This is a genomic window from Swaminathania salitolerans, assembly GCF_007988945.1.
In the GTDB taxonomy this organism is placed as follows: Bacteria; Pseudomonadota; Alphaproteobacteria; order Acetobacterales; family Acetobacteraceae; genus Swaminathania; species Swaminathania salitolerans.
On the sequence record NZ_BJVC01000002.1, the window covers coordinates 286639 to 401981 of the forward strand.

The following is a 115343-nucleotide window of genomic DNA, read 5'->3' on the forward strand; positions in this document are numbered from 1 at the left end:
CCAGAAGCAGGCTTCGGCGATCATGCAGGCCCATCCCGATCTCGCAGGCTGGGTTGCGTGCGATGCAGCCGGCCCCGTCGGGATCGGCCAGGCCATTCGCGAGAGCGGAAAGGTCGGGAAGGTCAAGGAAGTCGGCCTCGACAATCTCAACGACATGCTCCAGCTGATCAGGGACGGCGTGGTCGACTCATCGGCGTCGAGCCGTCCCGAGATGCAGGGATACTGGGCCGTCATCGCGGCGTGGCAGAAGGCCCTCGGGCAGCAGACACCCAAGAACATCGATACCGGCATCGATATCATCACGAAAAAAACGCTCTCCAAATAAACGATGGAGACGGGACAATGGTCCTTCTCAAAGCAACGGGTATCCGCAAATCCTATCCGGGAGTTGTCGCCCTGGACCATATCGACCTCACGCTCGAACCCGGCAAGGTCCATATCCTTGCCGGTGAGAACGGCGCGGGCAAATCGACGCTGATCAAGACCTTGTCCGGGCTCGTCCGTCCCGATGAGGGAGCACTCGCCATCGAGGATGGCGATGCGCTCCAGGAGCCGCGTCTGTTCCAGCGTGTCGCCTATGTTCCCCAGGAACTGAATCTCTTTCCCTATCTTACCGTCGCCGAAAACATGTTCATGCCCTTCGGGCGGAGCGGCTTCGGGACGATCACCGTTTCCGAAAAGGCCATGGAGCGCGAGGCGGAGAAATTCATCTCCCGCTTCGGCATTCATGCCCGCGCCGATCAGAAGGTGGCCGATATCAGCGTTCCGGATCAGCAGCTTCTCCAGATCGCCCGCGCGGCGACCCAGGAGGAATTCAGGATCATGATCCTGGACGAGCCGACCTCGTCGCTGACAGCGAAGGAAACGGAACGGCTCTTCCGCATCGTCAACGACCTGCGTGACAAGGGCATCGCCATCGTCTTCGTCTCTCACAAGATGGAGGAGATCTTCTCTCTCGGAGACACCGTCACCGTGCTTCGGAACGGCCGCAGCGTCGGCACCTTCCCGATGGCGGACATGACGGAAAGCGAGCTGATCCGTCTCATGTCGGGCAGCACGGTCAAGCTGGACGAGCAATTCCAGTCGCGCAGCGAAACGCGCGACGACGATGTCATCCTGTCGGTGGAGGGGCTGTCGGGCCCCGGATTCGACGATGTGTCCTTCACCCTCCGTCGAGGCGAGATCCTCGGTTTTGCGGGCCTCGTGGGCGCCGGACGCTCCGAAGTGATGCAGACGATGTTCGGCTTCCGGAAAGCGCGCGCGGGCCGCGTGATGCTCGAAGGGAAGGAGATCGCCCGCAACCGCCCGGACAAGGCGGTCAGGGCCGGAATGATGTATCTGTCGGAAGAGCGCAAGCATCACGGCATTTTCCCCATGCTCAGCGTGCGCGAGAATATCGCTCTGGCGGTGACCGGCGCGATCACGAAAGGCGGGCTCATTTCCGGCGCCCGCGAAACCGCGACCGTATCGGACATCATCGGCCGGTTCGATGTACGGACGTCCTCGCCCGAAAAGAAGATCATGTTCCTCTCGGGCGGAAACCAGCAGAAAGCGATCATCGGGCGGGCAATGGCCCGCAAGCCGCGGCTGCTGATTTTCGACGAACCGACGAAGGGTATCGATATCGGAACGAAGTTCCAGATCTACCGGATCATGCAGACTCTTGCCGAAGAAGGCGTGGGGATCATTCTCGTTTCCTCGGAAATGAGTGAACTCCAGCGTTGCGCGAACCGGATCGTCACCATGTATGCCGGCCAGATCAACGGTTCGTTCGATCATGCCGACACAGATGTCAGCACCTTGGTAGCCGCCATCATCGGCTCGCCGGAGACCAGCCATGTCGCCTGAAACCTCGCCAGCACCGGCCCCCGCATCGGGCGCCCAGCTTCCACCGCCGCCCTCGCTGGCGGACCGGATCAAGACAGTGGCGGCCAATCCGCTTTGCGGCGTGGTCGTCGCGCTCGTCGTGATCTTCGTCCTTTCCTGCCTGTTATCCGCGCATTTTCTCACAGCCTTCAACATGAAGATCATCGCCCGGTCGCTCGCCTTCGTGGGGCTCGTGACCATCGGCCAGGCCATTCTGATGATCCTCGGCGAACTCGATCTTTCCGTCGGCGCCATAGGCGGCCTGTCCGGCGTTGCCGGCGGACTCTTCATGGTGCAGTTCGGCCTCGATCCGTGGCTGTCTCTCGTGCTCTGTCTCGCGCTCGGCACGGCATGCGGATTGCTCAACGGCGTTCTCATCACGCAGCTCCGCCTTCATTCGCTCGTGCTCACGATCGGCATGGCGGGTGTGTACGGCGGTGCCAATCTCGTTCTGACCAAGGGCGTCGCCATTACGGGCATACCGGGAGCCATCTCGTTTCTGGGGCGCGGCATGATGTTCGGTCTTCCGGTGCCGTTCGTCATCCTTCTCGTCTGTCTCGCCATCGTCTCCTTCGTGATGCTGCGCACGCCGCTCGGTCGCTATGTCTATGCCATCGGCAGCAACAAGGCCGCGGCACGCATGCTCGGCATCCGGGTCGACGCGATCCGGATCTGTGCCTTCGCCAGTGCGGGGTTTCTCTCGGCACTCGCAGGAATCGTCATGGTCGCCCGACTGGGTACGGCGCAGCCCTCGATCGGCGATACCTGGGTGCTCGCTCCGATCGCCGCTGCGGTAATCGGCGGCGTCGCAACCACCGGCGGGCTCGGCAGCCCCTTCGGCGCCGTGCTGGGAGCCGTCATCATCGGCATCATCGAGAATGTCATCGTGCTGTTCGGTATCTCGCCCTACTGGCAGTCGATCGTCAGCGGCGGGATCGTCGTTGCTGCGATCTCGTTCGACTCCGTCGCCCGCCGCTACTTCAACCGGGAGGCCTGACGGCCTCTCCCGGGTCCTCACCTATCAGGGAGCCATCTCCATGACCAAGATCTGCGGCGATGCCGAAAATTTCGCGACATCCGCCCTGCGGGGTTTCGCCGATATCCACCGCGATATCGTAAGGCTCGTACGAGGGGGCGTGATCCGGTCCCGTCCGGCCACCCGAGGGAAGGTAAGTCTCGTCGTCGGGGGTGGATCGGGCCATTTCCCGGCCTTCAACGGTTATGTCGGCAAGGGCTTCGCCGATGCCTCCGTTGCAGGCGATGTGTTCGCCTCTCCCTCGACCCAGGCCATTCTGCGCATCGCGCGGGAAGCCCATCTCGGTGGCGGCGTCATTCTCGGTTATGGCAACTACGCCGGTGACGTCCTCAATTTCAGCATCGCAGCCGAGCGTCTGAGGGCCGAGGGCATCGATACCCGCATGATCGCGACGACGGACGACATTGCCAGCGCGCCCGAAGACGAGGCACCGCGACGGCGTGGCACCGCCGGGGATCTGCCCGTCTTCAAGATCATTGGCGCCGCGGCCGAAGAGGGCATGACCCTCGATCAGGTCGAGGCGATCGGAAAGCACGCAAACGCCCGTACACGGACCTTCGGCGTCGCTTTCGACGGATGCACCTTGCCGGGAGAAAAGGAAAAGCTCTTCCATGTTCCGGATGGCCGCATGGCCATCGGGCTCGGGGTGCATGGCGAGCCGGGCATCGACGAGACGGATGTGTTGAGTGCGGAAGCGCTGGCGAGCCTGCTCTGCGACCGTCTGCTTCGCGAAGCACCGGCAGGGGGCGGCTCACGCATCACGGCGGTCCTGAACGGGCTGGGCGCGACGAAATACGAGGAGCTCTTCGTGTTGTGGGAGGCGATCATCCCGCATCTCGAGAACGCTGGCTATACGGTCATCGCACCACTTGCCGGGGAATACATCACCAGCCTCGACATGGCCGGGTGCTCTCTCACCATCGTCTGGCTCGACGAGGAACTCGAGCGACTGTGGCGCGCGCCCGTGGAATCCGCGGCATTCCGGCGCGACCTCGTCTCAGGTTCGTTCACGGGGGGAACGCCTTCGCCTGCGGATATTCCCTCCGCCTACATGAAATCCCTGACAGAGGCGGGGCGTCAGGGCGGGCGCTGCGTCGCAACCGTCATGCACAAACTGTCCCTGGCGCTGAGTGCCGCCGAACATGAACTCGGACAGATCGACGCCCTGGCAGGCGATGGCGATCATGGGCAGGGAATGGCCCGGGGCGCAGGCGCTGCCGCCCGGGCGGCTCTGGCCGCCGTCGATGCCGGAGCGGGCCCCGCTTCCGTCCTTGCGGCCGCTGCCGATGCATGGGCCGATCGGGCCGGCGGAACGTCGGGCGCTCTGTGGGGGGCCGGACTTTTCGCCTTCAGCACGGCATTCGACGACGCAGCCGCTCCGGACGCGCAAAGCATTGCCACCGGTCTGCGCCGCGCCATGGAGAAAATCATGGCGCTGGGCAAGGCACGTCCCGGCGACAAGACGCTCATGGATGCGCTTCATCCTCTGGTGGAGACTTTCGAAGACAATCTGCGCAAGGGCGAGCCGATCGCCCGGTCCTGGCAGGATGCCGCCATCGTCTCGATGGAAGCCGCCGAAGCGACGAAGGATCTTCTTCCGCGTCTGGGGCGCGCCCGCACCCACGGCGAACGAAGCAAGGGCCATCCTGATGCAGGGGCGATCTCTCTTGCGCTTTGCGCACGGGTCGTCGGGGAGGAGCTGGCAGCGCTGTCGTTGCGCTAGGGCGCGCAACACCTCCGGGCGGGCTGAGCGCCACGCCTGCCCGGAGATTGCCGCTCCTGTTTTGCGGATCGCCCGCCCCGTTGGATCGTGTCCGGGGCCGAGGCCAGGGCCGGGAGCGAGGGGCGGGGTCTTGCTCCGCCTTGTCCGGACAGAGAGGTCCTGCTCCGGAAAACGCCCACCGGAACGCGCAGGACCCTGCAGCCCGACCGGGTGTCCGGGTCGATATGCTGCATATCGCGTTGCACACCCTGTTCCCGGGTTTCCCTCAGGTTTTCCACATCCTTACCCACGGACACATCCACGAAATCTGTGGGTAAACGGCGCGACCGGGGAAAGGCGCGTCTCCTGTGAGACAGAGTGGTTCAGCTGAGGGAAAAGGCGGACGCCCCGTTCCGGGGGCCGCATCGGCAGAGGACGATCAGTCCCGCCTTTCCCGCGCGAAGTTCGAGTTATGCCGCGAATAGAACCAGTATGTCGCAAAGCCGAGCACAGCATAGGCGCATAGCAGCAAGGCCGGGACCGGATTGCCCCGTATCAGGGCACGCGCCATATCCGCAAAGAGCGGGGCGATCATGACGACGCAGAAGATCATGCCGAGCGTGGGGGCAATGCCGATCCACCATCCTCCGATCGTCACGCCGCCAAGAGGAACGCTGAAGCTGCGCGGCATCTCCGGATGCATGTTGCGCTGCCAGATCACGGTGAAACAGACGATACCGAATGCCGCAGCCGTTCCGATACTGACCAGATCGCTGATGACGTCGATCGGCAGAATGGCGGCTGCGAGAGCGACGAGGAGTCCGAGCAGGATCGTCCCGGTCCAGGGCGTTCGAAAACGGGGATGCACGTAGGAGAAGACCGGCGGGAGCAGACCGTCGCGGCTCATGGCGAAAAAGATGCGCGTCTGACCGTAGAGAAGGCCGAGCAGCACCGAGCAGAGACCGATCGTCGCACCGAGATTGACGAAAAGCGCGAGCCAGGGCTGCTTCATGGCCCTGACAGCGATCGCCAGCGGATCGGCGACGTTCAGCTCACGATAGGGGACGATCCCGATCAGTACCGAAGCGACGCAGACATAAACGAGGGTACAGATGACGAGGCTTCCGATGATCCCGATCGGGACATCCCGTCTCGGGTTACGGGCTTCGGCGGATGCCGTGGAGACCGCCTCGAACCCGACATAGGCGAAGAAGATGATCGAGGCGGCACGAAACATGCCCGGTACGCCGTACTGGAACCCGCCCTGATATTCGGGGATGAACGGATGCCAATAGGCCGGATGCAGCGCAAAGAGACCGCAACCGACGAACAGGGCCAGAACACCGACCTTTATGAAGACGATGACCGTATTCACCCGCGCGGATTCCTGAACGCCGCGAACGAGGCAGGCTGTCACCACGGCTATGGCAAGGGTCGCGACGAGATCGAAACGCCATCCGGCCGTTATGACCATGCCGCCACTGCCGGGGACAGTCTGGAAGGTCGCCTGACGAAACGCTGCCGGAACGTGCACCCCGAAGCCCGAGAGCAGGCTCGACGCATATCCTGAAAGGCCGGAAGCGACCGCAGCGCAGGAGATTCCATATTCCAGGAGAAGCAGCCACCCGACGGTCCAGGCCGCTCTCTCTCCCATCGACACATAGGCATAGGAATAGGCGGAACCGGAAACCGGCAGGCTGGATGCAAGCTCTCCGTAGGAAAAGGCCGTGAAGAGGCAGGCGAGCGCGGCGATGACGAAGGAGACGAGAATGGACGGCCCGGCATATTCCGCGGCCGCAGTTCCGGTCATAACATAGATCCCGGCCCCGATCGTCGAGCCGACACCGAGCATAACCAGTTGGGTCGCGGTGAGCGAACGTTTCAGTCCGTTCGTCTCGTAATCGGCATTGATCTGCGCGAGGGTCTTGCGACGCGCTGCGATCGACGGGGGAAGGGAAGGAGGTGTGGCCAGGTCAGGAATTTTGGAAGTCGCCCATGTCTAAAGGGCCGATCATGCCCGATCGGCCACGGAAACGAAACTTATTTCGTTGTCAAAAGAGTGTCAGGATAGGAATAGGTCCGAACCGGGATAGGCCGGACTCAGAAGAACGTCAGAACGACGAGTGAGAAGATGCCGGCCCCCATGCAGTAGAAGGCAAACGGAGACAGCGCCCAGCGCTCATGATCGCGGAAATAGCGCAGAAGGACTGCCGTACTGATCAGGGCCGTGATTCCTGCCGCGATCGCCGCGATGACCGAGATCGATATCATCTCATGGCTGACCGTCATGTGACGAAGCTTGAAAGCCTCGTGAACCGTGGCCGCGAAAACGGCCGGCTGTGCCATGAGCAAAGAGAATCTGGCCGAGGTCTCGTGGTTCAGGCCGCAGAGCAGGCCCGCATTGATCGTCGAGCCCGAGCGGGAGATGCCCGGGAAGAGGGCGAGGCACTGCCAGAACCCGATGATCAGGGCATCGCGGCCCGACATGTCGGCGATCGCACGCTGGGGGCGCTTCCCCTTGTAGGAGCGCATCCATTCCGTGACGATCAGGATCAGACCGTTGAGGAAGAGGAAAAACGCGACGATGAGCGGTGTCCCGAAGATCACCTTCAGACGATGTTCGAAAAAATAGCCGAAACAGACGACTGGCAGGGTCGCGACGATGAGCAGGACGAGGATCCGGATCGACTCCTCCCGGCGTTCCGCACCGTATCGCCCCAGAACGCCTGCCGCGATCGCCAGCCAGTCGCGCCAGAAGAAACACAACAGCGCCACGAGCGTGCCGAAATGCAGCATGGTCAGAAAGGGAAGAAACAGATCGCTGCGCTCGTCCAGAGGCCAGTGAAGCAATGCGGGAAGCAGCACCGCATGTCCGAGGCTGCTGACCGGGAAAAGTTCGGTCAGTCCCTGAACAACAGCGAGGAACAAGGCTTGAAGCAGCGTCATGTGAGCTCGATACGATGATAAATTATGCCTTCTCCTGCCTCACTGCGCTCCGCTTCGCAAGCCCGTGCTTGACCGGGCGCCCCAGCCGCGCGATGAACTGCGTTCGGGACACTGACGGGATAAAGGCGCCGATGGCTGCAAAAAACAGAGGCGGAGCGATCCTGGCGAGCACGATCGTGCTCGGGGTCGCCGCGGGTTTCCTGATCTATGCGGGTGCGCAGCGTCATGGCCCGGCCGGAGATACCCAGAGACTTCACGCCCGCTTCGTATCGGCCAACGGGTTGTCGCGCGGAGCGTCCGTCGTACTCGCCGGAGTCAGGGTCGGAACAGTGTCGCGGATTTCCCTCGATCCGGGGACCCAGATGGCCATGGTCGATTTCTCGATCGACAGGAATCTGCGTCTGCCTGTCGATACGGCCCTCAGCATCGCCGCCCCGTCGATGACCTCGGATAACGCCCTTCAGATCGCCCCGGGGAAGTCCAGGCAGTTTCTCGCAGCGAACACGACCATCACCGATACGCGCGCGCCGAGCTCGCTCGAACAGCAGGTCAGCAATTATATCTTCGGTTCGGGAATCCAGTAGCGTCCGGACGCGCTCGGGCCGGGCCGCTTCGGATCAGTCGTTGAGGGGATAGAGCGCGAGAAGCCGCCTCTGCTTGCGCCAGTACCGCAGCATCGTATAGGCGCCGCAGGTCTTCCACCCGCGTGCCCGGTTCAGCGCCCCGATACGGAAGGCCTGACGATAGTGATAGAACTGGGCCCTGTAGGCTTCCCAGAGGGTCGTACGCGAATCCCAGATATGGGTGGCCTCCGAACCGACCCCGTTCAGCTCGATGATCTCGAATCCCTCACCCGCTCGCAGGGCTTCCACGGAATCCGCCTTCACATCGATCCGCCCGAAATGGAATTCGGAAACGTCGCCGATGATCTCATCCAGACGCCGTGTCAGGGCCTCGGTGGCATCCTTGCACCCGTTGCGGAAGATGGAGCCCTTGCAATGATTGCCGGTGAACACGAGCTGAACCGCTTCGCCCGGTGCCGGTACGGTGTCGAGACGCTCCCGAAGCCGGGGGAGATAGATATCGGGCAGGAGATTGGTCCGGCTGTCTCGCGCGATCAGATCGCGGATGGATGTCTGTCCGTCGCCATGAAGAACAGGGGCCTCCTTGTACGTGATCGACGTGATCCGGCCATGGGGGTCACCGGGGTCGCGCATGTAGAAAAGACCCGCTTCGACAGGGCCGCGCGCCAGAGCCTGGGCAAGGACGCGCACCCCGAGCGGAAAACTGTCGAGAACCGCACCGAGCTGCTCGCGTCGTTCGACGAGTTTGACCCCTGTCCCGTTGCAGCCGATATCGGGCTTGACCACGAGCGGGAAGCTCAGCCCGCGAGCGTCGATCTTCGCCAGAAGCCTCTCGGCATTGCCTTCCTTCCGGTTCCGGCGAAGCATGATCGTCACATAAGGTGCGATCCAGCCCCGTGCCACCGGGCCGGCAAGATCGAGAATGCCGCTCTTGCTTTCTCCACAGAGCCCGCCTGTCTCGATCAGCGGATTGGCGGCGCTCGGTATGCTGAAATCGCCATATCTCAATCCCATGGCGATCCAGTAGAGGACGATCGGCGTATAGAAGATCGAACCGGGCCAGAATTCGAAAAGGGAGAGGGGATGCGGCTCGCGAGAGTCTGTTTCCCTGTCTGTCCGGACTCCGTCCGACGACGTTTCATGAACTGTCTGCAGCATCGATCTATCAGTCACTGAAAGTCTGGAAGCGCGCTATGAGCCGCCCGACGAAAAGAAGTGTCAGAACGAACCCCGCGATCCCGAACCATCGCCATCCCTCCATATGCGCGCTCAGCCAGCCCCCGACATGGAGGGAGACACCGAAGAGGAGCGATGTCCAGATCAGCGTGGCGACAACAGCACTCCCCGCGAAGGCGCCGAACGGTGCCCGGAAGAATCCGCAGGCCGTATAGAGAGGCAGGCGCGCTCCGGGGATGAAACGGCTGATGACGACCGTCCTGACCACGTTGCGGACAAACCAGTCGTGACCGCGGTCGTGGCGGGGCAAGGTGAGCCAGCGTCGTGCAGGCGGCCAGGACGAGCCGAGCGCTCCGAGGCCATAGAGACCCAGATCGCCGACCGCGACGCCGATATAGAGAGCGACGAGCGCGACGGACACGCTGATACGGCCGTCATCTGCCGCCATGGCGGCGATCATCGTGGTCGCGTCCTCCAGAATGAAGGTACCCAGAATCACGGCAAGCCCCTTGGACCACCAGGCCGCCCCCGCAACGGAGAGCAGATGATAGAGCGAGCCGGTTTGAAACATGGAACCTTCAGACATGGCGGAGCATGTGCCATGCCCGCACGGAAAACGCCAATCCGGCGAAACGCCGTTACCATAGCGCCATTCACCGACGAGGCAAATATCGGGGGAACACCCCGAGGCAGATCCCGGGACAGATTCCGGGGCGGCTCCGGGGGCTCGTCCCCGGTGCTCGGCTCCGGGGGCTCGTCCCCGGTGCTCGTCCCCGGGGCTCGTATCGGGAGCAAAGCCGGTTATGGCGGGAAAGGAGGGCAGGAGAGGGAAGTTCAGCCCCCTTGCGGTTCAGCGGCTGACGCGCCGAAACTCGCACGCAGGATCAGGCGTGGCGGAATCACATCTTCCTCGAAAGGGAGATCGGGCCGCTCTATACGCGCATGCAGTCGTCTCGCTGCGGCAAGCCCCACCTCCCGGGGTCGTGTCGCGATCGTCGCAAGTGGCGGAAAGGCGGCCGCCGCCTGAGGCAGATCGTCCATCCCGATAACGGCGAAAGCCTCTCCGACCCGACGCCCCAGTCGCCGCAGATGATGCGAGAGATCAAGGGCAATGACGTCGTTGAAACAGATCGCTGCGTCGGGAGCATCCGGGGAGTCGAGGAGGCGATCCATGGCGGCCTCATCGTAACGGTTATCCGGCTTGCCCGAAACGACATAGCGTTCACCGATACCGAAGCGTCGCGCAAATGCCAGATAGGCCTCGAGCCGCGCGCGCCCGGCGGAGTGCGCGGTCATGTTGCCGACATAGGCGATCCGTCGCCTGCCGCTCTCAACAAGGCGCTCCATCGCCTGAGCGACACCGCGCCCATAATCCACAGCGACGTAATCTCCCGTCATCCCGCCAGCATCACCGACAGGGATCCTGCGCAAGACCTGCACGAAGGGAAGACGCAGACGCGAGAGCTCCCCGACGAGATCGGGCCCGCTGCCGATCGCGGGGCAGAGGATGATTCCATCCACATTATGCTCGCGCAGGCGCTGGATCTGCCTGGCCTGGCGGTCTGCGGATTCTCCGCTATTGGCGATGAAGCACACTGTGCCGAGAAGGTCGTTCGCCTCCTCGACGCCTGCGGTCAGCGCGCCGAAGAACGGATTATCCATGTTCGGAAGGACGAGACCGACGGTTCCGGTCCGGTTGTGACGGAGATTGGCCGCACCGCGATTATAGATATAGCCCAGACGCTTCATTGCATCCTGAACCCGGTCGCGGGTCGCGGTTGCGACGAGGGGACTTTGCCTGAGTACGAGTGAGGCCGTTGCCCGGGAGACCCCGGCCTCCCGGGCGACTGTCAGGAGATTGACGGACGCCTTTCCGGGCTTCGCTTTCATCGCCCCACCATGCGGGATCCGGTCTCGCCGGAAAGAAGCGAATTCCCCTCGCACTTCAGAATTATACAATCCTCCCAGAAAGATCATAAGTTGGTTACAGAAAATCGTTCATATGAGCAATAAAAATTCAAAATGATTTGTTACTAGCCACTCCAGCCCTCTTTCGACTAGGAGGCACGCAACGAAGTTGACATGTGGGACAGAATGCAAAACTCAACGCAAACCCACAATTCGGGTATAAGCACAACACGACATCGGGAGAATCGGAGTTAATTCAAATGATTTTTCTGGTGTAGACGCTGACCTGTCTCTGAAACCGGGGCTGGAAAAAGCCCTTTCGTCCTGCTAGTTCCCCGGCTCGTTCTTTATTCATAAAGAAAACTAAGAGGTTGCCATTGGCTAAGATCGCCCGGTCCCGCTCGACCGCCGCCCGCAAGAGAACAACCGCAAAGACGTCGGACGGGACCAATCGCGAGAGCGTGCCGGCCACGCCCTCGCCCGAGGAACCGGCTTCTGCGCCGGAGGCGGAGCCCGTTTCCGCAACCGAGCACGACGCGCAGGCTTCCGGAGGCGGAACCTCGCAACAGCACGCATCGGCGACGGATGCGGACGCGAGCGCGTCCGGCGCGGCAGAGACGCCTGCCGGGCCGCCCGTGCAGACGACACGCTATCCGGCAGACGCATTATATTTCGACGCAGCCTGGTATCGTGCGGCCTATCCGGATGTCGAAGCCTGCGGAATGGATGCCGTGGAGCATTTCATGACGCACGGATATCTCGAGGGCCGGAATCCGAACGCGATATTCAGGGTCGACGCGTATATCGCGGCCAATCCCGACATCAGCTTGACGATAAACCCTTTCTTGCACTTCATCATGTATGGCGCGTCCGAGGGTCGTCCCCTGCATCCCTGAGCCGGGGAGGGTCGCATGGAGCGCTTTCGAGACCCGAACGGCAAGGATGGGAATGACTGTGCTCGATAGAAGATCGCTCCTCGCGACCGCTATACTGGCCCCTGCCGCGGCCCGACCCGCCATGGGTCGTACTGCCGCGCATCATGCGGCCGCGCATCATGCGGCCGCGCATCGCAAGACGCATGCAGCGCATAAAAGCTATGCGTCATTTCTGGCGGGCATACGCGAGGAGGCGATCGCGCAGGGTCTTTCCGCCGCGATCGTCACCCGGGCTCTCGCGTTGACGAAAACGCCGAATGCCAGGGTTCTGAAACTCGATCGTCACCAGCCTGAATTCACGATGACCTGGGCGCAATACCGGACGCGCGTCGTCGGAGCGACCCGGATCAGTCAGGGGAAGGCCGCCTGGCAGCAGCGTCAGGATCTGCTCGAACAGACGGGACGGGCCTATGGCGTCGATCCGCGCGCCATCATCGGTATCTGGGGTCTCGAATCGGGATTCGGTCGCAAGACCGGCTCGTTTTCGGTCATCGATTCCCTTGCCACGCTCTCCTATGACGGGCGTCGCGCGAAGTTTTTCCATGGCGAGCTGATGAAGGCGCTCCAGATCCTCGACCATGGCGATATTCTCCCCGAGGCAATGCTCGGCTCCTATGCCGGCGCCATGGGTCAGCCCCAGTTCATGCCGAGCGCCTATCTCCGCTTCGCCGTGGATGCCGATCATGACGGGCATCGCAATATCTGGACCAGCGAGCCGGATGTCTTCGCTTCGGTCGCCAATTACCTGCACAAGAGCGGGTGGCAGGATGGGGCGCCATGGGGGCAGCCCGTCCAGCTTACCCAGCCCATCGATCAGGCCCGGACCGGTCGTGGCAAGACGCGCACCCTCGGGGAATGGATGTCCCTCGGGGTGCGACGCAGCGACGGAAGCCGGTTCTCCCGTCCGGATGAGCCCGGCGCGCTCCTCCGTCCCGACGGGGACGGAACGGAAGCCTTCATGGTCTATCACAATTTCAACGTGATCCGGCGCTACAATCCCTCGGATTACTATGCACTCGGCGTGGGGCTTCTCGGTTATGCCATTGCCTGATTCGCGACGTCTCGTCGCTTTCCTGTGCCTTTACGGTCTGGCCGGATGTCATCATGAATCGTCGAAAACGCGACAGGATGTGCGCTACGTAACGGGTGCGGCGTGGCAGGGGCGGGATGGCTGGTTCTACCCCGCCGAGGATTTCGCCCTGAAGGAACGCGGTCTGGCGGTAATCGCGACGAAGCCCGCAAGCGGCGTGACCGCAGATGGCGAGATCTGGTCGGCGCGCGCGATGACGGGCGCACATCAGACGCTTCAGCTCCCCGCCGTGGTGAGCGTACGGAACCTGCAAAACGGACGGATCGTCCGGATACGTCTCAATGATCGCGGGCCCGGTACGGCAGGGCGCATCATCGCGATTTCACCACACGCGGCCGCGCTGCTCGGCATGGGAGAGGCGCCAACCCCCGTCGAGATCGTGGAAGACGAGGCGCTCAGCAGACGCATCGCCGACTCCGATCCCCATGCCGCCAAGCTCGAGATCGCGACCGCACCGCGCGAGGCGATCACGGCAGAATCGCTTACGGACGGTCACAAGGAGGAAATCGGCGGCGCGCCCTCCCGCGAGGACGCAAGGAGCCAAGCGCTCCTGCTGCCTGAAATGCCGGCGACGGTGCAAAACGGAATGGCCGAGACCGTCAGTTACGAAATCCTGCTCGGATCCTTTTCGGGTCGATCCGTCGCCGCCCGGGTCGCAGCGCGATGCGACGGTGCGGTCACGCGCGGATCGGAAGACGGAGGGCGTTTGCCGTGGCGCGTGACACGCGGCCCCTTCACAACGGTCGCCGAGGCAGATAGGGCATTGGATCAGGCGCGCCCATGCGGCAGCACGGGCGCTCGGATTGTGGTCAGGTAAGGGTTCGACGTGCGGACAAGACGTTTTCTGCTTTCAGGTGCGGCTGGTTTGGCCGTCTCGACTCACTTCGCCCTGGCGCGACCCAGACGCGGCCATTCGGGACATGCATCTCCCACGCCCGAGGCCACGCCTGCGCCGGGCGCCTCTCCGGCCAGCACGCCGATCGGCCCCCTGGACACCGTCGCACGCTGGGCCTGCGTGATCGATTACGATACGGGAGCGACCCTGCTCGAGAAGGATGCCGACGCGCATATGCCGCCATCCTCCCTGACCAAGATGATGACCGCCTATATCGTGTTCGGAATGCTGCGCTCGGGTCATCTCTCGCTCACGCAGATGCTTCCGGTCAGCGAGAAAGCCTGGCGTACCCAGGGATCGAAAATGTTCGTTCCGCTGGGCGAGAGCGTCTCGGTTTCCGATCTGATCGAAGGGATGGTCATCCAGTCCGGAAACGACGCCTGTATCGTGCTCGCCGAGGGAATCGCGGGGTCGGAAGATCAGTTCGTGGCGATCATGAACAGGGAGGCGGCGAAGCTTCGCCTCGCGAACACCCATTTCATGAACTGTACCGGCCTGCCCAACGACGCCCAGTACATGTGTGCGCGCGACGTCAGTCTGCTCGCGATGCATCTCATCCGCGACTACCCTGAATATTATCATTTCTTCGGCGCCACGGAATTCACCTTCAACAAGATCAAGCAGGGCAATCGCAACGTTCTGGTCGACAAGGGTCTCGCCGACGGGCTGAAGACGGGCCATACCGATGCCGGAGGATACGGCCTGTGCGCGAGTTCCAAACGGAATGGACGCCGGGTCATCATGACCATCAACGGGACGAACTCGATGAACGAGCGTGCCCATGAAGGCGAGCGTCTGCTCGGCTGGGCCTTCGCGAATTTCGAGAACGTGACGCTCTTCCATCACGGTCAGGTCGTCGATCACGTGCCGGTCTATATGGGCGAACAGGCAGACGTGCCACTGATCGGCACGCGCGACATCGTCCTGACCCTTCCGCATGGCTGGCAGCAGCGCAGCCGTATCAGCGTCGAATATCCGTCTCCCGCCATAGCTCCCGTGATGGCCGGACAGACGCTCGGCGCGCTCGTGCTGCAGAACCAGGGAATGCCCGACATCCGTCTCGATCTCGTCGCCGGACAATCTGTGCCGCGTCTCGGGCTGGTCGGTCGCGCCATGGCCCGTCTGGGCCACGGCCCCAAACCCGTGCCGCATAGCTGAGGCGTGAGCGGGTTTTTCATCACCTTCGAGGGCGGGGAGGGCGCCGGGAAATCGACGCAGGCCCGCGCGCTCACCGCGGCACTCCGGGCGCTCGGCAAGACCGTGGTTCTCACCCGCGAACCGGGCGGATCGCCCGGGGCTGAGTCGATGCGCGAACTGCTTCTGTTCGGCGATGCGCCCCTTTCGCATCGCGCGCAGATTCTCGCTCACATGGCGGCTCGGGCGGATCATCTCGATACACTGATCCTGCCGGCGCTGAAGCGCGGGGAGATCGTCATCTGCGATCGCTTCCACGATTCGACGATGGTCTATCAGGGATACGGACTTGCCAGCGCGGCACCGGATATTCTCGCATTCATCCGTGCCCAGCGCGCCCTTCTCGCCTGCGAGCCCGACCTGACCCTTCTTCTCGAAGTGCCGGTCGATACGGGTGCCGAGCGCGTCCGCATCCGCGGGGGGCGTGCCGACCGGTACGAAGCCGAGGCGCGCGGCTTCCACGAGCGGGTCGCTTCGGGGTTCGCGTCTCTGGCGGAGGATTTCCCCGAGCGCATTGCGCGCATCGATGCGACGCGTGACGAGGCGACGGTCACGTCGGATGTCGTGGCGACGACCCTGCATCGCCTGCCGCGATGAGCCGCGAGGCGAACACCCCCGCTTCGACGCCGCTGGTCGGTCATATCGCCGAACGGCGTCTCTTCCGACGGGCGATGGAAAGCGGGAAACTGCACCATGCCTGGATGATTCACGGAAGGGCGGGAACAGGTCGGACCTGCTTCGCATTCGACGCCGCGCGCCTGCTCCTGAACGGAACCGATCCGGACAGCAGAAGCGCGAGACAGATCTCTGCCGGGTCGCATCCGAATCTTCTCGTGATTCGCAGGCGCATGGACGAGAAACGCAAGAAAATGCGTCAGGAAATCGTCATCGACGATGTTCGACCGGTTCAGGATTTTCTTCATCATACGGCAGCGGATGGCCGTTGGCGTGTGGTGATCGTGGACGATGCCGAAACGCTCAACCGCAGCGCCGCGAACGCCCTGCTGAAACTGCTGGAGGAACCGCCGGAGGACGCCGTCTTCCTGCTGACCTGTCCGTCACCCTCGAGCCTCCTGCCGACCCTGCGCAGTCGCTGTCGTCTTCTCGCCCTGTCTCCCCTCGACGACACGGAATGCGACCGGGTCCTGGCCCAATGTGGCGTCGATGCGGCTGACCGGCCGCGGCTCGTGCGTCAGGCCCAAGGTGCGCCGGGCCGTGTTCTGGCCACCGACCTCGACCAGGACGAGACGGCACGCAGGATCGTGGCGTCCCTCCTCGAGGGGAAGGAGGATCCGGAGTCCGACATGCTCGCCGCGTTCCTCAGGCACGAGGACGGTTTTGCCATTCTCTGCAATTTGCTAGGAGAGGCCCTTGCGGACCGGGCCAGATCGCTGGCTGCGCAAGGAAAGCTGAGTGCGGCCTCCCGGGCCGCGGACGCATTCTCCTCCCTCCAGACGCTCAGACGCGAGACGGAGCGGTTCAATCTGGACAAGAATCAGGCTGCCAGACAGGCGGCCGCCATAGCGAGTGCCCCATGACCTCCATCACGACCACACCAGGGACCAACAGATATTACGTCACGACTCCCATCTATTACGTGAATGGCGCACCGCATATCGGTCACGCATATACGTCCGTTGCAGCCGACGTTCTGGCCCGCTTCAACCGCCTCGACGGAAAGGATGTGTTCTTCCTGACCGGCACGGACGAGCACGGCCAGAAGGTCGAGCAGGCCGCGCAGAATGCCGGTGTGGAAACGCAGGCCTTCACCGACGGGATTGCGTCCGATTTCCGCGACATGGCCGATGCCATGGACATTTCCTATGACGATTTCATCCGGACCACGGAGCCGAGACACAAGAAGGCCGCCCAGGCGCTCTGGGAGGCGGTATCGGCGAACGGCCATATCTATCTCGGCGCCTATGAGGGGTGGTACGCGCTGCGCGACGAGTGTTTCTACTCGGAAGACGAACTGACGACCCGTCCCGACGGCAGCCGCATCGCGCCGAGCGGCGCCCCTGTGGAATGGGTGCGCGAACCGTCCTATTTCTTCCGTCTCTCCGCTTTTCAGGATCGGCTCCTCGCGCTTTACGAGCAGCATCCCGAGTTCCTCGGGCCGTCGGGACGCAGGAACGAGATCGTGAGCTTCGTGCGACAGGGCCTCAAGGATCTGTCGATCAGCCGCACGAGCTTCAGATGGGGCATTCCCGTCCCGAACGATCCGGACCATGTGATGTATGTGTGGTTCGACGCGCTGACCAATTATCTCTCGGCACTCGGCTATCCCGATCCCGGGGCCGAACGCATGGCCTTCTGGCCCGCCTCGGCGCATATCGTCGGCAAGGATATCATCCGTTTTCATGCCGTGTTCTGGCCCGCCTTTCTCATGGCGGCCGGAATCGCGCTTCCCGAGGCGGTCTATGCCAATGGCTGGTGGACCATCGAGGGAGAAAAGATGAGCAAGTCGGTCGGCAACGTCGTGGATCCCCGCGATCTCGTCGCGACATACGGTCTGGACCCGGTGCGGTTCTTCCTTCTGCGCGAGGTGCCGTTCGGCGGTGACTCCGATCTGAACCGGCGCTCGCTCGTCAACCGGCTCAATGTCGAGCTGGCCAACGATCTCGGCAATCTCGCCCAGCGTACGCTGAGCCTGATCGCGCGGAACTGCGAGGGCATTCTTCCCGCCTTCGGCACGCTTTCCGACGATGACCGCGCGCTGCTTGCCGGTGCATCGCTCCTGCCTGAGCTTCTTCGTGGACAGATGAAGCGTTTTGCCCTGACCGATGGTCTCGAGGAGGTGTGGAAGGTCATCCGGGCCTGCAATGCCTATATCGATCGTCAGGCTCCCTGGGCGCTGAAAAAAACCGATATCGTGCGTATGGCGAGCGTCCTGCGCGTTCTTCACGAGGCTTTGCGGCATATCGCGACGACCCTTCAGCCTTTCATGCCCGGAACCATGGCGAAGCTACTCACCCAGCTCGGGGTCGCAGAGGAGAAACGCGACTTCGCAGCCCTGAGTGAAACGCTCGAGGAGGGAATCGTCCTGCCTGCACCTCAGGGCCTTTTCCCCCGGCATGTGCTTCCGGAAGATGCCTCGTGACAGGTCTGATCGACTCCCATTGCCATCTCGACCGTCTGGACGATGTGCCCGCCGCCCTTGCCATGGCCCGCGAGAGCGGGGTGAGCGGCATGACGACGATCGGCACGCGTCTGTCCCATGCACAAAAGCAGATCGACCTGACCGCTTTCGATCGTCCCGAGCTGCGCATCTGGTGCACGATCGGCACCCATCCGGACCATGTCGGAGAAGAGGCCCCGCCGCGTCTGGACGAGATCATGACGCTGTGCGCGCCCGATTGCGTGATAGGCATCGGGGAATCCGGGCTCGATTATCTTCACGGCGGCGTGCCTGTCCGCGCGGCCCAGGCAGACAGCTTCCGTGTTCATATCGCCGCGGCGCGCGAGACGGGTTTGCCTCTGGTGATCCATGCGCGCGAAGCCGATGACGACGTGGCCGCCATCCTGCGCGACGAGCACGAAAAAGGGGCCTTTCCCTTCCTGCTGCATTGTTTCGCATCCGGCATGGCGCTCGCCCGCACTGCGGTCGAGCTTGGCGGTTACATCAGCTTCTCGGGGCTTCTGACCTTTCCGAAATGCGAGACGATCAGGGAAGTGGCGCGTGCCATGCCGCAGGAGCGCATCCTGGTCGAGACCGATAGCCCGTTTCTCGCCCCCGTACCCAGGCGCGGCAAGCCCAACACGCCGGGCTATGTCATCCATACCGCGGCCCGTCTCGCACAGGAGCGGGGCATGTCGGCAGAGGAAATCGCCGCGCTGACGACAGGCAATTTCCGGCGTCTCTTCCGGCGCGCTGCATGAAGGTCACGATTCTGGGCTGTGGCGGCTCCGGCGGCGTTCCCATGGTCGGGGGAGATCATGGCGAGGGGATCTGGGGCGTCTGCGATCCGGCCAATCCGCGCAATGCGCGTACGCGCTCTTCCATCGTCATCGAATCCCGGGAAGGAAAGCGGCTTCTCGTGGACTCGGGTCCGGATCTGCGGGCACAGCTGCTTCGCGAGCATATCGGGGTCGTCGATGGTGTGATCTACACCCATGAACATGCCGATCATGTCGGGGGGCTGGACGAGCTGCGCGCGATCAACCGCATGCTCGGCGCGCCGCTTCCGCTCTATGCCACGGAAGCCGTCATGCGCGAGCTAGAGGCGCGCTACGCCTATGCGTTCCGCCCCTGGAGCGGATCGGGCTTTTTCCGCCCCGTCCCGGATCCGCATATCGTCGGCATGACCGATCGTCTGGATATTTGCGGCCTCGATCTCCAGCTCTTCCCGCAGCGTCACAATCGCATCCCGACGCTCGGGCTGCGCTGCGGTGATTTCGCCTATTCGACGGATGTCGAGCATCTGGAAGAAGAGTCTCTCCTGGCACTCGAAGGGGTGAAGACCTGGATCGTCGGCTGTTTCCAGTACGAACCCCATATCGCCCATGCCTGGGTCGATCTGGTGATCGCATGGTGTGAACGCTTGCGGCCCGAGCGCACCATCCTGACTCATATGGGGCCTGGCCTGGACTACGAAACCCTGAAAAACGCCCTGCCGCCGGGAATCGAGCCCGGTTTCGACGGCATGAGCTTCACGGTCTGATTCCACGTTCGCAATCTGCCACCCGGATCTGCTTCCCCCGGATCGAGACCGGGACTCCGGGATCCGTTTTCTGGAACCGGCAGACGATTTTTTTGTTGAAGCGCGCTCGGGCTACGCGATAGCGTGAGCATTCCGGGTCGGTCCGGTGCTGTTTCATCCCGCCTCAAATCCCTGAAAATCCGGAATAACCGGAACGTTCAATCGTCTGTCGAAGAATGCGCTTCTTCGCGGCTTTCGTCGTCCTCTGTCGCCTGACTTCCCGACTCAACGCCTGCATGTCTCCCGGAGGGTTCGACCGCTTCGCCCCCGAACCAGTGGCAGGTTTTCATCGGAGCATAAGAGTCATGAGTTCATCCTCGGACGTTTTCACGCTTGCTTCCTCCTTTCGCGAGGAGCGCCGCGAAACAGAGATGTCTCTGGCCGCCTATCTGTCGCTCTGCCGTGAAGATCCGAGCTGCTATGCGAGCGCTGCCGAACGGATGCTCAGGGCGATCGGAGAGCCGGTCATGCTGGATTCGGCGCGCGACCCGCGGTTGAGCCGCATCTTCATGAATCGCACCGTCCGCACCTATCCGGCCTTTGCCGATTTCTACGGTATGGAAGATGCGGTCGAACAGATCGTCGGGTTCTTCCGTCATGCCGCGCAGGGTCTGGAGGAACGCAAGCAGATCCTCTATCTGCTCGGCCCGGTCGGCGGTGGAAAATCCTCGCTCGGCGAGCGCCTGAAATCGCTGATGGAACGCCAGCCGATCTATGTGCTCAAGGCGGGAAAGCAGATCAGCCCCGTCTTCGAAAGCCCGCTCGGGCTGTTCGATCCCGAGCGTTACGGGGATACGCTCGAGGCCCAGTACGCTATTCCCCGTCGCGTGCTTTCGGGCATAGCCAGCCCGTGGGCGCTCAAGCGGCTGGAGGATTTCGATGGAGATATCTCGCGCTTTTCGGTCGTGCGCCTCAATCCCTCCAGACTGCGTCAGATCGCGATTGCCAAGACGGAACCGGGAGACGACAATAATCAGGACGTCTCGGCGCTGGTGGGCAAGGTCGATATCCGCCAGCTCGAGAATTTCAGCCAGAACGATCCGGACGCCTACAGCTTCTCCGGCGGGCTCAATCGCGCTAATCAGGGCATTCTCGAATTCGTCGAGATGTTCAAGGCCCCGATCAAGATGCTTCATCCGCTCCTGACGGCCACGCAGGAGGGGAATTACGTCGGAACGGAGAATATCGGTGCGATTCCGTTCACGGGTGTCATCCTCGCCCATTCGAACGAGGCGGAGTGGCAGTCATTCCGCAACAACAGGACCAACGAGGCCTTTCTCGACCGGGTCTGCGTCATCAAGGTGCCCTATTGCCTGCGCGTGACCGAGGAATCGCGTATCTACGAAAAACTCATCCGCTCCTCGGCGCTCGGAGATGCACCCTGCGCGCCGCATACGCTCGAGATGCTTGCGCAATTCGCTGTCCTGTCGCGCCTGAAACCTCATCCGAACTCGACCCAATACGCCAAGATGCGGGTCTATGACGGCGAGAACATACGCGAGACGGATCCGAAGGCGCGCGCCATGCAGGAATACAAGGACAATGCGGGCGTCGATGAAGGCATGGAGGGCATTTCGACACGCTTTGCCTACAAGGTTCTCTCGGCCACGTTCAATCACGATCCGTCAGAGATTTCAGCCGACCCTGTGCATCTCATGTATGTGCTCGAGCAGGCGATAAGACGCGAGCAGTTTCCCGCCGAAACGGAAGCCGCCTATCTGGCGTCGCTGAAATCCGATCTTGCGCGGCGCTATGCCGAGTTTCTGGGCAACGAGATCCAGAAAGCCTATCTGGAAAGCTACAATGATTACGGACAGAACCTGTTCGACCGGTATCTCGACTATGCGGATGCCTGGATAGAAGACCAGGATTTCAAGGACCCGGATACCGGGCAGCTCATGAACCGCGATCTTCTCAATGCCGAGCTGAGCAAGACGGAAAAGGCCGCGGGAATCGCAAACCCGAAGGATTTCCGCAACGAGGTGGTAAAATTCTCGCTCCGGTCGCGCGCGAATAACGGTGGGCGCAATCCCTCCTGGACGAGCTACGAGAAAATTCGCGACGTGATCGAAAAGCGCATGTTCAGCCAGGTGGAAGATCTTCTTCCCGTCATCAGCTTCGGTTCGAAGAAAGACAGCACGAGCGAGCGCAAGCACGACGAATTCGTAAGCCGTATGGCCGCACGCGGCTATACGGAGCGTCAGGTGAGACGTCTGGTCGAATGGTATATGCGCGTCAAGCAGTCGGCCTGACCGCTGATAACGGAGCGTTTCATGGAACTCATAGACAGACGCCCCAATCCTCACGGCAAGAATACCGAAAACCGCCAGCGCGTCCTGACCCGCGCGCGTCAGGCCATACAGGATGCGGTGAGGAACGCCGCGGCTCAGGGTCGCATTCGCGAGATCGGCAAGGACAGCGCGGTATCCATTCCCGCCGACGTGCTGCACGAACCGAGCTTCCACCGTCAGATCACGGCCGGGCGCCGTCATTTCGTGCTGCCCGGCAACAGGGAGTTCGTGAAGGGGGACAGGCTGCGCAGACCGCCGGGCGGGGCCGGGGAGGGAAGCGGGGAGGGAAACTCGGCCAGCGAGGAGGGGGGCGGTCAGGATTCCTACCGCTTCGTCCTCTCGAGGGATGAGTTTCTGGATCTGTTTTTCGACGATCTTGAGCTGCCGGACCTCGTCAAGAGGGAGATCGCTGCGACCACCTCCCGCGCGACCAGCCGTGCAGGCCTGACGAGCGACGGATCACCGTCCCAGATCGATCTGGGACGAACGATGCGCCGCTCGATGGGACGGCGTATCGGTCTGAAAAGACCCAAACCGGCCGAACTGATCGCGATCGAGGAAGAAATCGACGGGCTGGAAGCCTGCCGCCCCTTGTCGGACCGGCAGTTTCTCAGGCTGCAAACACTGCGTGAGGCACGCGATCATCTCCGGCAGAGACTGGCTCGCATCCCCTGGGTCGATCCGGTTGATCTCCGGTTTCGCCGGTTCACCCCGGTTCCGAAACCCACGACCCAGGCCGTCATTTTCTGCGTCATGGATGTCTCGGGTTCGATGACCGAGAAGATGAAGGAGCTCGGAAAACAGTTTTTCCTTCTGCTGCACGTCTTCCTTGAGAAACGATACGAGAAGCTGGAAATCGTTTTCATCCGCCATGCCGAGACGGCGGAAGAGGTCGATGAGGACAAGTTCTTCACGGATACGCGAACCGGTGGGACCGTCGTTTCGACCGCGCTGGAGCTGATGCACGGCATACAGGCCGAGCGCTTTCCTGCGGATCGATGGAATATCTATGTCGCGCAGATCTCGGACGGCGACAATATCGCGTCGGACATGACCCGCGTCAACCGGCTCATGGTCGAGCAGATCCTGCCAGTCGTACAGTATTTCGCCTATGTCGAGGTCAGTATCGGCGGGTCTGTCCTGCGGGGAGAAACGGATCTGTGGAAAGGATATAAATCCCTCGCCGACGCAACACCGCATCTGGCCATGCGCCGCATCGAGGATCGTCGCGAGATTTTCCCGGTTTTCAGAGAGCTGTTCGCCAGAAAGGCGCAGGAACGGGCAGGGGGGTGACCATGCTCTATACAGGAACCGACTGGACATTTGCCACGCTGCGCGATTGCTATGGAGAAATCGACCGCATTGCGAGCGAAGAGCTGCGCCTCGACACCTATCCCAACCGGATCGAGCTGATCACCTCCGAGCAGATGCTCGACGTCTATACATCGCATGGCATGCCGATCAGTTATCCGCACTGGTCTGCGGGCAAGCGCTTCGTCTCGCATGAAAATGCCTACAGGAAGGGCCTCATGGGGCTCGCCTATGAGGTCGTCATCAATTCCAGCCCCTGCATCAGCTATCTGATGGAGGAAAATACGGCAACGATGCAGGCCCTGGTCATCGCCCATGCGGCATTCGGTCATAATCATTTCTTCAAGAACAACAGGCTGTTCAGGGAGTGGACGGACGCGACCCAGATTCTCGACTATCTGGAATTCGCGCGGGGTTATGTGGCGCGCTGCGAGGAGAGATACGGGGTCAGGGCGGTGGAGCGTGTTCTGGATGCCGCCCATGCCCTGCAGAACCAGGGGGTGGATCGCCATACGGGCAGCAAGCGGCTCGATCTGCGTCAGGAGCAGGAACGCGCGCGAGAGAGGCGCGCCTATGAGGACGAGCAGTTCAACGATCTCTGGCGAACCCTGCCTGACGAGAAGACAGCCGATCTGCGCAAGGGTGAGGATGCCGATCCATCGACGGGGCAGGGGCTGCCGGAGGAGAACATCCTCTATTTCCTAGAAAAAAACGCGCCGAGGCTGGCGAACTGGGAGCGGGAAATCATCAGGATCGTTCGTCTCATCGCCCAGTATTTCTATCCCCAGCCTCAGGCAAAACTCATGAACGAAGGCTGCGCGACCTGGGTCCACAACCGCATCATGCATCGCCTGCATGAGAAGGGCCTCATCGACGACGCCGCCATCATGGAGACGATCCATTCGACGACGAACGTGATCACCCAACGCGGCTTCGAGGAAGGGGGAGGGCCGAATTTCAATCCCTATGCGCTCGGTTTCGCAATGATGACCGATATCGCGCGCGTCTGCACCGAGCCGACAGAGGAAGACCGGCTCTGGTTTCCGGGCCATGCCGGCAATGACGACCCGATCGGCACCTTGCATCACGCCTGGTCCGAGTATCGGGACGAAAGCTTCGTCCAGCAATTCCTGTCCCCGAAAGTGATCCGGGATTTCAGGCTGTTCCGTATCGAGGACGATCTCTCACAGCCGTTCCTGCTCGTGGATGCCATTCATGACGAGCAGGGTTACCGCGAGATACGACGCAGCGTTTCCGCCTCCTACGATCCCGGGCTCCAGTCGGAAGAGATCGAGATCGTCGGTGTCGATCTTACCGGAGATCGCATATTGCGGCTCGAGCACCGCACGCGGCCAGGGCAGCTTCTGCACCCGACCGATGCCCGCCTGACCCTCGACCATCTGAGCGCGCTTTGGGGGTATGGCGTCATCATCAAGGAAGTCGATGCCTCGACCGGCGCGGAGCTGGGAAGTTACGCCAAGGCCTGACAGACCCGTTTTCCGACGGCGATGTGGCGCGATGCGGTGGATCGGCGGTTCCGGGATCGCGGGTCCGGAATTCCGGGCTCAGGATCCCGGGCTCACGATCACGGGGTCAGGATCACGGGCCAACGATCCGGACGTCGCATCCGGATGATGCATGACTAGAACCATGGCGCGGGTTTTCCGTAGCGAATGGTCCGGAACGTCGCGCCATCCATGCACGGATTGCAGCCGACCAGTGCCGCAGGACCCGGAGTCCATGCGCTCTGGCCATAATATCGAGTTGGCATAATATATCTTATCGAACTTTTATATGCGGTGAAATCCTCTCCGATATCCAGCGCGGCTCTTTGGTCCGGATGCCGGGACTTATCCACAATACGGCTGCTCCGAAGGCGCTTGGACGCTTGCACGGACATATTGTGGATAAATGCCCTCTCAGAGAGGCCGCCGGACGGACGACCGGACGCTCACCTGTCCTGTCCGGTCTCATTGTCATGCGCCTTGATCAGCTCCCGCGCCGGCATGAAAGGCTCCTTGCTCCCTCCCAGCACGAGAGAGAGCCTGTGCCCGTCGCTCAGGCGGGCCTGGGCCCGTTCGTCGATCGTGCGTCGCACGATCGGGTATTCCTCGAGCATCCTGCGGAAAAGATGTGCAGGTATCGCGAGGAGATGACAGAATTGCAGCGTCCGGACCGTTCCGCGCGACCGCGCTCCATTGATCAGGGCCGATGCCCCGATCAGGTCCCCTGCCCCGAACTGCACGTCCTGCTCGGCGATATGCACCTCGGCAAGTCCGGCGACCACGGCATAGATCGTCGTTATCTTTCGTCCCCGTTTGATCAGGACCTCTCCCGGTGACGCGAAACGCAGCGAGATATTCATTGCGAGATCATGAAGGATCCCGTCCGGGACGCCGCGAAATGCCGGGAAAGAGCGCAGGCGCTGCTCGATCCCGCTCTTGAGATTGAAGCGCAACGGCTTTTCGAGCCGCTCCTGTCTCTTCTCGACATCTTTCAGAAGCTCGCGATGCAGCTCGTCGCTGACCAGATTGTCCGACAGAAGCTCGTCATATTCCTCTTCTTCGAGGCGGAGCGCGATCTGGTGCAGGATCCGGCTCTCGAGCGCCTCGGAATAGCCCTGATAATGCAGGCGCATCATCTCGAGCGCATCGTCGAGCATCCGTCTCTGACGGCCCAGAACCTCGGACACGATCTCGCTGATACGCGAGCCGAGAGTCGGCTCCAGACGCTGATGCATGAAACGCATCAGCGAGAGCGAAACCAGATGCGCGATGACGAGCATCTCGAACCGCTCCGACATGCAGTACATGAGCGGCTGATCGATATGAAACCGGCGATGCAGCATCTGCGCGATACGAAAGCGCAAGGTCGGCCTGAGGCGGCGACGCAATGCGCGGACATAGCCGTAACGACCTTCGAGCCGGGCCCCGTCCACCATCGCGGCCGAGGACCGCAGGAGCGTCTCCATCACGCGCCGTGAGAGACCGCGTATGCGGAAAAGATCGAGCAGAAGGGAGCGCTCGCGATTGGCGATGGTGATCAGGGCGAGCGTCACGCGCTGCCTGTCGCCGAGCGCCGTATCGAAGGTGTTGGCCTCGCTCTCCTCGCGTGCCCGCCTTTCGATCTGTCCGATGATCGTTTTCTGCGTCCCCTTCCCGAATCCCAGCTCATCGGCCAGATCATGGGTGCGCTCCGCCACCTGGGCGAGACCGCTGCTCAGCACCTGGTGACGCATCGCGGCATCGATGGGCGGGAGCTGGTCGAGCTTGAGAAACACCACCAGATAACGCAGCGTCGTTCCATTGACGAGAAGCGTGAAGAGAACGAACCCTGTCGCGATGATCCCTATGAAATGCGCGGTCGAGGTCGATACACGCTGATTCTCGGTCACGGCAAGCGCCAGAGCCAGTGTGATGGCACCGCGCAATCCTCCCCAGACCATGGTCGTCTTGAAGGGGGCCGGAACCGGGGGCGACAGCTTGGCTGCAGCGAGCAGCGGAAGCAGGCCGAAAACCACCGCACCGCGTGCGAGCATACCCGCCGTGGTGGCGATCAGGATCAGCACCCAGTCCCAGCGCGTCATGCCGATGAGCAGTCTCGGCACAAGCATGGATGCAAGGACGAAGACCAGAGAACCCGCCCAGAAAACGAGCTGGACCCAGAGCTCGTTGAGAAAACGCCAGACCTGCGGCCGGAAGGTCGAGGGGCCATAGACCGAGACGGTAAGACCCGAAGCCGCAACGGCAACGACACCCGAAAAACCGAGGAACTCGTCGCATACGATATAGACGATGTAAGGCAGGGCGAGCGTGAGCGTGACTTCGGCCGCAGCCGCGCTCCCGAGGCTTGCAATCATGAGGAGGAACAGCCGCCCGACGGCGATTCCCACCACCATTGCCCCGCCGAACGATGCGAGGAAGTTCAGCACCGTCTCGCCGAGCTGGATATGACGATGCGAGGTGACGGAAGAGAGCAGGATCGAGAAAATGGCGATCGCCGCGGCGTCGTTGAGCAGCGCCTCCCCCTCGACCAACCGGGTCAGGCGGGACGCAGCGCCGATTTCACGAAAGATCCCGGCAACGGCAGACGGATCCGTGGTGGCGACGATGGACCCCAGAAGGAGACAGACCACGAGAGACTGTCCGGCAAAAGGATAGAGCGCCATACCGATGGTCAGGGTCGAGACGAGCACCGCAACCACCGCGAGCAGCAGAACGGTTGCTGTCTCGTGGGCAAGGCGCCTGACATCGATGGCAAGCGCCCCCTGGAAGACCAGAATCGGCAGGAAGATCAGCAGGAAGGCTTCACTGTTGATCGGAAAATAGAGCAGCGTCTCGGCCGCTCCGTCGAACATCTCGGTAATCGAGGAGCGCAAAAGGAGATCGGCGGCCGCACCGATCCCGATCCCGGCAAGAGCGAGAAGAACCGTCTCGGACACTTCGAGCCGTCGGGCCAGAGGCTGAATGGCGCTGATGAGAACCATCAGAAGCGCCAGCGCCAGAATAACGGCAGCCAGTCCCGTGACCATCATGTGAGTATCGTCTCCCTCAATTCCCGCGTCCGATCCATGATTATACGCGAGACCTCACGATTTCGCGAGGGGCAACCCGCCTTGTGAGGGAAATAGTGCGATTTCCACCACTTGTTTCAGTCGCGACAGGCGTGCAGCCAGGCCGAGACCTGAGCTGCCGGATCGTCCGACCGGATGAAATCCGAGACGGCCGCGACGCTGTCGGCGCCCGCTGCGATACAGGAGGGCGCACGCGCGAGCGTGATTCCGCCGATGGCGACCAGCGGCATGTCCGGGCCGATCGCCTCACGCCATTCGGCGAGCCGCTCCACGCCCTGGGGCGCCCATATCATCTTTTTCAGCATCGTGGGCCAGATCGGCCCCAGCGCGACATAATCCGGCGCAAAGGACAGCGCACGCGCCAGCTCCTCGCGGGAATGGGTGGAGATCCCGAGCGAGATCCGGGCCGCCCGGATCTGCGCGATATCTGCCGTATCGAGATCTTCCTGACCGAGATGGATGTAATCGATCCCGAGTTCGAGCGCGAGTTGCCAGTAATCGTTGAGAACCAGACGCACATCGTGTCGCGCTGCCGCCTGCTGGGCTTCCACGACCTGATCGCGGAGGGTTTCGGCAGACAGATCCTTGAGACGAAGCTGGATGAAGCGCGCCCCCGCGCCTCCCAGCACATCCACCCAGCGCGGATGATCGACGACCGGATAAATCGGTGAAGGTAACAACCGGGTCATGCTCCGAACGAGGCCTTGCCAAGGGTGGGCGTGGACGGAACCGCGAGATCGCGCTCGTCCATCGGGTCTGCCGCCCGTGCCTCCAATCCCACCTCACAGGCCTGACGGAAGGCCCGCGCCATGGAAACGGGATTGCCGGCCTTGGCGACGGCCGTGTTGATCAGAATGGCATCGTAACCGAGCTCGAACGCTGCCACGGCATGGGAGGGCCGACCGATCCCGGCATCGATGACCATCGGAATATCGGGGAAATGGGCTCTCAGCGCCCGCAATCCGAACGGGTTGTTCAGCCCCCTGCCCGATCCGATCGGCGCGCCCCAGGGCATGAGAACCTCGCAACCGGCCCTGAGAAGCCGCTCGGCCACGACGAGATCCTCCGTCGTATAGGGAAACACCTTGAACCCCTCATCCGTCAGGATACGCGCCGCTTCGACGAGCGCGAACACATCCGGCTGGAGCAGATCGCCCTGCCCGATCACCTCGAGCTTGATCCAGTCGGTTTCGAAGACCTCCCGGGCCATCTGTGCCGTGGTGACGGCCTCGCGCACCGTATGGCATCCCGCGGTGTTCGGCAGGACCGGAACGTCGAGCCCTCGAACGAGCGACCAGAAGGACTGGCCTGCCTGCAGTCCCGCGGCCTCGCGTCTCAGGGAAACCGTGATCGCTCCCGGATTTGCGGCGCGAACGGACTCCGCCAGAAGGGTGGGGCTGTCATAGAGAGCCGTGCCGAGCATCAGCGGAGATGCGAGCTGCGTATCGTATGCGCGCATGGGTTATCCCCCCTGCATCGGCGCCAGGATTTCAAGCCGGGCGCCTTCCTCGACCATCTTGCCTGCGCGCGCCGAGCGGGGGACGAAAACCCCGTCCAGCGCCGTCGCCACCCGGGAGTCGCCATAGCCGAGCTCGACCAGGATATCGGACAGCAGCCGGTTCCGGATCTGTCTCGTCTCGTCATTCACCAGAATCTGCACGGCTTTTCTCCTGAAACTCAAACACAGATGGGGCACGGATCGCCGCAAGGCAATCGCGTCCGGGCAAACAAGCCGGACACTCACGCCAAAATGAGTCCCCTCCTCCTGGCCTCCCCGCGCCCCGCGTTCAACCGCCAAAGACGATATGGGCTACTTCCTTCGCACGGGCGGGAGAAAGCAGGAACCCGTGGCGGTACATCCCGTTCAGCGTAATCCTCTTTCCCTCACGGTGCACGCGCGGAACATTATCGGGATAGGCGGGACGAATCCCCGCATTGGTCTCGACGATCTCCGCCTCGGCGAAGGCAGGGTGCAACGTATAGAGCGCATTGAGCAGCTCGCTCATCGCCCGGACGGTGATACCGCGCGTGTCTTCGCTCTCGACCATCGTAGCGCCTGCCATGAACAGCGAATCCTCCCGGGGCACGATATAGATCGGGATGCGCGGATGCAGCATCCGGACGGGGCGCGAAAGCGTCACCTCCGGACATCGCACCAGAATCATTTCTCCCCGAACGCCCCGCAGGGATGGCTCGTCGGCACGACCGTCCATCCCCGTGCAATCCACGGTCCAGTCGTATTCCTGCGTATCTCTCGGATCCGGCGCGGGGCAACCGATACGCACCATCGCGCCCTGCGCCTCGAGAAGCGCCTCCAGATGGGTCAGGGCGCGTCTGGGATCGACATGCCCCTCCTGGGGAAAGAAGAGCGCCCGGTCGAAACGCCCGGCGAGATCCGGTTCCAGAGCGGCGATCGCCGCTGGATCGAGCGTCTCGTAATGACTCGTCCGGCGCCCGAAACGGGCCAGCTCGGGCAGATCGCGCGGTGGCGCAACCACAAGGCTGCCATTGCTGACGACGGAGGGAACGTGCCCGGCCCACCAGTCGAGAGAATCCCGGGAGTCGCGCGTGACCTCGGCCGGAGCGGCTTCGGCCTCGCACCACGGCGCCAGCATACCGCCTGCAAACCACGATGCGCCCGAACCGATCCTCGGTCCGGCCTCGACGAGCGTCACGACGGCGCCGCGCTCTGCCAGGGTCACCGCTGTGACAAGGCCAGAGACCCCTGCCCCCTGAATGAGAACCGTCGGTCTTTCACCCGTCATCATGCCGATCTCCGCAACGAGAGAGGGCGCATCCCCCCGGAGGGACGCGCTTTTTTCCAAAGGGCGTCACCCTACTCCACTGTCACGGATTTGGCGAGGTTGCGCGGCTGATCGACATCGGTCCCGCGGCGCAGGGCCACCTCATAGGCGAGGATCTGGACGGGGATCGTATAGAGGATCGGCGCAACGAACGGATCGACATCGGGAAGAATGACCATATGCTCGGCGATACCGCTCAGCCTCTGGGCACCCTTCTCGTCCGTGAACGCCATGATCCGGCCGCCCCGTGCCTTCGCCTCCTGGATGTTCGACAGGGTCTTGTCGAACAGGATGGTCGAAGGCGCGATGACGACGATCGGAACGTCACGGTCGATCAGGGAGATCGGCCCATGCTTCATCTCGCCAGCCGCATAGGCTTCGGCGTGGATGTAGGAAATCTCCTTGAGTTTCAGGGCGCCTTCGAGCGCAACGGGGAAACACACCCCGCGCCCGAGATACAGCACGTCGCGCGCTTCGGCGACCGATGCAGCCATCGACTGGATGTCGCTCAGGCGCGAAAAGACCTCTGCCGCACGGGACGGGAGATCGAGGAGCGCTGCCAGCATGTCGCCGGCACGCTTTTCCGTGATGGTCTTCCGGGCCTGACCGATGGCGATGGTGAGTACGGCAAGAACGGAAAGCTGCGCCGTGAAGGCCTTTGTGCTGGCAACGGAGATTTCCGGACCGGCGACCATGCCGAGCACGACGTCGCTCTCGCGTCCCATCGTGCTCGCCTCCACATTGAGGATCGAGACGATATGCTGGCCGCGCTGACGCAGAGCGCGCAACGCAGCCAGCGTGTCGGCGGTCTCGCCCGACTGGGAGATCATGAGTGCCAGACCGCCCGGCACAAGCGGCGGATCGCGATAGCGGAGTTCCGACGCGACATCGATATCGACCGGCAGTCGCGCCTCGGCCTCGAGCCAGTACCGGGCGACGAGCCCCGCATAGAAGGCCGAGCCGCAGGCAGTGACGATGGCGCGCGGCACATCCGCCACGTCGAAGGGAAACTCCGGGAGATTGATCGCACGCGTGACGGGATCGATGATGCGCTGGAGCGTCTGGCCGATCACGACCGGATGTTCGTGCAGCTCCTTCTCCATGTAATGGCGATATCCGTCCTTGCCGACCGTCCCGGCAATCAGGGCGACCGTCTGGATCGGTCTCTGGACGCGCTGGTTCGAAGCGTCGAAGAACTCCACCCCGTCGGGACGAAGGACGCACCAGTCCCCGTCATCGAGATAGGCGATGCGCCGGGCAAGAGGCGCGAGAGCGAGACTGTCCGAGCCGAGGAACATCTCCCCCTCGCCGAAGCCGACGGCGAGCGGCGCGCCGTGACGGGCGCCGATCATCAGTCCCTCGTGATCCGAGAAGATGATCGCCAGAGCATAGGCGCCCTGGAGGCGGGCAAGGGTGCGGCTGGCCGCTTCGCGAGGCGTAAGGCCCTGATCGAGATAGAAATCGGCAAGCTGGGCGACGGCCTCGGTGTCGGTCTCCGAGGTAAAAACCCGGCCTGCGGCGATCATCTCGGCGCGCAGCTCCTCGTAATTCTCGATGATGCCGTTATGAACCACCGCGACACGGCCGGCAGCATGAGGATGGGCATTGCTCTCATTGGGCAGCCCATGCGTCGCCCAGCGCGTATGGCCGATGGCCGTCGTTCCGGACAAGGGCTGGACATCGAGCACCGCCTGAAGATTGTCGAGCTTGCCGGCAGCACGACGGCGTGCGATCTGCCCGTCGACCAGGCTTGCGATGCCCGCGGAATCGTATCCGCGATATTCGAGGCGTCTCAACGCCTCGACGATCAGCGGTGTCGCGTTCTGGTGTCCTACGACGCCACATATACCGCACATCAGCCCTGCTCCTTCCTGGCCAGCAACGATTGCCGGATCGCACGACCGCGCCCGGTCTTTTCCGTTTGTCTGGCTCGCCCCAGGGCAAGAGACCCCGGAGCGACATTATCCGTGATGACGCTTCCCGCACCGACCAGAGCCTCGTCACCGATCGTGACCGGAGCAACGAGGATCGAATCCGACCCGATGAAGACGTCGGATCCGATGCTGGTCCTGTGCTTGAAGACCCCGTCGTAATTGCAGGTGACCGTTCCGGCGCCGATATTGGTTCGCGCGCCGATCGTCGAATCACCGAGATAGGTCAGATGATTGGCCTTGGCCCCCTCACCCAGATGGGTCGCCTTGAGTTCGACGAAATTGCCGACATGCGATTTCGCCTCGCATCGTGTGCCCGGCCTGAGCCGGGCATAGGGACCGATGATGGCCTCGGGTCCGACCTCGCACCCCTCCAGATGACTGAAGGCGCGTATACGCGCGAAACGCCTCAGCACCACACCGGGGCCGAAAACCACATTGGGTTCGATCAGCACATCCGGCTCGATGACCGTGTCGGTGGAAAAGAAGACCGTCTCCGGGGCGACCAGCGTCACGCCGTTTTCCATGGCTTCCCGCCGCAGACGCGCCTGCAATGTCGCTTCTGCGCAGGCGAGTTCGGCGCGGGAATTGATGCCGGCAAGCTCCGATGCGGGCGCTTCGACATGACGGACGGCCCCTTCGCGTGCCGCAAGGGCAACGACATCGGTGAGATAATACTCACCCTGCGCATTTCCGTTGCCGAGCCCCTGCAGCCAGCGACGCAGAGCCTGAGCATCCGCACAGAGAACCCCCGCATTGCACAAGGTCACCTCACGCTGCGTTTCGCTCGCATCCTTCCATTCGACGATTTCCTGCACGAGCCCGTCACGGAGGATGACCCGACCGTATCGGCCCGGATCGCCGGGCGTCATGGCCAGCAAGGCGAGCTTCGTGCCCTCCTCGTCCCGGCGGCGGAGCAGCGCTCTCATCGTCTCCGCCCGGATCAGGGGATTATCGGCGTAGAGTATCGCAACATCGCCTTCGCCGAAATGGGCTTCGGCCATGAGCGCGGCGTGCCCCGTCCCGAGACGTTCGTTCTGGATCACGGTCGGCCAGGGCGCCACCGCCTGTGCCAGCGCGTCCATGTCCGGCCCCACGACCACCACGATCCGGTCGAAGACCGAAGCCGCCGTCTCGACCAGATGACAGATCATCGGCCGACCGCCGAGCGGATGCAGCGCCTTGGGAAGAGAGGAGCGCATGCGGGTGCCGAGCCCCGCAGCGAGGATGACGGCAGTCGTCGGCTTGTGACCCGGAACGGACTGGCCGCCGGAAAAGGAACGTGATGTCATATCATTGCGTGGCGTAGCCAACCCGACCGAACCCTGTCAAACGCTGATGCGGTCACTTCGGATTGCGGATTATTGCACCTCATCGTCCTGCTGGGAGAAGCCCTCTTGAACACCCCTGTTACAACCGTCCTGTTCGATCTTGACGGCACCCTGATAGACAGCCTGCCCGACCTCGCGGAGAGCGGCGCGGCGCTTCTCGAAAGCTATGGGCTGACCCCGCTCGCGCCGGAATCCGTTCGCGCCATGATCGGCGATGGCGCACGCAAACTTGTCGGGCGTCTCCTCATTGCCGCAGGAGATACGGGACCGATCGATCGCGACGAGGCGCTCGAACGTTTTCTCGCGTTCTATACGCCGCGCGCGGCTCTCAAAACGCGACTCTTCCCCGGAGTAAAGGCCACGCTCCAGACGCTGGTCGAAAACGGTATCGCCTGCGCCATCTGCACGAACAAGCCTGCCGAAGCCGCCCGTCTGATCGTGGAGAAACTCGGACTGAGCCCCCTGATCGACGCGATCGGCGGCGGAGACAGTTTTTCCGTCCGCAAGCCCGATCCGGGACATGTCATCGAGACGCTGCGCCTCATGGGCCGTCCGGTCTCGGGTGCCGCCATGATCGGCGATCATCGCAATGACATGCTGGCCGCGCGCGACGCCGGTCTGCCCGGCATTTTCGCGGCCTGGGGATATGGCGATGCAAGCATGTCCCGCGACGCAACCGCCATTGCGCGCAGGATCGAGGACGTTCCGCCACTTCTGGAGAAAGTAACGGCACTCTGACCCGCGCGTCCGGAGGAGGTGAACACACCACATCCTCCGGACAGTATTGCAGAACGATTTCTTATCTCGAACATTTTCGATATCTATACTGCCTTTACCGGCAAACATATGAAAACAAACATTAGATATTATGTATTATCCTTACACTGTATATATACATTTCTATATCCCTCGTTTCGTTTCGTTTCTTGCATGCAACATAACGGTCGATAAAACCGATCATATTTCGGTTTCAAAAACTAAATATGTTCGATCAGAACAAAAAAAAATTCATCTCGTCACGATGTGAGTTCGTTCGACTCGCGACGTTTCCTGCATCATATATCGGCCGACCTTGAGCGAACTTCATTACACAAAAGAAAAAGGTTACAAGTAATGAAATGTGCATTAATATTAATATATGATTAGGTTATATATCAATAATTAACGAGAATATGACATGCATTTCCGTGATAATTATATGAAACCTAGAGATCGAGCATGTAGATCCTGAAAGGATTTACCCGATTATCTGAGAGCGCCTCTTGTATACAAGGGTATATATGTAAGTGTAATCTCTGATAACTCAAGGTACATGGGTGGTCTCTTTTCACTTTTTATTTGTTGCTTCTGTTTATAGTAAGTGGTGATAAGATGACCGACTTCCCTACTTCCGGAACCTATACTCTTAAATTCGCCTATAGCACCGACGCGGGTGGCGCGACTATCTACAAGGAGCGCATCGATGGTGTTCTGAATCAGGTCGAGGAATGGCGAAATGTCGCGTTCAGAACCGCGGAAGTCACGATCAGACCGACTGGTGACGGGAGATTATATATCGATATCCCGATGGAATCCGGACAGACCGTTACCATCAAGGTTCAGCCCGGAGCAAACAACCGGTCCTGGAGCACCGACGGTTCCGAGGCCATCATGTTCTGGCAGCAAGAGGCTGGCCAGACCGCTTATTGGTGGTTTGTCAATCCATCGGTCGACACCACAAACTATACGTTCAATATCAGCCAGGATCTGAAAAGCTACAAGATCAGCGCGAAAGTGACGGGCAATGACGGGTCCGTCGAACATCTGATCAACGGCAATGACAGCTTCGACTACAGTTATACACCCACAGACTATCTGGTGCAGGTCTATAACGCGAGCGGTGTTTTCGTCAGCGGTGCCGATACACTCAGCGGGGCCCTCACTTCGGGGCAGACGGCGGTCATCCATTCAGGAGGCGTTTTCGAGAACGGCGCGCTGCAGCATGCGGTTATTTCCGGACAACCCGGAGGAGAGATCGGAGGAAGCGTCTCCGTCGACGGGTCGAGCATCATCGTCGGTGGGGCCATCGTCCAGAGTGCAGTCGTCAGTATGGCGGGAGGTGCAGAACTGAGCGGTACGATCACCAATCGCGGCGCCATCTCTGGCGGAACCCTTCTCGGGGCGGGCGGGACGGAGATCGTCTATGACGGCGGTTCGATCAGCGATCAGTTTTCTTACGGGATCCGTGTCGTTTCGTCGGGAGGGACGATACTGAACGGAGCGGTGCAGTCAGGGGCGACCGATACCATACTCGCCGGGGGTGAAACGTCCAATGGGGCACTTTATGCCGGTGCATTGCGCGTAGTCTCTTCGGGTGGCATAGCGAACACCCCCTCGATCGCCACGGGTGCTACAGTCGACGTCATGTCGGGAGGAACACTCAACGGTGCAACCAATATCGGCATGATTTCCGCCCAGAGTGGGGCGATGCTCACCGGGGAAATTTCCAACACAGGAACGATCTCTGCCCTGTCGGGCGTTACCATCAGCGGTATCGTGAGAAACGGCGGCACGATAACGACCGGTGACCACGTCCCCATTTTCGGTACCATATACAATAGCGGGTATATCTCCGGGACGAACATTATCGCCCCAGGCGCGACGGAGATCATCTATGCAGGTGGCGTCGCTCAGGATCAGTCTAATGAAGGGACACGCATCGTCTCGTCGGGAGGGGTCATCCGGAACGGCGTAGTCGCTTCCGGTTCGCTCGACACCGTTCTTTCCGGAGGCTCCACCGTCCAGGGAGTTCTGTATGGCGGGGCCACGAGAGTGGCCTCCTCGGGCGGGACGATCATCAACCCGACCAATGTGGGGGCAACCGTCGCGATCATGTCCGGCGGTTCGCTCGTTGGTGCGATCAATACCTCCGGAACGATCAACGCGGAATCCGGGGCCATACTGGAAGGTACGATCACCAATGGTGGCACCATATCCGGTGGAACCCTGACCGGCAGCGGCTCGACCGAAACTGTCAGCGCGGGCGGCATCATCGAGGATCAGGTTTCCTATGCCGATCGCACGGCATCCTCGGGCGGGACGATACGGAACGGCGTCATCGGGGAGGGTGGCACCGATACGATCCGCTCCGGAGGGGTTGCCGGCGGCGTAACGGTCGTGCAGGCTGCTGGACGGCTCATCCTCGACGCGGGCGCTGTCGTGACCGGCAGCGTCGATCTCCAGGGCCGCACCGGAATGCCCGCCGTGCTTACCATCTCGGATGTTCCGCTGCCCGGTTTCCGGATCACGGGTTTCGGCGCGGGAGACGTCATCGATCTTGCCGGGATCAAGCGCGCGGATGTGGTCGAGGTATCCTTCATCGACGAAGGCAATACGGTCGTATTCCGTATGAAGGACGGCTCGACCGAGTCACTCAATCTCGCCGGGGCCCAGGCTGCTGGATACAAGCTCACCGACGGAAGCGATGGCACGCTCGTCTATCAGACATGTTTCCTCGCAGGGACGTTGATCGAGACATCTGCAGGGCCGGTGACGGTGGAAACGATCAGACCCGGAACCCTGGTGCGGGTCTATGGATGCGAGGACGAATACCGCGCCGTCATATGGACCGGTTTCAACCATATCAACGTGAACCGCGATCTCCCTGTCGCGGAGGCCGGGTATCCCGTGAGGATCTGCCGCGATGCCATAGGGCCATCCACGCCCGATCGCGATCTCCTGGTGACTGCCGAGCATTGCCTCTATATCGACGGCGTATTCATCCCGGCGCGGATGCTCGTGAACGGACAATCGATCCAGTACGACACGTCCATCGACAGCTATTCCTACTATCATCTCGAAACCGAGCGTCATTCGATCATCTCCGCGAACAACACGCTCACCGAATCCTATCTCGATACCGGCAATCGATCCGCCTTCGCTCTGGACCCACAGCACCCCACAACCGGGAACAGACATGGCTGCTGGAGCACCGATGCAGCGGCACCGCTCGATACACGACGGGAGACTGTGGAGCCGATTTTCCGCACCCTGCAGGCGCGGGCCGCCATCTTCCCGGGAGGCGTCGAGCCGGCACAACCACTGTTCGACGAGGATCCGGACCTCATGCTCCAGAGCGACCGGGGCGAAACGTTCCTTCCCCTTCGTCAGAACGGCAAGCTGGTCATCTTTTCCCTGCCGGTCGACTGCGGCACCCTCACCCTGAAATCGCGCTGCTTCTGCCCGGCGAGCGATATAGGTCCTTTCATCGACGACAGACGGACACTCGGCGTACGCGTCGGAAAGATTACCTGTTTCTATGCAGGGATGATGGTTCCCTACGCGCAGCATCTGAGGGAAGACGACCTGACCGGATGGGAGCCGCCTGCCGCGAACGCCGAGAGCCGGTGGACACGAGGCGCGGGAGCACTGCCTGCGGCTCTGACAGAAACCGGTAACCCGTTCATTCTGGCCATCGAGATTCTCGAGACCGGACGCTACAGGATCGAAAGCGCCGGGCTGCAGACTTATCGCCGGCAGGGATAAGCCGGGACGGGCTCCGGCCCGGCTTCATGAGCCCGGGGATCGAGGCAGGCGCCACGAAAGGCGCCTCGCGCGATCCTCGGGCTCCATCCAGCCAGAACGGTGCAGGCGTGGAAGCCCTCCCCCTATTTCGTGATGCGGGGCGGCTGTTCGAGCACGGCGATCATGCGCCCGAGTTTGGGATGCTCGAACTCGACCCGCACCGCCGTCAGTCCGGCACCGGGCAGATCCTGGAACCAGGCGGCTCCGGAATGGGGGGCTTTCATGGTGGCCAGATGGGACGATCCCTCGATGAACCCGGCCTGTTGCTGTCCGACGAAATCGCAGCGCAGGGCTGGCCCGTCGAATTTCTGTCCGAAACTTCTCGGGACCTCGCTCTTCGAGGGACCGTGCGCCGTCATGGAACTCAGACGCAGACCGTCAAACACCTCGGCATGCCCGTCGCATTTCCCCGTCTTGCGGACCGATTCCAGAAGGAGCGCCATGGCGCTCAGCGTATCCATCGCATGAGCCAGATCGGCCGACGGCACGGCCTCGCGATCGCTCTCCTTCGGGTCGAGGGTCACCACATGTGGCGTACCCTCGCGGTATTGCAGGACGACCTTGCGATGCTTCCCGCGCGAGAAACCATCGCTCTCGTATTCCGTGGGCTGCACCCAGCCCTGAGCGAACCGCCCCTCAGCGGTCGAGGTTATGTCCATACGCAGGAGCCAGCTTATCAGCCCGCCGGCATGGAGCGTGGTTCGGATGCCGTAACCCCAGTCGGTCAAACGGTAATCGGCTGTCGCATCGACGACATGCAGCCCGTGATTGAAGACGCTGTAGACCGCTGTGATCTGCGGGGCCGCCGACTCCGTCGGGGGCGTAGAACTGTCGATCCCCTCGGCCGAGGCCGAAGCGGCACAAGCGATGCCTGACGGCGCCGCGAGCAGGGCGGCGCCGAGCGCCGCCAGGCTCCACGCCCTAGACATCGAGATTGGCAACCTTCTGGGCATTGCCGACAATGAAGTCCCGGCGCGGCTCGACGACATCGCCCATCAGGGTCGAGAAGACCTGCCCCGCATCCTCGGCATCCCCGATCTTGACCTGAAGCAGAATACGCGTCGCCGGGTCCAGCGTCGTATCCCAGAGCTGTTCGTTGTTCATCTCGCCAAGACCCTTGAAGCGGTTGATCGCAAGCCCCTTCCGGCCCTGTTGCACGACACGCTCGAACAGGGCCACAGGCCCATTGAGCTCGAATGTCTGACTCTCCAGGCCAAGGCGCGCCGCCCCCTGGAAGAGATCGGCGAGACGATCGCCATCGCCCGAGAGCCAGCGTGCCTCGGCCGATCTGAGCAGCGCCGCGTCCAGGGTATAGACCTCGCCCACCCCACGGACGCTTCTTGCAAGGCGCAGCCCGCCTTCGTCGGTCGGGGCGACGACCCATCCGCGTTCGTTGACCGGGGAGGCGAGATCCAGACGGGCCTGAAGCTCGGGCGCACGCAGTTGCGCCAGATCGTGATCGAGCCGCAATGCGCGCGCCACATAGGCCTGCTCGAGTATCCAGACCGGAATCTTGCTGGAGAGAGCGCTCAGGGTCTGGGCGACACGTCCCATGGCCCTGACCTCGTCCATAAGGGTATCGCCCGCGAGGATCTGCCCGTCCTGAAGCGTGAGCGTGGCATTTGCCAGAGCCTTGTCGAGGAGATACTGCTCGAGTGCCGCATCGTCCTTCAGATAACGCTCCTCGTTTCCGCGTTTGGCGCGATAGAGCGGCGGCTGGGCGATATAGAGATAGCCTTTCTCGATCAGCTCCGGCATCTGACGGAAGAAGAAGGTCAGCAGCAGCGTACGGATATGGGAGCCGTCGACATCGGCATCGGTCATGATGACGATCTTGTGGTAGCGCAGCTTGTCGATCGAGAACCCGCCCTGCTCCACATCGCCGCGTCCGATTCCCGTACCGAGTGCGGTGATCAGGGTGCCGACTTCCGCCGAGCCCAGCATTCTGTCGAAGCGCGCGCGCTCGACATTGAGGATCTTGCCCTTGAGCGGCAGGATCGCCTGAAAGCGACGGTCGCGCCCCTGCTTGGCCGTGCCGCCTGCGGAGTCACCCTCGACGATGAACAATTCGGCCTTGCTGGCATCGCGCTCCTGACAATCGGCAAGCTTGCCGGGCAGGGAGGAAACGTCGAGCACGCCCTTGCGACGCGTCAGCTCGCGGGCGCGACGGGCGGCGTCACGGGCGGCAGCTGCCTCGTTGACCTTGGCAATGACCGCCTTGGCCTCGCGCGGATGGGTTTCGAACCAGTGTCCGATGGCATCGGCAGCCGTCACATGCACGACCGGCTGAACCTCGGAGGAAACCAGCTTGTCCTTGGTCTGGGACGAGAATTTGGGGTCGGGCACCTTGACCGACAGCACCGCCGTCATGCCTTCGCGCATATCCTCGCCGGTAAGGGCGGCGGAGTTCTTCGAAGAGCCTGTGTCGGCATATTTACCGACGACCCGTGTCAGGGCCTGACGGAAACCGGCCAGATGCGTGCCGCCATCGCGCTGTGGTATGTTATTGGTGAAACACAGCATCGTCTCGTGGAAACTGTCGTTCCAGGTCAGGGCGAACTCGACACGGATGCCGCTCTCGGCATGGTCGATCGCCCCGACGATGGGCGGAGTCACGATCGAGCTCTTGCTTGCGTCGAGATATTCGACGAAAGCGCTCAGGCCGCCCTCATAGCAGAACACCACTTCCTTGTTCTCGGCATGACGTTCGTCCCGCAGGACGATTTCGAGGCCGGAATTGAGGAAGGCCAGCTCGCGCATGCGGCGTTCGAGAATGGAGAAATCGAACGTGACCTTGGTGAAGGTCTGCTTGCTGGGCTTGAACGTGACCAGCGTTCCCCGCGGTTCGTCGCTCGCGCCGATGACGGTCAGGGCCTCGTCGCGCTCGCCATGCTGGAAGCGGATGAAATGCTCCTGGCCGTTTCGCCAGATACGCACTTCCATCCACTCCGAAAGCGCGTTGACCACAGCGGCGCCCACGCCGTGCAGACCGCCCGAGACCTTGTAGGAATTCTGGTTGAACTTGCCTCCTGCATGAAGCTTGGTCAGCACGACTTCGGCCGCGCTGACGCCTTCCTCCTCATGCATGTCGGTGGGAATGCCGCGCCCGTTATCCCGGACGCTGACAGAGCCATCGCCATTGAGGGTGAGAATACAGCGCGTTGCGTGACCGGCCTGCGCTTCGTCCACGGCGTTGTCGATGATCTCGAACACCATGTGATGAAGGCCGGATCCATCGTCGGTGTCGCCGATATACATGCCGGGACGCTTGCGTACCGCATCGAGCCCCTTGAGAACCGAGATGGAGGAGGCACCGTAATCGGCTTCGTCATCGAGGTTTTCGGGCAACTCGGTCGGACGGATCTGTTCGGACATGCTGGCGTGACGCTCCTACTCGCAACAAGCGCCCAATATAACCTCTCTGCCTCCGCACGGCTAGGGCGTTGCGCGGGCATTGCCGGGCGATCCTTACGCAACCCTGACGCCTGGGGCGGCTTCTCATCCTGTGTCGGATATCCGGCACTCCGTCACAGCAAATGGGAGCAGCCCGATGACCGATACCCCATCAGACGATATTGCCCGTACGAAACCCGAAGCCGCCACGCCGGGGCGCGGGCGAAGAGACATGATGCGAGGCGCGACTTTCGGCCTCGCGGGGCTTATGGCGGCCTCCGGCGCTGCACGGGCCGCAGCAGAGACGACGAGCGGAGCCGGGACAGCGCCTCCCCTGGCCGATCCGCAGAGCCTCTATCCCCACGCCCCTTTTCCTGCCCAGCCCCAGGAATGGCCCGGCCTGCAATCGCGCATGCAGCCCAGACCCGATTGCGGGGAAACGAGCTACAAGGGCTCGGGCAAAATGGCAGGCCGCCACGTTCTGATCACCGGGGGCGATTCCGGGCTTGGGCGGGCGGTTGCGATCGCCTATGCCCGGGAGGGTGCCGATATCGCGATCAACTATCTGCCTCAGGAAGAGGAAGACGCGAAAGAGGTCATCGCCCTCATACGCAAGGCCGGGCGCAAGGCCTTCGCGCTGCCGGGCGATCTGCGCTCCGAGGCCTTCTGCACGAAACTGATCGCTGACGCGGTCTCGAAACTCGGGGCACTCGATACGCTCGTCAACTGTGCAGGACGCCAGCATTACCATGAGAGCATTCTGGATCTGAGCACCGAGGAATTCGACTGGACCCTGAAGACCAATCTCTACGCGCTTTTCTGGCTGATCAAGGCGGCCGTCCCGCACATGAAACCGGGCAGCGCGATCGTCAACACTGCCTCGTCGAATGCCTATGATCCGTCGCAGATCATCATCGATTACAGCCTGACCAAGGCAGGGATCGCCAATCTGACGAAATCGCTCGCCAAACAGCTCCTGCCCAAGGGAATACGCGTCAACGCAGTAGCGCCCGGCCCGTTCTGGACCCCGCTCCAGGTCTGCGGGGGACAGCCCATGTCCGCCGTCGAGAAATACGGAACAACCGTACCGATGGGCCGACCGGGGCAACCGGTGGAAATCGCACCGGTCTTCGTGACGCTGGGCGCCACGGAAGGAAGTTACCTCACCGGCCAGATCTTCGGCATCACCGGCGGAACCGGCATGCCGGGCTAGAAATCGCGCGCCGGGTCGAGGAAAGACCGCAAAACATTCGACCGCAAAACATTCGACCAGAAAACGGGCGACCAGAAAACGGGCGGACAAAGCAGGCAACAGACGCAAAAAAAGGGCACGCGGCGACATGACCGCGTGCCCTTGTTTTTCCTCGTACTTCCTTCCGCGTCATCTCCGCGGGATTGCGTCCCGGGGCGCGATATGCAGCCTTCGCCCCGACGATCCGACCTTCCTCGGGAGGGCCGGATACGACCGGGGGAAAGGACCGGCTTACTCCGCCTCGGCCTGCTGACCGTTGATCACCAGACCATGGTCGTTCGCGGATACACGAACGGTCTGACCGTCGAAGATCGATCCATCGAGGATGAGACCCGCCAGCGTATTCTGCAGGCTGCGCTGGATGACCCTCTTGAGCGGGCGGGCACCATAGACCGGGTCGTAACCGGAATCGGCCAGCCATGCCTCGGCGGACCCGTCCAGATCGAGCTCGATCTTCCGGTCTTCCAGCAATCCGCGCAGGCGCTTGAGCTGGATCGCAACGATACGGGTCATATCCGTGCGCTGCAGCCTCGAGAACAAGACGATCTCGTCGAGCCGGTTGAGAAATTCAGGCCGGAAGTGGTTGCGCACAACCGCCATGACCTGCGCCTGAACCATATCCGCAGATTCGCCGTCCGGCTGAGCCGCAAGCACATCCGAACCGAGATTCGAGGTCAGGATAATGATCGTGTTGCGGAAATCCACGACACGCCCCTGCCCGTCCGTCAGCCGTCCGTCATCGAGAACCTGAAGCAGGATGTTGAATACATCCTCATGGGCCTTCTCGACCTCATCGAAGAGAATGACCTGATAGGGCCTGCGCCGCACGGCCTCGGTCAGAACGCCCCCCTCTTCGTAACCGACATATCCCGGAGGCGCGCCCACCAGACGCGATACCGCGTGCTTCTCCATGAACTCGCTCATGTCGATCCGCAGCATGGCGCGGTCGTCATCGAAAAGGAACTGCGCCAGAGCCTTGGCCAGCTCCGTCTTGCCGACACCCGTCGGACCGAGGAACAGGAAGGAGCCGATGGGACGGTGCGGATCCTGCAATCCGGCCCGCGCGCGACGCACGGCATTCGAGACAGCCTTGAGCGCAGGCTCCTGGCCCACGACCCGCTCGCGCAACTCGTCTTCCATACGAACGAGCTTTGCGCGCTCTCCCTCCAGCATGCGATCGACCGGCACGCCGGTCCAGCGCGACACGACAGAGGCGATCCCCTGATCGGTGACAGCTTCGCTGAAGAGGCCGGTCTCCGCCGCGTCGTTCTGCTCTTCTGTCTGAGCGGTCTCGATCTGGCGTTCGAGATCCGGGATAGTGGCATACATCAGTTCGGATGCACGACCCAGATCGCCCTTTCTCTGCGCGACCTCCACCTCGGAGCGGGCCTGATCGATCTGCTCCTTGAGCTTCTGGACCGCATTGACCCGGTTCTTCTCCGCATGCCATGCCGCGCTCATCGCGTCGGACTGCTCCTGCAGATCCGCAAGCTCCGCCTCCAGCTTGACGAGACGTTCACGGCTCGCGCTGTCCTCTTCCTTGCGGATGGCCTCGCGTTCGATCTTCAGCTGGATCACCCGGCGGTCGAGCTCATCGAGCGCCTCGGGCTTGCTGTCGATCTGCATACGAAGCCGGCTGGCTGCCTCATCGACCAGATCGATCGCCTTGTCGGGGAGGAAACGGTCGGTGATGTAGCGATTGGAGAGCGTCGCTGCCGCAACCAGTGCGCCGTCCGTAATCCGGACGCCGTGATGGAGCTCGTATTTCTCCTTGATCCCGCGCAGGATGGAAATGGTGTCGGCAACCGAAGGCTCACCGACGAAAACCGGCTGGAAGCGCCGCGCGAGTGCTGCATCCTTCTCGATATATTTGCGGTACTCGTCCAGCGTGGTTGCGCCGACACAGTGAAGAACGCCGCGCGCGAGTTCGGGCTTGATCAGGTTCGACGCATCCATGGCGCCATCGGAGCGCCCGGCACCCACAAGCGTGTGCATCTCGTCGATAAACAGGATGATCTGTCCTTCGGCGCTCTCGATTTCCTTGAGAACGGCCTTCAGACGCTCCTCGAACTCGCCGCGATATTTCGCGCCAGCCACCAGCGCGCCCATATCGAGCGAGAGAAGCTTCTTGTTGCGCAGGGCCTCGGGCACGTCGCCATTGACGATACGCAGAGCGAGCCCCTCGACGATTGCGGTCTTGCCCACACCCGGCTCGCCGATGAGCACCGGGTTGTTCTTCGTCCGCCGAGCGAGAACCTGAATCGTCCGCCTGATTTCCTCGTCTCTGCCGATCACCGGGTCGAGCTTGCCGGATTGCGCGACCGCGGTCACGTCGCGTGCGTATTTTTTCAGCGCATCGAAGCTGGCCTCGGCATTGGCGCTATCGACCACGCGGCCCTTGCGCAGTTCCGCAACGGCACGCTCCAGCGCCTTGGCATCGGCCTTGCCTTCGCTCAGTGCCTGGCCTGCTGCGCTTTTGCTCGCGGCAAGCGCCACCAGAAGGCGATCCTGTGCGACGAAGCTGTCACCGGCCTTCTGGGCGTCCTGCTCGGCCTGATCGAGCACGCGCACGAGATCCGGGGTCGCCTGAGGCTGGCCCGCGCCACCGCCCTGCACCTTCGGCAGGCGCGACAGGGCAGCATCGTTGGCCTGTCGCACGACATCCGGGCTTCCGCCTGCGGCACGGATCAGGCCCGATGCGGCGCCTTCAGGATCGTCGAGAAGCGCCTTCAGCAGATGTTCGGGGGTGAGCTGCTGGTGATAGTCCCGCAGCGCGATGGTGGAAGCAGCCTGAAGAAACCCGCGGCTACGTTCGGTGAATTTTTCGATATTCATTGTTTTACAGAACTCCCTTGCCCCAGTTCAGGCGGCTAGCGTGATTTGCGAGAACCCCGTCAGAGGCAGTCCTCGCATCGACACTTCAGGATGTGGGGTCGTTCTGTAGTTTGCCAAGTGCGCCCGGGCGGAGATGTGGCAGGAACCGGCTCCGACGAAAACCGGTTCGCTCTGCAATCTGCTTACCCGCCCGTTTGCCCCGCTGTTGTCGGGTGACGTTCAGTCCTGGACGGCTCGGGCCAGCGCCGGGGCGGAAGCCCCCTTCTTCCGTTCGAACTCGGCGAGCGAAAAGGCCCGACCGTAGATCTCGATCTGATCGGTCTGCAGATAGCTCTTTTCCAGAGGAATCGTCATGCGCACATACCGGCCGATCACACCCTTTTCGTCTTCCCAGCGGAATGGCGTGCCATCGAGACCGCCGAAAACCGCGCCGTCCTGCCTTTCGATTAGCGTCTGCCAGAAAAAGCGGTCATGCGAGATTTCGATGGTGAAGGTCGAGAGCCGCTCGAGCGCCCCGTCGAGACGATTGAAGATCATGATCTCATGGACATGGCAAAGTGCGCCGAGATCGACCATCCACCAGGGTTTGTCCTCGAGCGCCGTATGATGCTGCGGATTTCCGGTCAGGCGCCCCGAGACGGCGCGTGCCGCATCGTCGTCTCTCGATCCGGGATGAAGCGTGGAACTCTGGGTCGCACGCTTGCCTTTCGACAGAAGCGTCCAGCGGGAAACGGGGATGACGGTCGTCTTCCATCCTTCCGAAACCACCGAGCTCCAGTACTCCGCAAGACGGGTATCGAATACGGCATTGGTCGCCGCATGATGGGCGAGACGTTCGGCTTCGGATTTCGCGGCCCAGCTTCCCTGGGTCGCGAACTCGCCCCTCGTGCCCCGTTCGCGACGACGGGCGAAATCCTGCTCGGACCGTATCACGAAATGCGCGATATATCCCGTTTCGAGGAGGCGTTTCCGCCGTTCGTCCGTTGCGAGAAAGGCATCGGCTTTACGGGGGAAGTCCTCATGATATCCGTCGAGCGTCTCACCGAGTGTGTTGCAGACCCGCAAGGGAGCGCCGAGAGAAGAGAGATCCTCATGAAATCTCGCGGTCGGACGCTCGGACGACAGACGGTAGGACACCGCCCCGACCTTGGCGAGGCTCTTGGTCACGGGTCCAACGCCGCTTTCGCGACGCGTGTAATTGCGCAACACGCCCGAGAGCGGCCGCTTCATATGGCCGTTATGCCCATACTGACACGCGTTGAAGCAGATGGCGTCATGCGTGTCGCCCAGCCGCGCCGTCATCGCGCCGATGTCATGCAGATCCGGCAGCGAGATATACTCGTCCAGATCCAGAAACATCAGCCATTTCGTTTCGTGGGAATAATGGCGCAGATAATGCCGGTACATCTGCAACTGTTCGCCGACATAGCGGAAGTGATGAAATGTCACATAGGGCTTCGCGCCGCTAAGAAAAGGAAGGACAGCCTCGTAGAGCGCAGAAGGATCGTCATCGTTACAATACAGATAGACGTGATCGAAACCGATCGAACGATGATAATTCAGCCATTCGGCGATGTTTTCGTTTTCCCATCGCGCACAGGCGACCAGGACGTGCTGATACACGGGCGTCGGCCAGATTCCCCGCGTTTTCGCCACTGCAACGGGCAACCGGCCGAAACTGGAGAGATCGCGCGCGGAGGAAGATCTGGAGACTGCCATGAGGGTTCGAAAACTCCATAGGGACCGTAGGGAAATGAACCGAGCCCGAACGCGAGGCCCGGATAATCGGGACGCACTCTAGGGCGCGCGCGCGCGGCCGAACAGGATTTTTCCTCTCTCGCAGCCTGCGGGTACACGCTTCGTCATATTTAATCCCGCGCGGCGATGGAGCCGGGCGGCAACCCGCCGCCCTTCCCTGCGTGTCTATCGCATTCGCCATCGCACAGGGATGCCCCCATGACCGATCTGCTTTCGCCCATGCTTCTCCCGGATTCCAGCTGGGTACGTCGCTCCGCTCATCGCCTGTGGCTCGCCGCCCAGGGGCGTCGTCTGCTGAGATTCGGCGCCGCCTCACGCATGACGGGCGGTTTCGGCGCGCTGGGCGTGGACGGCACCCTGCCGGATGGCGCCGAGGCCGACGGCATTCTGACCGCGCGCATGGTTCACGCGTTTTCGATGGGGGCTCTGCAGGGCATTCCCGGCTGCCTTCCCCTCGTCCGACACGGTGTCGAGGCTCTTCTCGGGCCGCTGCACGATGCTCGCCACGGAGGGTGGTTCGAGGTCGCAAGCGCGCCGGAGAACCGGAAACAGGCCTATCTCCACGCATTCGTGGCGCTCGCAGGGTCTTCCGCAACCCTGCTCGGGGTAGAGGGCGGGAAAAGGCTTCTCGATCTGGCGACCGGGGTGCTCGAAAACCATTACTGGTCCGAAGACGAAGGGGTCATGCGCGAGAGCTTCGCCCGGGACTGGAGCGATGAGGAGAATTATCGGGGCGCGAATGCGAACATGCATTCCACCGAGGCCTGTCTCGCTCTGGCCGATATCACCACGGACGGAAAATGGCTGGATCGCGCCGCGCGTATCGTCCATCGCTTCGTCCATGAAATTGCGGGGGCGCATGAGCACTGCATGCCCGAGCATTTCGACCGTAACTGGACGTTGCTGCGCGATTACAACCGCGACAAGCCGACCGATCCTCTGCGGCCCTATGGAATGACACCCGGACATTTTTCGGAATGGGCGCATCTGACCCTCAAGGTCGAAGCCGCGCTGCTGAGAAAGACAGGAACAGCACCCGGCTGGATGCTCCCCGATGCCCGTGCGCTGCTGGCGAGCGCCCTGCGTTATGGCTGGGCGCCCGACGGCAAGCCGGGCATGGTCTATACCATCGACTGGGATCACAAGGTGCATGTGCCGGTGCGTGCCCACTGGGTACAGGCCGAGAGCGTGACGGCTGCGGTCAACCTGCTCAAGAGAACGGGCAGCGGCGAATACGAGGTCTGGTACAGGCGGATCTGGGATTATATCGCCAACACCCTGATCGATTACGATCAGGGAAGCTGGCGAAACGAGGTCGATGCCGACGGCCATCTTTCGGGCGAAGTCTATGCCGACAAGGCCGATCTCTATCACGCCTATCAGGCGACCGTTGCACCGTTCCTGCCTCTGGCGCCCTGCCTGACCCTGGCGCTCAGGGAATCGGATATCGTCTGAGGATCGTCTGAGGGGCAGACAGGGCCACCAGCCCCTCCCCGCCAGCCTCTCCCATGGCAGCCTCTCCATGGCAGAGCCCGCCCGGGACAGATCCCGCCCGGGGAGGCCGGGAAGGATCGTCCGAGAGAGAGACGCTTACTCGCCGCCGCCCTCGATCCGGTCATATCCGGCGGAACCGGGCGGCGCACCGCGGGGAATGAGAGGCTGGTCGGACACATGAATGGCCTGGAGCCGGTTCGGCCCGAGCCGGGTCACGACGACAAGCTTTCCGTACGCAGTGTTGTAGCCATAGCCATCGGCATAGACCGGCGCGCCGTTCTGAAGGAAACCGGTGCGGGATGCGGCCGCCGGTACGCGCAACACGGTCCCGTCTCCGAGGACCGCGCCATTCACGGCGCCATCGCCGTCATGCAGCAGGCGAACGATACGCCCTTCGGCACTTGCAGGCGGCGCCGATGTCACCAGCTCGGGCAACGGAGAGGCACAGACATCCTGCGTGCTGCGCCCCCGGGACATGATGAGGGCGAAGGCGCGCACGAGATGCAGTGACGGCGCCGCGAGCCCCCTGACCGCCAGGGCCGCCCCGGGGCGCAGATCGTGATCCTGCGCGGCCAGACCCGGCGGCATCTCGACTTCCGTGCCATCGGCAAGAAGGGCTCCGGTGGCGTCGCCCTGCGTCCCGGGCAGAAGGCGCGCGATGCGCCCGCTGAAGCGCGGCAGGGAAGAGAGATCGAAAACGCAGGTTCCGTCCGTGTCACGCCCCGGGCTTGCACTGACCGGCGTTGGGGACGCGGAGGGTCGGGACGCGGGCGACCGGGGTGCCGACGCCGCGATCCCCGATGCCGAGAGGAACATAATGGTGGCCAGCCCCGTAAGAGAGGCCGTCAGCATGCGCGATCTCATCCTTCGCTCTTCCTTCATTCTTCAGTGGCGGAAATGACGCATTCCCGTAAACACCATCGCGATCCCGGCCGCATCCGCCGCGTCGATGACCTCCTGGTCCCGGATCGATCCGCCGGGCTGGATCACGGCCTTCGCACCGGCGGCGATCACGCTCTCGAGTCCATCGGCGAACGGGAAGAACGCATCCGAAGCCGCGACCGAGCCTTCGGTCAGCGCCACGCTCTCGCCCGCAGCCTCGGCAGCATCCATACTCTTGCGTGCCGCGATCCGTGCGGAATCGACCCGCGACATCTGCCCGGCACCGATACCGACCGTAGCGCCATCCCTGACGTAGATCACGGCATTGGACTTGACGTGTTTCGCAACGCGGAAAGCGAAGAGAAGATCGGCCATTTCCTGCCCGGTCGGCGCTCTCTTCGTAACGACCCGCAGCGCCTCGGGGCCGACGCGTCCTGCATCGCGTTCCTGGGCGAGGAAACCGCCCGCAACCGATTTGAACGTCATGCCGCCCGAAACCGGGGAAGGAACCCCGCCCGTCAGCAGAAGTCTCAGGTTCTTCTTGCGACTGAGAACGGCCTTGGCCTCCTCGGAGGCATCCGGCGCGACGATGACCTCTGTGAACAGCGTTGCGATCTGCTCGGCCGTCTCGACGTCGAGCGGCCGGTTGAGGGCAACGATCCCTCCGAAGGCCGAGACCGGATCGCAGCGCAAGGCGGCCTTCCACGCCTCGACAAGCGTCGGCGCTGTTGCGACCCCGCACGGATTGGCATGTTTGACGATCACGATAGCCGGCGCGTCGAACTCCGCAACAGCCTCGAAAGCCGCATCGGTATCGTTCAGATTGTTATAGCTCAGCGCCTTGCCCTGGATCTGTCGTGCCGTGGCGATGCCGAAGCGGTTTTCCCCCGTCGTGTAGAACGCAGCGTCCTGATGGGGATTTTCACCATAGCGCAGCAATTCCCTGCGGGTGCCGCTCACGGTCATGACCGCCGGAAGCGCTTCGCCCCGCTGCCGGGCGAACCAGCTCGCGATCATCGCGTCGTACGATGCGGTATGCGCATAGGCCTGCCCCGCCCAGAGCTGACGCTCGGCCAGAGTGGTGCCACCCTGATCCAGCGCGGCAATGAAAGCGCCATATTGATCGGGATCGGTGAGAATGACCACGTGATCGTGGTTCTTGGCGGCCGCACGGATCATCGCAGGTCCGCCGATATCGATGTTCTCGATACAGGTATCGGCATCGGCCCCGGAGGCGACGGTCGCTGCGAAAGGATAGAGATTGACGCAGACAAGATCGATCGGGGCGATGGAATGGGCGTCCATCTGTGCGCGATGGCTCTCGAGATCGCGACGCCCCAGAATGCCCCCATGGATCTGCGGCACGAGCGTCTTCACCCGACCGTCGAGGATTTCCGGAAAACCCGTATGATCGGAGACATCCGTCACCTCCAGCCCCGCCTCGCGCAGGGCCTTGGCCGATCCCCCGGTGGAGAGCAATGCGACCCCTTTATCGATCAATGCCCTGCCGAGTTCGATCAGACCCGCCTTGTCGCTGACGGAAAGAAGCGCCCGGCGCATGGGCAAACGATCGGAAGAAGTCATGTCTCGCTCCGCGGTAACTGATGATCCGCCTGCTCATATGCCCTCAGACGCTCTTGCGCAATGAAACGGACGGACTTCGCACGATGCGCCGTTTCGCCCGGTTGAGCGCAAAGGTTATGATAGGACAGCACACAGAGAAGCGCGAGCGAGCCGAGCAGAACGAGATATTCCCGGAAACTCCCGACTTTCGCATAGGGCCAGAAGGCGATGCGATTTCGCGAAAGCGGATAGAGAGCCCAGCAGCCGCCGGTGGGCAGGTCGCCGAGGATATGGCTCGCATAACCGATGAGAAACGCGCCGAGCGGCCCCGCAAGGGCCTTCTGTCCCAGCTCCGTTGCGATCAGCACCGCCAGCGCGAAGGGCACGAAGAGGCTATGCGTGACCGTACGATGCCCGCACCATCTGGCGAGAAGGCGGGAGACGGGCTTCAGGCGCGAGCCGAGCATCGATCGCTCGGTATCGATATCGGGTACGAGACTTCCCAGAGCGCCCGCACAGAGCCCTTCGAACGAGGGCGCGATCCAGGCAGCGGACATGGCCGTGAGCACACAGGCGACACCAAGAACGAGATGGGAACGTCCAGTCATCCCTTCTTATGACATTGCTTTGACCGTCGCGTCCATATCATTGATTTTCAATGATAAAGATCTGGCTTTCCCGGAGGAGTCACGACCGGGCAATCAGGGAGACCCGGCCATATTTCCCCGCGATGGGAAGTCTTCGATCGTTTACGGGAATTATCCTGAGACAAGAGACGAGAAATATAGTCTAATCGTCTGTGTTTGCTGTATTTTCCCGATTGAATTCCGCACTCTCCCATCCTCCGCCGAGCGCGCGATACAGCGCGACGAATGCCGTTGCGATCTGGATCCTGTTGCTCGAGGCGGCGGCTTCCGCGGCGAGGGCTTGCGCCTCTGCGATATCCACCTGCAGGAAATCGACCGCACCCTGTCTATAGCGCTCCCGTGCGACGGAGGCCGCGACGCGACTTTCCTTCAGCGCCGTCTCTGTCTCGACGAGCCGCCTCTGGGACTGGGTGTAGGCCGTGAGCGCATCGTCGACCTCGTTCCACGCCCTGAGCACCGTCTGGTGAAAGGCAAGCGCCGCGTCGCGCTGCTCGGCACGCCGCAGGGCCAGCGTGCCGCGCAGGCGGCCTCCCTGAAAGAGCGGAACCGAGAGGGTCGGTCCCGTCGCGAACTGCCGGGATGGAAGCGAGAAGAAACTGGCGGCTGAAAGGGTCTGGGTGCCCATCTGCCCCGTCAGGGTGATATCCGGGTAGAAGGCGGCGATCGCCACACCGATCCCTGCGGTCGCCGCGTGAAGCCTTGCTTCGGCCTCGCGGATATCGGGCCTGCGGCGCGCCAGCTGCGAAGGAATGCCGATGGGCGCGCGGGGCACCACCACCGGCAACACACCGGGATGGCGCCGCAGCGTCTCCGACAGGCTGCGTGGCGGCTCTGCCAGAAGCAGCCCGATTGCATTGATGAGCGCGGATTCCGAATTGCGCAGAGGCGGCAGAGCCGCTGCCGTGTTCGCGCGCTCGGTGCGGGCCTGAGCGAGATCGAGCGAAGAGGCCGCACCATTGGCGATACGTGCTTCCGCCAGCGCGACATCGTGCCTCGCAAGGGCGAGATGCCGCTCCGCGATCGCAATCTGGTCCTGAACGCCGCGCAGCTGCATGTAGGATTGCACCATCGTTGCAATGGTACTCAGCGCCACGCCATGTCGCGCTTCTATTGCGGCGTCCTGCCCTGCACGCTGCGCCTCGGTGGCCCTGCGTATCTGGCCGAACAGATCCAGATCCCACGAAGCCCCGAGGGTGTTCTGATAGAAATCGTATTCATTGGGCGCGCCCGGGCGCGGTTCCACCAGGGAAATGAATCCCGTCTCGCTCTGATGTACCCGCGAATAGGAGCCCGCCCAGTCGAGATTCGGAAGACCCTGCGCCGCTGCGATCCGGGTCTGGGATCGCGCCTCCAGAATACGCTGGAAGCCCCGTTGCAGCTCGAGATTCTGCTTGGCCAGACGCTCGATCAGCCCGTCGAGAACGGGATCGTGGAACTGCTTCCACCACTGTATGTCGACAGGACCGCCATAGGTGGTGCCTGCAAGATCTCGGGGCTGCTCCGGCCAGTGGGTCGGCGCCACGACATCCGGGGCATGAAAATCGGGGCCGAGCGTGCAGCCTGCGAGCAGCGCCGGAAACAGGGCAGGAAGCAGGTGATGGCGCATCCGCTTCGGCAGCGAGATACGCGAGGCGAACGCCCCCACGACCCCGGGGTCTGGCGCGCCCCTCCTCCTGCTCCGTTCTGTCGCTCCGCTCATGAGGGCCGTTCCACGCCGAAAGGGAATCATCGCTCCGTCAGCCCGCGCGCGCTGTGCCGCTGCTCCTCGACCACGTTTTCGAGTTGGGTATCAACGGTGGTTTCCACCGAGAATCCCATGCGCAGCAATCTGGCGAGAGGCTGACCGGGTGCCACGACGATCTTCACCGGGAGGCGCTGCACGATCTTGGTGAAATTGCCTGTCGCGTTCTCAGGAGCGATCGGCGCGAAGGCGGCACCGGAAGCGGGCGGGATACTGTCCACAATACCGTCGAGATCCATGTCATAGGCATCGACATGAATGCGCGCATGCTGGCCCGGTCTCATATGCCTCAGCGCGAGCTCGCGGTAATTCGCCATGATCCACAGCGCGTTCATCGGAACGACGGCCATGAGGGCTGCGCCGGGTGCTACGAAATTGCCCTTCTGGATCGTCTTCTCGCCCACCATCCCATCGAAGGGCGCGCGGATCGTCGTATAGGACAGGTTGAGTTCGTCCTGTCGCACCTCGGCATGATCGATGCGGAGCTTGCGAAGCGCGGCTTCGTGCTTCGCTTTCAGAACCGGTATCTCCGCCTCCGCAGCCCGTGTACGGGCCTCGAGACTGCGGAGATTCGCCTCGAGTTCATGCAGCCGGGCCTGCGTTTCCTGACGCTCCTGATCAGACCCGGCGCCACTGCGCGCCAGATTGTGGTAGCGCGCCGCGTTCTGTCTGGCGAAGACGAGCTGGGCCGCGACCCTCGCCGCTTCGGCCTTGTTCTCCTCGATCATGCTCGGCTGACGCTCGACCGAAGCCTGGGCGTCCAGCACCAGGGCCTCGTCCTGATGCAGGCGCGCCCGGCTCCTTTCGAGTGCGACCTCGTAATCGCGCGGATCGAGGCGCACGAGCGGCTGACCTGCCTTGACGCTCTCGTTATCGTCGACCAGCACCTCGGTCACCTGCCCGGGAATCCGGGGGGCGATCGTTGCGTAATGGGCGGATACATAGGCGTCGTTCGTCCAGACCTTGCGGTTGGGCATGAAGATGATTGCGAGAATCACCCCGCAGAACACGACAAGAATGATGCCGGTTACGACAAAAGGCCATTTCGCCGGGCTGCTTTTCTGATCGTCCGAAGCCATGGGTCAGGATCGTTTCTTCACAAACATGAGACGGGGGGGATAGGTGCGCTGGGGCAGGAGAAGCACCCAGAACATGAGAAGGACGGTAATCGCGGCAATGACGAGATAGGCGTCGGAAAGCTCGAGTACGGCGGTCTGATGCGCGACCTGATACTTGAAGACCGCCACAGAATCCGGCGTGCGGGGCGTTCCGTCAGGCAGGAGCGGCGCGGGATGCTGGAGCGGCAGCGCATTGGCCTGATAGGTCCGGTACCGGTCCCGGCCGATCTGATCCACGATCCGGTTCGAGTGCAATCCACCCCGCCAGCGATGGATGAGCTGCAGCATCCATACCCCGATCGCCTGGGAGACGGCCCGCGGCGTGTTGACCATGGCGGATGCGAAAGGTCCCTCCGCCGGGACGAGCGAGTTGGTCGACATCATGAGCAGGGGCATGACGATCATGGCCTCTCCCGCTCCCATGAAGATCTGCCAGAGATAGAACTCGTTCCTGTTCCAGGCAACGGTGAGGAAGCTGTCGCCCACGCAGGCCATGAAGATGAGGCCCATGCCGAGCAGGCTCACCACACGACTGTCGACGGTCCTGCTGTTCAGGACGACTGCCATCAGGGGCAGCATCACGAGCTGGATACCGGCGATCTCGAGCGTGACGGGATAGATCTGCTCGGGCCTGTATCCTGCGACCTCCTGCAGGAAGGTGGCCGGAAGGGTCGAGGAGGCAAGCGATACGACGAGAAAGACCAGAAGGGTCGAGGCACCATAGGCGAAATTGCGACGCCCCAGAAGCTGGATGCGAAAAAGCGGCGTATGCTGAAACCATTCATTGACGACCAGAAGCGGCAGACAGACCGCCGAGACGAGCGCCAGTACGCAGATGAGACTGGAATTGAACCAGTCGAGACGGTCTCCCTGCTGAAGCAGGGTGGAAAGGGCACCGAAACCGAAAAGAATGAGAAGCGCCCCGCGCCAGTCGAAATTCCGCACACGTTCGAGCCGGGTCGGTTCGGGAGGAATACCGTACCAGAGAAGCGAGAGCGCGATACTGCCGAACGGGATCGCCTGCCAGAACACGAAGCGCCAGTCGACGAGATCGGTCCACAGCCCGGCAAGAGCGGTGCTGAGATTGGGAAAGAAGGTTGCGGTCAGGGAATAGGCAGCAAGTCCGTACAGACGCACGGGCGGCGCAAGCACCCGCAGAGCCACCAGAAGCAGCAGAGGCACTGCGAACCCACCGGCGAGCCCCTCGATCATGCGGAGGATATAGATGAGCGTCAAAGTGCGGGTGAACGGAATGAAGGCGGCGGACAGGCAGGCGGTGAACGACACGAAAACGGCAAAACGCCTGACCCCCAGCGTAAGGGCAAGCCACGGAGCGAGCGCCATGCCCATGACTTCGGCCGAGAGATAGAGACTGTTGAACCATGTCCCCGGGTCGTGACTCAGCCCCATGGCGCCCAGGATATCCGGCAGAGACTGAGAGGAAACCTGCTCGTTGAGCTCGGTGGTCATCGCAAGAACGATGACCCCCGTGAGGCCGAAATAGGATCGTCCCTTCTCGGTCATGCGAACCGCACGACCATCCGGGACTCGTCATGAGAGCGACAGGGATACATTGTTTCATCATCCATCGTGAGGAAAGTCACTGGCAATGGAGGCGATCTTAAAACTTAAATTATCCTCACTTCGTCGCCCTGCCGACAAAAGCCGCTCCGGCCCGGTCAGTTGGCGTGAAATACCTGAAAACAGGCTCTTTTCCCGGACATATCCCCTGCGACGGAGCGAGATCCCTCCCGGATCGATGACACGATGATGTGACAGGACCGTCACGGTCGTGCGGTCCATTCTGCACGGGCGGCGCATGTCGCGGTCACGCGCGACACCGGGCACCGGGCACCGCATGCGGCACCACGCCGGACGACATAGCGCGAATGTGCCGTTCGCCCTCGTTCCGGGCGCGACCGGGCGGTGGCAATCCGGGCGGTGGCGATCCGGGCCATGACGAGCGAACCGACAACCGATACAGGGATGATCCGATGACTTCAGGAAAAACCGGCCGCCTTGCGAACAAGAGGGCCCTCATCACCGGAGCCGCGAAAGGTATCGGCGCGGCCACCGCACGGCTCTTCGCAGCCGAGGGCGCGCGTCTCGTTCTCAGCGATATCGACGAAAACGCGCTCTCCGCTCTCGGCGCGGAGTTACGCGAAGCGGGACACGAACTGCGCACGACACGCATGGATGTCTCGAATGAAGAGGATATCAAGGCGGCGGTTGCCCTGTCGGTCGAGGCTTTCGGCGGGCTGGACATTCTGGTCGCCAATGCCGGGATCATCCCGGAGGCGACCCTCGATGAGGCCACAGCGGCGTTGTGGGATCATACGATGGCCGTCGATGGCCGGGGCATGTTCCTGTCGTGCAAATACGCCGCCGAGGAAATGGTGAAGGCGGGCTCGGGGGCCATCGTCTGCCTTTCTTCCGTTTCGGCCTTTGCGGGTCAGCCGGGACAGGCGGTGTACGGTCCTGCGAAATACGTCGCATCCGGCATCACCAAGCATCTGGCCATCGACCTCGCAGACAAGGGCGTGCGCGTGAACGCTGTCGCTCCGGGCACGATTGCAACGCCAGCGGTCGCAGCCCTCGACGAGGCGGGGATCGCGCGGGTGGTTTCCATGCATCCGATCGGTCGCATCGGACAACCGGAAGAAGTGGCACCCGCCATCGCGTTCCTCGCGTCAGACGAAGCCTCTTTCATCACGGGGGCCGTGCTCCCCGTGGATGGCGGCTATCTGGCGCAGTGACGCCTGCGCCCCGGATGTCCCCGGGGCGTCGATAACGCGGGACGTCGATAACGCATGGCGTCGACAGCGCGAGGCGTCGATGGCGCGCGGCATCCAGCCCCGCGCCTGCCTGCCGCCTTGCGCGCTCGCTGCTGCTATGCGCGCAGTGCCGCCGCCTCGGAGGCGCGCAGCGTCACGCGCGCGGCATCGAACGCCCCGCCGGTGAGCCACGACCCGCCCACGCAGGACACCGCGGGATGGGCGAGCCATTCGGGCGCATTCTCGGCGGTGATGCCCCCGGTGGGGCAGAACCGGACCTGACCGAATACGGCAGCGAGCGCCTTGAGCGCGGGAAGCCCGCCATTGGCCATGGCCGGGAAGAACTTGAACCGGCTGAGCCCGAGATCCAGACCTCGCATGATATCGCCCGCATTCGCGATTCCGGGCAGGAACGGAATATCGAGACGCCGCGCCGCGTCGGCGATCTGGGTGGTCAGGCCCGGGCTGACGATGAATTCGGCCCCGGCATCGACACTGCGGGCGAGATCGTCCGCATTCAGAACCGTACCGGCACCGACCAGAGCGCCGTCCACGCGGGACATTTCACGAATGGCATCGAGCGCGCAGGGCGTTCGCAGGGTCACTTCAAGCGTGGTCAACCCGCCCGCGACCAGCGCCTGCGCGATCGGTCGCGCCAGGGCGAGATCCTGAATGACCAGAACCGGGATGACCGGGCAGCGCGTCATTACCGTGTCCAGCCGTTTCGTATCGAGCATGATCTGTATCCCTTTCCAGTTCTTCGTCGAGTGTCTCGCCCTGAGTGGCGATTATGTCTTCCATCGCCGCCAGCATGGCCGACCCGCCGCGCTCAGCGCTGTCGGACCGGCTACGCATCAGACCGAACAATTCACGCCCCGTGCCGAAACCCGGCGGCGGCGGCGATACGGGACGACGCTGCGCCCAGAGCGCGGGCTCGACCAGCACCTCGATCCGGCCCTCGCGTGCACAGATACGGATCATGTCGCCATCCCGGATGCAGGCAATAGGCCCGCCGGCCTGGGCCTCGGGGCTGATATGGATGGCTGCGGGTACCTTGCCGCTGGCGCCGGACATACGGCCATCGGTCAGTAGCGCGACGCGATATCCCTTGTCCTGCAGAACCGCAAGGGTCGGTGTCAGCTTGTGAAGTTCCGGCATACCGTTCGCATCCGGCCCCTGGAAGCGTACGACCACGATCACATCCCGGTTGAGCCTGCCCGCCTTGAAGGCAGCGATGACATCTTCCTGGGTGTGGAAAACACAGGCGGGCGCCTCGATCGTCTGGCGATCCTCCTCGACGGCACTGGTCTTGTAGATCCCGCGGCCAAGCGTCCCCTGAACGAGGCGCATTCCCCCATCGGGCCGGAATGGCTCCGACACATCCCTGAGCACCGAACGATCGGCGGAGGCGCGGGCAGCGCTGTAAAGCAGCGCCTCTCCCTCGAGACGGGCACGACATGCATAATCGGAGAATCCGTTCTTCGAAACGGTGAGAATGTCCTGATGCACCATTCCGGCCCGGCAGAGGGACGCGATGATCGTGGGCAGGCCGCCTGCCTCCTGCATCGCATTCACATCGGCAGAGCCGTTCGGATAGGCGCGGGTCAGAAGCGGCACCACGCTCGAAAGCGCGTCGAGATCCGCCCAGTCGATCCGGATGCCCGCAGCACGGGCGATCGCAGGCAGATGAATCGCGTGATTGGTAGACCCGCCGGTTGCAAGCAGACCGACAGCCGCATTCACGATGGCTTTCTCATCGACCATCCGCGCCAGAGGGCGATGATCCGGACCTTGCGCGCTGATCTCCACGAGGCGGTGCACGGCCTTGCGGGTCAATGCCTGGCGGATACGGCTGTTCGGGGTCCAGAAGGCGGAGTCGGGCAGCATGAGGCCCATCAGCTCGACCATCATCTGGTTGGTGTTGGCGGTACCGTAGAACGTGCATGTGCCTGCACTGTGATAGGACGCCGCCTCGGCCTCCATCAGGGCCGAAGCCTCCACCTTCCCTTCTGCATAAAGCTGCCTGACTCGCTGCTTTTCCTTGTTCGGCAGGCCGGACGGCATCGGTCCTGCCGGGACGAGAAGCGCCGGAAGATGGCCGAAGCGAAGCGCTCCGATGAGCAGTCCGGGGACGATCTTGTCGCAGATCCCGAGCAGGGCGACCCCCTCGAACATGCCGTGGCTGAGCCCGATCGCCGTGCTCATGGCGATGTTGTCGCGCGAAAGCAGCGACAGCTCCATTCCCTCCTGCCCCTGCGTCACTCCGTCGCACATGGCGGCAACGCCGCCGGCCACCTGCAGGGTCGCGTTCTTCTCCCGCGCAAACAGCTTCATCTGGTCGGGATAGCGCGCATAGGGCTGATGGGCCGAAAGCATGTCGTTATAGCTGGTGATGACGCCGAGATTGACGCCCCCTCCCCGCATCAGCCTGGCCTTGTCCTCTCCCGAAGCCGCCATGGCGTGAGCCAGATTGCCGCAGGCAAGCCGGGGACGGGAAATGCCCTTCTTGCGGTTGTGCTCGACGACGGAGAGATAGCGGCGGCGGGAAACAGCCGAGCGCGCAACGATGCGCTCGGTGACGGAAGCGATGACAGGATGCACGGTCATGGCGGCTCACTGATGAGGTGGTTTCGCTCGCGTTTTCGCGAGCAGCGCCGTTGTAAAGTTCTCGTGAAGAGCAGGTCAAGAGCGCGTGAGCAACATAATTCCATGCCGGGTGGCCATTTTGGATTTTTATATCAACAGTCAGGAAACCGGCTGTTGCAGACGGAACACATTGCAATGGAAATGTCACAATAGAGCGCAATGACACGACGTTACGAGATTGAAACCCTCGATCACGATATGCCATGTGCGGATCATTCTCCGGGGCTCTTCCCCCCCGTTTCCTTGTCCTCATCGCGAAAGTGACCAATGGCCATTTCCCGCATCCGCACCCGTCGCGCATCCCTGTTGCTCGGCGCGACGATCCTCACCGGGCTGACGTTCCAGGCGCAAGCCGCAACGCGTCAGGACGATAGCGCCCCCGCAAAGGGCGCTGTTCACAAGCAGGCACGCAAGGCGAGCGCAACGAAGCAGGGCGGCAAGGCGAACAAGCCTGCGGTGACGCGCCCTGGCACCAACCCGCTTGCCGTCTCGGCCCCCACGGCGCGTCGGCTCGACAATGCCAGGGTCATGGCAAAGGCCGGCGGTGCGGAGAGCATCACCGTCGTCGGATCCGCTCTGACGACCTCGAACAATACCAATGCCAACCCGGTGCAGATCATCACCGCCAAGCAGATCGCACAGACCGGCGTGAACAACCTCGCCGACTTCTTCGCGCGTCTGCCGACCGTCGGGTCCAGCGCAGTCTCCAATGCCGTGACCAATGGCGGCGGCGGCGTTTCCTGTACGGATCTGCGCAACCTCGGAACCAACCGCGTCCTGGTCCTGATCGACGGCAAGCGCACGACGATCAATGGCAACTCGAACTGCGTGGATCTCAACTCCATTCCCTTGCAGCAGGTCGCCGGCGTCGAAATCCTCAAGGATGGCGGTTCCGAGCTTTACGGTGCCGATGCCGTTTCGGGCGTGATCAACATCAAGATGCGCCACGATGTGAGCACGGGCAATGTCACGATGCGTGGCAGCATCTCGCAATATGGCGATGCGCCCGAGGGCATGCTCTCCGCCTTCAAGGGGTGGAATTTCGATCATGGACGCGGCAACATCACGCTGTTCGGTCAGTACCTGACCTCGACGGGCGTCATGCAGCGCAACCGGGCCTGGGCCAATCCCGTCGCGCTGTCGAATCCGCTTTCGGGTCAGCCGACCTACGGATCCTCCATCTCGAATACCGGCACGTTCTATCCGGATAGCGGGGGCACCTTCACGAGCCATGACGATGGCAAGACGGCCGTGCCCTTCACGAAGTCCGATCGCTATCCGTTCAACCGGGATTCGAGCCTGACGAACAACTACCAGGATTCGTCGCTCTCGGGCGACACGCATTACGACGTGAACAAGCATCTCACGCTCTATGCCAACGTCCTGTACAGCCATCGCACGACGAACAGCTTCATGGCGCCCGAGCCCATGACCGGCTCGATCCCGCCCAGCTCCCTCCCCTCGACTGTCGTCGTGCCGGGCGATTATCCGGGAAATCCGTTCGGCGAGGACACGACTGTTTATCGTCGCATGAACGAATGGGGCGCGCGTCGTTACGAGCGGGCTACTGACACGGTGACCGGCATGTTCGGCGCCAAGGGCGAGATCTATCGCGGCTGGATGTACGACGCATCCTATACCTATGGCGTCAACCGCGAGAACGTGCGCAGCCTCAATATCGGCAACTACGCCAATCTCCTGAACGCATGGGGCCTGCGCGCCACCGATCCGGGCAACCCGGAGACGGGTCTGGTATACGATCCCTCCGTCTGCCAGTCCTCGGCAGGCTGCTCCCTGTCCTCGCCTTTCGGAACGCTGACGCCCCAGGGCGCTGCCTACAGCAACTATACGACGGTCGAGAACATCCAGTACCAGTTCCGCGACACGAATTTCCGTGTGCATAACAACCATGTGCTGTCGCTTCCCTGGGCACATGGCGGCGATCTGGGTATCGCGCTCGGCATGGAACATCGCAGCGAGCAGATGAGCGACAGCCCGGATCCGCTGGTGCAGCAGGGTATCGCCCTGACGAACAGCCAGGCCTATACCGGCGGTGGATTCAACGTTTCGGAAGGGTATCTCGAAGGCAAGCTGAACCTGCTCAAGGATGCCTTCCTCGCGAAGGATCTGACGATCGACGCCCAGGGACGCTACTCTTCCTACAACACTTTCGGTGCCGCCAAGAACTGGAAGGTCGCGATAAACTGGGCACCCAATCGCGACATCCGTTTCCGTGCGACCCTGGGCACGTCCTATCGTCAGCCGAACATCTTCGAGCTTTTCGGCGGGCAGCAGCTCAGCTACGAAACCGCATACGATCCCTGCGCGAGAGTCGGCTCCTATGGCGGAAGCTCTCCCATGGTGGCGGCAACCTGCGCGCGTCAGGGCCTGCCCGCGAATTTCGAGCAGCTGAACTCGGCTCAGGTCGCAACCCTCCAGGGCGGCAACTCAAAGCTGCGTCCTGAAACCGGACGGACCTACACCTTCGGCACCGTGCTCACGCCGCACTGGGTACCCGGACTGTCCGTATCGGTCGAATACTGGCACTACACGATCAAGAACATGATCAGTGCTATCGGCACGCAGTATCTGCTCGACCAGTGCTATACCGGTGGCAACCCTGCGTATTGCAACAACATCATCCGCAATCCGCAGACGCAGCAGATCCAGTCCGCTTCCGCGCTCTACGAGAATCTCGGCGGGCTGCGCACCGGCGGCATCGACTTCGATCTCGATTACAGCATCCGGCTCTCGCGCCACGACCGCCTCAATCTGAGCAACAATTTCCAGCAGCTCATATCCTATCAGCAGCAATACGTGCCGGGCGGCCAGTGGTACAATTACGACGGGCGTCTGCTGTACAACAACAGCACGGGTCAGCCGCGCGTCCGCGATTATGCGACAGCAACCTGGCGTCATGACGCGTTCAGCCTCACCTATATGATGAATTATACGGGTGGCATGGTCTGGAACGACCAGTCGCAGGATCTGACGGCGGCATCGGGTGGACGGCATATGACACCCGGCATCTTCTCGCACGACGTCACCCTCGGCTATCGCCTCAATCGCTGGAACTTCCAGGCGGGCGTGCGCAATCTGTTCGACAAGAAGCCGCCTTATGTCGTCGATGGCGGAAGCAACACCAATGTCTGGCAGTACGGAAGCCTCATCCTCGGCCGGAACGTCTTCGTTCAGGCAGGTGTCGATTTCTGATCCCTGACGGAATTTTTCGTCCTGCAACCCGGTATCGCAAGATACCGGGTTTTTTTGTGTGAAATCCCACGATAGGCGATAGAAATAACACGAATCAGTGATTTGCATCCCAGAACATGAACAGGAAAGATGAAAATCCTGTTAGAGTTTGGATGGATTTCATGGAAGTAGTGATTGGCGTCGACGTCGGTACGGGAAGCGCGCGCGCCGGGATTTTCAGCCTCGATGGCGAAAAGCTCGCCTCTCATGTGACCCCGACGAAAAGCTGGCGTCCCGCCCCGGATTTCATCCAGCAATCGTCGAGCGACATCTGGTCGGCCATCTGCAAGAGCGTGCGCGAGGCGCTCGCTTCCCTCGATAAGCACGATATCAACGTGCGCGGCATCGGCTTCGACGCGACCTGTTCGCTCGTGGTGCTCGACGCAAAGGGCCAGCCTCTCTCCATCGACCCCGACGGTGCCGCCGGGCAGGACATCATCCTCTGGGCCGATCACCGCGCCCTCGAGGAGGCAGAGACGATCAATGCCGGAGGCCACGAGGTTCTGCGCTATGTCGGGGGAACGATCTCGCCGGAAATGGAAACCCCCAAGCTGCTCTGGCTCAAGCGGCACATGCCCGGGATCTTCGACCGCGCCGGTTACTTCTTCGACCTGCCGGATTACCTGACCTGGCGCGCGACGGGCTCGGATACGCGCAGCTGCTGTTCGACAGTCTGCAAATGGACCTATCTGGCACATGAGCGGCGCTGGGACGACAGCTATTTCGAGGCGATCGGTCTCGGGGAGCTGGTCGAGGAGGGCTATCGACGGATCGGGCGCGACGTACGCGCACTCGGCGGGGCGGTGGGCAACGGCCTGAGCGAGGACGCCGCCGAGGCTCTCGGTCTGGCAGCGGGGATTCCGGTCGGTGTGTCCGCCATCGACGCCCATGCCGGAGGGATCGGCGTTCTCGGTTCGGCCTCTGGCGAGACGCTCGACGATGCGACTCTCGACCGCAGCCTTGCCCTGATCGGAGGCACCTCGAGCTGTCACATGGCGGTCTCTCGCGCACCCCGCTTCGTGAAGGGCGTATGGGGGCCGTATTCCGAGGCGATGCTCCCGGAGATGTGGCTCAACGAGGCCGGTCAGTCGGCAGTGGGGTCTCTCGTCGATTTCGTGATCTCGACCCATGCGGCAGGTCCGGCTCTGGCCGAGGATGCCCGTCGCGAGGGCCGGACGGTCTATGAGCTGCTCAATGAACGCCTGGCCGAGCTCGAGCGCGATGCGATACCGGGAACGCTGACAGCCGCCTTTCACGTTCAGCCTGATTTCCACGGCAATCGCTCGCCTCATGCCGATCCGACATTGCGCGGCATGATTTCGGGCCTGAGCCTTTCTGCCGAACGCGACGATCTCGTGCGTCTCTATCTCGCAACCATCCAGGGGCTGGCATACGGGACGCGCGATATCATCGAGGCGCTCAATGCCGAGGGCTATGCCATCGACACGATCTTCGCGACAGGGGGCGGCACGAAGAACCCCGTCTTCCTGCGCGAACATGCCAACGCCACCGGATGCCGCATCCTTCTGCCGGGCGAGACGGACGCGGTTCTGCTCGGCTCGGCCATACTGGGCGCTGTGGCAGGGGGCGTCTATCCGGATATGCGGCGGGCAATGTCCCAGATGAGCCGCGTCGGCGCCGAGATTGCCCCGGCTCCGGAAACGAAACGCTATCACGACGCGAAATACGCCGTATTTCAGGCCATGTATCGCGAACAGCTGAACCACCGGGAGACGATGCGCGCCGCCTTTACTGCCTGATTCCGACCGAAGACCCCGCTCCCGCGCCGGACGGAAAGGAAGGCTCGGGAAAGGGAGCCACCGGAAAAGGGAGCCCTCGAAACAGGGAGCCCCCGGGCCAGGAAGCTCTCGGGAGAGAGAGAGCGCTTCGGATGGGTCGGGAGCTTCCGCTCCGGGGAGACGACGAGGGGAATGGCCCCGCCCCTCTGCCGGGCCGATCCAAAGGCCCGGACATACAGAAATACAGATACGATTTTCCTATCATCCGAGACGGGCCCGCGTGCCCGCGGAGTGTGCCCATGGAAACGACTCTCTCCCCGCCGAAGGGGAAAAAAGGCAGGACCGGTGCGGCGTTGTTCCTTTCGCCTGCCGTGCTCATTCTTCTCGTCTGGTCTCTGATCCCGCTCGCTCTCACGCTCTGGTATTCCTTCCAGAACTACAATCTCGTCGATCCGACGCTCTCCGGCTTCGCCGGTCTGGACAATTACCGCTATCTTCTGACCGATCCCGATTTCGTCTGGGCGCTTCTGAACACGGTTCTGCTCGTTCTCGGGGTTCTGGTCATCAGTGTAGGCGGCGGCGTTCTCCTGGCCGTGCTCTACGATCAGGATTTCCTGGGGCGCGGGATCGCGCGGATCCTGGTGATCTCTCCCTTCTTCGTCATGCCGACCGTTTCTGCCCTGGTATGGAAGAACCTGATGCTGCACCCGATCTACGGGGTGTACAGCGCGATGATGCGTGCCGTAGGCCTGACGCCGATCGACTGGCTCCAGCATTACCCCATGCAGACCGTGATGATGATCGTCGCCTGGGAGTGGCTTCCTTTCGCGGTGTTGATCCTTCTTACAGCCGTCCAGTCGCTCGATCACGAGCAGAAAGAGGCGGCCCGGATGGACGGAGCCGGCCCTGTCGCACGATTCCGCTACATCATCCTTCCGCATCTCAGCCGCGCCATCACGGTCGTTATCATGATCGAGACGATCTATCTCCTTACGATCTTCGCAGAGATCTGGGTGACGACATCGGGTGGGCCAGGCGTCGCCTCGACCAATCTCGCCTTCCTCATCTATGCCCGCGCCCTTCTCCAGTTCGATGTCGGCGGTGCGTCTGCGGGCGGCGTGATCGCGATCGTCATCGCAAATGTCATCGCCGCTTTCCTCGTCCGCGCCGTCGCGCGCAATCTGGAGGCCTGACCCATGACCGGATCAAAGCGCAAATTCGCCCGGATCGCGATCGGTACGATCGGCTGGGTCGTGGCTCTGTGGATCTTCTTTCCGATCCTGTGGATGGTGTTGACAGGGTTCAAGAGCGAGATGGACGCGATCTCGACTCCACCGCATCTGTTCTTCACCCCGACGCTGGAAAGCTACCACGAAGTCTTCGCCCAGGCCGATTACTGGCATTTCACCTTCAATACCGTCCTGATGTCGGTATTTGCGACAGGAGGGGCGCTGGCGCTCGCCGTACCGGCCGCCTACGCCATGGCTTTCTATCCGACCCGACGGACACGGACGACCCTGCTCTGGATGCTCTCGACCAGAATGCTGCCACCGGTCGGCGTGCTCGTGCCGGTCTATCTCATCGCCCGCTCCACCCATCTCCTGGATACGACGCTCGGCCTCGGGATCATCAACCTGCTGACCAATCTGCCGATCATCGTCTGGATGCTTTACACCTTCTTCAAGGAGGTTCCGGTGCCGATCCTCGAAGCGGGAAGGATGGACGGGGCCAGCCGCTGGCAGGAAATCACGGTCGTGCTTCTTCCCCTCGCCTTGCCCGGAATCGCCTCGACCGCCCTGCTCTCCCTGATCCTGTGCTGGAACGAGGCGTTCTGGGCGCTCAATCTCACCTCATCCCGGGCAGCGCCTCTCGCGGCTTTCATCGCATCCTTCTCCTCGCCCGAGGGATTGTTCTTCGGCAAGCTCTCGGCTGCCTCCACCCTCGCCGTGGCGCCGATCCTGCTCTTCGGCTGGTTCAGCCAGAAGCAGCTCGTGCGCGGTCTGACGTTCGGTGCCGTGAAATGACCTCTCATCCGACATCGCCCCCTTCTCCTGCATTGCGCGTTTCTACGGAGCCGACCATGGCCAAGCTTGCCCTGCGGGATATCCGCAAGACCTATCATGCCGAGGAAATCATCAAGGGCGTCTCGCTCGACATAGAAGACGGGGAATTCGTCGTTTTCGTCGGCCCGTCCGGCTGCGGCAAATCCACCCTCCTGCGCATGATCGCAGGGCTGGAGGAAATCAGCGCGGGCGATCTTCTGATCGACGGCGCGCGCATGAACGATGTCGAGCCTGCAAAACGCGGTCTCGCCATGGTGTTCCAGTCCTATGCCCTCTATCCGCACATGAACGTCTATCAGAATATGGAATTCGGCCTGAAACTGGCGGGAATGCCCGAGGCCGAAAGACGGCGGAAAATCACCGAGGTCGCAACCACGCTGCAACTCGATGCCTATCTCAAACACAAGCCCGGTCAGCTCTCCGGCGGGCAGAGGCAGCGCGTGGCGATCGGACGCGCCATCGTGCGCAATCCGAAAGTCTTCCTTTTCGACGAGCCCCTGTCCAATCTCGATGCAGCCCTGCGGGGACAGATGCGCGTCGAACTCGCGACGCTGCACAGGCGTCTTGGCGCCACCACGATCTATGTGACCCACGACCAGATCGAAGCCATGACCATGGCCGACAAGATCGTCGTATTGCAAAAGGGCGTAGTGGAGCAGGTCGGCTCGCCCCTCGAACTCTATCATCACCCGCGCAATCTCTTCGTCGCCCGTTTCATCGGGTCTCCGCCCATGAACTTCCTCTCGGTCCGCATCGTCGGAAGCGGGCCGGACGGTCTGACGGTGGAGACATCGCAAGGGGCACGGATCGACGTTCCCGTTCTGGCTGAGAGCGCAGTAGCGGGAAGCGATCTGACCCTGGGCGTCCGACCCGAGCACATCGTGATCGACGCGCAAGGGACAGTACCGGGCACGATCCGCCTTGTGGAACGTCTCGGCGCCCTGACCCTGCTCCATGTCGCGCTCGAGGACGGATCGGTTCTGATCGTCCAGACCGATGGCGATCATGGTGGACAGGTGGACGCCCCTGTCAGACTCACGCTGCTCTCCGAAAATTGTCATCTCTTCGACGCAAAAGGCATGGCGCTGACCAAGCTCATGCGTCACCGTCTCGCCGGCTAACAAGGATCATTCGTATGTATATGGAAAAACTTCGCCTGGACGGTCGCGTCGCTGTCATCACGGGCGGCGCACAGAATATCGGGCTGTGCTGTGCCAGCGCCCTGGCCGAGGCGGGAGCTCATGTGATCCTGGCCGATCTCGATGGCAGGAAAGCCGAGGACTCAGCGCTTGCCCTGACCGAGAAGGGCTTCGGTGCAAACGGCGTCGCGATGGATGTCACATCCGAAGCGAGCGTGCGCGAGGCCATTGCCGGAATCCGTGGCCAGCACGGGCATATCGACATTCTCGTCGCCAATGCCGGTCTGTGCATTTCCGAAGTAAAGGCCGAGGATATGACGGAGGAGCAATGGCTCAAGCAGGTGAACGTCAATCTTAACGGGGTTTTCCGTACCTGTCAGGCCGTTGGCCGGGTCATGATCGAGCAGAAGAAAGGCGCGATCGTCGCGATCGGCTCCATGTCGGGCCTCATCGTCAATCGCCCCCAGGAGCAGGCGGCCTATAATGCCTCCAAGGCGGGCGTCCATCAGTACATCCGCTCTCTCGCAGCGGAATGGGCGCAGCACAATATCCGGGCCAACGCCGTGGCGCCCACCTATATCGAGACGACTCTCACGCGGTTCGGCATGCAGAAGCCCGAACTCTACGACCGCTGGATCGACGGCACCCCCATGGCACGGGTAGGACAGCCGGAAGAAGTCGCGTCGGTCGTGCAGTTCCTTGCCTCCGACGCGGCAAGTCTCATGACCGGATCGATCGTCAGCGTCGATGGCGGCTTTACCGTCTGGTAAGACGCCCCGAGAGAATACACGACCGGCGCACGGCCCGGATATCGGCGCGAGGCGGAAAATACCCCTCGCGCCACCGGGTGTGCCGCGATCCGTGCGGGAGCGCCGGACAGTCCCGCTCCGGGACCGATCACGACGAGGATGTATCGCCCGACCCGAGCACGTAACGCTCGATGCCCAGTGCAAACCCCTCTTCCTCGCATGAGGTCGAGACGAATTGCGCCGCCTTCCGCACGGTTTCGTTCGCCTGCCCCATCGCGATGGACATGCCGCTCTTGCGGAACATGAGGATATCGTTCGGCTGGTCTCCCATCGTCGCGATCGCGTCCGCCGGGATGGACAGGAGGCGCGCGAGCGTCTCCACCACACCGCCCTTGTTCGCATCGCGATTTGTGACGTCCACATAATAAGGCTGCGAACATGCGGCAGATGCGGTCTCGCCCAGCGCCTCCTGCAGATCGCGCTCGAGGCGCTGCATGAGATCGGCATCGTCGCTGACACCGGTAATCTTGACGACATCGTCAAGATGCCGGGTGACGTCATCCACCTCCGGCGCGAATTTCACCGTCCATTGTTCCCGGGCGACATGGGGGGCATCGGCATCGCCCACGAACCACTCCTTGCTCGTATAGACCCACGGGTCGGCGCCATGATCGCGGATCAGGCGCAATACGGTCTCAGCCTGGTCGTGTGTCAGCGTTCTGGTTTCGATCACCGTCCAGTCGGGTTTGACCAGAACGCCGCCATTGAAACCGGCAATGGGCAGGTCCAGCGCAAGCGGCTCGACGAGCATGGCCATACCGCGAGGCGGGCGCCCGCTGGTCACTGCAAATCCGATCCCGCGTTCGCGCAGGGCCTTCACTGCGCGGATCGCTCTGGGTGTCAGGATCTTGTCCCTGGTCACGAGTGTCCCGTCGACATCGGCCAGAACGAGTTTGGTCGTCGTATTCATGAGTCGCAGCCTTCCTGCCAGCGCCAGTTCCTGATTTCCGGCATATCCTCGCCATGCTGGCGAATATAGCGGTTATGAGCGACCAGCTTGTCATTGATCATCTGGGTCATATAGGCCGCATGGCCCGAAAGCGCAGGAACGCGACGGGCCGCATTGAGCACGATGTGAAAGCGGTCCAGCTCGTTCTGCACTGTCATGTCGAAGGGTGTCGTCGTCGTACCCTCTTCCCTGAATCCGTGAACATGGAAATTGCCGCGGTTGCTCCGGCGATAGACGAGACGATGAATGAGCTGCGGATATCCGTGAAACGCGAAGATCACGGGGCGATCGACGGTAAAGAGATTATCGAAAACGACGTCGTCCAGACCGTGCGGATGCTCGCTCGGCGATTGCAGGGTCATCAGATCGACGACATTGACCACACGGATCCTGAGATGCGGCGCCTCCTCCCGGAGGATCCTGACGGCTGCCAGAGCCTCGACCGTCGGTACATCGCCCGCACAGGCGATGACGAGATCCGGCTCGTGTCCCTTGTCATTGCTGGCCCAGCTCCAGATCCCGACCCCCTGGGAGCAATGCGCTATGGCCGCGTCCATATCCATCCATTGATGTTCGGGCTGCTTGCCTGCCACGATCACATTGATGCGGTCCCAGCTCTCGAGGCAGTGCCGGGCCACGAACAAAAGAGAATTCGCATCCGGCGGCAGATAAACGCGTGCGATATCGGCTTTCTTGTTCACGACATGGTCGATGAAACCGGGATCCTGATGACTGAAGCCGTTATGATCCTGACGCCATACATGAGACGTGAGCAGATAGTTCAGAGAGGAAATCGGACGTCGCCATGGAACCTCCTTCGAGGTCTTGATCCATTTCGCATGCTGGTTGACCATCGAGTCCACGATATGCACGAAGGCCTCGTAGCACGAGAAGAAGCCGTGCCGTCCGGTCAGCAGATAACCCTCAAGCCAGCCTTGCACCGTATGCTCGCTGAGGATTTCCATCACCATGCCATCGGGGGCCAGATGATCGTCATAGGGAAGCGTATCCGCCATCCAGGCGCGATCCGTGACGTCCAGCACGGCATTCAGACGGTTCGAGTTGTTCTCGTCGGGTGAGAGAACCCGGAAATGCCGCTGTTCCAGATTGGCGCGCATCACCTCACGCAGCCAGTTCCCGAGAATCCTCGTACTCTCACCGATCACCGACCCGGGGGATGGCACGGCGAGAGCATGGGTCTCTATGTCCGGCATGCGCAAAGGGCGTCGCAACTGACCGCCATTGGCATGAGGGTTGTCGCTCATGCGCAGATCGCCCCGGGGAGCGAGCGCTGCAATCTCCTCGAACAGGCGCCCCTTCTCGTCGAAAAGCGTCTCCGGCGCGTAGCTGCGCAGCCAGTGCTCGAGGATCTCGAGGTGACCCGGCTTGTCGAGATCCGTAAGCGGAACCTGATGGCTCCTCCAGTATCCCTCGCAGCGCTTGCCATCCACCTCTTTGGGTCCGGTCCATCCCTTGGGCGTGCGCAGGACGATCATCGGCCAGACGGGGCGCGCGGTTTCTCCCCCCTCGCGGGCGTCCCTGCGGATCTGCGCGATGCGGTCGAAGCAGTGATCCATCGCGCTGGCCATTGCCTGATGGACCTCGTCCGGCACATCTCCGGCAACGATGACAGGTTCGTAGCCATAGCCGCGAAACAGGGCTGTCAGTTCCTCGTCAGGGATGCGCGCAAGGATAGTGGGGTTCGCGATCTTGTAGCCGTTGAGATGGAGGATCGGCAGCACGGCGCCATCGTATCGGGGGTCGAGAAACTTGTTGCTGTGCCATGAGGTGGCGAGCGGCCCTGTCTCGGCCTCGCCATCGCCCACGACGCACGCCACGACGAGATCGGGATTGTCGAGCACGGCGCCGAATGCGTGGGAAAGGGAATAGCCGAGCTCTCCTCCTTCATGGATCGATCCGGGTGTCGTGGCCGCCGCATGGCTCGGAATACCGCCGGGGAAGGAGAACTGCTTGACCAGACGGCCGAGCCCTTCGAGATCCTGAGAGACCTCAGGGAAATAGGAGCTGTAGGTTCCCTCGAGATAGGTCGCAGCGACGACCCCGGGTGCGCCATGGCCGGGCCCTGCGATGAACAGAACGCGCGACTCTTTCTCTTTTATGATCCGGTTGAGATGGAGATAGACGAATGTCAGGCCCGGCGTGGTGCCGAAATGACCGAGGAGCCGGGGCTTGACGTGCTCGCGGCGCAAGGGCTCGCGCAGCAGCGGGTTATCGAGAAGATAGATCTGTGCGACCGAGAGGTAGTTGGCGGCGCGCCACCATCGGTCGAACAAGGTGAGCTGGGTCGGAGAGAGAGGAGCGCTTTCCTTCATGAATCGTCGATCCTTTCCAGTATGGACTGCGTATGACGGAAGATCGTCGTCTCTTCATCCGCAGCGATGATGAGCACCTGAACCGATGCTGAACCAGTCCCGATGACCGTCTCTCCCGCAGCATTCGCGGCATCGCAGATCTGCACGCCGAGCCATTCCAGCCTCTTGCAGACGTCGCGACGGAAGATGGAATCGTGCTGTCCGATCCCACCCGTGAAGACCAGGGCATCGATACCGCCCATCTGCGCGATCAGACCGCCCGCCTGCTGCACGAAACGCTCGACGAACATGTCGAGTGCCAGACGCGTTTGCGGATCGGACATATGCTCGCGCAGGACGCGCATGTCATTCGACCGCCCCGATACACCCAGGAGCCCGGAGCGATAGTACAGCGTGTCCTGAACCTCTTTCGGGGAGAGATTCCTCTGCTGGAGAAGATAGAGAATAGCACCGGGATCGATTGCACCGCATCGCGTGCCCATCATGAGCCCGTCGAGAACGGTCAGACCCATCGTGGTGCCGACGCTCAGCCCTTCATGCATGGCGCACAGACTCGCGCCATTGCCGATATGCGCGACCAGCACCTTCTTACGGGCGAGTTCGGGGAAACGGGCCGCCAGATCCTGCGCAATGAAATCGTAGGAGAGCCCGTGGAACCCGTAGACGCGCGCGCCACCGTCGATCAGCGAGGCAGGCAGAGGCAGCCGGGTCCGTATTTCGGGAATGGTATGGTGATAGGAGGTATCGAAACAGGCGACCTGCACCAGATCGGGCTTGTCCTGCAAAATGCGGCGCATGGGCGCGATCGAGGGCGGCTGATGCAGCGGCGCGAGCGGAATCAGGGCGTCGAGCTCCGCCAGAGCCGTCTGGTCGATCCGTGACGGGCCGGTAAAATACGCACCGCCATGAACGACGCGATGACCTACGGCCGAGAGCTTGCCTCCAGCTACGGACGTTTCGACATGGTTCAGGATATGCCCGATCATCTCGCCGCGCAGCGCCCCTTCGGGCCCGGTTTCAGGAAACTCACGCCGCTCGGTCGTGCCGCTTGCATCGCGTGTCGAGAGCAGGGCGCCGCCGGGCCTGAACTCGGCCATACCGGACATCAGCCTCTCGCCGCGGCTCTCATGGCCGAACAGGGCAAACTTGATGCTCGAAGAGCCGGAATTGAGTGTGAGAATGGTCCTGGGCTGAGACACGGTTCGTCCTCGTCATGGAAGCCGCGGATGTCTTCATCCGCCTTTTCAACTGCATCCTTAACCGAGGGTTTTTTTACGGAAATCCGCAAAGACGCGACAAAAAATGACGTCCCGAAAATAAAACAAACAAAAACAAGGTTCTAACGGAAAATATCACATTGCCGAACACCCGTTCGTGAAGAAACCGGCAATATGGAAGACAGAGTTCGGGAACAAAACGCCCGATGACTCGCGGCGTCCCGAGCGCGGCCGTCTGCCATCCCCGCCACCCCGGCCCCGGGCGTCCTCTGCTGGGCATCTGATCCGCGGCATTTTCCGCGATGTATTCATCCCGAGACTACTCACCGCGGGGGACAACCGGAACGTCTGGCGCCGGGTTGCCGGAAGACGAGGGATCGGAGCCCGTATTCCCGAACTCCGCCCTCCCCCCGGTAGGCGCTTTCCGGAAGAGCGAGGCGACGCTGGAGCCTTTTTTCTCAATCTGCCTCGTATCCTCGGGCGATGAAGATATTTACGCCAGTTTCGGGTCGGGCATAATCGATGAGAGCGCCAATCCTGTTCCTGAACCAGTCACCGGTGCGTCCTGCGGCACGGCGGAGATGGGCCTTGCGTTTTGAAAAAGCCATCTCGATCGGATCGAAGTCCGGACTGCAGCGCGACAGGCACACTCATCGATCACGTCACGACCGAAGACTGCGCCATCTTCTTCAGCGCCGCAGGATACGAGCCGGATCGAGGCAAAAACGCTCCAGCAGCGCGCGATCGTCTCCGCCGGGGCGCCTGTCGGATTCTCGACCGGATCGCGCGTCAGACGGTTTTGCCGGACCCTCTACAGAAAGCCCGGCCCGATCCGCTCAGCGCGTGCCGCGCGCCCGTGCGGGGCGATTGCCGGGACGACGTCCCTGTCCGTCGCGCGGCGCCGATGACGGGCGTCCGTTTCCGCCCTGGCCGCCACGGTTCTGATGACCGCCACGCCCGCGACCGCCTCCACCGAGCACCGGCGGACGCATCGTCGAATTCTGCGCGGCCTCGGAATGATAGGGATGATCGCTGACGACGGGGATCGTCTTGCCGATCAGCTTCTCGATATCTTTCAGCCAGGCTCTCTGCTCGGCATCGCAAAGAGAAACCGCCCAGCCGTCGCGACCTGCCCTTGCCGTACGACCGATGCGGTGGACATAGCTCTCGGCCACATTCGGCAGGTCGTAATTGAAGACGTGGCTGACATCGTCGACATCGATTCCGCGCGCCGCGATATCGGTGGCCACCAGCACCTTGACCGATCCATCACGGAAACCGGCCATGGCGCGCTCGCGTGCGCCCTGCGACTTGTTCCCATGAATGGCTTCGGCACGGATGCCCTGCGCGTTGAGGAAGTCCGAGACCTTGTTCGCCTCATGCTTCATCAGGGTGAATACGACCGCGCGCTGAACCTTGGGGTTCTGGGCGAGAAGAAGGATCGCCGAACGCTTGTCTTCCGAATTGACGAACATGACACCCTGCCGGATGCGATCGACCGTCGATGAGGGCGGAGTCACCTCGACCTTCGCCGGATCGTGCAGGAGCGAATGGGCAAGCTCCTCGATCGCCTTGGGCATGGTCGCGGAGAAAAGAACGGTCTGACGGTTCTTGGGCAGAAGAGCCACGATGCGCTTGATGTCACGCACGAACCCCATATCGAGCATCCGGTCCGCCTCGTCGAGCACGAGCACCTCGAGATCATGCAGATCGATATGCCCCTGCCCGATGAGATCGAGCAAACGCCCCGGGGCAGCCGTGAGCACATCGACGCCACGGCGCATCGCCTCGACCTGACGGCCCTGACCGACTCCGCCGAAGATCACCGCATGACGAAGCTTCATGTGCCGGGCATAGGACTTGAAGCTGTCGTCGATCTGGGCTGCGAGCTCACGTGTGGGAGCGAGCACCAGAACCCGGGCGGATTTCGGCGTGAGGGGACGCGGATGGGTGAGGAGACGATGAAGGGCCGGAAGGGCGAAAGCCGCTGTCTTGCCCGTGCCTGTCTGGGCAAGCCCGAGAAGGTCGCGCCCCTGCAGGAGATAGGGTATCGCACCGGCCTGGATCGGCGTCGGGGTCGTATAGCCCTCTTCCGTCAGGGCCCGCTGGATGGGCATGGCGAGCTGAAGATCGGCAAAACTGGTCACTCAGGGCGACTCCGTGAATAGGGCCATGCGTGCATCTGCAGGCCCAAAGGATGACGCCTCTTGTCCCGGACGTCGGAAGGGTGGAAAACGATCCGGAATCGAGAACCGAGACGAAACCCGCGCCGTCACGCAGGGCGTGACGTCAGGACCGACAGACTGAAACTGGACCGGAATCGCCCCTGTATAAGGAGACAGTCACTGCGATGCAAGCCATGCTGAATGCATCGCTCCGCAGGGGGCCGTCTCGAGCGCGCCGTTTCGGGTCAGGCAGGCATGCCGGGGTGAGACCGTGCGGGTGGAGCGGTTCGGCTGGACCGGTCGGCCGGGCTCGTCTTGCCCGGCCTGTTTAACCCGCGCTGTCTCAGGCGAAACGGTTATGGATGATGGTCTCGTCGAGCGGCAGGTGTCCGCCATGGGGCGGATATTCGCCCGTCTGCTTGCCGATCGCCACGAACATGACGACCTCATGATCGGGTGGCAGGTTGATCAGCTTCCCCACCGCCTCGAAATCGAATCCGTCCATGGGGCATGACTGATACCCATGCGCCGCTGCGGCGAGCATCAGCGCATAGGCAGCGATACCGCAGGAGCGGATACCTTCGTCGCGTTGCAGCTGCTCCCTGCCCTCATAGAAGCTGTGGATCATGCTTTCATAGGTCTCGCGCATCTTCGCGGGCGCCTCGGCCCAGTACCGGCCAGGATTCTTTTTCCATGCCTTGAAATCGGCACACAGAACGATGAGGGCGCTGGCTTCCTCGACCTGCGGCTGATTCCATGCCTGGGCGCGGATCTCCTTGCGCAGGGCAGGATCGCTGACGACCACGAAACGCCAGTGCTGGATGTTGAACGCCGTTGGCGCGTGACGTCCGGCATCGAGTATGGCGCGGAGCTCGTGCCCGGGAATGGTGACGGACGGATCGAAACGCTTGGCTGAACGGCGTTCGGCAATAGCGGTCAGAATATCGGTCATGATGGTTCCTTTACCTCGGGGGGCGTGAAATCCCGTCGGCTCTTGCGGCGTAGGCCGGGATCGAACCATGGCTTCGCAGGGCTGTAAAGCTTGTTTCGATCTATCTCGTACGACCTGCACGCCCCTGCTCCGCCGTCGTCTTGCGTCTGAGGAGAAACAGGGCCTGCTCACCGAAGAGATTGGCTAGGCGGATGGAACGCCGCCAGGGCGCACGATCTCCCGCCTCATCCACGGCGAGCCAGCGTTCGATGACATATCCCTCTTCCTCGCACAGGGCGAGGAAATCCCGGATCGTGCAAGGATGGATATTGGGCGTCTCGTACCATGGCGTGTGCCAGACCGTATTCATCGGCATGCGACCGCTGAGCAGGATCTGAAGGCGCAAACGCCAATGCCCGAAATTCGGGAAGGAAACGATCGCATGGCGTCCGATACGCAGCATCTGGCGGAGCACCTCGCGCGGCTTCTCGACGGCCTGGAGGGTTCTCTGGAGCACCACATAGTCGAACGCGTCGTCCGGGTAATGGACGAGATCCTGATCGGCATCGCCATGCATGACAGGCAGGCCGTGCGCCACGGCATGAGTGACCTCGCGCATATCGATCTCGATCCCGCGCGCATCGCATTGCCGGGTGCGGAAGAGATGCCCGATAAGCGTCCCGTCACCGCTCCCGATATCGAGAACGCGGGTGCCCGGGGCGATCATCTCGGCGATCAGTCTCTGATCAAGGCGCATGGGACAATCCGGGTCTGAGGGTGGCAGAGGCACCGGCATGCTCGGAAACCCCCGCGATGAACCCCCGCATCGTGCGCTCGAGATCGGGTTCATCGAGGAGAAAGGCGTCATGCCCCCGGTCGCTCTCGATCTCGACAAAGGACACATTGACCCCGGCCCGGTTCAGCGCGCGGGCGAGAAGACGCGATTGCGAGGTGGGAAAAAGCCAGTCGGACGTAAAGGAGATGATACAGAAACGGGTTTCGCAATCGCGGAACGGCGCGGAAAGATCGCCATCATAATCGGCACTCAGATCGAACCAGTCGAGCGCGCGGCTGATCGTCAGATAGGCATTCGCATCGAAACGCCGGACGAAGCTTGACCCCTGATGACGCAGATAGCTCTCCACCTCGAAGATCTCGCCGAAAAAGGAGCAGGCAGGTGCCCTTCCTCCCTGGGCAGGGGCAGGGTCGCGGCGGGTGCGTCGCCCGAACTTCTGGTTGAGCGCCTCTTCGGAGAGATAGGTGATATGCGCCATCATGCGGGCAACGGCGAGGCCCATGGCCGGAACGGTTCCATGCTCCCAGTACCGGCCGCCATGCCAGTCGGGATCGCCGCATATCGCCTGTCGGCTGACCTCGTTGAAGGCGATGTTCTGCGCCGAGTGAAAAGGCGCTGTCGCAATGGGCATTGCTGCCGTCACGCGCTCGGGAAAGCTCGCGACCCACTGAAGGACCTGCATCCCGCCCATCGATCCGCCGATAGCGGCGAAGAGACGCGCAATCCCCAGATGATCGAGCAGGCGCGCCTGGGCGCGGACCATGTCCTTGATGGTCACGGGAGGAAAATCCGTTCCCCAGGGTTCGCCGTTCTCGCGTAATGTGCGCGGGCCGGACGACCCCATACATCCTCCAAGCACATTGACGCAGAGGACGTAATACCGCTCGGTATCGATCGCACGGCCGGGACCGACGAGACGTTCCCACCATCCCGGCTTTCCGGTGACCGGATGCGTTTCGGCCACGAACTGATCGCCCGTCAGGGCGTGACAGACCAGGATGACGTTGTCGCGCTGCGGCGAGAGCGTCCCGTAGGCGCAATAGGCAATGTCGAGCGGTGCGACGAGGGCTCCGCATTCGAGCATCAGGCCTTCTGCGAGACTGACGCGAAACGAGGTCGGGCTTTCCCGGATCTCCTCGCTCGCCGGTCGGTCGGATCTGGTCGTCACGTCTATCCCATATGTCCTGATCGGGCGCCGAAGGGCCTCCGATCCGTGGCGTTTCATGTCATTCGGGCGAGAGATATGCCAGTTCGGACCTGACAGGGCAATTGCCCCCACCCTCTGCGGCCCCGCAAACTGACCGGCGCGACTCAAAGAAGAAAAAACGATCACGAATTCTCTTGTTATCAAGAATTCGATCGTTAATATTTGATTAAAGCACCACATGGAGCGCCGATATGCCGACTGCACTGCGATGTATTGGCCATTCCGGCCTGTTCGATATCGCGTTCTATCTTTCCCGCAATCCGGATCTCCGCGATCTCGGCAGTGGGGCGCTCTCGCATTATCATCACTCCGGATGGCGGGAGGGGCGCAAACCGAACCCCTTTTTCGACCCCACATGGTATCTGGAAACCTATCGCGACGTGACCGGCGATCCGCTCTATCACTACATCACCCGGGGCGATTATGAGGGGCGTCGTCCGGTGCCGTGGTTCGATCCACGCTGGTATCGCCAGTTCAACCGGGTTCCGGCCAACGGGCTCGCTCTCGCCCATTATCTCGCAAACCGGCAGCGTCCGGAAACGCGCCCCATGCCGGAGTTCGACCCGCAATTCTATCTCCAGACCTATGCCGATGTCGCAGCCTCCGGCATGGATCCGGTCGAGCATTACATGGTGCAGGGCTTCCGCGAGATCCGGAGGCCCTTTGCTGGATTCGATCCGGTCTTTTACCGGCAGCGTTATCTGCGCCACGATCCGGACGCGAACCCGTTCCTCCACTGGCTCGCGCATCGCCACGATCCCGGGGTATATCCCTCCCTTCCGGATCATGAGACCACGATCGCCCGGGAAATCAGACGCAGGACGCAACCCGGTCCGTTTTTCGAGGATCACCAGCCCCTGCCTTGCGCTGCGCTGCGTCGCGCGAGAGTCCTCGCCTATTATCTGCCCCAGTATCATGCGATCCGCGAGAACGATGCCTGGTGGGGAAAAGGCTTTACCGAATGGACCAATCTGGCCCGCGGCGTTCCGCGTTTCGCCGATCACTACCAGCCGCGCATCCCCCGCGATCTCGGGCATTATCGCCTCGATACGATCGCTCCCTTGCGTGAACAGGCCCGCATGGCGCGTGAAAGCGGAATCGAGGGTTTTGTCTTCTATCACTACTGGTTCGACGGCAAACGTCTGCTCGAGCGCCCGGTCGAACTTCTTCTGGACACACCCGACCTCGAGCTGCCCTTCTGTCTCATGTGGGCCAATGAGAGCTGGAGCCGTCGCTGGGATGGCAGCGAAAACGACGTCCTGATCGCCCAGAACCATCATGAGGCACAGGACGAGGCGCTCATCGCCGATTTCGTGCGCCACATGAAGGACCGACGCTACATCACCGTCGCAGATCGCCCTCTGCTCATGATCTACCGTCCCGGCGCGATACCCGAAGCCCGACGCCGGATCGCCCGCTGGCGGAGCCTTTTCAGACAGGCCGGGTTCGATCCGATACTGGTCATGGCGCAGGCCTTCGGAGACCATGACCCGGCGGAATACGGTCTCGACGGGGCCATCGAGTTCCCGCCGCACAAGCTGACGGAGTCCTGCACCCCGATCGAGGATCGGGTCGAAATCCTCGACGACGATCTCACCGCCCGTATCTACGACTACAGCGAGCTCGTCGAAAAGGCGCTTGCGGACGAAACCACCCCCTATCCGCGCATCCGGACGGCCGTGCCCTCCTGGGACAACGATCCCCGGCGCCAGGGCGCCGGCCTCGTCGTTCATGGCTCCACACCGCGGCTCTACGAGCAATGGCTCTCCGGCCTCGTGGCCCAGGCACGCGCGAACCGCTTCTTCGGCGAGGCGCTGATCTGCATCAACGCCTGGAACGAATGGGCCGAAGGTGCCTATCTCGAGCCGGACATCCATTTCGGGGCGGCCTATCTCAACGCCACGTCACGGGCTGTCAGCGGTTTCCAGAGCACCCTCTCCACCCGCCGCCTCCTGCTTGTGGGGCATGATGCCTTTCCCGCAGGTGCCCAGATGCTTCTCCTGGCGCTCGCGCGTGCCCTGCAGCGCAATCACGGCGTCGAGATCTCGTTCGTTCTGCTCGGAGGCGGCGATCTCCTGCCCGAATACCGCAAGCTCGGTACGGTCGAGATCCTGTCGCCGGGAATGCCTTCGGCCATGGAACGGCTCGCGGGGCTGCGTCGCGAGGGGATACGCAGCGCCATCGTGAACAGCGCGGCTTCCACGCGCCTCGCTCCGGATCTGGCAGAGGCGAAAATCCCCTTCCTGCTTCTCGTGCACGAGCTTCCGGGCATGGTGCGGTCCCGACACCTGGAGTCGTCGCTCCAGCGCGCCACGCATCTCGCGCATGAGGTCTTCGTGCCGGGCGGTCTGCTGGCGCGCTGCCATCCCCAGGCGACGATCCTGCCGCAGGGACTCTATGCCGAAATCGCCTTCGACGAGAGCGACCGGAGAAAGACGCGGCAGGCGCTCGGTATCGCGCCGGATGCCGTCGTCGTCGTCGGTGTCGGGTTCGGCGACACCCGCAAGGGCTTCGATCTCTTTCTCCATCTCTTCGGCATGATGCTCAGCCCGGCCTTTCTCTTCGGCGCAGTCAATCGCAGATGCGAGACGCTCCATTTCCTGTGGGTCGGCGATCTGGACCCTTCGCTCGAGAAGACCCTGACCGACGATCTCGAGCGCGCGCTGCGAACGCGCCGTTTTCATCTGACCCGCCGGGTCAACAATGTCGCCCCGTATCTCAGCGCGGCCGACCTCTTCCTCCTGACGTCGCGTGAGGATCCCTATCCCTCGGTGGTTATGGAAGCACTCTCATCCGGCCTACCCTGCTGCGTCTTTTCGGAAAACGGAATGATTCCCGAGCTGCTGGAGCAGTTGCGAAAGGAAGGCGACGACAGACACGAATGCGTCCCGCCGGGCGATCTTCCCGCCATGGGCGGCGTCGTGCTCGATCACCTCCGGAAGCCGCGCCCGGACCCGCGTAAGCGCAAGGGAACGGGGCGCAAGCTGAAAACGCGTTTCTCTTTCGATGCCTATGCGGCGCGCCTGATGATCTCGGCCTTTCCGACCCATCCCACCGTATCGGTGGTCGTTCTTTCATTCAATTATGCGCGCTATCTCGCCGCACGCCTTGCCACCGTATTCGCGCAGGACTGCCCTGTGCTTGAGATCCTCGTTCTCGATGACGGCTCGGACGATGGCAGTCCGGAGCTTGCCGAACGCTATGCCCGGGAATTCGACCGGCGGATCGTACTGGTCCGCAATGCAAAACGCAGCGGCTGCGTTTTTGCCCAATGGCAGAAGGCGCTCGATCTCGCCAAGGGCGAATGGATCTGGATCGCCGAGGCGGACGACCTCTCGGAGCCGGATTTCCTGTCGAGCCTGCTCGATGTCACACGACAAAGCGCCCGTATCGTCATGGCATTCTGCGACAGCCGGGCCATCGACCGGGACGGGGTCGAACTCATGCCGAGTTATCAGGAATACTATCGCTCCCATGTCCGCCACCTGATGGCCCGGGACATGCTGATCGACGGGCAGAGCTTCGTCAGGGACTATCTTTCAGTCGCCAATCTCGTTCTGAACGTGAGTGCTGCCATCTTCCGTCGCGTGGCGCTGCGCGACGCAGTCCGCAGCTGCGCCCAGGAGCTGCGCACGTTCCGCCTGGCCGGAGACTGGCGTCTCTATCTCGAGCTTCTCCTGCGACCCGATGCACAGCTGGCTTTTCTGGCGAAGCCGCGCAACATCCATCGTCGCCATTCCGACTCAGTGACAGGATCGATGGACCGGACGGATCATCTGGAGGAGATCGCGCGCCTGCATCGTGAAATCGACCGTCGTCTCGGCTATCCGGAGGGTCTGAGCCAGAGGCAGCGCATCGCGCGCGAAGACCTGGCAAAGCGCTTCGGAATCTCCCCCGCGATCCCGGCCCTTCCCTGCCCTGCCCTGCCGCCCCCGAATGCGATCAACCAGCTCTGAAACACGCATATGGCCGGACGGGGGCAACCGCCCGGGTCAGGAAATCCCGTTCAAGGGCGCGTGGGTTCATGTTCGCGAAGCCGCGGCATCAGTTCCACGAAATTGCACGGGCTGTGCCGGCTGTCGAGCTGATGGACGAGAATGTCGTCCCAACCGTCGCACACCGCCCCGGAGGATCCTGGAAGGGCGAAAAGGAACGTGCCTGCCGCCACGCCGGCCATCGCTCTGGACTGGATGGTCGACGTGCCGATCTTTGCATAGGACAGCATACGGAACAGCTCGCCGAAGCCCGGAATATCCTTCTCGATAACAGCGGCAAACGCTTCCGGTGTCACGTCCCGACCCGTGATGCCAGTCCCTCCGGTCGTGATCACCACGTCGATCTGCGGATCATCGATCCAGGCCTTCAGGCAGGTCGTGATGCGCTCGACACTATCGGGCACGATATCCCGCGCGGCCAGATCGTGCCCTGCCGCCTCGATACGGGCGGCGAGGATCGCCCCCGAACGATCCGTCTCCAGCGTACGACTGTCGGAAACCGTGAGAACGGCGATACGGCACGGGCGAAACACTGTGGCAGGGTTCTGGGTCTTCGTTTCCAAGGCGGGCGTCCTGAGCATGGGGAGACGGATCCGTATCGTGAGGGAACGGTCGCGATCGCTCTCCCTAATGCCGCCAGCCGCCGCGCGCCGCAACTCCTGCGCGCCTGTCGCGATATCGGCCGCCCGGCCCCTCGTCACGTCGTTCGTCATATCGTTCGTCATGTCGCTAATGGCCGTTCCGGGCTTCGAGGGCGTCACGCGTGAGGTTGCGACATGCGAGCACGGTCGCTAGGGTGCAGCGAAACCCTATTCTTTCAAGAGGCTCGATTGGTGAACCGTCTGATCCGAGGCCTGAACTTCCTGCCCGGCGGGTCTCGCTTCCTCATGGCAGGCGCGGCATGAGCGCGCCGATGCAGACGCCCTCATGCTTCCCGAAAAAGCCCGAGCGCATCGCCTTTCTCGCTGCGCCTACCGATATTGCCCGTCAGACACGGGAGAAACTGATCGGTCGATACGGAGATTGCCCGCTCGAGACCGCGGATGTCGCCGTATGCCTCGGCGGCGACGGCTTTCTGCTCGAAGTACTCCATCGCGTCATTCAGTTCGGTATTCCCGTCTATGGCCTGAACTGCGGATCGGTCGGCTTTCTGCTCAATACGGTGTCGGATCAGGATCTGATCAGCCGCCTGACCAAGGCCCAGCCATCGGAGCTGCACCCCTTGCGCATGAAGGCGACAGGACGGGACGGGACGGCGCATGAGGGGATCGCGTTCAATGACGTCTTCCTGTTCCGTCAGACACGTCAGGCTGTGAAAATCCGGATCGAAGTGGATAACAGGGTTCGCCTTCCCGAGCTGATCTGCGACGGTATCATCGTGGCAACCCCTGCGGGATCGACCGCCTATAATCTCTCCGCCCACGGGCCGATCGTGCCCCTCACGGCCAATCTGCTTCCCCTGACGCCGATTTCCGCGTTTCGCCCGCGGCGCTGGCGGGGTGCGCTTCTTCCTTCCTCCGCTTCGGTCCGTTTCACCCTGCTCGAACAGGACAAGAGGCCCTGCGCCGCCGTGGCCGATTTCCTCGAGGTGCGCGACGTGGTCGGCGTGACCGTGGACGAGGACAGGAGCCTCAAGGCGACGATCCTCTTCGATCCCGATCACGGTCTTTCAGAGCGGATCATCGCAGAACAATTTGCCGAATGACGCAGTGACGTGAAAGGCGCGCGCGCATGAGTGGTTCCGGTGCTTCCGATTCCTTCACCCCTCTTCCTCCCTCCCTTCCTTTCACGCTGCGTGAGGCGGCAGAACGTCTGGAACGGGGTGAAACGACGAGCAGGGCGCTCGTGGAAATGTGTATCGAGCGGGTCGAGACATGCGGGAACGCGCGCGCCGCCTATGACGGGGCGTTCAATGCCGATCGCGCCCGACGCTACGCCGACGCCGCCGATCATATCCGCGCGAAGGGATATCAGGCGTCTCCCCTCGCCGGGCTTCCGATCTCGATCAAGGGTCTGTTCGATCTTGCGGGCGACGTGACCCGGGCCGGATCCCTCATCCTTGCGGACCGCCCCCCGGCGGGATCTGATGCGAAGGCCATCGGTCATCTGCGCGCAGCCGGATTCATTCTCCTCGGTCACACGCAGATGACCGAATTCGCCTATTCCGGCCTCGGTCTCAACCCGCATGGCCCCCAACCCGTCAATACGCTCGTGGACACGCAGGACGCGGTGCCGGGAGGATCCAGCTCGGGCGGGGCGGTTTCGGTCGCAACCGGCGCGGCCCTTGCGGCCATAGGCTCCGACACGGGGGGGTCCTGTCGTATCCCGGCAGCTTTCAACGGTCTGACCGGTTTCAAACCCACAGCGTCGCGCATCAGTCGCGAGGGCATGATTCCGCTCTCTCCGAGCTTCGACAGCGTCGGTGCAATGGCCCGCGACGTTCGCGACTGCGCCCTGCTCGACCACATCATGGCCGGGCACAACCCGATGGACCGCGCGCCCTCCCTCATCGCGAGAGATAGAAAAGAGGGGCGGATCTGCCTCCTCCTCCCGACCTCCATTCTGCGCGACGATGCGGATTCACAGGTTCTTGCGGTGTTCGAAGCGGCCCTCAAACATCTCGAGCAAGGGGGGATCGAGATCGTCCGGCGCCCCCTGCCGCTGCTGGAAACCGCGGCAGGGCTCAATCTTCAGGGACAGATCGTCGCGGCGGAATCCTATCTGACTTTCCATGACGATCTGCTTCTCCATCCGGAGCGGTTCGACCCCCGCGTGCGCGAACGGATCGAAGTCGGCGAAAGCATTCCCGTCGCGACGCTGCGCGACCTCTATATCGAGCGACAGAAGCTTTGCGCACAATTCGCCTCGGAGATGAGCGATTTCGACGCGATGATCTGCCCGACCGTGCCGATCCTCCCCCCCGCGATAAGCGCCTGTCAGGACAAGGTGTCCTATGGTCGCTACAACCGGCTCGTCCTGCGCAATCCGTCATTCGCAAATCTCTTCGACGGCTGCGCGATCACCCTTCCGATGCAATGGGAGGGTCTTCCGGCCGGGTTGATGCTGACGGCCAGCAACGGAAAGGACCAGACGCTCCTCTCGGTGGCGGAGCGTATCGAGCGTCGCCTGAAAATCTGAACCCGGGAAGCGCGGCAGCCGTGTCGATCGGCGATCAGATCCTTCCCTGCGAGGTCCCGAAAGAGGCCTGCTGCGTGGCGCGAGACCGGGAAGATCCCCGATGACGGTCTTGCCCCTGGCGCGCTCCGTCTGCGGTCGGAAAAGACAGGCGAATATCGGGACCGTCCTGTCGGATACGCCGCTGCATTCTTCTCACGCAAGGCGATCATTCCGTCATGCGTCCGGCCATGTCGGTTCGGTTAAAGTCGGGGGCGCATCAGGACAGGCTCGGGTGTAAACTGTTCCCATTCCTTGACCGCGAGCCGGTCGCAGATGATCTGGTCACCCGTGATCGCGCTGAGATATCTGCCCGTATAGCCATGTCGCAGCGAAATCGTACCGTTATCGTTGCGGACGAGACGATAGAACAGCTCGGGACCCTGGTTGTTGTCGCGCTCGATCGTGAGGCAGTCCTTCGTCGGCGTCGTAAGCACCGCCTGATTCCCCGTGACGGGATGCATGACCAAGGGAAGTTTCCTGCTCCCATCGGCGACACCATGGGACACGATCCCGAGCTGCCGGTCGATATGCAGATATGTCCCGTGACAGGTTCTCAGCAGGAAGGACTGCGTGACGTCCACCGCTCCATGCGGCTCTTCCTCCGTTTCCTCCCATATCCGGCGTCGGGTCAGGTCGATGAGGAAATCGGAAACGGCCCCGGGGTCCCTGATGCGATAGAGAGCCGGGTGTCCCGGCGCAGCGCCCTCGCTGACGATCCCGGGCGTTTGAACATAAGCCAGCCGCGCATCGTTGACCTTGTCCATCAGATAGAAATTGGAGGAATGGTCTCCGTTGCAGGAAAGTGCGATCCCGATGGGCGCCTTGCAGAATATACTGTTATGAAAGGCCGATCCGACAAATCCGACAGTGGGCCTGCTCGCGGAAAACAATCCTGTCTGCTGGGGGATCGTCAGTTTTTCCGGCGAGACCACCAGAAAGCCGGCCCGTTCCATATCGCGCGCCACATTCTCCTCTCCCAGGATTGTCCGCATCTGACTGCTGAACCCGGCGCGTGTGAGATAGCGCGGGCGATCATCGCCCGGGTCCTCCCGATGCCTTGCCCCCAGCTCGTTGCAGAAACGGGCAAAGGTGCGATGAGCGAAGTGATTTTCCTCGAAAGATGTGCCCGCTACGATCAGGGACGGCAGACGCGTCGGCCTGTTGAAGACGACCAGTTCGTTGCGGTCTATGCCCAGAAGCGAGAAGAAACCGGCAAGCCATTCGAGCGAAAAAAGATAATCCAGCGTCTTCTCCGCATGAACCAGGATTTTGAGGCCGTCATATTTCTGCTTGTAGCACCAGTATCTCGGCAGACACTCGGTGATGAAATGCCCGAAATGGTTCATGATATTGCCCCCGTAGTAATATATGTCCTCGGGGGCTTTCGGATGTTCGGGCGACGGGCTCACGCAGCAGCTTGCCGATTGACCGAGAGCATGATTGGGCCATCCGCGTCTCGGACCGGCTGAGGAGACGAGCCTTCCGTAACAGTCATAGATGCCGAAATACGGATCGTAATGTCCCGGTATGCGCGGAATATACAAGCAATCCCGGATGTTCTGGATCAGGGGATCGTGCTCGAATGTCTTGAGTCCGTAATCGAAGCACGGTGCTTTTTCGTAAAGCAAGGCGTTTTTTCCCCAAGAAGCGATCCTGTCCTTACCGATAGTCCCGAAATCCTTCCCGCCCCGCAAGACCCCCTCCCCCTGTCGCGAAACAGATCTCATCGTCCTTTCTGCCTCCGGCGATACGCTGTCTTGCCGAACGCGTTACCGACCGTCGTCGCGCGCATGGTTGCCAATCCGCCTTCTTCCCGACCGGTCAGACCCGACACCCCGTTCCTGCGGAGGTGGCTTCCATGCTTCGGACAGGGGCGGATGCTGGCTCGGCGAGGCATGACGTGATGCCCCAGCGCCGTCTGTCTGACCGCATCACGACGAATAGTATAGACTGCACGATGTTGGTGGCAGAGCCCGGAAACCTGTCCGGACATACGGAGCCATTTCCCTCTACGTCGGCTCCTTTGCGCCCTGCGAGAGGTCTACTTCATCCGACCGGTCAATCGAGAGGATGCCACGCCATCATCACAGCATAGACCTCACATACAAAATACAGGAAAACTGTCTCCTAAGTCAGCTATATTATATATGGTAGAGAAATCACCTTCTATCTCAGTCAAAAATTGTGATATTTCTGCAACTGACTCTACGATTTTAGATATTTCTGACGATTTATAGTGAAGGAAAATAAGGAATACCGGGCAACGCACATCTTTTGTCATCGGCCTCCTGATTTACAAAGATCTCGAATCGCATTCGTGTTGCGGAAAGCAATAGGGATACATGTGGTTACGAAATGTCTGAGATCTTTCCTGCACTCCTCCCCGAAACGCACAAGTCAGACCTTCTGACGAGCGCAAATGCGCTTTCCTATACCGGTAGAGGCTCGGACTCTCTTGTCGAGAACGTTCTTGCCCAGGGCAGTGAACGCAAAGCAGATTTTGCTCATACGCCCGGCGTGATCATGGGCGATACGAATGCGCAGCTCGACGCTCTACAGACGCGAAGCGCTATGCTCGCAGATCTGACTTCACGTGTGGCATCTCCAGTTCTTTTCCCGAGCAGCGGAGCGGTGACAGGCAGGACTGACGACTCTGTTCTATCGGTTGCGCCCGCAGGCAGCGCCACAGATTCTCTCGTTCGGGTGAGCTCACCGCTCAACACGGAAGGCAACACGCCCTCAGGTATCGCAACCGCCCTCCCTGACCTGAAGTTCATCAGCAATCAGACGGCCCGTCTCACGGATACGGCCCATCACGACAGCGCCTATTTCGGCGTGCCGAAGATTGGGGAAGACGGGTCAGAAATCCCGCAATCCGTTTCGATAAACGAACATTCTGCACGATCCCGGTCATTTGCTTTCAGCGTCTATTCACCGACCCCGTCAGCGGCCTACGATCAGGCTGTCTATGCCGATGCCTCAAACTCGGGGATGATGTCCTGGGGCACGGGAGGTATTGGCGGGACAATAGGTGGTGGCGGTTTCACGCCCAAAGAAGCCGCCAATTTCGCAGTTGATGTGTGGCTGCGCCGGGGGCCCGAATGGGCCAAGGATATACTTGGCACGACATTGTCTCCTCAAGTTATGAGAGATTTCGCGGACGTTATACATGGGGCGGTGAAGAAACATGGCGAAAGTCCCGCTCAATCCATACAACGTCAAAGATATAAGATCGCCACGAGTCAGTATGGCGAGGAATTGCGTAATTCCGTCTCAAACGACTTACTGGGGCGCAATCTAACCGCTGACGAACACAAAAATTTGGCTGTGAAACTTGCCGAGGGATCGAAGACGTTCGCTCAATTTCGTAGGGACGCAGCCTATAGTGAAGCGGCGCGGCACAAGATTGCTGAGATTTTCAAACAGAGCCACGGCTTTGATGCAACACCGCAAGATATAGACTATGGATCGATGAAGACCGCTGACGGCTGGTCGATGCAGGATTATCGCTGGCACGAAGCTCATAGCGATCGTGTTGCCTCAGAGCTGAAAGACATGATCTCGACTGTACAGGGGCGGCCCTATCGGGAATCCGATGCCAGCTGGCTGCGCAGCAGGCAGGACAGCCTCGGCACTGGTCAGCGAACCATGCTACAGACCCGGCAGGATTTCGCTCGATGGACTGCTGATCACGGCGGATACGACGCATGCTTTCAGGCAGTCCATGGCACTCCCATAGAGGAGGCCGACAGGAACTACGCAGCCATCAGAATAGGCGACGGCTGGTCGATGCAGGACTATCGCTGGAACGAAGCACACAGCGATCGTGTCACCTCAGAGCTGAAAGACATGATCTCGACTGTGCAGGGGCGGCCCTATCGGGAATTGGATGCCAGCTGGATACGCGGCAAGCAGGACAGCCTCGGCACTGGTCAGCGAACGATGCTACAGACCCGGCAGGATTTCGCTCGATGGACTGCTGATCACGGCGGATACGACGCATGTTTTCAGGCAGTTCATGGCACTCCCATACAGGAAGCCGACAGGATCTATGCCGCGATCATGATTGGCAATGGCTGGTCGGTGCAGGACTATCGCTGGAATGAAGCGCATGGTGATCGAGCTGCTCGTGAGATTCGAGAGATGTTCCGCAACGTTTCGGGGAAAGAGGCCGGAGATGGGGACGTAAAATGGTTACAGTATGCAATAGCAACGGGCAGCGATTACACTACAGCGCGAGCGAACCTGGCCTGGTCCGATTTTGGCAAAAACGCAGTCAAGTCCGTTTATGAACGCACTGCGGGCATCAAGAACCCTACAGACTTCCAGTTCATGGTTTATCAGGAGCGCCTCGCCAAGGGAGCGGACATAGCAGATATCACCCGCAGCATTGCCAATTCTTGGGAGGGCCACGACGCTGTCAAGGCCGTTTATGAACGCACTGCGGGCATCAAGAGCCCTACAGACTTCCAGTTCATGGTTTATCAGGAGCGTCTCGCCAAGGGAGCGGACATAGCAGATATCACCCGCAGCATTGCCAATTCGTGGGAGGGCCACGACGCTGTCAAGGCCGTCTATGAACGCACTGCGGGCATCAAGAACCCTACAGACTTCCAGTTCATGGTTTATCAGGCGCGTCTCGCCAAGGGAGCGGACATAGCAGATATCACCCGCAGCATTGCCAATTCGTGGGAGGGCCACGACGCTGTCAAGGCCGTCTATGAACGCACTGCGGGCATCAAGAACCCTACAGACTTCCAGTTCATGGTTTATCAGGCGCGTCTCGCCAAGGGAGCGGACATAGCAGATATCACCCGCAGTATTGCCTACTCATGGGAGGGCCGTGACGCTGTCAAGGCCGTCTTCGAACGCATTGCGGGCATCAAGAACCCTACAGACTTCCAATTCAAGTTTTATCAGGAGCGCCTCGCCGAGGGAGCGGACATAGCAAATATCACTCGCGGCATTGCCGGCTCGTGGGAAGGACGCGACGCTGTCAAGGCGACCGCTCACGCCACTTTGGATCGCGATCTGACTGCCGAGGAATCCGGCCACTATCGAGAGGAACTGGCCAACGGCAGAACGCTCTCCGATGTGCGTAACAGAATGGCCCGCAGCTCAGAGGTCAGAAGCAATATTGGTAAGCTGTTCCAGCTCGCTTACGGAGACCCGGCGACTGAGACAGAAGTATCTGCACTACAACAAAAACTCGGCACGGAAGCCAGCTGGGATTCCCTGAGAAAAACCCAGATCTACTCGACTCGTGCTCGCGACTACCTTTCGTCCATCCACAAACAAGCCTTTCATTCAGAGATCACAGCCAGCACCCTAGCGCAATATCAAGACGACATTGTCCATCATCGTGATGTCTATGGGAAAATCCTGGAGCTTATCACTCCGAAGGCACCACCAACGCTTCAGCGAGATCAGTGGACCTATGTGAACGAGGACGGCCCACATGGCATTGCGTTAGACGGTTACGTTCCCAAGCAGAATCATTATGTCAAGGACCCCGTTACCGGACATAATGTAAATCATCCCGTCCCCGACGTTCATTCCGGAGTTACCATCGGGCATGGGATCGATCTGGGTCAATTTCTCAAAAGCGAGCTGAAATCGATGGGCATCCCCGATTTCCTGCTGAAGAAACTCCCGGATGAACTATTTGCTCCCAAATCCGGCAGCAAAGGCCTTCTGGGTCAAGTTGCACAGGATTGGCTCGATAAGCATAAGCTGAAACTATCGCGCCAAGAAGCAGAAATGATTTCTGCCAAAGTATATGAACATCATTCCGATCAGATAATTAAAGATTACAACAAAAGATTTACCGAAGTCCCATTTCACATGCTCAACACGAACTTACAAACAGTAATCGTCGATCTCGGTTTCAGGAGAGGACCGGGATATCTACGCGGTATACCGGGACAAACTCTGATTGACAAAATTCATGCTGGGGATATACATGGGGCATCAGAATACATAAAGTCCTTCGGCCCTAGTGACAGTCGATATTTGAAAAATGCACGAAAGGTATTGGAGAAGTAATGATGAAATTTATTATTTCAATTCTGCTCGTATCATCATCTCTTTTCATCGGCGCACCACGATCGAAAGCAGAGAATACAAAGTGTTATTTTCCGGATATCCCTTCTTTTGCGGATAGGAAAACTCATTCGGATGGGGTTCATGCCGATCTATCTTTCGATAGTTATAGAGCCGTGAACCCCAAAGGAGCTGCGCGATTGCTGCATTGTGCTCAGGCTTTATATAAAAATGCGAACCTGTCACAGTTCAACGACGCCTCCCGCAGGAGGCTGGATCGCACCATGAAGACGACCTGGCACGATCACGATACTAGCCTAACAGTAAGGAAGAACGAATATATTACTCTGGGAGGAAGTTCACAACTCGGGAGCGCGAATGATATCGGGACGATGATCATCTCTCCCGACAAAGAACTGGCAGGGATAGGTCTACTCCTGAATAACGAAGATAGAACCGATCAGGTCATTCCGCTCAATCACGTCACCTCGAATTTCGTGTTTATTTTCAACTTCAGGGATGAACCAGTCAATCATCAGATAACAATTAATGAAATGCAAGCAATATTAGACTTGATAAATGACAATTCCAGTGGATTTTACTATTTCAGAAACGAGTATTTTATAAAATCGAGTTTTGATTGAGACGCATTTCTATCAGGACAAAGGGGTCAAAAGGCGCAAGACGTTTGGTCGGAGCCTGTTTGGAAACTCGTAGCTAGGCGCTTTTTCGGGTGAGATTGGCGTCCGTGGCGACGAGGATCACGGCCGTTGAAACGTCACTGTGGCGCTCGTAGTCTCTGCTCGTAGTCTGTCACGAGGCGCCGCCAGCGGATCACCCAGCCGAAACTGCGCTCCACGGCCCGTCGATGGGGCATAACCATGAAGCCCTTAGCTCCGCCCCCCGAGGCGGATGGTTCCGACGACGAAACCAAGGTAAAACGCCTTGGCCATCAGCGGGAAACGGCCATGGACGCGAACGTCAGACAGGTGCTTCATCGATGGTCGGCGCTTGCGGATCGCCTTCGGACTCCATCGGCCTCCGGCACCATCGGAGAAACCGGCCGGGCTCCGGTTGACCATCGGCAGACGCCCGCCTCTAACGACGGCACCATGGCGCTCGCAGCCGGGCGATCTTCCTGCGGGCATCGTTTCCCCCTTGTTTCGGGGTGCGGCGCCTTGACGCTCTGGCTGTCGATCCCCCCGGCTGTCGGGCTGACTTCGCGCCCCGCCCACGCCCGGTCGAACATAAGTCCGACGCCATGGAGGGTCTGGAACAGGAAACGCCGCGCCAGTTTCCATAACCAGCCATTGCACGTGCGCCGGCGACCGAAATGCACTGGCAGCATCCGCCAGCCGCAGCCCGGGCGGACCGGATAGCGCACCGCGTCGATCGCCTCGCGGAACGTGACTTCCCGCGAATGACCCATACGCCCCGGTTCGGGCATCAGCCGCGCGATCCGCTCCGATTTCCTCGTCCGTCATGTCAGGCGGACAGCGCCTCGTCTTTCGGGCAGATCCCGGCTATCCCTGCCCGCGTCATCGCTGCCCCTTCCCGGTGCGTCCGTCGTGCTCCCTTCGATGCTGCCCCGGAACAGATGATCCCCGGTCCGGGTCCATAAGGAAATCGGGAGCCGTCTCAGGGCTCCTGATGCGAGCGCGCGCCGGGTGTCACGGCGCGGCGTCGTCGGAAACAATCCCGGAGGTTCGCGCGCTGGAAAGCAGGGCATCGCTGCCCCTGCCGATCAAATGACAAGGCCATCGGATGGCAGGTCCATCGGATGACGACAGGAGAGACTACCGCCATCGTGGAAAGGCGCGATCTGCATTGCGCGCGTGGCCACCAAGACGCGTTCAGCCCGACCGTCCCGATCTGAAGGCCCGATCCTGTCACCGCAGCGTTATTTGTGTTCACGATGCCAGAAGATTACTTTTCGTGTCATGATCGCGCGCCAGAACAGGACCTTTAAGACGCAGGAGCACGCCGTTCCCGGGGGCGGAACCCGTTCCCTCGCCGTACTGACTGTGGCTCTCTTCCTGTCCTATCTTTCGGTGGCGATGCCGCTCTCGGTCATACCGGCCTTCGTGACACGCTGGCCGGGTTACGGAAATGCCCTTGCCGGAACTGCCGTCGGATGTGCCTTCGTCTCCACGATTCTGACACGCGCACTCGCCGGGGGATTTGCCGATCGTCGTGGCGGCGGCATCAGCATGCGCATCGGTCTGACGCTCTACGCTCTGGCCAGTCTTCTTTGCCTGCTTCCGGGCCTTGCGATCGTTCCGCCCGTGGCGGCGTTCTGTGTGCTGATTGCAGGTCGGCTGCTCCTCGGCGTCGGTGAAAGCTACACCCTCGTCGGGATGCATGGCTGGGGCATCGCCCTTTCCGGCCCCGAAAAGGCAGGCACGGTTCTGACATGGACCGGTGCGGCGATGTACGGGGCCTTCGCCATGGGCGGCCCGATCGGGCTCGCTGTCTATCACGCATCCGGATTTTCCGCCCTGATGGCGCTCTGCGCGGCGCTGCCCTGTCTCGGCTTCGTACTGATCCGTTCCGTTCCGGCAGGGCCGCTGGTGAGCGGGGAGCGAAGCAGCTTCTGGCCGGTTCTGGGGCTGATCCGTCCCTACGGGAGCGTCATCGCCCTCCAGGGCGTCGGCTTCGCGGTGCTCGGCGCCTTCATTTCCGTCTATTTCCTTCACAGGCACTGGCATCATGGCGGGCTCGGTCTGACCTGTTTCGGTCTGGCCTTCGTGATGGGCCGTCTCCTCTTCGGGCATCTTCCCGACCGTCTGGGCGGGCTGCGCGTTGCCCTCGTATCCCTGGCCATCGAGACAGCAGGTCAGATCTGCATCGCCTTTGCCCCATCTCCATCCCTCGCCTTGCTCGGCGCCGTATTCACGGGCAGCGGCTGCTCGCTCCTTTATCCGTCCATGGGCGTGGAAGTCGTGAAACGCGTCTCGGGGCCGATGCGCGCGACCGCACTCGGCGGGTTCGCTGCATTCCAGGATCTCTCCTATGCGGTGAGCGGCCCCGTGGCAGGGCTCGTATCCGATCGTTTCGGCGATCGTGCGATGTTTCTGCTCGGTGCGGTTTGTGCCGCTGCCGGACTCGTGCTCGTCACTGCCCTGCTCGCGCGAGGCAGGCGGGTTCCGGCGCCCGCAGACGACGCCCGGATCTGACGAACTTCTTCTTGCGCGTTCAGATCCCGTAAGCCAGATGAAACCCTGCCATCTCGAGATGGGACGGTATTGGCGCAAGCGGCGCCTCCATCCTCGCCTCGCGTTCGATCTCAGGCGGAGCGGTTTCCTGAACGGGCGGCGCCGCTTCCCCGGACACCGCCACGACGTCGGTGCTCTCTGCTTCCGATGGGCAGAGGACCCCGGAACGGGGAACGCAGTGCAACAGAACCGTGTAATCGCTGTCCTGAAATCCCGAGGGTCTCTCGCCTTTGCGACGCTGGACGAGCCATCCTGACAAGGCCGCCTCGAGGGCCTCGCGCGCCTCATCCCCGGAGCGCCCCACCTGCTCCGTGACGAGATCCGCCAGCCGCGCATAATCGTGTTCCGTCATGCGATGGGGCGCCGCGTCGTTTTCCGCTTTGACGACCCAGTCGCCCATATGATCCTTCATCGTCGCAAGCATCGTCTCGCCCGTTCTCCTTCGATCCGCACCGATGATAGCAGACATGACCCCGGCTCGCCCAGAATACCCTCGGCGCTCTTCCTGTTCCGTGCCAGATCCCGATCCCTCCCCGGGAAGAGAAGGAAAATCGTTGTGATAACGATTGCAATATGAGACCTGCACGCATACCGGGTCCGTCCGCCCGCGCCTTACTCGTCCGGATCGTATCTCTTTTTCATGCCAAACACCCAGCGTCTTCCCCTCCGCCTGACCGATTGCCGATCGGACAAGGATCGCCCGAAATGCTCCTTTCTCCGGGGGGCGCTGTTGCTTGCAGCATCCCTGCCGCTTCAACCGGTTGCATGGGCGGAAACCGGAGTCGGGAAACACCCCGGCCACGACAGGCCGGTGGAGCATATCGTGGTGCAGGCCCGCGATGCGGAACCTGGCGGCGGTCTGATAAGGCCGGAGCACGGGACGAAAGCTGTCAGCGTCGTCGATGCCCATTTCATCGCAACCCAGGCGCCGATCTCAACGGCCTATCAGCTGAGCGCACTGCTCCCGGGGGCGAATGTCGCCGCGTCCGATCCGATGGGGCTCTCTCCGCAAACCACGATTTCCGTCCGCGGTCTCGGTGGAGACGCCATCGGCTATGTTCTCGAGGGCATGCCGATGAACGACCTCGCTTATTACTCGGGATATCCCAGCCAGTTCGCGGATAGCGAGAACTATCGCAGCATCGCGCTCGCCCAAGGTGCAGCCGATCTGGATTCCCCGGTGCTGAACGCGGCGGGCGGTCTCATGTCCCTCCGGTTCCGCGATCCCGCCCGGGAGTTCGGCGGCATGGTCTCGGCATCCTACGGATCCTATGGAACCAACCGGCAGTTCCTCCGGCTCGATACGGGCACGATCGCCCGTACGGGACTGCGCGGCTTCGTCTCCTATTCCCATACGGGAGCGCATAACTGGCGCGGCCCCGGCGGCAATCAGCGCCATCATGTGGACTTCAAACTCGTGCGCCCGATAGGCGACTCGTCGCAGATCGGGTTCGTCGGCAGCTGGAACAGCACCGTGACCGGCTATTATCCGCAGCTGACGAAAGACGCGTTCCGCATGGCGGGCATCGGGGGCGACAACGTCCTCGCCGCGCATTTCGACCGTTCGGACACGACCCGGGCCACCTCGTATTATCGTCTCTGGCGACAACCGGAGCGCACGCTCTATCTCGGTCTGCCCGTGTCGTTACGCCTCGCCGATCGTCTCACCCTGACGACGACGGCCTATGCGCAGGGCGCCTACGGCAATGTGCCCGGTGGCTCGACGCTTCCGGTCGAGGGGCTGTGGCTCGGAACTTCGCAACTCGACCAGTCCCTTCCGCTCCGGCCGGGGGAAGACGGTCAGGCACTCGTGCGCGCCAACTATACCCAGCGCAGCTATCGCTCGGGCTTTACCTCCGAACTGGCCTGGAAAACGCGCTGGAACGAGCTGATCCTGGGATACTGGTTCGATTATGGAGACGATCACGAGGTGCAGTCCTTTTCTCCCGTCTCACCCGGGGGAGATGCGCCGAATATCTGGGGCAACGGACAACGCGGCTTCATCCGGCTGGATGACGGGACGCGTTTCCTTGCAGGCGACAATCACACCGTCAGCATGACGAATGCCCTGTTCATCGGTGACAGGATGCATTTCCTGTCCGACCGGCTCCTGCTGTCATTCGGCTTCAGGGAGGTCATGATCAACCGTGACGGCACGAACGCCCTTCCCGGCCCGCAATACCATGTCGGCAGCAACGGCACGGCGCCCCTGCCCCGTTTCGGGCTGCGCTACCAGATCGCATCGCGCCATCAGATCTTCATGAACGCGACGACGAATTTCCGCGCGCCCTCCCTGACGGCCTTCTACAACCTTTACGATCCGACGAGCGGAGCCCCCGAGATCGAGGGGAAATCGAACCTGAAGAACGAATACTCCATCTCCGAGGAGATCGGTTACCGTTATGCCGGTCCCCGCGTGACGGGGAGCATCACGTTCTTCAACTACAATTTCACCAACAGACAGATTACCACCCTCGTCCCCGTCAATGCCGTTCCGGTCCAGTCCACCATCAATGCGGGTGGGCAGACATCGCGCGGTCTGGACGTCGAACTCGGGCTTCGCCCGTGGCATCATTTCGCCCCCTACCTGTCGGGTGAATATCTCCATGCGACGATCGACAACGATATCGCGGCTAATGGCGATCTCCTTCCCACTGCGGGCAAAAGGGCCGTCAGAAGCCCCGCGCTTCAGGCCTCGGCGGGTCTCGCCTATGATGACGGGCATATCTTCGGTTTCGCATCCCTGCATTATACCGGGCGTCAATATGCCACGTTCACGAACGATGAACGCATCAGCGACAGGACGACGGGAGATCTCAGTCTGGGATACCGGTTCTCGTCCCGAGGCAGGATGAAAGCCCCGTCGATCCGCCTCAACCTCATCAATCTGACCAACGAGCATTTCCTGTCGGGCGTTGCGGACCCGACCCTGAACGCACGGGATACCGCAGGACGATACGGAACCCTCATTGCCGGCTCCGCGCCCGATTATTATGTCGGCGGCGGGTTCTCCGCGCTGGCAACCTTCGCTACGGGATTCTGATGGAAAACGCCGGAGATCACGACGCACCCGGTCAGTTCGGCCTCTGGAAGAAACATGCCGAACGCGACTGGCCCGCCCTGACGGAACAGGAAATCGCATCGGTACTCGCTCCCGCATCTCCGGACTCCGCCGCCACCGGCGACCGGCATCCCTCGCCGTCCTGCGATAAGACCGCGCCGTTCTGGCACAGCGAAAGACCGTTTTCCGCAGCGGCGCTGATCGTAAGGCAAGGGGCGCCCGACGTGATCGTCAAGCGCCATCATCATGGCTTGCGCAGCAGGGAGACATTGCAGACCGAACATGCCCTGATCCGTCACCTTCACGGCAGAGGGCTTCCGGTCGCCCTCCCCCTTGCGCTCGCGAATGGAGAGGATGTCACGTGCGAGGACCCTTGGGTGTACGAGGCTTTTCCGCGTCTTTCCGGTCGGGATCTCTATCGGGATCGCATGTCGTGGGATCCCTATTTCTCGGTCGCGCAGGCGCGTGCCGCCGGACAGGCTCTGGCACGGTACCACGATGCCGCGACCGGCTTCGAGGCGCCGGACAGGGCAGATACGCCACTCGTCTCGGCGCTCGCACCGCTTCTGGGGACCCAGCCCGAGAGCGCGCTCCGGCGCTGGGTCGCCGCCCAACCGGCCCTCGAGGGCGCGCTCGACAGACACGATCCGCACGGGCGCTGGCTCGCGGCGCTCGCGCCCCATCTCCACCGCGCGGCGCAAAAGCCCGATTCCTTCCCTTCCCTGTGGGGGCATGGAGACTGGCACGGCTCGAACCTGATCTGGCCGGATGAAATCGCAGGCGGTGGCACGGATGCCGCGCCGCATCCCGATGCGGATATCGTTGCGCCCTGCCCGTTCGATTTCGGTATGGCCGATCGCACCACCCGCCCTTTCGACATCGCGGTCGCGCTCGAACGCAGCATGTTCGGCTGGCTCTCGCCCGAGGCGGGCAGCTATCGCGTCGAATGGGAGCAGATCGATGCCTTCCTGAGCGGCTACGACCGGCTCTGGCCCCTTTCCGGACGTCTTTGCAAGGCGATCGCGACCATGCTGCCGCTCGCCCATGTAACCTTCGCCTGTTCGGAAATCTGGTATTACGACACGCTTCTCGGGCGAGAGGACGATGCCCGGACGGCTCTCGAGGACTACCTGATTGCCCATGCCGCCTGGTTTTCATCGCCCGACGGTCGGGCCGCCTGCGACCATATCGCGCGATGGGAAGCGCGCTCGCAAAAAGCGCATAGGCAGGACGCGCCGCCCGGAAAAGGGCGTTTCGCCGGATGAGCCCCGTCGAGGCCCTCGCCGTTCTGCTGACGCTTCTCGGTATAGGGCTGACCGGGAGACGCCGCGTCGAGGGCTTTCCCCTGTCGCTCGGGGCCGCGCTTTTGTATCTCTGCGTCTTCATCCGTGCCCGGCTTTTCGCCGATGCGATGCTGCAACTGGTCTTCGCTGCTGCGGTGCTGAAAGGGTGGCACGACTGGAGACGCGCTTACACGGATGAAAGCGGCATAACCGTCCGACATGCAGGACCGCTTCGCATGGTCCGGGATTGCGGTATCGGCGTCGTGGCGAGCGCGGCACTCGCCACGGCTCTCTCACGCTGGACATCCGATGCAGCACCCGTGACCGATGCCACGCTGAGCGTCTTCAGCGTGATCGGACAGATATGGACGGGAAGACGATTCATCGAATGCTGGGCATTATGGATCGTCGTCGATACCGCCTATATCGGCCTCTTCATCGGCCGCAGCCTCTGGCTGACCGCGGGGCTCTATCTGTGCCTCGTCCTTCTCGCCTCATATGCCCTCGTTTCGTGGCATCGCGCCCGGAGCCAGCGGTCCGGGCCGGACCCGGTCCGCATGTGAGCTCCGGCCCCGGACCGGCCCCGCGCCGCGAGACGCGGCCGCCCGAAGCGGATCAGGCGCAAAGACCTCCATCCACGGTCAGCGTGGAGCCCGTGACGTATCCGGCCCGCGCGCTGGCGAGATAGGAGACGGCCTCGGCGATATCGGCAGTCTCACCGTAATGTCCGGTCGCCACGAAACTGCCGATCAGCGCCGCGCTGTCTCCGTCTTTCGGGTTGAGATCCGTATCGATCGGACCGGGCTGGACCACATTGGCGGTAATGCCCTGCGGCCCGAGATCGCGCGCAAGACCGCGAACGAAGCCGATCAGCGCCGCTTTCGTCGCGGCATAGACAGACACGCCCGGGAGGGGGACGCGCTCTCCGAAGGCGGAGCCCATATAGATCAGACGGCCGCCCCGACGCATATGCGGCACCGCTGCTGCGGTTTCCACCATCACCGCGCGAAGATTGAGCGCGAGCGTGCGGTCGATATCCTCATCCGTCATCGTCTCGATCGTGCCATAGGGGTAGCAGCCTGCATTGCAGACGAGGGCGTCGATCGTCCCGAATGCCGCAACCGTCGCCTCGACCGCGTGACGGTTCTCTTCCGCTTTCGCGCCATCCGCGCGGATCACGAGCGCACGACGCCCGAGAGCCTCGACGGCATCCTTGGTCTCACGCGCCTTTTCCTCATTGCTGGAATAGGTCAGGGCAATATCGAAGCCGTCTCTTGCCAGCGTCCGGCAGATCGCGGCGCCGATACCGCGGCTTCCCCCCGTGACGAGTGCGATACGTGCGGTCATGCTTCTCTCCCTGTCTTGCTCTGGGCCAGTTCTACGTTGGGCCAGTCCTGGGTTGGGCCAATCTCAGATTGGGCCTGTCTCACTCTGGCCCTGTCCGGCTCCGGCCAGGATAGTGCAACGATGTCCGCTGGGTTCCAAGAGCTGGCCAGCCCATATCTGCCCCGGGAAAAAGGCGGGGGCTGGCCGGGACCCGCTTCTTGCACAGACGGGATGAAGCCCTTACGAACTGATGGCCAGTCTTCATGTCCGGACAAAGGCAGCCTCTTGCGCAGAAACCGCATTTTCTACCCGCGCGCGCCGCATCAGCTGACCGCACAGTTCCTGCGGTTTGCGACCATCGGTGCGATGGGTCTCGTATGGGATATCCTGATCGTCTGGCTGCTCGAACCCGAACTCGGCCTGACGGCGGCAGCGCTCGTTTCGTATTTCGCCGTCGCGACGATCAACTGGAGTCTCAACCAGCTCTGGACATTCCGTCATGTTGCCAATCGCAGCCACCCCGTATTGCAATGGCTGCATTTTCTTGCCGCGAACAGTTTCGGATTCCTGCTCAATCGCGGAACCGTGTACGCGCTCTGCTTTACGGTTCCGTTCTGTGCCCGGCATGTCGCGCTTCCTCTCGCTGCAGGCGCCCTCATGGGGCTGACGGCCAATTTCAGCCTGTCACGCAAGCTCGTTTTCCGCGCGAAGATCCCCGAAACGCCTCTCGAACTGGCACGGATGACCACGGATCTGCACGTCACGGAACAGGATCGCGATCTGGAATCCTGATCGGCACACGCGCAAAACATTTCCTTCGGAGCCTCTTTGCTCTAGTGGAGATGCCATCTCAACGCCGCAATCGGGATCTTTCGCTCGGGCCATGACCACAAAACTCCACAACACCACCACCAATGAGCTGCGCAGCGCGTTTCTGGAGTATTTCGGAGAGAACGGACACAGGATCGTGCCCTCTGCCTCTCTGGTCCCGCAGAACGATCCGACCCTGCTCTTTACCAATGCCGGGATGGTGCCGTTCAAGAACGTGTTCACCGGACAGGAAACACGTCCCTACAGTCGTGCCACCACAGCCCAGAAGGTCGTGCGCGCCGGTGGCAAGCACAACGATCTGGACAATGTGGGATATACGGCCCGTCATCTGACCTTTTTCGAGATGCTCGGCAATTTCTCGTTCGGAGACTATTTCAAGGCCGAAGCGATCGAATTCGCCTGGACACTCCTGACGAAGGGCTACGGTCTGCCGAAGGAGAAGCTCCTCGCGACCGTCTATTCGGAAGACGAGGAAGCCGCGGAACTGTGGCGCAAGATCGCAGGTCTGCCCGAGGAAAAGATCATCCGTATCCCGACCTCGGACAATTTCTGGCGTATGGGCGACACGGGCCCGTGCGGTCCCTGCTCCGAGATCTTCTTCGATCATGGTCCCGATGTCTGGGGCGGTCCGCCCGGCTCGCCCGAAGAAGACGGAGACCGCTTCGTCGAGATCTGGAATCTCGTCTTCATGCAGTATTTCGAGAATCCGCCCGGCACGCGCACGCCCCTGCCGCGCCCCTCGATCGATACGGGCATGGGTCTCGAGCGCTTTGCGGCGGTCATGCAGGGCAAGCGGGACGTTTATGACACCGACGTGCTGCGCAGCCTTGTCGAGGCGACTGCCGACGCGCTCAGCACCGACCCGGATGGTCCGCTGCGCGCCAGCCATCGTGTGGTCGCCGATCATCTGCGTTCGAGCGCCTTTCTGATCGCGGATGGCGTCCTGCCCGCAAAGGACGGCCGCGGCTATGTGCTGAGACGCATCATGCGACGCGCCATGCGCCATCTTCAGCGTCTGGGGGCCTCAGAGCCGGTTTTCTATCGTCTGCTCCCTGCACTCATCCGCCAGATGGGTTCTGCCTATCCCGAACTGGTGCAGCACCAGTCCCTGATCGCCGAGACCATGCGGGGCGAGGAAGAGCGCTTCACCGCCCTTCTGGAGCGCGGCATGTCGCTTCTCGAGGACGAGACCGCGCGCGTTCCCGAAGGCGGCGCACTGCCCGGCGCGGTGGCGTTCAAGCTATACGACACGTTCGGCTTTCCTCTCGACCTGACGCAGGACGCCCTGCGCGAGCAGGGACGTACGGTCGACGTGGACGGCTTCGAAGGCGCCATGGCAGAGCAGCGTGCCCGCGCGCGCGCGGCCTGGGTCGGGTCGGGTGACTCCGCTGCCGAGACGATCTGGTTCGATGCCCGCGAGCGGCTCGGCGCATCGGAATTCCTGGGTTACGTCTCAGAGAAGACCGATGCCGAGATCCTGCTGATCGCCCGCGACGGCGCCGAGGTCGAAACGGCGGGACCGGGAGACGAGGTGGCGATCCTCCTCAACCAGACTCCGTTCTACGGAGAAAGCGGCGGGCAGGTCGGCGATCGCGGCGTCCTGTTCGCTGACGATCTCAAGGTCGAGATCCACGATACGCAAAAGCGCAACGGTGATCTGATCGTCCATTACGGGCGTATCGTCGAGGGCACGCTTCGCCGGGGCCTGTCGGTCACAGCAGAAGTCGATCACGCCCGTCGGCAGGCGGTTCGCGGCCATCACTCGGCCACGCATCTCCTGCACGAATCGCTCCGCCGTCACCTCGGCGAGCATGTCGCGCAGAAAGGGAGCCTCAACGCCCCGGATCGGCTGCGCTTCGATGTCTCGCAGCCGAGACCGATCACGGCAGAGGAACTCGCCCTTGTCGAGCAGGAGGTGAATGCCCGGATCCGGGAGAACTCGGCAGTCGAGACGCGCATCATGACTCCGGAGACCGCCGTGGCCGAAGGCGCCATGGCGCTCTTCGGAGAGAAATACGGCGATGAGGTCAGGGTGGTGACCATGGGCCGCGGCGACGAGGGACGCGTTGCCTATTCGATCGAGCTGTGCGGCGGCACCCATGTGAACCGTACGGGCGAGATCGGCCCCTTCCGCATCGTGTCCGAAAGCGGTGTTTCGGCCGGGATACGCCGTATCGAGGCCGTTTGCGGCATCGCTGCCGACCGCCTCGCCATCGAAACCGAGGAACGGCTGCGCCGAATGGCCGAGCTGCTCAAGGCCACCGTATCGGAAGCGCCGGATCGACTTGCCGCGCTCGTCGAGGAAAAGCGAAGCCTCGAGCGACAGATCTCCGAACTCCAGAAACGTCTCGCTACTGGGCAGGCGGATGCGGCGAGCGAATCCGTCAATGGCGTCACGTTCATTCCGCGCGATCTCGGCGATGTGGCGCCGCGTGAACTCAAGAACATGGCGGAAGCCATCACCCGCCAGATCGGCAGTGGCGTGGTCGCCCTGATTTCTACCGCAGATGGCAAGGGAAGCGTCGTCGTCGCGGTCAGCAAGGATCTGACGGAGCGCTTTAACGCTGTCGATCTGGTCCGGCTCGCAAGCGCGGAAATGGGCGGCAAGGGCGGCGGCGGACGGCCGGACATGGCCCAGGCCGGTGGCCCCGAGCCTAAGGCCGACGCCGTGTTCGCAGCGATCAGGGCCGCCCTGTCGGCCTGACGCGCCGCTGGTTCCGGCGGACTATCCTGCCCCCGCCCCCCAGCCTCCGGGGGGCGGGTTCCGGACATCCCGCGTTCGGAGCGAACGCGCCACTCATGCGCATCATCCGGATCCTGGACGCGCCGTGATGTGCGGACCGGACTCATGACGCGAACCGGCGCCGGATGAGGGTATCCCCGGATCCGGCCGGATCCGGCATAGACGCATGATCCGTCTCCGGACGGGGTGATCGTCCGGCGCGCGGCGTCCGTTCCATCACCAGGGGAGCGGACCATTTTCATTCGAGAAAGTGCCGGTCGTGTCCGGGGACATATCCAGCGCCAGCCTCACCGCAACCCTGGCCGCTTCGACGGGACTGCGCGTGGGCTTTACCGGTGCGTCGCGCGTCGCATCGGTCTCGGTATAGCCCGGGCATACGGCATTCACCCTGATACCCGCCGGACCGAGCGTTCTGGCGAGGCTCAGAGTCAGGGCATTCAGGGCCGCTTTCGATGCCTGATAGGCAGGCAGGGCGAATTCCGCATAGGGCCAGCTTGCGTCAGCGCGCAGACCGAAAGACGCAAGCTCGGAAGAGATATTGACGATACACGGGTGATCGCCCTGCTCGAGCAGCGGAAGCATCCCCTCGATCAGCCGCAACGTGCCGACGACATTGAGCTGCATGGTGCTTTCCATGCGTTCCGCGAGACTCATCCCGGGCGCATGATCGAGGCTGATTCCGGCATTATTGACCAGAACGTCGAGCAGTCCCCATTCGCCGGCCACCAAGGCGCAAAGCGCCTCGACACTCGAGGAATCCGTCGTATCGAGCTGGACCGGCCGGATATCCCGACCGCTTTGCCTCAGCGGCGCGCAGACACGTTCGCCGTTCTCGAGTTGTCTCGTTCCGAGGAGTACGGTCAGTCCGGCCTCGGCCAGGGCCGTCGCGATCGCGAGCCCGATTCCCCTGTTGGCGCCACTGACCAGAGCGACCCTGCGTCGCGTTCCGCTCTCACTGTTGTCCTGTCCGATATCGACATGATCGGTCATGATCGTTCCTCCTGCAAATGACGCGCCATCCGTGCGCTGCGGTCCCGGAAGCGGCAGACTGCACCCGGGGACCGTCATGAAACGAGACCCGGTGCGGCGCACCGGGGACCCTTGCAATGAAAGGCCGATCGCCGGTATAGAACCTCAACCTTGGTTGAGGTCAACAGCCCGATAACCGGGACGACGCCAGGAAGACATCGGCAGGGAGCGCTGCATGAACCGTCCGGCATCCTGTCTTTCGATCGGCGAGGTTTCCCGCCGGTCCGGCGTGGCGGTTTCTGCCCTGCATTTCTACGAGAACAAGGGCCTCATCGCCTCGATCCGCACGAATGGGAACCAGAGACGCTTTGCACGGGACGTGCTGCGTCGCGTCGCGCTCATACGGGTCTCACAGAAGCTCGGTCTGCCGCTAGCCGAGATAAAGGTGCTTCTCGGGCGCCTGCCCGCCTCCGGCCCCGTGACTCCCGAGGACGTGAAGGCGATGGTCGCCTCATGGACCGAAACGCTCGACGCGCGGATCAGGGGGCTGACGGGGCTGAGGGATCATCTGGATCGCTGTATCGGCTGCGGATGCCTCTCACGCGCCGACTGTCCCCTCGTCAATCCGGAGGATCGTCTCGCCGGGGAGGGCGACGGCGCCGTCATCCTCCTGCGCGAGGCCGGGGCATGAACGGGTCGCGCGGACAAGCGTTCCTCGCGTGTGGCTCCTGCCGTCGCCGAGCCCATTCATGACAAAGATTGTTCCGGGCTGATGGACGATAGACACAAAATCAAATCCACGGCATCGAAGTAATCTGAGTTCCAGCTGTGGCACAAAATCCTGAGTGTGCCGCAGCGTCTTTCAGATGAGGTCACGATGAAAAGTGAAATCGAGAAGAGCCTGATTGCCCTCCTCAAGGGCGTCCAGCATTTCGACGAGGAAGTGTACGAAGAGCATCAGGAGCTCTTCAAGAGTCTGGCGGAAGCGCAATCTCCCTCCACGCTCTTCATCACCTGCTCTGACAGCCGCATCAACCCGAACATGATCACCCAGACAAAACCGGGTGAGCTGTTCATCGTGCGCAATGTCGGAAACATCGTGCCCCCCCATGGCGAGATGCTGGGTGCCGTATCCTCGGCGATCGAGTATGCCGTTCTGGTTCTGAAGGTGAAGCATATCGTCGTCTGCGGTCACTCGAATTGCGGCGCCATGGGTGCCCTGTGCGATCTCGGGAACCCGAAATTCGACACAATGCCGACGGTGACGCGCTGGCTGCGCAATGCCGAGGCGGCCAAGGCTGCGCTCGGCCCGCTCAAGGCAGAGGATGCGGGACCGGATACCGTGCGCGAACTCGCGCAGCAGAACGTCCTGCTGCAGCTTGCCCATCTCCGCACCCATCCTGCCGTGGTCGGCGCGATCGCCGCGGGCGAAATCGCCCTTCAGGGATGGTTCTACGATATCGGAACAGGCCAGGTCGTCGTGATCGACGAACAGAGCCGCAAGGTCCGCACGGTCAGCGATGTCCTGCACGAGATCGGCGTTACGGCCTGATCTCCTTCTCGGTCTTCTTCTCGCCGTCTGGGCCTGCGTCCAGACGGCGTCTGCACGTCCGCTCAAGGTCGCGACCTGGAACATGGACTGGCTGACACTGCGGCCTGACGGGGACCCGGATCTTCCTTCCCGTCGCCCGAAGAGAGGTCAGGCCGATTTCGAAGGCTTCGCGCGACTGATACGGCATCTGGATGCCGATCTCATCGCCTTGCAGGAGACGGACGGCAGCGCACCGCTCCGCAAGATCTTCCCGCCCGGCGAGTACGCCATCGTGCTCTCCCGCGCGCCCATCGTCCAGAATGTCGCCCTCGTTCTGAGGCATCCGTGGCACGCGATCGCGCATGAGGAGCTCACGGCGCTCGGGCAGAACCCCTCACCCGGCGGCCATCGCCTGCGGCCTGGGCTCGATCTGGTCGTAACGGACGGCAAGACGACGCTGCGTGTTCTTGTCGTCCATCTCAAATCGGGTTGCTGGGAGCGCCGGTGGAGCGAAAGAGGCCATGCCTGCCCTGTCCTTCGCCAACAGATCGCGTTGCTGTCCGACTGGATCGCCGAGCGCGAGGACGAGGACGTGCCCTATCTCCTGCTTGGCGACTTCAACAGACGCCTGACTCTGGCCGACCCCTATTATGCCGCGATGATCGGCGGCTACGCACCCGTGCTTGCGACGGCGGGTTTCGCCAGCCCCTGTCGGGGTGGGGAGTATTTCATCGACCATGTGATCATCGGGGGCAGTGCCCGATCGTGGCTTCTGCCCGACAGCCTCCGGGTCATGACGCAGAATGACAAGGCACCCGGTCTCGCCCTTTCGGATCACTGCGCGGTTTCCGTGAGATTCGCGACACCCTGAAGCCCTTCCCGCTCGGCGCGCTTACGCTTGGCGCCTTGCTACGAGGGTCCTGCCGCGAGAACCTTGCCGCGACAGCCTTGCCGCGACAGCCTTGCCATGGGCGTCAGGCCGGGAGAGGCGATGAAACCGCGAGATCCGGGAGCGAACGGCGGTGTTCGTATCCGGTTTTTCGGAATAGTCTCGGCGGTCGGTATCGGCGGACAGGCGCCTTGCAACCGCTCCTCGCGAAAGCAGGGGCGGAGGCCGACGCCTCGGGCAATGCAGGGAGGGCAGTCATGCGCTACAGAACACTCGGATCTTCGGGGCTCGTGGTCTCGGAGCTCGGTCTGGGCTGCAACACGCTCGGCGGCCGGGTCGACATGGCCGGGTCGATCCGTATCGTTCATCAGGCCCTGGAGTCCGGGGTGACTCTCTTCGATACGGCCGACAGCTATGGCAGGCGGGATTCCCATGCGGGCGCCTCGGAGGAGGCACTGGGCGCGGCGCTGGCCGGCCGGCGTGGTGACGCCATCGTCGCGACCAAATTCGGCATGAAGATGGGTGCCGGTGACGACAGCAGGGGGCTGTGTTCGGGCGCGTCGCGCCGCTACATCATCCATGCGGTCGAGGCGAGCCTCAAACGGCTGAAGACCGACTGGATCGACCTCTATCAGCTGCACATGCCGGACCCTCTGACGCCCATGGAGGAAACGCTCCACGCCCTCGATACGCTCACCAGAGCGGGCAAGATCCGCTATGCGGGCGTTTCGAACCTCCCGGCCTGGCAGGTGGCGGATGCCTGTCATATCGCCCGGCAACACACCCTGACAGGGATCGTTTCTTGTCAGGACGAGCTCTCGCTCCTCGCCCGACGCGCCTGCACCGATCTCCTGCCTGCCCTTTCGCGGTTCGGTCTGGGTCTTCTGCCCTATTTCCCGCTCGCATCCGGAATGCTGACCGGGAAATACCGGAGGAATACCGCGCCGCCCGAACGATCGCGTCTGGCTCACTGGACCCATCTCAGGGCGCAATACGACAGCCCCGCGATCTGGGACCTGATCGACGATCTCGAGGCGTTCGGCGCAAGACACGGCACTTCCCTCCCGCAGCTCGCCTTCGGGTGGCTGCTCCAACGCCCCTGTGTCGCCAGCGTCATCGCCAGCGTCACGACCCCGACGCAGCTTTCGGAGAATCTTGCGTCCTGTGCCCGCTCCCTTCCTGCAAGCATGGACGAGGCGCTGGCCACCCTCCTCTCCCGCCACGAGATCGGTCGATGACTGCGCTGCCCCAGGCGATACCGGAAAACTGGTGCCTCACCCCGCTCGCACCGGATCTGTCGCTCGATTGCGATGCACCGCCGCCATGTCTGGACGCGGAGACCGAGCTCAGGATCGAGGCGATCTGGCAGAGTGCCCGCCTGCGTCATCCCGATCTCTATAACGGCCGGGTGTTCTGCCTTTCATCCATGAGCGAGACTCAGCTTTCGGGTTTCTGGTGCGAATATCGCTGGGTCCTTGCGAGAATGAAGAGCGAGCCCCCCGACATACTGCAGGGCTTGCGACCTCTGGCCGTGACGGCACTTCTCCTGTGCCGCGATGGCGTGGTTCTCGGGCGGCGGAGTCGGGAGTCGCTCTATCTTCCGGGTTACTGGCAGGGCGTGCCCGCCGGATCGGTCGAGTCGCGCGACGGCGGCGAGGCGATCGATCTGCGTGCCCAGCTTCTCGAGGAACTTGCCGAAGAGGTCGGCCTCGCCTCCGCCGTCGAGACCGAAGGCCCCCTTCTGGCCTGCGAACATGCCCGGACCGGAATCGTGGATCTGGGCTTCCTGATCCGCAGCGCGCTCGATTTCGCTTCTGTCGAAAAAGCCTGGGCAGAAACCGCGAACCGCGAATATGACCGTCTCACCTGCATTGCCTATCGCGATCTTCCCGATTTCTCCGATGCCGTTCTGCCCACCACCCGTGCCCTTCTCGACCGGATCACGCCATGAGTACCTATCGCCCGCTCGATGCCACCGCCCTGACGGCTCATCTGGCAACCCTTCCCGCGCTTTCTGCCCGTCTTGGCGGCTCTCCGGAGTCCTGGACGGCGAGAGAGGTGAGCGACGGCAACCTCAATACGGTGTTTATCGTCAGCGGCCCCGCCGGCAGTCTCTGCTGCAAGCAATCCCTCCCCTATGTGCGGGTCGATCCGGGCTGGGCTATGCCGCTCGAACGCACATTGTTCGAGGCGCGGTGGATGCAGACCCTGGGCGCAGCGGTGGGGCATCAGATTCCGGCCCTCCTTCATCTGGATGAGGGACTGTTCCTGATCGTGATGGAAGACCTCTCGACCCACAAGGTGCTTCGCACTGCACTGATCGAGGGCGACGCCCCGGCAGGTTTCTCCGCACGGATCGGCGAATTTGTGGGGCATGCGGGATTCGCCACCTCCTGGCGGGCGCGTCCGTTCGAGGATCTCTTCGCCCTGCGCGAAGTCTTCGCCCGTAACCTCTCCCTCACCCGGATTACGGTCGATCTGGTCATGACCGATCCCTACCGGCAGGGATGTGCGCGCAATCGCTGGCTCTCTCCCGCGCTCGATAGCGACGTTGCCGAAATCCAGAGCGATTCCGTTTTGCACGCCGGCGTCACCCGGCTTCAGGAGCGCTTTCTGGGCACCACCCAGGCCCTCCTCCACGGCGATCTCCATACGGGTTCGGTCATGGTGCATAATGAGGATGTGCGGGTGATCGATGGAGAATTCGCCATTTTTGGTCCGCTCGGATTCGATCTCGGGATGTTCATCGCCAATCTCGTGATGAATGGCTACGCCCTTCCCGATCGGGAGTCCTGGATGCAAGACGAGATATCCCTGCTCTGGTCGGGCTTTTGCAACGCCTATCGCCAGAGCTGGGACGGGAACACGGGCTGCGGAGATGTCGGATCGCTCGCGACGCCGGAAGAAACGACGCACGATCAGGACCGGTTTTTCCGGGAGGTCATGAGGGATTGTGCAGGCTTCGCCGGGCTTGAGCTCATACGACGGACCATGGGCTTCGCCCAGGCAGCCGATTTCGCGGCCGCGCCCGATACGGCATGGGAAGCAGAGGCACGACGCCGGGCGCTGCATACCGGGCGGCGGCTGATCGTGAAATCGGCGCTAATCGAGGACATCGAGGCTCTGCTCGACGCGCTCTGACATTCCCGGCCCCGGTCGCACGAGCCATCTCGTCAGGATCCGCCCCTGCGCGAATCGGGGGCACGATCACCCTGTGGCGGGAATGCGGAATGCGACAGGCCGGACGGGCCGAGAGTGTCAGGCCCGTCGATACGCCCGATCGAACCAGACGAGGCCCGAGATGTCCGAGCGGAGAAACTCGGCACAGAGTGGCTCGACGAACATCACGGTATGGGTTCCTACCTCCTGCATCTGCGCGATGCGACATTCCATGCTGACGAGAGCATCGACAAGCAAGGGCATGCCGATCTCGCCCCGCTTCCAGCGCCCGGCGGCGAAACGGGTCTCCATATCGTGACGCGAGGAGCCGAAGAGCGTGGAGAGCGACTCCTGATCGTGAGTCAGGATATTGATTCCAAGCAGGCCATTGGCCACCAGATGCGCATGAGTGGACGCCGAGCGATTGACGCAAACCAGCAGGGTCGCCGGATCGTCCGAGACGCTGCAAACGGCAGAGGCGGTGAAACCGTGTCGTCCTCCTGCCCCGTCGGTCGTGACGATCGTAACGGCGCTTGCAAGGCGCGCCATGGCGTCACGAAAGACATGTTTCGGAAGAGGCAGGCGATCGGGCATCAGGTCGGCTCCAGAAAAAGATCATCTGACGGGAATGGGACGAGGCAGGCAAGTCGCGAGGAGAGGAAAGGTTTCGCCCGCCCGTTTTCCGTCTTTGTGGCAGGGGGGGCAAGGACGACAAGAGCCGTGCAGATTGACATCTTGCCCATCGGGGCCATCTGCGTGTTATAAACACACGCTCATCGTGAATAGTTTATACCACATACGGCAACCAGCGGATACGGAACGGGACGAAAGATGAAGCGGGCAATACGCATCGGCCAGGGCGAAGGCCTCGTTCTGACGGCCAACCGTCTGCTCGACGGTAACATCGTATGGCGCGACGAATCGGGAATCTGGCGTCCTTCCATCGCCCATGCGGCGGTCCTGACGCCGGACCATTACGAATCGGCGCTCGATTCGGCGCTCGCCACCGCCCAGAAGGATGCCGTAGTGGGAGTCTATGAAGTGGTGGTCCGCCCGGGACGCCCGCCGCAGCCGGTCAGCGTGAGAGAGCGCATCCGGGCTTTCGGCCCGACGGTCCATCCCCAATTCGCAACGGAGCTGGAAGCATGAACGCGCCAGTCGGTCACTACCTCTACAATGCCGCCGATCGCGGCTTTCTCGGCGAGCGGATCGCAGAGTTCGAGGGCCAGGTAAGGCGCCGTCTCGAAGGGTCGCTCAGCGAGGAGGAGTTCAAGCCGCTCCGGTTGATGAACGGCCTCTATCTCCAGCTCCATGCCTATATGCTCCGGGTCGCCATTCCCTATGGCGTTCTCGATTCCCGCCAGTTGCGCAAGCTCGCTCATGTGGCGAGACGATACGACCGCGGCTACGGCCACTTCACGACGCGTCAGAACATTCAGTTCAACTGGATCCGTCTCGAGGATACGCCCGCGATCCTGCGCGAATTGGCCGATGTCGACATGCATGCCATCCAGACCAGCGGCAACTGCATCCGCAATGTCACTTCGGACCAGTTTGCAGGCGCGGCGGCGGACGAGCTCATGGATCCGAGAGTCCACGCGGAAATCCTGAGACAGTGGTCCACGCTGCATCCCGAATTCACTTTCCTGCCGCGCAAGTTCAAGATCGCGATCTCGGGCAGCCCGCAGGATCGCGTGGCGGCACGGTTCCACGATATCGGCATTCTCGCCCGTCCTTCGGAGGCCGGGCCGGTATTCAGGATCTTCGTCGGCGGGGGGCTCGGACGGACGCCGCTCGTCGGACAAGAGATGTTTGATTCCGTGCCCGAAGAGCGCCTGCTCATGACGCTGGAGGCGATCCTGCGCGTCTATAATGCCTATGGTCGACGGGACAATATCTACAAGGCGCGAATCAAGATCCTGGTCCAGGCGCTCGGTATCGATGGGTACAGGGCGGAAGTGGAACAGGAACTTGCCCGGATGAACCCGGATCACTACCGCCTTTCACCGGAGACGGTGGAGGCGATCCGCGCGCGCTTTGCAGCTCCGGATCTTTCCGCACCCGAAGGGGCATCCGACGCGCTCGCGCGCGACAGACGCGACAATCCCGACTTCGCACGCTGGGTCCGCAGCAACACCCATCCGCATTTTGCGCCGGGACGGATCGTGGTCACGGTTTCCGTCAAGCCTGCGGGCGAGATCCCGGGCGATGCCAGCGCCGATCAGATGGATGCTCTCGCCGATATCGCGGACCGGTATTCCTTTGGCGAAATCCGCGTCACCCACCTCCAGAATCTCGTCCTCGCCCATGTGGCACAGGACCGGCTTCTTGCGCTGTGGCAGGAGCTGCAGGCCATCGATCTGGGCGATGCGAATCACGAGCTGATCGGCGATATCGTCGCCTGCCCCGGGCTGGATTACTGCGCGCTCGCCAATGCGCGCTCCATTCCGATCGCCCAGAAGCTGAGCGCGCGTTTCGCCGATTCGACCCTTCAGGAAAAGATCGGGCCGCTGAGAATCAACATCTCGGGGTGCATCAATGCCTGTGGCCATCACCATGTCGGCCATATCGGTCTTCTCGGAGTCGACAAGCGCGGAGAGGAATTCTTCCAGATCACACTGGGGGGACGTGCGGACGATCTGGCGCGCACCGGCGCCATACTCGGTGCGGCGCTGCCGGAGGATGACATGGTCGATGCCATCGCACGTATCGTCGATCGTTATCTGTCCATACGCGAGACCGGGGAGGGCTTTCTCGATACCCTGACCCGGCTCGGTGACGCACCTTTCAAGGAAGCCGCTTATGAAACGGTTTGACCTCTCCTCTCCCCCGCGCAGCGGACATGACGGGATCGCCGTGGTGCCGGTCGACGAGATGGAGGAATCGACCCGGGCGGTGCGTCTGACTCCCGAGACGGATGTCGAGGCCATCGGCCCTGCCCTGGCCGCGCTGGATGTGGTGGTGGTGACGTTCCCCGTCTTCAGGGATGGCCGGGGCTTCACACAGGCGCGCGCCCTGAGAGAATATTACGGCTTCACTGGAGAAATCCGCGCGGAAGGCCACATCCTGCCGGATCAGGCCCGTTTCCTGCATCTGTGCGGTGTCGATTGCGTCATGCTTCCGGAAGGGAGCGATCCGACGCCCTGGCAGGAGGCTTTGACGCTGTTCTCGGGAAGCTATCAGGATCGTCTCGGGCTGCGCTGAGGCGCTTGTCCCGACATGTTGAGGCACCGGGGCACCGGAAAGGCGGAGGCGCTCCCGGGCTGCCTCCCGGCCCGGACGCAAGGACCGGCTCTCTCTCCCCTCACTTCCTCTCTTCACTGCGCAGAAGCCCCGTGAGGGCTCCCGGCTGGGGTCGGAACCTGACCCGGGCTTCGATCCTGGGCTTCGATTTCGGGCTCAGAGCTCCGGGTGGTCCGAAGCAAAGGCAGCGGCAGCGCCGAAAAGACCTGGCTGCGGATGGGTGATGATCTTGACCGGCATATCGCCCATCATGCTCTCGAACCGTCCCTTGGCGACGAAACGCTCCGCAAAGCCCGAATGCGGGAGACGGTCGGCCACACGCAGGCCCAATCCGCCCGCA

The 115343-nt window shown here is 62.1% G+C and carries 86 protein-coding genes and 1 pseudogene (2 of these 87 only partly in view); 48 read left to right on the forward strand and 39 right to left on the reverse strand.

The window, feature by feature from the left end:
- The 4 genes in view from SSA02_RS05365 to SSA02_RS05380 are tightly spaced (at most 40 nt apart) and all read left to right on the forward strand, a layout consistent with a single transcriptional unit that may run on beyond the window.
- Positions 1-325, forward strand: the end of a protein-coding gene (locus SSA02_RS05365; RefSeq protein ID WP_147092917.1) for a substrate-binding domain-containing protein. 602 nt of this gene lie to the left of the window's left edge; 325 of the gene's 927 nt are visible here — the last part of the coding sequence; its start codon lies off the left edge, out of view; it ends in the stop codon at positions 323-325.
- A 17-nt stretch (positions 326-342) separates the two neighbouring features.
- Positions 343-1848, forward strand: a complete 1506-nt coding sequence (locus tag SSA02_RS05370; protein ID WP_147092918.1) for a sugar ABC transporter ATP-binding protein — start codon at positions 343-345, stop codon at positions 1846-1848.
- Positions 1838-2863: an ABC transporter permease gene (locus tag SSA02_RS05375; protein ID WP_147092919.1), complete on the forward strand. Its 1026-nt coding sequence runs from the start codon at positions 1838-1840 to the stop codon at positions 2861-2863. The genes SSA02_RS05370 and SSA02_RS05375 overlap by 11 nt, the downstream gene beginning before the upstream one ends.
- A 40-nt stretch (positions 2864-2903) precedes the next feature.
- On the forward strand, positions 2904-4625 hold the full coding sequence (locus tag SSA02_RS05380) for a dihydroxyacetone kinase family protein (protein WP_147092921.1): 1722 nt from the start codon (positions 2904-2906) through the stop codon (positions 4623-4625).
- A 418-nt stretch (positions 4626-5043) separates the two neighbouring features.
- Here SSA02_RS05380 and SSA02_RS05385 read toward each other — a convergent pair whose 3' ends face one another.
- The gene (locus tag SSA02_RS05385) at positions 5044-6456 is read right to left on the reverse strand and encodes an amino acid permease (RefSeq protein ID WP_147092923.1); all 1413 of its coding nucleotides are present in this window, start codon (positions 6454-6456) and stop codon (positions 5044-5046) included.
- A gap of 248 nt (positions 6457-6704) precedes the next feature.
- Positions 6705-7550: an undecaprenyl-diphosphate phosphatase gene (locus SSA02_RS05390; RefSeq protein ID WP_147092925.1), complete on the reverse strand. Its 846-nt coding sequence runs from the start codon at positions 7548-7550 to the stop codon at positions 6705-6707.
- Positions 7551-7681: 131 nt separating this feature from the next.
- Here SSA02_RS05390 and SSA02_RS05395 point away from each other — a divergent pair, with 131 nt between their 5' ends.
- Positions 7682-8134, forward strand: a complete 453-nt coding sequence (locus SSA02_RS05395) for an MlaD family protein (protein ID WP_147092926.1) — start codon at positions 7682-7684, stop codon at positions 8132-8134.
- A gap of 33 nt (positions 8135-8167) precedes the next feature.
- On the opposite strand, the gene SSA02_RS05400 is transcribed toward SSA02_RS05395, so the two are convergent.
- The 3 genes from SSA02_RS05400 to SSA02_RS05410 all read right to left on the reverse strand — a co-directional run bounded on the left by SSA02_RS05400 (position 8168) and on the right by SSA02_RS05410 (position 11200).
- Positions 8168-9292 (reverse strand): ATP-grasp domain-containing protein, encoded by a 1125-nt coding sequence (locus SSA02_RS05400; protein ID WP_246103653.1) that lies wholly within the window; start codon positions 9290-9292, stop codon positions 8168-8170.
- Between the two features lie 7 nt (positions 9293-9299).
- Positions 9300-9896, reverse strand: coding sequence for a DedA family protein (locus SSA02_RS05405; RefSeq protein WP_371859184.1), 597 nt, complete (start codon positions 9894-9896; stop codon positions 9300-9302).
- Between the two features lie 248 nt (positions 9897-10144).
- Positions 10145-11200, reverse strand: a complete 1056-nt coding sequence (locus SSA02_RS05410; RefSeq protein ID WP_147092928.1) for a LacI family DNA-binding transcriptional regulator — start codon at positions 11198-11200, stop codon at positions 10145-10147.
- A 395-nt stretch (positions 11201-11595) separates the two neighbouring features.
- On the opposite strand from SSA02_RS05410, the gene SSA02_RS12880 reads away from it, so the two are divergent.
- The 12 genes from SSA02_RS12880 (at position 11596) to SSA02_RS05470 (ending at position 25121) form a co-directional block, all read left to right on the forward strand.
- Positions 11596-12114 carry a hypothetical protein gene (locus SSA02_RS12880; protein WP_246103654.1) on the forward strand — a complete coding sequence of 173 codons (519 nt, stop codon included), beginning with the start codon at positions 11596-11598 and terminating at the stop codon, positions 12112-12114.
- A 52-nt stretch (positions 12115-12166) separates the two neighbouring features.
- Complete coding sequence (locus tag SSA02_RS05420; protein WP_246103655.1) at positions 12167-13204, forward strand: lytic murein transglycosylase; 1038 nt, start codon at positions 12167-12169, stop codon at positions 13202-13204.
- Positions 13191-14060, forward strand: a complete 870-nt coding sequence (locus SSA02_RS05425) for a septal ring lytic transglycosylase RlpA family protein (protein ID WP_147092929.1) — start codon at positions 13191-13193, stop codon at positions 14058-14060. The genes SSA02_RS05420 and SSA02_RS05425 overlap by 14 nt, the downstream gene beginning before the upstream one ends.
- Before the next feature lie 9 nt (positions 14061-14069).
- Positions 14070-15296, forward strand: coding sequence for a D-alanyl-D-alanine carboxypeptidase family protein (locus SSA02_RS05430; protein ID WP_147092931.1), 1227 nt, complete (start codon positions 14070-14072; stop codon positions 15294-15296).
- Positions 15297-15299: 3 nt separating this feature from the next.
- Complete coding sequence (gene tmk / locus SSA02_RS05435) at positions 15300-15929, forward strand: dTMP kinase (RefSeq protein WP_147092932.1); 630 nt, start codon at positions 15300-15302, stop codon at positions 15927-15929.
- Entirely contained in the window at positions 15926-16870 is a 945-nt protein-coding gene (locus tag SSA02_RS05440) for a DNA/RNA helicase domain-containing protein (RefSeq protein WP_147092934.1), read from the forward strand. Before tmk ends, SSA02_RS05440 begins: the two co-directional genes overlap by 4 nt.
- The gene (metG, locus tag SSA02_RS05445; RefSeq protein WP_147092935.1) at positions 16867-18432 is read left to right on the forward strand and encodes a methionine--tRNA ligase; all 1566 of its coding nucleotides are present in this window, start codon (positions 16867-16869) and stop codon (positions 18430-18432) included. The genes SSA02_RS05440 and metG overlap by 4 nt, the downstream gene beginning before the upstream one ends.
- Complete coding sequence (locus SSA02_RS05450) at positions 18429-19211, forward strand: TatD family hydrolase (protein WP_147092936.1); 783 nt, start codon at positions 18429-18431, stop codon at positions 19209-19211. Before metG ends, SSA02_RS05450 begins: the two co-directional genes overlap by 4 nt.
- Positions 19208-19993: an MBL fold metallo-hydrolase gene (locus SSA02_RS05455; protein ID WP_147092938.1), complete on the forward strand. Its 786-nt coding sequence runs from the start codon at positions 19208-19210 to the stop codon at positions 19991-19993. The genes SSA02_RS05450 and SSA02_RS05455 overlap by 4 nt, the downstream gene beginning before the upstream one ends.
- Positions 19994-20337: 344 nt before the next feature.
- A complete protein-coding gene (locus tag SSA02_RS05460; RefSeq protein ID WP_147092939.1) occupies positions 20338-22284 on the forward strand; it encodes a PrkA family serine protein kinase in 1947 nt (648 codons plus the stop codon).
- A gap of 21 nt (positions 22285-22305) precedes the next feature.
- Positions 22306-23616, forward strand: a complete 1311-nt coding sequence (locus tag SSA02_RS05465) for a YeaH/YhbH family protein (RefSeq protein WP_147092941.1) — start codon at positions 22306-22308, stop codon at positions 23614-23616.
- A gap of 2 nt (positions 23617-23618) precedes the next feature.
- A complete protein-coding gene (locus SSA02_RS05470; RefSeq protein WP_147093382.1) occupies positions 23619-25121 on the forward strand; it encodes a SpoVR family protein in 1503 nt (500 codons plus the stop codon).
- A gap of 464 nt (positions 25122-25585) precedes the next feature.
- Here the strand turns inward: SSA02_RS05470 and SSA02_RS05475 are convergent, their stop codons facing one another.
- The 7 genes from SSA02_RS05475 to glmU all read right to left on the reverse strand — a co-directional run bounded on the left by SSA02_RS05475 (position 25586) and on the right by glmU (position 34234).
- On the reverse strand, positions 25586-28168 hold the full coding sequence (locus tag SSA02_RS05475) for a cation:proton antiporter (protein ID WP_147092943.1): 2583 nt from the start codon (positions 28166-28168) through the stop codon (positions 25586-25588).
- A 116-nt stretch (positions 28169-28284) separates the two neighbouring features.
- The gene (thiE, locus tag SSA02_RS05480; RefSeq protein ID WP_147092945.1) at positions 28285-28896 is read right to left on the reverse strand and encodes a thiamine phosphate synthase; all 612 of its coding nucleotides are present in this window, start codon (positions 28894-28896) and stop codon (positions 28285-28287) included.
- Positions 28893-29666: a thiazole synthase gene (locus SSA02_RS05485; RefSeq protein WP_147092946.1), complete on the reverse strand. Its 774-nt coding sequence runs from the start codon at positions 29664-29666 to the stop codon at positions 28893-28895. The genes thiE and SSA02_RS05485 overlap by 4 nt, the downstream gene beginning before the upstream one ends.
- Positions 29667-29669: 3 nt before the next feature.
- The gene (thiS, locus tag SSA02_RS05490) at positions 29670-29867 is read right to left on the reverse strand and encodes a sulfur carrier protein ThiS (RefSeq protein WP_147092947.1); all 198 of its coding nucleotides are present in this window, start codon (positions 29865-29867) and stop codon (positions 29670-29672) included.
- 127 nt (positions 29868-29994) lie between these two features.
- Positions 29995-30972, reverse strand: a complete 978-nt coding sequence (thiO, locus tag SSA02_RS05495) for a glycine oxidase ThiO (RefSeq protein ID WP_147093383.1) — start codon at positions 30970-30972, stop codon at positions 29995-29997.
- A gap of 71 nt (positions 30973-31043) precedes the next feature.
- Positions 31044-32867 (reverse strand): glutamine--fructose-6-phosphate transaminase (isomerizing), encoded by a 1824-nt coding sequence (gene glmS / locus SSA02_RS05500; RefSeq protein ID WP_147092948.1) that lies wholly within the window; start codon positions 32865-32867, stop codon positions 31044-31046.
- Positions 32867-34234: a bifunctional UDP-N-acetylglucosamine diphosphorylase/glucosamine-1-phosphate N-acetyltransferase GlmU gene (gene glmU, locus SSA02_RS05505; RefSeq protein ID WP_147092949.1), complete on the reverse strand. Its 1368-nt coding sequence runs from the start codon at positions 34232-34234 to the stop codon at positions 32867-32869. Before glmU ends, glmS begins: the two co-directional genes overlap by 1 nt.
- Before the next feature lie 105 nt (positions 34235-34339).
- Between glmU and SSA02_RS05510 the strand changes: the two genes are divergently transcribed.
- Together SSA02_RS05510 and SSA02_RS05515 are read left to right on the forward strand one after the other, a co-directional pair.
- A complete protein-coding gene (locus SSA02_RS05510; RefSeq protein ID WP_246103656.1) occupies positions 34340-35011 on the forward strand; it encodes an HAD family hydrolase in 672 nt (223 codons plus the stop codon).
- Positions 35012-35644: 633 nt separating this feature from the next.
- Positions 35645-38797, forward strand: a complete 3153-nt coding sequence (locus tag SSA02_RS05515; RefSeq protein ID WP_147092950.1) for a Hint domain-containing protein — start codon at positions 35645-35647, stop codon at positions 38795-38797.
- 122 nt (positions 38798-38919) lie between these two features.
- Here SSA02_RS05515 and SSA02_RS05520 read toward each other — a convergent pair whose 3' ends face one another.
- Together SSA02_RS05520 and gyrB are read right to left on the reverse strand one after the other, a co-directional pair.
- Positions 38920-39765 carry a DUF3108 domain-containing protein gene (locus SSA02_RS05520; protein ID WP_186807690.1) on the reverse strand — a complete coding sequence of 282 codons (846 nt, stop codon included), beginning with the start codon at positions 39763-39765 and terminating at the stop codon, positions 38920-38922.
- A complete protein-coding gene (gene gyrB, locus SSA02_RS05525; RefSeq protein WP_147092954.1) occupies positions 39758-42211 on the reverse strand; it encodes a DNA topoisomerase (ATP-hydrolyzing) subunit B in 2454 nt (817 codons plus the stop codon). Before gyrB ends, SSA02_RS05520 begins: the two co-directional genes overlap by 8 nt.
- A gap of 250 nt (positions 42212-42461) precedes the next feature.
- Here gyrB and SSA02_RS05530 point away from each other — a divergent pair, with 250 nt between their 5' ends.
- Positions 42462-43442 (forward strand): SDR family oxidoreductase, encoded by a 981-nt coding sequence (locus SSA02_RS05530; protein WP_371859193.1) that lies wholly within the window; start codon positions 42462-42464, stop codon positions 43440-43442.
- Between the two features lie 270 nt (positions 43443-43712).
- On the opposite strand, the gene clpB is transcribed toward SSA02_RS05530, so the two are convergent.
- Positions 43713-46316, reverse strand: a complete 2604-nt coding sequence (gene clpB, locus SSA02_RS05535; protein WP_147092956.1) for an ATP-dependent chaperone ClpB — start codon at positions 46314-46316, stop codon at positions 43713-43715.
- A gap of 219 nt (positions 46317-46535) precedes the next feature.
- Complete coding sequence (locus SSA02_RS05540) at positions 46536-48035, reverse strand: glycosyltransferase family 2 protein (RefSeq protein ID WP_147092958.1); 1500 nt, start codon at positions 48033-48035, stop codon at positions 46536-46538.
- 237 nt (positions 48036-48272) lie between these two features.
- Here SSA02_RS05540 and SSA02_RS05545 point away from each other — a divergent pair, with 237 nt between their 5' ends.
- Entirely contained in the window at positions 48273-49529 is a 1257-nt protein-coding gene (locus SSA02_RS05545) for an AGE family epimerase/isomerase (RefSeq protein WP_147092960.1), read from the forward strand.
- Between the two features lie 135 nt (positions 49530-49664).
- Here SSA02_RS05545 and SSA02_RS05550 read toward each other — a convergent pair whose 3' ends face one another.
- The 6 genes from SSA02_RS05550 to SSA02_RS05575 form a co-directional block, all read right to left on the reverse strand.
- The gene (locus SSA02_RS05550) at positions 49665-50420 is read right to left on the reverse strand and encodes a hypothetical protein (RefSeq protein WP_147092961.1); all 756 of its coding nucleotides are present in this window, start codon (positions 50418-50420) and stop codon (positions 49665-49667) included.
- A gap of 33 nt (positions 50421-50453) precedes the next feature.
- The gene (gene purH / locus SSA02_RS05555; RefSeq protein ID WP_147092963.1) at positions 50454-52034 is read right to left on the reverse strand and encodes a bifunctional phosphoribosylaminoimidazolecarboxamide formyltransferase/IMP cyclohydrolase; all 1581 of its coding nucleotides are present in this window, start codon (positions 52032-52034) and stop codon (positions 50454-50456) included.
- A complete protein-coding gene (locus SSA02_RS05560; protein ID WP_147092965.1) occupies positions 52031-52621 on the reverse strand; it encodes a metal-dependent hydrolase in 591 nt (196 codons plus the stop codon). Before SSA02_RS05560 ends, purH begins: the two co-directional genes overlap by 4 nt.
- 181 nt (positions 52622-52802) lie before the next feature.
- Positions 52803-54359 (reverse strand): efflux transporter outer membrane subunit, encoded by a 1557-nt coding sequence (locus SSA02_RS05565; protein WP_246103657.1) that lies wholly within the window; start codon positions 54357-54359, stop codon positions 52803-52805.
- A gap of 26 nt (positions 54360-54385) precedes the next feature.
- Positions 54386-55480, reverse strand: a complete 1095-nt coding sequence (locus tag SSA02_RS05570; RefSeq protein ID WP_147092966.1) for an HlyD family secretion protein — start codon at positions 55478-55480, stop codon at positions 54386-54388.
- Positions 55481-55483: 3 nt separating this feature from the next.
- Complete coding sequence (locus tag SSA02_RS05575; RefSeq protein WP_147092968.1) at positions 55484-57043, reverse strand: MFS transporter; 1560 nt, start codon at positions 57041-57043, stop codon at positions 55484-55486.
- Between the two features lie 470 nt (positions 57044-57513).
- Between SSA02_RS05575 and SSA02_RS05580 the strand changes: the two genes are divergently transcribed.
- A complete protein-coding gene (locus SSA02_RS05580; RefSeq protein WP_147092969.1) occupies positions 57514-58275 on the forward strand; it encodes an SDR family NAD(P)-dependent oxidoreductase in 762 nt (253 codons plus the stop codon).
- Between the two features lie 134 nt (positions 58276-58409).
- Here SSA02_RS05580 and eda read toward each other — a convergent pair whose 3' ends face one another.
- Together eda and edd are read right to left on the reverse strand one after the other, a co-directional pair.
- Positions 58410-59000: a bifunctional 4-hydroxy-2-oxoglutarate aldolase/2-dehydro-3-deoxy-phosphogluconate aldolase gene (eda, locus tag SSA02_RS05585; RefSeq protein WP_246103658.1), complete on the reverse strand. Its 591-nt coding sequence runs from the start codon at positions 58998-59000 to the stop codon at positions 58410-58412.
- A complete protein-coding gene (gene edd, locus SSA02_RS05590) occupies positions 58900-60900 on the reverse strand; it encodes a phosphogluconate dehydratase (RefSeq protein ID WP_246103659.1) in 2001 nt (666 codons plus the stop codon). Before edd ends, eda begins: the two co-directional genes overlap by 101 nt.
- A gap of 306 nt (positions 60901-61206) precedes the next feature.
- Between edd and SSA02_RS05595 the strand changes: the two genes are divergently transcribed.
- The 6 genes from SSA02_RS05595 (at position 61207) to SSA02_RS05620 (ending at position 69902) form a co-directional block, all read left to right on the forward strand.
- Positions 61207-64152 (forward strand): TonB-dependent receptor domain-containing protein, encoded by a 2946-nt coding sequence (locus tag SSA02_RS05595; RefSeq protein ID WP_147092973.1) that lies wholly within the window; start codon positions 61207-61209, stop codon positions 64150-64152.
- A gap of 161 nt (positions 64153-64313) precedes the next feature.
- Entirely contained in the window at positions 64314-65951 is a 1638-nt protein-coding gene (locus tag SSA02_RS05600) for an FGGY-family carbohydrate kinase (protein ID WP_147092975.1), read from the forward strand.
- A 278-nt stretch (positions 65952-66229) separates the two neighbouring features.
- Positions 66230-67123 carry a carbohydrate ABC transporter permease gene (locus SSA02_RS05605; protein ID WP_147092977.1) on the forward strand — a complete coding sequence of 298 codons (894 nt, stop codon included), beginning with the start codon at positions 66230-66232 and terminating at the stop codon, positions 67121-67123.
- Positions 67124-67126: 3 nt separating this feature from the next.
- On the forward strand, positions 67127-67954 hold the full coding sequence (locus SSA02_RS05610) for a carbohydrate ABC transporter permease (protein ID WP_147092979.1): 828 nt from the start codon (positions 67127-67129) through the stop codon (positions 67952-67954).
- Between the two features lie 56 nt (positions 67955-68010).
- Positions 68011-69114 carry an ABC transporter ATP-binding protein gene (locus SSA02_RS05615; RefSeq protein WP_147092980.1) on the forward strand — a complete coding sequence of 368 codons (1104 nt, stop codon included), beginning with the start codon at positions 68011-68013 and terminating at the stop codon, positions 69112-69114.
- A gap of 14 nt (positions 69115-69128) precedes the next feature.
- Entirely contained in the window at positions 69129-69902 is a 774-nt protein-coding gene (locus SSA02_RS05620) for an SDR family NAD(P)-dependent oxidoreductase (protein WP_147092982.1), read from the forward strand.
- Positions 69903-70029: 127 nt separating this feature from the next.
- Here SSA02_RS05620 and SSA02_RS05625 read toward each other — a convergent pair whose 3' ends face one another.
- The 7 genes from SSA02_RS05625 to metX all read right to left on the reverse strand — a co-directional run bounded on the left by SSA02_RS05625 (position 70030) and on the right by metX (position 79464).
- The gene (locus SSA02_RS05625; protein WP_147092983.1) at positions 70030-70851 is read right to left on the reverse strand and encodes a Cof-type HAD-IIB family hydrolase; all 822 of its coding nucleotides are present in this window, start codon (positions 70849-70851) and stop codon (positions 70030-70032) included.
- Positions 70848-73223, reverse strand: a complete 2376-nt coding sequence (locus SSA02_RS05630; protein WP_147092985.1) for a phosphoketolase family protein — start codon at positions 73221-73223, stop codon at positions 70848-70850. The genes SSA02_RS05625 and SSA02_RS05630 overlap by 4 nt, the downstream gene beginning before the upstream one ends.
- Positions 73220-74422 carry an acetate/propionate family kinase gene (locus SSA02_RS05635; protein ID WP_147092986.1) on the reverse strand — a complete coding sequence of 401 codons (1203 nt, stop codon included), beginning with the start codon at positions 74420-74422 and terminating at the stop codon, positions 73220-73222. The genes SSA02_RS05630 and SSA02_RS05635 overlap by 4 nt, the downstream gene beginning before the upstream one ends.
- Before the next feature lie 854 nt (positions 74423-75276).
- Positions 75277-76587 (reverse strand): DEAD/DEAH box helicase, encoded by a 1311-nt coding sequence (locus SSA02_RS05645; protein ID WP_147092989.1) that lies wholly within the window; start codon positions 76585-76587, stop codon positions 75277-75279.
- Positions 76588-76948: 361 nt separating this feature from the next.
- A complete protein-coding gene (locus SSA02_RS05650; RefSeq protein ID WP_186807691.1) occupies positions 76949-77557 on the reverse strand; it encodes a nitroreductase family protein in 609 nt (202 codons plus the stop codon).
- A 100-nt stretch (positions 77558-77657) separates the two neighbouring features.
- Positions 77658-78293 carry a methionine biosynthesis protein MetW gene (gene metW, locus SSA02_RS05655; protein WP_147092991.1) on the reverse strand — a complete coding sequence of 212 codons (636 nt, stop codon included), beginning with the start codon at positions 78291-78293 and terminating at the stop codon, positions 77658-77660.
- On the reverse strand, positions 78283-79464 hold the full coding sequence (gene metX / locus SSA02_RS05660; protein ID WP_264884142.1) for a homoserine O-acetyltransferase MetX: 1182 nt from the start codon (positions 79462-79464) through the stop codon (positions 78283-78285). The genes metW and metX overlap by 11 nt, the downstream gene beginning before the upstream one ends.
- Before the next feature lie 266 nt (positions 79465-79730).
- Between metX and SSA02_RS05665 the strand changes: the two genes are divergently transcribed.
- Positions 79731-83495 (forward strand): glycoside hydrolase family 99-like domain-containing protein, encoded by a 3765-nt coding sequence (locus SSA02_RS05665; protein ID WP_147092995.1) that lies wholly within the window; start codon positions 79731-79733, stop codon positions 83493-83495.
- A gap of 50 nt (positions 83496-83545) precedes the next feature.
- Here SSA02_RS05665 and moaB read toward each other — a convergent pair whose 3' ends face one another.
- Positions 83546-84115 (reverse strand): molybdenum cofactor biosynthesis protein B, encoded by a 570-nt coding sequence (moaB, locus tag SSA02_RS05670; RefSeq protein WP_147093387.1) that lies wholly within the window; start codon positions 84113-84115, stop codon positions 83546-83548.
- 320 nt (positions 84116-84435) lie between these two features.
- On the opposite strand from moaB, the gene SSA02_RS05675 reads away from it, so the two are divergent.
- Together SSA02_RS05675 and SSA02_RS05680 are read left to right on the forward strand one after the other, a co-directional pair.
- A complete protein-coding gene (locus SSA02_RS05675; protein WP_147092997.1) occupies positions 84436-85239 on the forward strand; it encodes an NAD kinase in 804 nt (267 codons plus the stop codon).
- A 26-nt stretch (positions 85240-85265) separates the two neighbouring features.
- Positions 85266-86672 carry an amidase gene (locus SSA02_RS05680; protein WP_147092998.1) on the forward strand — a complete coding sequence of 469 codons (1407 nt, stop codon included), beginning with the start codon at positions 85266-85268 and terminating at the stop codon, positions 86670-86672.
- A 239-nt stretch (positions 86673-86911) separates the two neighbouring features.
- On the opposite strand, the gene SSA02_RS05685 is transcribed toward SSA02_RS05680, so the two are convergent.
- Positions 86912-88339, reverse strand: coding sequence for a glycosyltransferase 61 family protein (locus tag SSA02_RS05685; protein WP_186807692.1), 1428 nt, complete (start codon positions 88337-88339; stop codon positions 86912-86914).
- A gap of 727 nt (positions 88340-89066) precedes the next feature.
- Between SSA02_RS05685 and SSA02_RS05690 the strand changes: the two genes are divergently transcribed.
- Positions 89067-92756 (forward strand): pesticin C-terminus-like muramidase, encoded by a 3690-nt coding sequence (locus tag SSA02_RS05690; RefSeq protein WP_147093001.1) that lies wholly within the window; start codon positions 89067-89069, stop codon positions 92754-92756.
- Entirely contained in the window at positions 92756-93397 is a 642-nt protein-coding gene (locus SSA02_RS05695) for a hypothetical protein (protein ID WP_147093003.1), read from the forward strand. Before SSA02_RS05690 ends, SSA02_RS05695 begins: the two co-directional genes overlap by 1 nt.
- A gap of 73 nt (positions 93398-93470) precedes the next feature.
- On the opposite strand, the pseudogene SSA02_RS05700 reads toward SSA02_RS05695, so the two are convergent.
- Positions 93471-94264, reverse strand: a pseudogene (locus SSA02_RS05700) (transposase); the annotation flags it as partial.
- 429 nt (positions 94265-94693) lie between these two features.
- Here SSA02_RS05700 and SSA02_RS05705 point away from each other — a divergent pair.
- Positions 94694-95929: an arabinose transporter gene (locus SSA02_RS05705; RefSeq protein WP_147093005.1), complete on the forward strand. Its 1236-nt coding sequence runs from the start codon at positions 94694-94696 to the stop codon at positions 95927-95929.
- 19 nt (positions 95930-95948) lie between these two features.
- Here SSA02_RS05705 and SSA02_RS05710 read toward each other — a convergent pair whose 3' ends face one another.
- Positions 95949-96437: a hypothetical protein gene (locus SSA02_RS05710; protein WP_147093007.1), complete on the reverse strand. Its 489-nt coding sequence runs from the start codon at positions 96435-96437 to the stop codon at positions 95949-95951.
- Positions 96438-96608: 171 nt separating this feature from the next.
- On the opposite strand from SSA02_RS05710, the gene SSA02_RS05715 reads away from it, so the two are divergent.
- Genes SSA02_RS05715 through pnuC form a run of 3 tightly spaced genes read left to right on the forward strand, consistent with a single transcriptional unit; the run spans position 96609 to position 100875 of the window.
- The gene (locus tag SSA02_RS05715) at positions 96609-99011 is read left to right on the forward strand and encodes a TonB-dependent receptor (protein WP_147093009.1); all 2403 of its coding nucleotides are present in this window, start codon (positions 96609-96611) and stop codon (positions 99009-99011) included.
- A complete protein-coding gene (locus tag SSA02_RS05720) occupies positions 99011-100294 on the forward strand; it encodes a phosphotransferase enzyme family protein (RefSeq protein ID WP_147093010.1) in 1284 nt (427 codons plus the stop codon). The genes SSA02_RS05715 and SSA02_RS05720 overlap by 1 nt, the downstream gene beginning before the upstream one ends.
- The gene (gene pnuC / locus SSA02_RS05725) at positions 100291-100875 is read left to right on the forward strand and encodes a nicotinamide riboside transporter PnuC (RefSeq protein WP_147093013.1); all 585 of its coding nucleotides are present in this window, start codon (positions 100291-100293) and stop codon (positions 100873-100875) included. Before SSA02_RS05720 ends, pnuC begins: the two co-directional genes overlap by 4 nt.
- 52 nt (positions 100876-100927) lie before the next feature.
- On the opposite strand, the gene SSA02_RS05730 is transcribed toward pnuC, so the two are convergent.
- The gene (locus tag SSA02_RS05730; RefSeq protein ID WP_147093015.1) at positions 100928-101659 is read right to left on the reverse strand and encodes an SDR family oxidoreductase; all 732 of its coding nucleotides are present in this window, start codon (positions 101657-101659) and stop codon (positions 100928-100930) included.
- Positions 101660-101923: 264 nt separating this feature from the next.
- Between SSA02_RS05730 and SSA02_RS05735 the strand changes: the two genes are divergently transcribed.
- Together SSA02_RS05735 and alaS are read left to right on the forward strand one after the other, a co-directional pair.
- Complete coding sequence (locus SSA02_RS05735; protein WP_246103660.1) at positions 101924-102430, forward strand: GtrA family protein; 507 nt, start codon at positions 101924-101926, stop codon at positions 102428-102430.
- 91 nt (positions 102431-102521) lie between these two features.
- Complete coding sequence (gene alaS / locus SSA02_RS05740; protein ID WP_147093019.1) at positions 102522-105173, forward strand: alanine--tRNA ligase; 2652 nt, start codon at positions 102522-102524, stop codon at positions 105171-105173.
- Positions 105174-105428: 255 nt separating this feature from the next.
- On the opposite strand, the gene SSA02_RS05745 is transcribed toward alaS, so the two are convergent.
- Positions 105429-106202, reverse strand: coding sequence for an SDR family NAD(P)-dependent oxidoreductase (locus SSA02_RS05745; RefSeq protein ID WP_147093021.1), 774 nt, complete (start codon positions 106200-106202; stop codon positions 105429-105431).
- Positions 106203-106416: 214 nt separating this feature from the next.
- On the opposite strand from SSA02_RS05745, the gene soxR reads away from it, so the two are divergent.
- The 6 genes from soxR (at position 106417) to mtnK (ending at position 111742) form a co-directional block, all read left to right on the forward strand.
- Positions 106417-106872, forward strand: coding sequence for a redox-sensitive transcriptional activator SoxR (gene soxR / locus SSA02_RS05750; RefSeq protein ID WP_147093023.1), 456 nt, complete (start codon positions 106417-106419; stop codon positions 106870-106872).
- A 186-nt stretch (positions 106873-107058) separates the two neighbouring features.
- Positions 107059-107733, forward strand: a complete 675-nt coding sequence (locus SSA02_RS05755) for a carbonic anhydrase (RefSeq protein ID WP_147093024.1) — start codon at positions 107059-107061, stop codon at positions 107731-107733.
- Positions 107702-108583, forward strand: coding sequence for an endonuclease/exonuclease/phosphatase family protein (locus SSA02_RS05760; RefSeq protein ID WP_147093026.1), 882 nt, complete (start codon positions 107702-107704; stop codon positions 108581-108583). The genes SSA02_RS05755 and SSA02_RS05760 overlap by 32 nt, the downstream gene beginning before the upstream one ends.
- A gap of 275 nt (positions 108584-108858) precedes the next feature.
- Positions 108859-109839: an aldo/keto reductase gene (locus SSA02_RS05765; RefSeq protein WP_147093028.1), complete on the forward strand. Its 981-nt coding sequence runs from the start codon at positions 108859-108861 to the stop codon at positions 109837-109839.
- Complete coding sequence (locus tag SSA02_RS05770) at positions 109836-110552, forward strand: NUDIX hydrolase (RefSeq protein WP_147093029.1); 717 nt, start codon at positions 109836-109838, stop codon at positions 110550-110552. The genes SSA02_RS05765 and SSA02_RS05770 overlap by 4 nt, the downstream gene beginning before the upstream one ends.
- Positions 110549-111742 (forward strand): S-methyl-5-thioribose kinase, encoded by a 1194-nt coding sequence (gene mtnK, locus SSA02_RS05775; RefSeq protein WP_147093031.1) that lies wholly within the window; start codon positions 110549-110551, stop codon positions 111740-111742. The genes SSA02_RS05770 and mtnK overlap by 4 nt, the downstream gene beginning before the upstream one ends.
- Positions 111743-111859: 117 nt before the next feature.
- Here mtnK and SSA02_RS05780 read toward each other — a convergent pair whose 3' ends face one another.
- Positions 111860-112354: a flavin reductase family protein gene (locus tag SSA02_RS05780; protein WP_147093033.1), complete on the reverse strand. Its 495-nt coding sequence runs from the start codon at positions 112352-112354 to the stop codon at positions 111860-111862.
- A gap of 237 nt (positions 112355-112591) precedes the next feature.
- Here SSA02_RS05780 and SSA02_RS05785 point away from each other — a divergent pair, with 237 nt between their 5' ends.
- From SSA02_RS05785 to SSA02_RS05795, 3 genes are read left to right on the forward strand one after another with little or no spacing between them, the layout of a single operon-like run.
- A complete protein-coding gene (locus SSA02_RS05785; protein WP_147093035.1) occupies positions 112592-112909 on the forward strand; it encodes a DUF2849 domain-containing protein in 318 nt (105 codons plus the stop codon).
- Entirely contained in the window at positions 112906-114576 is a 1671-nt protein-coding gene (locus SSA02_RS05790) for a nitrite/sulfite reductase (protein ID WP_147093036.1), read from the forward strand. The genes SSA02_RS05785 and SSA02_RS05790 overlap by 4 nt, the downstream gene beginning before the upstream one ends.
- Positions 114563-114964, forward strand: a complete 402-nt coding sequence (locus SSA02_RS05795) for a DUF934 domain-containing protein (protein ID WP_147093038.1) — start codon at positions 114563-114565, stop codon at positions 114962-114964. Before SSA02_RS05790 ends, SSA02_RS05795 begins: the two co-directional genes overlap by 14 nt.
- Before the next feature lie 195 nt (positions 114965-115159).
- Here SSA02_RS05795 and glk read toward each other — a convergent pair whose 3' ends face one another.
- Positions 115160-115343 carry the final stretch of a glucokinase gene (gene glk, locus SSA02_RS05800; protein ID WP_147093040.1) on the reverse strand. Its footprint extends 791 nt past the window's final position, so only the last 184 of its 975 coding nucleotides appear in the window; its start codon lies beyond the right edge, outside the window; it ends in the stop codon at positions 115160-115162.

Excerpts from the sequence above, each read along its gene's own strand:
- SSA02_RS05440 (WP_147092934.1), top strand. The coding sequence starts at position 15,926 with ATGAGCCGCGAGGCGAACACCCCCGCTTCGACGCCGCTGGTCGGTCAT.
- SSA02_RS05385 (WP_147092923.1), bottom strand. The coding sequence starts at position 6,456 with ATGCTCGGTGTCGGCTCGACGATCGGGGCCGGGATCTATGTTATGACC.
- SSA02_RS05730 (WP_147093015.1), bottom strand. The coding sequence starts at position 101,659 with ATGACCGCACGTATCGCACTCGTCACGGGGGGAAGCCGCGGTATCGGC.
- SSA02_RS05780 (WP_147093033.1), bottom strand. The coding sequence starts at position 112,354 with ATGCCCGATCGCCTGCCTCTTCCGAAACATGTCTTTCGTGACGCCATG.
- SSA02_RS05545 (WP_147092960.1), top strand. The coding sequence starts at position 48,273 with ATGACCGATCTGCTTTCGCCCATGCTTCTCCCGGATTCCAGCTGGGTA.
- SSA02_RS05580 (WP_147092969.1), top strand. The coding sequence starts at position 57,514 with ATGACTTCAGGAAAAACCGGCCGCCTTGCGAACAAGAGGGCCCTCATC.
- SSA02_RS05605 (WP_147092977.1), top strand. The coding sequence starts at position 66,230 with ATGGAAACGACTCTCTCCCCGCCGAAGGGGAAAAAAGGCAGGACCGGT.
- glmS (WP_147092948.1), bottom strand. The coding sequence starts at position 32,867 with ATGTGCGGTATATGTGGCGTCGTAGGACACCAGAACGCGACACCGCTG.
- SSA02_RS05615 (WP_147092980.1), top strand. The coding sequence starts at position 68,011 with ATGGCCAAGCTTGCCCTGCGGGATATCCGCAAGACCTATCATGCCGAG.
- SSA02_RS05720 (WP_147093010.1), top strand. The coding sequence starts at position 99,011 with ATGGAAAACGCCGGAGATCACGACGCACCCGGTCAGTTCGGCCTCTGG.
- SSA02_RS05620 (WP_147092982.1), top strand. The coding sequence starts at position 69,129 with ATGTATATGGAAAAACTTCGCCTGGACGGTCGCGTCGCTGTCATCACG.
- SSA02_RS05790 (WP_147093036.1), top strand. The coding sequence starts at position 112,906 with ATGAACGCGCCAGTCGGTCACTACCTCTACAATGCCGCCGATCGCGGC.
- glmU (WP_147092949.1), bottom strand. The coding sequence starts at position 34,234 with ATGACATCACGTTCCTTTTCCGGCGGCCAGTCCGTTCCGGGTCACAAG.
- SSA02_RS05465 (WP_147092941.1), top strand. The coding sequence starts at position 22,306 with ATGGAACTCATAGACAGACGCCCCAATCCTCACGGCAAGAATACCGAA.
- SSA02_RS05715 (WP_147093009.1), top strand. The coding sequence starts at position 96,609 with ATGCCAAACACCCAGCGTCTTCCCCTCCGCCTGACCGATTGCCGATCG.
- SSA02_RS05400 (WP_246103653.1), bottom strand. The coding sequence starts at position 9,292 with ATGCTGCAGACAGTTCATGAAACGTCGTCGGACGGAGTCCGGACAGAC.
- SSA02_RS05405 (WP_371859184.1), bottom strand. The coding sequence starts at position 9,896 with ATGTCTGAAGGTTCCATGTTTCAAACCGGCTCGCTCTATCATCTGCTC.
- pnuC (WP_147093013.1), top strand. The coding sequence starts at position 100,291 with ATGAGCCCCGTCGAGGCCCTCGCCGTTCTGCTGACGCTTCTCGGTATA.
- purH (WP_147092963.1), bottom strand. The coding sequence starts at position 52,034 with ATGACTTCTTCCGATCGTTTGCCCATGCGCCGGGCGCTTCTTTCCGTC.
- SSA02_RS05565 (WP_246103657.1), bottom strand. The coding sequence starts at position 54,359 with ATGAGCGGAGCGACAGAACGGAGCAGGAGGAGGGGCGCGCCAGACCCC.
- SSA02_RS05395 (WP_147092926.1), top strand. The coding sequence starts at position 7,682 with ATGGCTGCAAAAAACAGAGGCGGAGCGATCCTGGCGAGCACGATCGTG.
- clpB (WP_147092956.1), bottom strand. The coding sequence starts at position 46,316 with ATGAATATCGAAAAATTCACCGAACGTAGCCGCGGGTTTCTTCAGGCT.
- SSA02_RS05530 (WP_371859193.1), top strand. The coding sequence starts at position 42,462 with ATGATGCGAGGCGCGACTTTCGGCCTCGCGGGGCTTATGGCGGCCTCC.
- SSA02_RS05475 (WP_147092943.1), bottom strand. The coding sequence starts at position 28,168 with ATGATGGTCACGGGACTGGCTGCCGTTATTCTGGCGCTGGCGCTTCTG.
- alaS (WP_147093019.1), top strand. The coding sequence starts at position 102,522 with ATGACCACAAAACTCCACAACACCACCACCAATGAGCTGCGCAGCGCG.
- SSA02_RS05540 (WP_147092958.1), bottom strand. The coding sequence starts at position 48,035 with ATGGCAGTCTCCAGATCTTCCTCCGCGCGCGATCTCTCCAGTTTCGGC.
- SSA02_RS05705 (WP_147093005.1), top strand. The coding sequence starts at position 94,694 with ATGATCGCGCGCCAGAACAGGACCTTTAAGACGCAGGAGCACGCCGTT.
- SSA02_RS05370 (WP_147092918.1), top strand. The coding sequence starts at position 343 with ATGGTCCTTCTCAAAGCAACGGGTATCCGCAAATCCTATCCGGGAGTT.
- SSA02_RS05520 (WP_186807690.1), bottom strand. The coding sequence starts at position 39,765 with ATGTCTAGGGCGTGGAGCCTGGCGGCGCTCGGCGCCGCCCTGCTCGCG.
- SSA02_RS05455 (WP_147092938.1), top strand. The coding sequence starts at position 19,208 with ATGAAGGTCACGATTCTGGGCTGTGGCGGCTCCGGCGGCGTTCCCATG.
- SSA02_RS05650 (WP_186807691.1), bottom strand. The coding sequence starts at position 77,557 with ATGACCGATATTCTGACCGCTATTGCCGAACGCCGTTCAGCCAAGCGT.
- SSA02_RS05610 (WP_147092979.1), top strand. The coding sequence starts at position 67,127 with ATGACCGGATCAAAGCGCAAATTCGCCCGGATCGCGATCGGTACGATC.
- SSA02_RS05390 (WP_147092925.1), bottom strand. The coding sequence starts at position 7,550 with ATGACGCTGCTTCAAGCCTTGTTCCTCGCTGTTGTTCAGGGACTGACC.
- SSA02_RS05665 (WP_147092995.1), top strand. The coding sequence starts at position 79,731 with ATGCCGACTGCACTGCGATGTATTGGCCATTCCGGCCTGTTCGATATC.
- SSA02_RS05595 (WP_147092973.1), top strand. The coding sequence starts at position 61,207 with ATGGCCATTTCCCGCATCCGCACCCGTCGCGCATCCCTGTTGCTCGGC.
- SSA02_RS05550 (WP_147092961.1), bottom strand. The coding sequence starts at position 50,420 with ATGCTGACGGCCTCTCTTACGGGGCTGGCCACCATTATGTTCCTCTCG.
- thiE (WP_147092945.1), bottom strand. The coding sequence starts at position 28,896 with ATGACCCGGTTGTTACCTTCACCGATTTATCCGGTCGTCGATCATCCG.
- SSA02_RS05745 (WP_147093021.1), bottom strand. The coding sequence starts at position 106,202 with ATGACCGATCATGTCGATATCGGACAGGACAACAGTGAGAGCGGAACG.
- SSA02_RS05575 (WP_147092968.1), bottom strand. The coding sequence starts at position 57,043 with ATGACCGAGAAGGGACGATCCTATTTCGGCCTCACGGGGGTCATCGTT.
- SSA02_RS05515 (WP_147092950.1), top strand. The coding sequence starts at position 35,645 with ATGACCGACTTCCCTACTTCCGGAACCTATACTCTTAAATTCGCCTAT.
- SSA02_RS05630 (WP_147092985.1), bottom strand. The coding sequence starts at position 73,223 with ATGAAGGAAAGCGCTCCTCTCTCTCCGACCCAGCTCACCTTGTTCGAC.
- metW (WP_147092991.1), bottom strand. The coding sequence starts at position 78,293 with ATGCGCCTTGATCAGAGACTGATCGCCGAGATGATCGCCCCGGGCACC.
- SSA02_RS05425 (WP_147092929.1), top strand. The coding sequence starts at position 13,191 with ATGCCATTGCCTGATTCGCGACGTCTCGTCGCTTTCCTGTGCCTTTAC.
- metG (WP_147092935.1), top strand. The coding sequence starts at position 16,867 with ATGACCTCCATCACGACCACACCAGGGACCAACAGATATTACGTCACG.
- SSA02_RS05600 (WP_147092975.1), top strand. The coding sequence starts at position 64,314 with ATGGAAGTAGTGATTGGCGTCGACGTCGGTACGGGAAGCGCGCGCGCC.
- mtnK (WP_147093031.1), top strand. The coding sequence starts at position 110,549 with ATGAGTACCTATCGCCCGCTCGATGCCACCGCCCTGACGGCTCATCTG.
- SSA02_RS05765 (WP_147093028.1), top strand. The coding sequence starts at position 108,859 with ATGCGCTACAGAACACTCGGATCTTCGGGGCTCGTGGTCTCGGAGCTC.
- moaB (WP_147093387.1), bottom strand. The coding sequence starts at position 84,115 with ATGCTCAGGACGCCCGCCTTGGAAACGAAGACCCAGAACCCTGCCACA.
- SSA02_RS05470 (WP_147093382.1), top strand. The coding sequence starts at position 23,619 with ATGCTCTATACAGGAACCGACTGGACATTTGCCACGCTGCGCGATTGC.
- SSA02_RS05375 (WP_147092919.1), top strand. The coding sequence starts at position 1,838 with ATGTCGCCTGAAACCTCGCCAGCACCGGCCCCCGCATCGGGCGCCCAG.
- thiO (WP_147093383.1), bottom strand. The coding sequence starts at position 30,972 with ATGACGGGTGAAAGACCGACGGTTCTCATTCAGGGGGCAGGGGTCTCT.
- eda (WP_246103658.1), bottom strand. The coding sequence starts at position 59,000 with ATGACGCGCTGCCCGGTCATCCCGGTTCTGGTCATTCAGGATCTCGCC.
- SSA02_RS05680 (WP_147092998.1), top strand. The coding sequence starts at position 85,266 with ATGAGTGGTTCCGGTGCTTCCGATTCCTTCACCCCTCTTCCTCCCTCC.
- SSA02_RS05560 (WP_147092965.1), bottom strand. The coding sequence starts at position 52,621 with ATGACTGGACGTTCCCATCTCGTTCTTGGTGTCGCCTGTGTGCTCACG.
- SSA02_RS05460 (WP_147092939.1), top strand. The coding sequence starts at position 20,338 with ATGAGTTCATCCTCGGACGTTTTCACGCTTGCTTCCTCCTTTCGCGAG.
- SSA02_RS05485 (WP_147092946.1), bottom strand. The coding sequence starts at position 29,666 with ATGCGCGCATACGATACGCAGCTCGCATCTCCGCTGATGCTCGGCACG.
- SSA02_RS05695 (WP_147093003.1), top strand. The coding sequence starts at position 92,756 with ATGATGAAATTTATTATTTCAATTCTGCTCGTATCATCATCTCTTTTC.
- gyrB (WP_147092954.1), bottom strand. The coding sequence starts at position 42,211 with ATGTCCGAACAGATCCGTCCGACCGAGTTGCCCGAAAACCTCGATGAC.
- SSA02_RS05785 (WP_147093035.1), top strand. The coding sequence starts at position 112,592 with ATGAAGCGGGCAATACGCATCGGCCAGGGCGAAGGCCTCGTTCTGACG.
- SSA02_RS05760 (WP_147093026.1), top strand. The coding sequence starts at position 107,702 with ATGTCCTGCACGAGATCGGCGTTACGGCCTGATCTCCTTCTCGGTCTT.
- SSA02_RS05380 (WP_147092921.1), top strand. The coding sequence starts at position 2,904 with ATGACCAAGATCTGCGGCGATGCCGAAAATTTCGCGACATCCGCCCTG.
- SSA02_RS05675 (WP_147092997.1), top strand. The coding sequence starts at position 84,436 with ATGAGCGCGCCGATGCAGACGCCCTCATGCTTCCCGAAAAAGCCCGAG.
- SSA02_RS05795 (WP_147093038.1), top strand. The coding sequence starts at position 114,563 with ATGAAACGGTTTGACCTCTCCTCTCCCCCGCGCAGCGGACATGACGGG.
- SSA02_RS05420 (WP_246103655.1), top strand. The coding sequence starts at position 12,167 with ATGACTGTGCTCGATAGAAGATCGCTCCTCGCGACCGCTATACTGGCC.
- SSA02_RS05410 (WP_147092928.1), bottom strand. The coding sequence starts at position 11,200 with ATGAAAGCGAAGCCCGGAAAGGCGTCCGTCAATCTCCTGACAGTCGCC.
- SSA02_RS05710 (WP_147093007.1), bottom strand. The coding sequence starts at position 96,437 with ATGTCTGCTATCATCGGTGCGGATCGAAGGAGAACGGGCGAGACGATG.
- edd (WP_246103659.1), bottom strand. The coding sequence starts at position 60,900 with ATGACCGTGCATCCTGTCATCGCTTCCGTCACCGAGCGCATCGTTGCG.
- SSA02_RS05570 (WP_147092966.1), bottom strand. The coding sequence starts at position 55,480 with ATGGCTTCGGACGATCAGAAAAGCAGCCCGGCGAAATGGCCTTTTGTC.
- SSA02_RS05770 (WP_147093029.1), top strand. The coding sequence starts at position 109,836 with ATGACTGCGCTGCCCCAGGCGATACCGGAAAACTGGTGCCTCACCCCG.
- SSA02_RS05625 (WP_147092983.1), bottom strand. The coding sequence starts at position 70,851 with ATGAATACGACGACCAAACTCGTTCTGGCCGATGTCGACGGGACACTC.
- SSA02_RS05755 (WP_147093024.1), top strand. The coding sequence starts at position 107,059 with ATGAAAAGTGAAATCGAGAAGAGCCTGATTGCCCTCCTCAAGGGCGTC.
- SSA02_RS05690 (WP_147093001.1), top strand. The coding sequence starts at position 89,067 with ATGTCTGAGATCTTTCCTGCACTCCTCCCCGAAACGCACAAGTCAGAC.
- soxR (WP_147093023.1), top strand. The coding sequence starts at position 106,417 with ATGAACCGTCCGGCATCCTGTCTTTCGATCGGCGAGGTTTCCCGCCGG.